The following is a 109955-nucleotide window of genomic DNA, read 5'->3' as shown; positions in this document are numbered from 1 at the left end:
ACGTCCACCTGCACGGCGCCGATCGCCGGGTCGCCGAACAGGTGCCGGGCCGCGCACACCTCCAGGCAGTCGCGCGCGGGCCGGCCGTCGGCGTCCACCACGACGAGCACCGCGCGGTCGGCGTCGGCGTGCCGCCCCATCCACAGCTTCAGGACCCGGTAGGCGTCGTTGAGCGCGTCGCCCTTGCCGGTCCGCGCGTGCGGCCGGCGCCGCTGCACGAGGTGGACGTTGCGGTCGTCGAGGAAGCCCCGCACGACCGCCGCCGTGGCGTCGTCGGAGTCGTCGTCTATGACCCACACGTGCGCTCCGGGGAACGTCTGCCGCAGGTACCGGACCGTGCCGCCGACGACGGCCTCCTCGTCCCGGCACGGCACCAGGAAGTGCCACTCGAAGTCGGCCGCCCGACCGGCCGGCCGCGGCCGGTACCGCAGGTAGGGCACGACGATCAGGCACACGTACGTCACGAACGCGACGCTCATCGTCAACGCCAGCGCCTGGGTGAACCCCAGCAGCACGTCGAGGCTCACGACCGCGTCGCCAGCCACACGAACGCCACCAGCGCCGCCGCGCCGCCGAACACGCTGACCAGCGAGCCGAGCAGCGTGTGACCCCAGTGGTAGCCGGTGTCCACGCCGAGCCACCCGACCAGCCGGACGAGCACCACCACGCGCGCCTGGTTCACCAGGACCACCGCGGCACCGGCCACGGCCAGCGCGAGCAGCACCCGCCGCGCGATCCGCGGCCGCAGCGCCGTCATCACCGCGCCCACCACGAGCAGCGGCACGACCAGGAACACCGAGGTGCACTCGGGCGTCATCCGCAGGCCCAGCGGCGCGTCGGAGCCGAGGCCGAAGTACACGGTCTGCCGGGACGCCACGACCTCGACGCCGTCGGTGCCGAGCGCTCGGAGGACCAGCCCGGACAGCACGACCTCGGCCGTCCGGTAGGCCCGGTGGGCCAGGACGAGGCCGATCGCGGCCAGCGCCAAGGCGACGACAACCACCCGGTTGAGGCGTTCGGGACGGGACAGGGCAAGCGCCACTGAATGAGTCCTTTCCGTCGATCGGGGATCGCCCGATAGGGCTCTTTGCTGGTCATCGGAATCGCGTACCGCGAGCCTCACTCCCGGATCGGGTGACAACGTGAGGTGAATTCGAGCGGTTTACCCACTTTCGGTGGCCCTGGCTGAGCGGTTCGAGTGGCCGTCTTACTTCTTTACGGTCAGCAACCCTTAATGCGACCGGAGGAACGCCGATAGGGGCAATTGCTCATGTTGATGTTCGAGAAAGGAACTCCATGCGTCTGCCCATGACGCGGCGCGCCGCGGTGACCGGGCTGGTCGCCGCCGCGGCGCTGGTCCTCGGGGCCGCACCGGCCTCGGCGGCGCCCGGGGACGCCTCGGCCCTCGGCGCGCGGCTCACCGCCTCGCCGCTCGGCCGGGACGCGGTCACCGCCGGCCCGTTCGCCGCCGCCTCCGCCGACGGACCCACCGCCGCCACGTTCGCGGGCGCGGACCTGCCCGGGGTCCTGCGCACCGGCGTGATCACCACCTCCGCCTCGCGCGACGACCGGACCGGCGGCGTCGGCTCGTGGGCGAGCACCGCCGACGTCCGGCTCGACCTGCTCGCCACCGCGACCGGCGGCCTGTCCGCCGAACTGGTCGAGGCCGAGTGCGCCGGCACCCAGAAGGGCGTCGTCGGCAAGGCCACGCTCACCGGCCTGCACCTCGGCCGGCTGGGCGAGGTCGGCGCCGAACCCGCGCCGAACACCGCGCTGGACGTCGACCTCCTCGGCGTGCCCGTCGCCCGGGTCGTGCTCAACGAGCAGGTCCGCGACGGCGACGGCAGCCTCACCGTCAACGCCCTGCACGTCACCCTGCTCGGCGGTCCCCTCGGCTCGGGCGACCTGGTGCTGTCGCAGGCCACCTGCGGTCCGGCAAGCCTGCCCATCCCCATGGCGTCCGGCGCGGGCCTGTGGGCGGGCCTCGGCCTGCTCGCCCTGTTCGGCGTGCCCGTCGCCGCCGCGGCCCTGCGCCGCCGGCACGGGCTCACGGAGGTCTGACGTGTACCGGGTCCCCGGCGGTGGTGTCGCGGTCGGCACGGGAATCGGCTCGTTGGCGGCGACCGGCGCCGGAGTCGCCTGGTGGGTGGTGGCCGGCGCGGCGCTCCTGGTGGCCGGCCTGGTCCTGCTCCGGGCGGCTCGCGGGCGACGAGCCGCGTCCGACGAGTAGCGCCGCACCCCGTCCCGAAGTCGCAGGAAGGAGCAACGTGAAGGAAGTCGTGCTGCTCGCGGGCACCAGGCCCGAAGCGGTGAAGATCGCGCCGGTGGCGCTGGCGCTGGGCGACCACCCGGTGCTCCGGTCGGTGATCATCCACGGCGGACAGCACCACGGCGTGGTGGAGCAGGCGCTGCGGTCGTTCGGCCTGCTCCCGGACGTCCTCCTGGACGTGCCGCGCGCCACCGGCGGCCAGGCCGAGCTGCTGGCCGGGCTGGTCGGCGCGGTCGACCGGCAGCTGGCCCGGCGCGACCCGGCCGTCGTCCTCGTGCAGGGCGACACGACCACCGCGCTGGCCGGCGCGCTGGCCGCGTTCTGGCGCGGCATCCCGGTCGCCCACCTGGAGGCGGGGCTGCGCACCGGCGACCTCGCCGGGCCGTTCCCCGAGGAGGGCACCCGGCAGATGATCGCCCGGGTCGCCGCCCTGCACCTCGCGCCGACCGACGACGCGGCCGCCGCGCTCGTCCGCGAGGGCGTGGCCGACCACCGGATCGTGGTCACCGGCAACACCGTGGTCGACGCCGTGCGGCACGTCGCCGCCGCCGACCCGCCCGCCCGCGACCCGGCCCTGGCCAGGCTGGAACGCGTGCTCGACGCGCGTTCCGAACGCCTGGTGCTGGTCACCGCGCACCGCCGCGAGTCGTGGGGCGAGCCGCTGACGCGCGTGCTGCACGCCGTGCGGGCCGTCGCCGACCGGCACCCCGACGTGCGGGTGCTGCTGCCCGTGCACCCGAACCCGCGGGTGCGGGCCGCGGCACGGCACGTGCTCGGCGGGCACGACCGGATCGTGGTGACCGAACCGCTGGACTACTCCGACCTGGTGCGGGCGCTGCGCCGGTCCGCGCTGGTGCTCACCGACTCCGGCGGCCTCCAGGAGGAGGCGCCCACGTTCGGCGTGCCGGTGCTGGTGCTGCGGGACACGACCGAGCGGGTGGCCGCGGTGGCCGCGGGCTGCGCCTGGCTCGTCGGCACCGACCCGATCCGGATCGTCGCCGAGGCGGGCTGGGTGCTGGGCTCGCGGCTGCGGCTGCCGCCGGGCCGCAACCCGTTCGGCGACGGGCGCGCGGCGGCCCGGGTGCGCGGCGCGCTGGAGCGGCTGGTCGGCCTGCCGAACGACTTCGCCGCCGCGCCGCTGCCGGTGCGCATCCCGTGCTGACCGGGCACTTCACCCGACCCGGTATCGGTCTTTCCCCTTGTGGGTGATGTGCGGGGCGAGATCATCGGGTCCTGCCCGCCGGCGCTCGATAGACCTGACGTCCGTGAAGAGCAGGAGGGCGACACGATGAAGCAGTTCGGAGCGCGCCGGGTCGGCGCCGTGACCGCGGCGCTGGCACTCGGCCTCGTCGCCGCCGCGCACCCCGCGTCGGCGGCCAACCCGGCGGGGGTGGCGTCGGTCGGCTCCGCCGAGTTCACCAAGGCGGGCACGCGGGTCAGCGTCCCGCCGCTCGCGCCGTGCGCGGTCAACGGCACGACGTCCAACTCGTCCGAGGCGGTCAGCCGCGCGGGCGTCCGGTTCGGCGCGGGCACGTCGTCGTGCACCACGGAGGTCGTGGACCCGGCGGACAGCAGGACCAAGACCACCTCCGAGGCGGTCGGCTCGGACTTCGAGCTGTCGGCGCTGGTGTCGGCGGGCGGGCCGCGGCTGCGGGTGAGCCGCTGGAAGGTCACCTGCACCGGTGGCGAGGCGGGCACCAGCGCGGGCTGGGGCGCGGACGGCCTGCAGGGCTTCCCCGGCCTGCCCGACCAGATCCCGGCGAACTACGTGCACCAGGTCAAGGACGGTGACGGCGCGGTGCTGGCCACGGCGACGTTCGGCGAGACGGTGCTGCCCGAGCCGAACGACGGCAGCATCGCGATGACCCTGCTGCATGTGCGCTTCAGCCCGGCGTCGAACGTCACCGGCGACGTGGTCCTGGGCGCGACCGCCTGCTCGCCGACCCCGTGACGCGCCCCGGGCGCCCCGCCGTGCCGCGGGGCGCCCGGACCGCGGGTCAGCCGACGCGCGGCGTGCCCGTCAGCGCCACGCCCGCCTCGCCGAGCCGCGCCAACGCGCCGTCCACCGTCTCCCGGGCCACGCCGGCGGTCAGGTCCAGCAGCACGGTCGTCGCGAACCCGGCGCCCGCCGCGTCCAGCGCCGTCGCCCGCACGCAGTGGTCCGTGGCGATGCCCACCACGTCCACCTCCGTCACGCCGCGGGCCCGCAGCCAGTCCACCAGCCGCTCGTCACCGCCGGACGTGCCCTCGAACCCGGAGTAGGCCGCCGCGTAGGCGCCCTTGGAGAACACCGCCTCCACCGCCGTGACGTCCAGCTCGGGGTGGAACGACGCGCCCGCCGTGCCCGCGACGCAGTGCACCGGCCACGAGTCCACGAAGTCCGGCGTCTCGCTGAAGTGCGCGCCCGGGTCCACGTGGTAGTCACGGGTCGCCACGACGTGGTCGTAGGACGACGACGCCACGTGCGCGGAGATCGCCGCCGCCACCGCCGCGCCGCCGGCCACGGCCAGGGAACCGCCCTCGCAGAAGTCGTTCTGCACGTCCACCACGATCAGTGCCTTGCTCATCCGGAAAGCCCCCTACAGGAACGTCGTCGGGATCGCGGGCTCGCCGCGGGACAGCTTCAGACCCTCCCACGGCACGGTCACGAGCGCGGCGCGCAGCCGCTCCCGGCTCTCGGCCAGGGTGTCCACGCCGTCGACCCGCGCGCCGTCGCGGACCAGCGGCACCGCGAGCGACCGGTCGTGCGGGCCGCGCTCCGGCTCCGCGCCGTGCGGGAACACGACCTCCTCCAGCGCCGTGCCCGTGTCCTTGTGCCGCCGCAGCGCGTCCTTGCGGCCACCGCGCGACTCCTTGTGCGAGCTGCGCTTGGCCACCGGCCGCCCGTCCACCTCGACCAGCTTGTAGACCATGCCCGCGGTCGGCGCGCCCGAGCCCGTGACCAGGGACGTGCCGACGCCGTACGCGTCGACCGGCTCCGCGCGGAGCATGGCGATCGAGTACTCGTCCAGGTCGCCGGACACCACGATCCGGGTGTTGCGCGCGCCCAGCGAGTCGAGCTGGTCGCGCGCCTGCCGGGCCAGCACGCCCAGGTCGCCGGAGTCGATCCGCACCGCGCCCAGCGACGGCCCCGCGACCTCGACGGCGGTCTTGATGCCGTTGGTGATGTCGTAGGTGTCCACCAGCAGCGTCGTGCCCACGCCCAGCGCCTCGACCTGCGCCCGGAACGCCTCGTCCTCGGTGTCGTGCAGCAGGGTGAACGCGTGGGCGCACGTCCCGGCGGTCGGGATGCCGTGCCGCCGCGCGGCCTCCAGGTTCGACGTGGCCGTGAACCCGGCCAGGTACGCGGCCCGCGCCGCGGCCACCGCCGCCTCCTCGTGCGTGCGGCGCGACCCCATCTCGATCATCTGCCGGCCGTTGGCCGCGCTGACCATCCGGGCCGCCGCCGAGGCGATCGCACTGTCGTGGTTCAGGATGGACAGGGCCAGGGTCTCCAGGACCACGCCCACGCCGAACGGCGCGCGCACGGACAGGATCGGCGACCCCGGGAAGTACAGCTCGCCCTCCGGGTAGCCGTCCACGTCACCGGTGAAGGAGTAGTCGGCCAGCCACGACAGCGTGGCCTCGTCGACCACGTCGGTGCGCCGCAGCAGCTCCAGGTCACGCTCGGTGAACCTGAAGTCGGCGATCGCGTCCAGCAGCCTGCCGGTGCCCGCGACCACCCCGTACCGCCTGCCCTCGGGCAACCGCCGGGCGAAGACCTCGAACACGCACGGCCGGTCCGCGGTGCCGTCGCGCAGGGCGGCGGCGAGCATCGTCAACTCGTAGTGGTCGGTGAACAGGGACGTCGACATGCCCCGAAGCGTAAGCCTCGCCGGACCGGGCCCTGCGGGCTCCACCGCGCACCGGAACATGACACCATTGGCGGTATGACCACGCCCGTCGAGCATGAGCGGACGCAGGTTGACCCGGCCGGCGAGGAGGTCCGCGCGGAGGACCGCCCCTGGCAGACCCTGGTCTGGAACGACCCGGTGAACCTGATGTCCTACGTGACGTACGTGTTCCAGAAGCTGTTCGGCTACAGCCGTGACCACGCGACGAAGCTGATGCTGGACGTGCACCACAAGGGCAGGGCGATCGTGTCGTCGGGTACCAAGGACAAGGTGGAGGCCGACGTGGCCAAGCTGCACGCGGCCGGGCTGTGGGCGACCATGCAGCGTTCGTCGTGAAGAAGTGGACGCGCACCGGCGACCAGGTGCTCGGGCGGTTCGACCGGCAGGAAGCGGCCGTGGTGCGCGGGCTGGTCAGCCAGATCCAGGACATGCTGCTGGCCCGCGCCGAGGAGGCGCCGCAGGACGAGCTGGCGGAGCTGACCGGCATCCGCACCGGCTCGTCGACGCCGCCGGACGACCCGATCCTGGGGCGGTTGCTGCCCGACTTCCACCGGCTCGACCCGGACGCGCCGGACCCGGCCGAGGTCGACTCGGCCAACGCGCTGCGGTCGCTGCACGAGCCGGAGCTGCTGGACCTCAAGACCGGGGTGGCGGCCGTGGTGCTCCAGACGTGCCCGCCCGACGGCGGTGAGGTGCGGCTGGCGCTGGAGCAGGCCGAGGCGTGGCTGTCGGCGTTGAACGACGTGCGGCTGGCGCTGGGCACGGCGCTGGACGTGCAGGAGGACATGCCCGACGAGTTGCCGCCGGACGACCCGCGGTCGCCGCACCTGGGCGTGTACCACTGGTTGACGTGGGTGCAGGAGACGCTGGTCGAAGCGGTCATGAGCTGATGCTGCTCGGGCGCGGGCCGGGGGTGGCCGTGCTGCTGGCGCCCGGCGGCGCGGTCGCCGGGGTGGACGTGCGGGGCGCGCCGGTCGGCACGCGCGAGCTGGACCTGCTCGACCCGTCCACGCTGGTGCGGCGGGTGCAGGCCGTGGTGCTGGGCGGGCCGGCGGCGGTGGACGGGGTCGTGCGGTGGCTGGCGGAGCGGGGGCACGGCTTCCCGGTGGGGCCGCGGCCGTTCGAGGTGGTGCCGATCGTGCCCGCGGCGGAGGCGCTGGGCCTGCCGCCGGGTGACGGTTACGCGGCGTGCGAGTCGGCCGTCCCGCTGGACGTGCCGGCCGTCGTCCTGGTGGGCGAGACGGCCGCCGCCCTCGTCGTGGTGGACGCGGACCTGGACCCGGCGGAGTGCCGGCGGGTCGCCATGACCGCCCACGACGGCCTGGTCCGGCGGGGCGTCACCACCCCGGCCACCGTCTTCGCCGTCGCCACCGGCAACCCCACCGCCACCCCGCTGCCCGACCTGTGCGCCACCGCCACCACCGCCCTGACCACCGCCTGACCGCGTGCCCCACCCCTCCAACCCCGTGTGTCGAACCTCCAGGTCCCGTGTGTCGAACGCTCGGGTCCACCGTGTCGAACGCTCAGGACCGGGACGCGCCACGGCCGGAGCGACTCGAACGACGAACTCGGGGGTCCTGAGCGTTCGGCACACGAGACCTGAGCGTTCGACACACGGGGCGTGGACGTAGGACTCTCGCGAGAGTCCTACGTTCGGGGCGTGAGAGTCCTACGTCCGGCACGGGTGAGTTCAACGCTCGGGGGCGAGGGGTACTCCCCGGCCATGGCGGCTGTGCAGAGGGCGTTCGAGTGGGTGAGGACCAGTCCGGCGGTCGACCGGGCGGCCGGGGCGTTGGCCGAGGTGGTGCCGGCGGTGCTGCGCCGGCGCGAGGTGACGGACCTGCTGCGCGCACGCGCGTTCGGCCGGCCCGTGCACCCGGCGGTCGTGGCACTGCCCATCGGGCTGTACGCGGCGTCGGCCGCGCTGGACCTCATGCCCGGCAGCGGCAAGGCGGCCCGGGCCGTGATCGGCGCGGGGCTGGCCGTCGCACCGGCGGCGCTGGCCACCGAACTGGCCGAGTACGGCACGCTGGCCGAACGGGAGCGGCGCGCCGCGTTCGTGCAGTTCGCCGCCAACACCGCCGCGAACGTGTGCTACCTCACGTCGTTCCGCCTGCGCGGGCACGGCTTCGGCCTCCTGGCCAGGGCCGTCTCCACCCTCGGGCTCGCGGCCCTCGGCGCGGGCGGCCTGCTCGGCCTCCGTCCGGCCGACATCGAGACCGGCATCAAAGCCGCGAGGGCCGTCCGCGAACCGGTGTAGTGCGACTTCTCACCGAGCGGGACACCTTCCCCCACCACGTAGGATGGTGGCGTGCTGGTGATCCGCCGTGACCTCGTGGACGCGATGGTGGCCCACGCCCGTCGTGACCACCCGGACGAGGCGTGCGGGGTCATCGCGGGCCCGGAGGGCTCCGACCGCCCGGAGCGGTTCATCGCGATGGACAACGCCGAGCGCTCGCCGACGTTCTACCGCTTCGACTCGATGGAGCAGCTGCGCGTCCACCGCGAGATGAGCGCGAACGACGAGGAGACCATCGTCGTCTACCACTCGCACACGGCGACCGAGGCGTACCCGTCCCGCACGGACGTCTCGTACGCGAGCGAGCCGCAGGCCCACTACGTGCTCATCTCCACCCGCGACCCGGAGCAGCACGAGCTGCGCTCCTACCGCATCGTGGACGGCGTGGTGACCGAAGAGCCGGTCGAGGTCGTCGAGTCGTACATGTTCGCCCACACCGGCACCGACGACACGCCCGACTGTCCCTGAGCCTCCAGGTGCGCCCGCGCACCGGTCGTGGCACCACCTTCACCAAACCCGCTCCTCGGAGGTACCAGCATGGCCGTCACCGTCTCCATCCCCACGATCCTGCGCACCCACACCGGTGGGCAGAAGTCCGTCGAGGCCGCCGGCACGACGCTCGCGGAGGTCATCGACGACCTGGAGACCAACCACGGTGGCCTGAAGCAGCGCCTGGTCAAGGAGGGCGCGCTCCACCGGTTCGTCAACGTCTACGTCAACGACGAGGACGTGCGGTTCGCCGGCGGCCTGGAGGCCGCGGTCAAGGACGGCGACACCGTGACGATCCTCCCGGCCGTCGCGGGCGGCTGACCGACCCCGGAGGACTCATCGTGGCCCGGTACGAGTCACTGCTCGACGCGGTCGGCGGCACGCCCCTGGTGGGCCTGCCCCGGCTGTCGCCGTCGAAGGACGTGCGGCTGTGGGCGAAGCTCGAGGACCGCAACCCGACCGGCTCGATCAAGGACCGCCCGGTCCTGATGATGATCGAGGAGGCGGAGCGGAGCGGCGCGCTCACCCCTGGCTGCACGATCCTCGAGCCGACGTCGGGCAACACCGGCATCGCCCTGGCCATGGCCGCCAAGCTCAAGGGCTACGGCCTGGTGTGCGTGATGCCGGAGAACACCTCCACCGAGCGCAAGCAGCTGCTGCAGGCGTACGGCGCGCGGATCGTGTTCTCGCCGGCGGCGGGCGGCTCGAACCAGGCCGTGGCGACGGCGAAGGAGCTGGCCGCGCAGCACCCGGACTGGGTGATGCTCTACCAGTACGGCAACCCGGCCAACCCCGGCGCGCACTACCACGGCACCGGGCCGGAGCTGCTCAAGGACCTGCCGACGATCACGCACTTCGTCGCGGGCCTGGGCACGACGGGCACGCTGGTCGGCGTGGGCCGGTTCCTGCGCGAGCACAAGCCGGACGTGCAGGTCATCGCGGCCGAGCCGCGCTACGGCGAGCTGGTGTACGGCCTGCGCAACCTCGACGAGGGCTTCGTGCCGGAGCTGTACGACGCCGAGGTGCTGACCGGCCGCTACTCCGTGGGCTCGTACGACGCGCTGCGCCGCACCCGGCAGCTGCTGGAGGTGGAGGGCATCTTCGCGGGCATCTCCACCGGCGCGATCCTGCACGCGGCGCTGGCCGCGGCGGAGAAGGCGGCGGCGCGCGGCGAGTCGGCGGACGTGGCGTTCGTGGTGGCGGACGCGGGGTGGAAGTACCTGTCCACCGGCGCGTACGCGGGCACGTTGGACGAGGCCGCCGAACGCCTCGACGGCCACCTCTGGGCGTGAGCCGGGGCGCGGTGCCCCCGCGACCCACCCGGGTCGCGGGGGCACCGGCGCGTCAGGCGACCGTGCAGGCCACCCCGTTGAGGGTGAACGCGGCGGGCTTCCCGGTGTTGCCGCCGTGGTTGGCCTGCAACCCGATGGTGATCGTCTGACCTGCGGCGATGGTGCCGTTGTAGCTGACGTTGCGCGCCGTGACGGCACCGCCGGTCGGTGAGTAGGTGGCACCCCAACCGCTGGTGATGGTCTGCCCGGCGGGCAGGGTGAACGCGAGCTGCCAGCCGTTGACGGTGCCGGTGCCCGTATTGGTGATGGCGATGCTCGCCGTCAGACCCGTGTTCCACGAGTTGACCGCGTACGCCACCCGGCACGCGCCCGCGGGGTCGGGCGGGGCCGTGGTCGTGGTGGTCGTGGTGGTTGTAGTCGTCGTGGTGGTGGTCGTGCCCGTGTCGCGGTCCAGCCCGAAGAACTGGATGGCCCGCAGCGCCATGCCGGGCACGAGGACGTTGTGCGAGCCGCCCTGGATGGAGATCGCCTCGACCTTGTCGCCGTACCGGGTGCGCGTCCAGCCCGACTGCGGCGAGTCCGTGGAGGTCGGAGTGGTCGACAAGCCGTGGACGTTCGTCCACTGCTCGATCTCCTCGGTGAAGTTCGGGTACCGCAGCGTGTCGTCGTTCGTGCCGTGCCACAGCTGCACCCTGGGCCGCGGCCCGCTGTAGCCGGGGTACGCGCCCCGGGCCAGGTTGCCCCACTCCTGCGGGGTCTTGTTCACCTGCCCGTTGGCGCACGCGCTGTTCCACGACGAGCCGTCGGTGGTGGCGAAGCAACTCGCGGGCACACCGGCGAACGCCGCGCCCGCGGCGAACACGTCGGGGTAGTTCGCCAGCATCACGTTGGTGGTCATCGCCCCCGACGAGGAACCGGTGACGAACACCCGGCTCGTGTCGCCGTTGTAGCGCTGGAGCACGTACCGGACCATCGAGGCCAGGCCGACCGGGTCGCTGCCACCGTCGCGGCGCAGCGCCTGCGGGCTCGACACGTCGAAGCACTGGCCGCTGCGGGTCGCCGACGGGTAGATCACGATGAATCCGTACTGGTCGGCCAGCCGGGCGAACTCCGTGCCGGAGTAGAACGCGGGCCCGCTGCCCGTGCAGTAGTGGACGGCCAGCAGCACGCCGGGCCGGGCCTGGGTGCGGTCGGGCACGTACAGGTGCATGCGCAGGTTGCTGGGGTTGGTGCCGAAGCCGGTGACCTCGGTCAGCGTGGCGGCCGACGCCCGGGGCGTGACCGCGAACGCCAGCACGAAGGCCGCCGCGGCGACCACCGAGGTCACGATCGCGCCGAGGACCTTCACGGCGCCACCACCCGTCCGGAGCCGTCGATGCGGCCGGGGCACAGGTTCCTGGCCGCCAGGCCCTGCACGATGCGCGGCACCGCGTCGACCGTGGTCTGGTAGCCGGCGTGCATGAGCACGATGCCGCCCGCGCTCGCACCGGTCGCCGCGCGCACGATGGCGTCGGTCGACGCGCCGTTCCAGTCCTGCGAGTCGACCGACCAGGTGACCTGGGTGAGGCCGAGCTTGCGGGCCTCGGCCTGCACGGTCGCGTTGGTCGCCCCGTAGGGCGGGCGGAACAGCGTCGGCGCCTGGCCGGTGGCGCCGCGGATCGCGTTCTGCGTGTCGCCGAGCTCCCTGGCCACCGCCGCGGCGCCGAGGTTGGTCAGGTAGGGGTGCGACCAGGAGTGGTTGCCGACCCACATGCCGGCCTGGACGACCTCGCGGGTCACCTGCGGCTGCTGCTGCACGCGCGACCCCAGGTCGAAGAACGTGGCCCGCGCGCCGGCCGAGCGCAGCGCGGTGAGCAGGGCGCGGGTGTACTGGGCGTTCGGGCCGTCGTCGTAGGTCAGCGCGACGTACCCGGTGCAGGCGAGCGCGACCGGGCCCGCTTTCGCGGCCGGCGCGGCACCCGCGGGGTTCGCGGGCAGCAGTGGCGCGGCCAGGAGCAGCGCCGCCGCCAGAAGGGTTCTCAAGACCATTTCCTCCTCCTTGAGGATCACGGCAAGAGTTGTCGCCACTATCTGGCGTGGAGCCGTCGTGGACAATGAGTTTCGGGAATGTTGCGGGTCTCAAATGGCGTGCTGAGCTGCGGTAACGCCACATGCACCCGTTCGGTCGCCTCCTGGCGCGTGAAAACTTTCGGCCGACCGGTCGACGGTCGGCCCGATTAGTGCCCGGATGAATTCCGGAACGCGGCCGCCGGGCCGTTTCCGGGCCGTAACAGAAATTGCTGTGTCACGCATCGGCTTCGGGGGTCCGCAGCCTCTCCCGGGCTCCTCACCTCGGTTGATGCATTCGAGTGACGAAGTAATGGAAACAGGAGAACGAGCGGTGTCCCCGCATTTTCCCGGCGGCGCTGCTGCTATCGTTTCAGTCATGCGATTGACGGTGCTCGGGTGTTCGGGCAGCGCGCCGGGGCCCGGTCTGCCCACCTCCGGGTACCTGGTGGAGGCGGGTGGCGTGCGGATCGCGCTGGAGCTGGGCAGCGGCGTGTTCGCCCCGCTCATGCGGCACTGCGACCCGTTCGACCTCGACGCCGTGCTGCTGTCGCACCTGCACCTGGACCACTGCGCGGACTTCAGCTCGCTCGTCGTCTACCGCCGCGCGCACCCCGCGCCGCCCTACGACGTCACCGAGCGCAAGCTGCCCGTGTTCGCGCCCGCGCACGCGCCGTCCCGCCTGGCCAACGCCCACGCGGCGAGCCGGGCCGACCTGGCGACCACCGACCTGACCGACACGGTCGACTTCGTGCCGCTGACGACCGGTCGGTACCGGGTGGGGCCGGTGGAGGTCGAGGTGGCGGCCATGCGGCACATCTGCGAGGCCTACGGGTTCCGCATCTCGCACGGCGGGGTGTCGCTGGTGTTCTCCGGCGACACGGTGCCGTGCCCGGAGCTGGTGCGGCTGGCCGCGGGCGCGGACCTCCTGCTGGCCGACTCGGCGTGGCGCGCGCAGGCGGGCCGCGCCAACTACCTGCACATGAGCGGCCGGGAGGCGGGCGAGGTGGCGCGCACCGCCGGCGTCGGCCGCCTGGTGCTGACCCACGTGCTGCCGTGGTCGGACCGCGACGGCATCCTGCGCGACGCGGGCGAGGCGTTCCCCGGCCCGGTCGCGCTGGCCGAGCCGGGCGCGACCTACGCGCTCTAGCCGGCGAACGCGGCGGACGGCAGGCCCTCGCCCACGCCCGGCAGCACGAGGACCGCGCCGTCCAGCTCACCCGCCGCGCCGTCCTCCGACCCGGTCCGGGCCGAGGTGACGTACAGGTCGGTGAAGTCCGCGCCGCCGAAGCAGCACGCGGTCGGCCGGTCCACCGGCAGCTCGACCTCCCGGTCCAGCTCGCCGGCCGGCGTGTACCGGCGCACGGCCCCGCCGCCGTGCAGCGCCACCCAGATCGCCCCGGAGGCGTCCACGGTGAGGCCGTCGGGCACCCCGCGCGGCACGTCGGCCAGCGGGCGGCGGTTGCGCGCCTCACCGCTCTCGCGGTCGTAGTCGAGCACGTCGATCCGCCCCTCGGCGGAGTCGACGTAGTACATGAGCGCGGCGTCGGGGCTCCAGCCGATGCCGTTGCTGATGCCCGTCCGGTCCACCACGACCTTCGCGTCGCCGTTGGGCTCCACGCGCGCCAGCCAGCCGCCCGGCTCCTCGTCGTACCGCATCGTGCCCGCCCACAGCCGGCCCGCCGGGTCGACCGCGGCGTCGTTGCCCCGCACGCCGTCGCGCGCCCAGTAGACGAGCCACGTCTTGACGCCGTCGCGGTCGATCAGCGCCACGCCGTCGCGCAGGTTGAGCACGAGGCCGCCGCGCGTGCGGGGCTTGGCCGCGCCCACGTGCTGCGGCACCTCGAGGACGGCGTCGTCGTCCCGGGACGGGTTGTACCGGTGCACCTCGCTGCCCAGGATGTCCACCCAGAGCAGCGTTCCGCTGGCGTGGTCCCACGTGGGTGCCTCGCCCAGCTGGGCTGCGGCCCGCACCGCCACTTCGATCGACACCGGCACAGCCTACGGTCACGTCCCGCGGTCGGCCCGGACGGCCGGATCCACGCGTAACCTGGGGACGTGGACCCCACCGGCCCCTTCACGCCGCCTACGCCCGAGCCGGTGGTCGCCGCGCCCGGGCGGACCCGCTCCGCCGCGGCGCCGTCCAGGCGGGTCGTGCCGCCGCGGCCCGTGCTGTCGGCCGCGGTCGTGCTCGGCTTCGTCGGCCTGCTCTACGTCGTCGAGGCCGTCGACACCGCCCTCGGCGGCCGGCTGGACGACGACGGCGTGATCCCGCGCGACTTCAGCCAGTGGGACAACATCATCTGGTACCCCCTGCTGCACGGCGGCTGGGCGCACCTGACGGGCAACGCCGTGCCGCTGCTCGTGCTGTCCTACCTGGCGACCTCCGGCGGCATCAAGCAGTTCCTCCAGATCACCGCGGTCATCTGGCTGACCAGCGGCCTGGGCGTGTGGGTCTTCGGCTCCTACGGCAGCCACATCGGCGCCTCCGGCCTGGTCTTCGGCTTCCTGGTGTTCCTGCTGGTGCGCGGGGTCTTCGCGCGCAGCGTGCTGCAGATCCTGGTGGCCGTGGTCGTCTTCGCCCTCTACGGCGCCGCGCTGTGGGGCGTGCTGCCCGGCCAGCCGGGCATCTCCTGGGAGGGCCACCTGTTCGGCGCGCTCGGCGGCGTCCTGGCGGCGTGGGGCGTCGCCCGGGACGCCCGTCGCGGCGCGCGGACTACGCTGAACGCGTGAGCGTCACCGCCGATTCGCCCATCGCGATCTTCGACTCCGGCGTCGGCGGGCTGACCGTCGCCCGCGCGGTCATGGACCAGCTGCCGGGCGAGCGGATCCGGTACGTGGGCGACACGGCGCACTGCCCGTACGGCCCGCTGCCCATCGCCGACGCCCGCCGCTACGCGCTCGAAGTGCTGGACCGGCTGGTCGAGGACGGCGCGAAGATGCTGGTCATCGCCTGCAACACGGCGTCGGCCGCCTGCCTGCGCGACGCGCGGGAGCGCTACGACATCCCGGTGGTCGAGGTGGTGCTCCCGGCCGTGCGCCGGGCCGTGGCGACCACCCGCACGGGCCGCGTCGGCGTCATCGGCACGGCGGGCACCGTCGGGTCCGGTGCGTACCAGGACGCCTTCGCCGCCGCCCGCGACGTGGAGGTGACCGCGGTGGCGTGCCCGAGGTTCGTGGACTTCGTGGAGCGCGGGATCACCTCCGGCCGGCAGGTGCTCGGCCTCGCCCAGGCGTACCTGGAACCGCTCCAGCGCGCCGAGGTGGACACGCTGGTGCTCGGCTGCACGCACTACCCGCTGCTGACCGGCGTGCTCCAGATCGTGATGGGCGACGGCGTGACGCTCGTCTCCAGCGCCGAGGAGACGGTGAAGGACGTCGTGCGGGTGCTCACCGAGCAGGACCTGTTCCGCGACGGCGACCCCGACCAGCGGTTCAGCTGCACCGGTCCGGTGGAGCCGTTCGCCCGGCTCGCGCGCCGATTCCTGCCCGGGTTGGAAAGGGCGTCCTTCCAAGCCCACGGCTGACCTGGCACGCTCCACGGGTGCTGTTGACCATCCTCGGCTGCTCGGGCAGCCTGCCGGGCCCCCACGGGCCCGCATCCGGCTACCTCGTCGAGGCGGATGGCTGCCGACTCGCGATCGAACTGGGCAGCGGTGTCCTGGCCGCGTTGCAGGCGCGTCACGACGCGTTCTCGTTGGACGCCCTGCTGTTCTCGCACCTGCACCCGGACCACTGCGCCGACTTCACCACCCTGGCCGTCACCCGCCGCTACCACACCCACCCGCCGTACGACACGCGCGAGCGCAGGCTGCCCGTGCACGGGCCGGCCGAGACCGCGGACCGGTTCGCCCGCGCCTACGCGGAGACGGCCGACGAACTGCTCACCACCGACCTGACCGACGTCTTCGAGTTCCACGCCCTGCGCGAGGGCGGGGTGACGCGCGTCGGACCGTTCGAGATCACCGCGGTGCGGGTCGACCACCCCACCGAGGCGTACGGGTTCCGCATCGCTACCGGGGGCGCGACCCTGGCCTACACCGGCGACACCGGGCCGTGCGACGCGTTGCGGGAGCTGGCGCGCGACGCCGACGTGCTGCTGTCCGAGGCGACGTGGACCCACGCCGACGACCGCCCGCCCGGCACGCACCTGTCGGGGGTGCAGGCCGGCCGGGTCGCGGCGGAGGCGGGCGTCGGGCGGCTGCTGCTCACGCACATCGCGCCGTGGACCGACCGCGACGCCGTGCTGGCCGAGGCGAGGGGCGAGTTCGGCGGGCCGACCGACGTGGTCAACCAGGGCGACACCTACGCGGTTGGCGAGTCGAAGGTCCGGGTAATCGGCGGCCATGGCAACTGATGTCGTCGAGCTGATCCTGGCCGACCACCGGAAGTTCGAGGAGCTGTTCCGCACGTTGCGCGACCGGAACTCCAACCGGGCGATGGCGCTGAGCGAGCTGGCCGCGCTGCTCGTCGCGCACGCCGAGGCCGAGGAGTCCGAGGTCTACCCGGCGCTCAAGCGGTACAAGGAGGTCGACAACGACGAGGTCGACCACGGTGCCGAGGAGCACGCCGAGGGCCACCAGGCGCTGCTGGCGCTGATGGAGGTCGGGGACACCAGCTCCGAGGAGTGGGAGACCAAGCTGGAGGAGCTGGTCGAGGCGCTCAACCACCACGTGGACGAGGAGGAGCGCACGATCCTCAACGACGCGCGGTCGCAGGTCTCCGACGAGCGCCGCGAGGAGCTGGGCCGGTTGTTCGTCGAGATCCGGCAGAGCCGCCTGGACGACGACTGCGGTGACATCACGTACGTGCGCAAGATCGCGGCAGCCACGGAGGACCGGATCGACTAACGTCGATCACGTGTCGAACGTCGAGGTGCGTCGGGTCGGGGAGCACGACTTCGTGGCGACGAACGACCGGGGCGCGTCCGTGCGCGTCGGTCGCAAGGGCGCCGAGGGGGCGTTCACGCCGGTGGAGCTGCTGCTCGCGGCGGCGGCGGGGTGCGCGGCGGTGACGGCGGAAACGCTGATCACCCGCCGCGTGGACGGTGGGCTGGTGGCGCGCGCGGACGACGTGCGCTCGGCGGGCGGGCACGAGCTGGTCAGCGTGCCCGTCGCGCTGGAGTACGACATCTCGCGGTTGGACGAGGAGCAGCGCGCCGCGCTGGAGGCCGCCGTGCGGCGCGCGATCGACCAGCTGTGCACCGTGACGCGGACGATCAAGAACGCCCCGCCGACCCCGTTGACCCTGCCGGGCTGACGCCCCGGGTTCGAGGTTTCGGGGTTCGACGTTTCGGCCCCGGCGCCTCAGATCGTGGTGACGAAGTCGTAGACGGCGGTGGAACCGCTGTGGCCGACGCGGACCGTCTGCACGATCGCGGCGGCGCCGGCGGCCACGACCAGGACGGCGACCACCGCGGAGATGCGGCGCCACGTCCGCGGCACGGCCGGGTCGTCCGCGGCGGCGGCGCGCTCGCGGTCGGCCAGGCGGCCGGCGACGACCAGGGCGACCACGACGACGCCGAAGCCCAGCGCGAACGGCAGCAGGTCGTTGCCCAGGTCGGCGTGCCGCTGGATCAGCGGGTTGCCCAGCGACTCCATCTTCGCGTACAGCTGCTCGCCCGCCCACTGCGCCAGCGGCACGGAGCCGACCCCCAGCAGCGTCAGGCCCAGCAGCGGCCAGGCGTAGCGCTGACGCCAGCGCGGCACCGCGGCCAGCGCGGCCGCGCCCACCGCGGCCATCGGGAGCAGCACCACCACCGCGTGGACCAGCAACGGGTGCGCGGGGAGACCGAAGATCGTCACCAGGTCGTCTGCGAGTGCCATGTCTCTCCCTACGCCGGTGGGGTGCTCCCGGGTTCAGCGACATAGGGTAGTGCGGTGCTGAGGAGCGATGGCAGGAACGACGACGTACTGCGCGACATCCGGATCACCCGCGGCTTCCAGCAGTGGCCCGCCGGGTCGGTGCTGATCGAGTTCGGCAACACGCGGGTGCTGTGCGCGGCCAGCGTGACCGAGGGCGTGCCGCGGTGGAGGTCCGGCTCGGGCCTCGGCTGGGTGACCGCCGAGTACGCGATGCTGCCGTCGGCCACGCACACCCGCAGCGACCGCGAATCGGTGAAGGGCCGGATCGGGGGCCGCACGCACGAGATCAGCCGCCTGATCGGCCGTTCGCTGCGCGCGTGCATCGACCTGGCCGCGCTGGGCGAGAACACGATCGTCATCGACTGCGACGTGATCCAGGCCGACGGTGGCACCCGGACCGCCGCCATCACCGGCGCGTACGTCGCCCTGGCCGACGCCGTGACCTACCTGGGCGCGGCGAACCGGCTGGCCGACCCGCAGCCGCTGTCGTGCGCCGTGTCGGCCGTGTCGGTGGGCGTCGTGGACGGCCGCGTGCGGCTGGACCTGCCGTACGAGGAGGACTCGCGCGCCGAGGTCGACATGAACGTCGTGGCCACGGACGCGGGTACGTTGATCGAGGTGCAGGGCACCGGCGAGGGCGCCACGTTCGCCCGGTCGACGCTGGACAAGATGCTCGACCTGGCCCTGGAGGGCTGCGCGCGGCTCAACCGCATCCAGGCGGAGGCGCTGGCCCTGCCGTACCCCGGTGTGCTGCCCGAGCCGAAGGCGAGGAAGAAGTGAAGCTCCTGCTCGCGTCGCGGAACAAGAAGAAGCTGGCCGAGCTGCGCCGCATCCTGCTGGCCGAGGGCGTCGAGGGGATCGAGGTGCTGGGCCTGGACGACGTGCCGGAGTTCCCGGAGGCGCCGGAGACCGACCCGACGTTCGAGGGCAACGCCCTGGCCAAGGCCCGTGACGCGTTCAACGCGACGGGCCTGCCGTCGGTCGCGGACGACTCCGGCATCGCGATCGACGCCCTGAACGGGATGCCGGGCGTCCTGTCCGCCCGCTGGTCCGGCCGGCACGGCGACGACCAGGCCAACCTGGACCTGGTGCTGGGCCAGCTGCGCGACGTCCCCGACGAGCGCCGGGGCGCGGCCTTCGTCTGCACGGCCGCCTTCGTGGCCGGCCCGGGCACCGAAACCGTCGTGCGCGGCGAGTGGCGCGGCACGATCACCCGCGAGCCGCGCGGCGCGAACGGCTTCGGCTACGACCCGATCTTCCGCCCGGACGGCCACGACGTGACCTCGGCCGAGCTGACGCCGGACGAGAAGGACGCCCTCTCCCACCGCGGCCGCGCCCTGCGCCTGCTGCTGCCGCACCTGCGCGAGCCGTCCCGGCGCGCGTAGCCCCGGGCCGGGACCGGGCGCGCACGGGCCCGGTCCCCGCCCTCGCGGGTCAGGCGGGCAGTTCGCGCAGCAGCTTGGCCACGTGGCCGGTCGCGCGGACGTTGTACATGGCCTTCACGACCTTGCCGTCCGGGCCGACCAGGAACGTCGAGCGGATCACGCCCTGGACGGTCCGGCCGTAGTTCTGCTTCTCCCCGAACGCGCCCCACTCGGCCAGCACCGCGCGGTCCACGTCGGACAGCAGCGGGAAGGTCAGCCCCTCCTCGGCGGCGAACCGGGCGAGCTTCTCCGGCTTGTCGGGCGAGATGCCGACGACGTCGTAGCCCGACGAGGCCAGCTCGCCGAGGTTGTCCCGGAAGTCGCACGCCTGCTTGGTGCAGCCCGGCGTGCCCGCGGCCGGGTAGAAGTAGACGACCACGGAACGGCCGAGGTAGTCGGAGAGCGAGACGGGCTTGCCCTCGCTGTCGGGCAGCGTGAACGCCGGGGCCTGCTCGCCGGGGGACAGGCGCTTCTGCTCGGTCATGGCGCAGACGCTACAAGGTCAGGCCACGCCCTCGAACGTCGCGCTCGGCCCCTGGTTGGCGCCGTTGGGCTCGACCACCAGCCGCAGCCGCACGGGCTCGGCGGGCACGGCGAACGCCATCGTCAGCACGGTCTCCGCGCCGGGCGCCACGTCGTTGCCCGCGGGCCCGACGCCGTTGAGCCCCTGCACCGAGTCGCGCACCTCGGCCACCGGCGTGCCGTCCACGGACGCGCGCACGGACAGCTGGCTGGTGCGGTAGGCGGCCTGGGTGCCGTTGACGACGGTCAGGGTGAACACGGCGGCTCGCGGCGACCGCGGGAACGACGTGTCGCTCGGCTTGAGCGACGCCGGCGCCGACACGGTGATCGCCATGCCGTTGGCCCACACCCGCTGCGCGCCGAAGGCGGTGAACGCCGCTGCGGACGGCGCGTCACCGCGCTGCTCGGCCACCGCGGAGGGCTGCGAGGGCGTGGGAATGTCGGAGGGGTCCGCACATCCCGCCATTGCCAGGCCGAGGCACGCGCCGACGGCCAGTCTGGCGAACTTCACGAACTCCCCTTCCCGCCCCGGCGGTGGGCTTGGCTGCGTCTGCCACCACCATGACGGTGCCGGGGAGCGCCCGGGGGGCGAACCGGGACCTTGATTCGCACCTGGTGCCTGCCCGTGGCCGGACCGTGATGACGCACGGCTGCCCGCGTGGGCGGCGCCACATCGGGCGGGCGCCCACGCGGGTCGGCGGCGGCCGGGCATCGGGCGTGCGGAACGCCCGGGGCTTGGGGAGCGCGTCGGGGGGCGTGCGCGCTCCACCCCGATCATCGCGGCCCGTGGCGCAACCGCTACACCTCCACCTCCGTCTTCACCCGTTCGGATGAATCCGAAGGGGTCGAACGACCGGCGATCTCGGCCAGCAGGTCGTAAGACCGCAGCCGGTCCGCGTGCTCGGCGACCATCGTCGTCACCATCAGCTCGTCGGCCCGGGTGTCCTCCAGCAGCCGCTCCAGCTCGGCCTCGACGGTCTTCGGCGAGCCGATCACCTGCGTGGCGATCCGGTCCTCGAAGACCAGCCGCTCCACCTCGGAGTACGGGTAGTCGGCCGCCTCCTGGTTGGTGGCCAGCGGGGCGGGCCGACCGCTGCGCAGCCGGACGAACGACAGCGCGCCGGGACCGGCGATCCACCGCGCCCGCTCGTCGGTGTCGGCGACGATGACCGAGGCGCAGACCAGCGCGTACGGCTCCGCCAGCCGCTCGGAGGGCCGGAACCGCTGCCGGTACAGGGCCAGCGCGGGCAGCGTGTTCTGCGAGCTGAAGTGGTGCGCGAACGCGAACGGCAGCCCGAGCACGCCGGCGACCTGCGCGCTGTACCCGCTGGACCCGAGCAGGAACACGTCCGGCTTGTTGCCCTGGGCGGGCATCGCGGTGAGCTGCTCGGTGCCGTCGAAGTAGCCGGTCAGCTCGCTGAGCTGCTGCGGGAAGTCGTCGACCGACAGCGGGCCGGTCGTGCGGCGCAACGCCCGCGCGGTGCGCTCGTCCGTGCCCGGCGCGCGGCCGATACCCAGGTCGATGCGGCCGGGGTGCAGGGCGGACAGCGTGCCGAACTGCTCGGCGACCACCAGCGGCGGGTGGTTGGGCAGCATCACGCCGCCCGAGCCGACCCGCAGCGTGGTGGTGGCGTCGGCGACGTGGCCGATGAGGATCGCGGGGGAGGAGCTGGCCACCCCGGGCATGTTGTGGTGCTCGGCCAGCCAGAACCGGGTGAAGCCCAGCCGTTCGACGTGCTGGGCCAGCTCACGGGTGTGCCGGAGCGCCGTTCGCGCGTCCGTGGCCGTGGTGACCGTGGCGAGGTCGAGGACGGACAGCGGCACGTCGCGGAGTCGGCTCATGCCTTCGACCAACGCGGCGGCACCCGAATGCCTTCCTGCTGTGACCGTCCTGACACCGGGAAGCACCCGACCGGTCGCCCGCGTTGCCCCGGACGTGGACGTCGTGGTCATCGGTGCCGGTCAAGCGGGGCTGTCGGCCGCCTACTTCCTTGGGCGGGCGGGCCTGGAGCACGTGGTGCTGGACGCCGACGCGGGACCGGGCGGCGCGTGGCGGCACCGCTGGCCGACCCTGCGGATGGCGACCGTGCACGGCATCCACGACCTGCCGGGCATGCCGTTCGCCGAACCCGACCCGGACGCGCCCGCGAACGAGGTGCTGCCCGCCTACTTCGCCGAGTTCGAGCGCCGCAACGGCCTCGACGTGCGCCGGCCCGTGCGCGTGCGCGCCGTCCGCGACCGGGGCGGCCTGCTGCGCGTCGAGACCGACCGCGGCGTGTGGGAGGCGCCCGCCCTGGTCAACGCCACCGGCACGTGGACGAGGCCGTTCTGGCCGCGCTACCCCGGCCAGGAGCGGTTCCGCGGCCGCCAACTGCACTCCTCGCGGTACCGAGGGCCCGAGGAGTTCGCCGGGCGGCACGTCGTCGTGGTCGGCGGCGGCACGTCCGCCGTGCAGCAACTGCTGGAGATCGCACCGCACGCCGCCGGCGTCACCTGGGTGACGCGCCGCGAGCCGGTGTTCTCCGACGAGCCGTTCACGCCCGAGGCGGGCCGCGCGGCGGTGGCGAAGGTCGAGGAGCGCGTCCGCGAGGGCCTGCCGCCGCGCAGCGTGGTCGGCGTGACCGGGCTGAGCCTCACCCCGGCCGTCCGCGAGGGCCTGCGCACCGGCGTGCTGGCCCGCAGGCCGGTGTTCGAGCGGATCACCGAGGACGCCGTGGTGTGGGCCGACGGCACCCGCCGGGAGGCCGACGCCATCCTCTGGGCCACGGGGTTCCGCGCCGCCCTGGACCACCTCGCCCCGCTGCGCCTGCGCGAGCCCGGCGGCGGCATCCGGCTCGACGGGACGAGGGTCGTGGCCGACCCGCGCGTGCACCTGGTGGGCTACGGGCCGTCGGCGAGCACGGTGGGAGCGACGCGGGCGGGCCGCGCGGCGGCCAGGGAGATCAAGGCGTCGCTGTCCCCTCGACGGGCCGCCTGAACAGCCGCGACGCCTTCTGCGCGAGCACGTTCGCGCCGACGCCCAGCTTGTACCGCAGCACGTCGAGCCGCCCCACGTTGCGCCGGGCCAGGAACTCGCGGGTGGCCTCGCCGTCGAAGAACCACGGGAACAGCGACGCCGGGTCGTTGAACCCCTCCCACAGCTGCTCGCCGATGTCCTCGCGGCGCGAGGCGGCGAGCATGACCGTCTTCTGCTCCTCGGTCAGCGGCGCCAGCAGCCCGTTGGAGAAGTCGCTGGTGTAGCAGCCGTGCTCCCACCACTCGTCGAACCGCTCGGTCAGCCAGGGCGCGCTGAACGGCCCGCGGTGCGCGGCCAGCTCCTCGGCGAAGAACCGGGCCATCCGGGTGGCGTTGTTCGCGCCCTGGCCCGCCAGCGGGTCGTTGACCACGACGGCGTCGCCGAGCCCGAGCACGTGCCGCCCGGACGGCAGCACGGCCACCGGCCGCCGCACCTCGGGCACGATCCGGCCCTTGATCCACGTCACCGGGCTGGTGGGGCGCGCGGGCCGCAGGAACGCCGACTCGTGCGGGAACAGCTCGTCCACCACGGACTTGAGCACGTCCAGCCCCTCGTCGGCCGAGGTCACGTCCTGGAACACGTCGGCCCGGCCGCCCGGCGCGGCCTCCACCACGACGCTGCGCGACTCGCCGACGTCCTTGTCGTGGAACGGGACCCAGAACACCTCCAGCGTGCCGGGTAGGAACGAGAACACGCCCTCCCGGTGCTCCGGCCGCGCGGCCACGTCGTACCCGTGGATGTTGACCATGAACAGGCTGCGCTGCGGCTCCGAGTGCACCGAGCGCGCCGGGTCGCGCTCGAACAGGCCGGTCAGGGACTTGCGCCCGGCCGTGACGACGACCAAGTCGTGCGTCGCGGCCAGCCGGTCCAGCCCCGCCACGTCGACCGTGCCGATCACCACCTCCGCGCCGCGCCGCCGCACCTCCCGCAGCCCGGCCGAGAACTTCAACCGCTGGTCCACCGCGAGCGCGGGCTTGCGCAGCGGCGCGTCGACGGAGAACGCGAGCGCGTGGTCGTCCGTGAACAGGTCGAGGTGGATGCGGCGCATCCGGGACGCCTCGGGCCAGAAGTCCAGCCCCAGCTCGGCCTCGTACTCGACCTGGTCGCCGAACAGGCAGGCGGTCGGCCGGCCGCGGTCGGCGAGGTGGTCCTCGGCCGTCCGGTCGGAGTAGAGCGTGACCCGCCATCCGGCGCGCAACAGCGCCGCCGTCAACACGAGACCCGCCTGACCTGCGCCGATGACCGCGATTGTGCCCACGTCAGAGATCCTCGGCAGAGGCGTGCGCGATCGCCAATAGCACGATCGGGTCGACTAGCCTCGGGCAGGTGCACAGGGGGTTGCGCGTCGTCGTCGGGCTGTCGCTCGGTTTCGCCTCGGCGCTGCCGGATCTGCTGGTAGTGGTGTTCGCCCGGCACACCGCCGTCGCCGTCACCCGTTTGGAGCGGCGGCGGCTGCGCGCGTTCCTCGGCGTCGACAGCGCCGAGCCCACGCCCGCGCAGGCGGTGCGCTACCTCGCCGTGCGCGCGCCGGTCGGCCTGCTGGGCGGGTTCGTGCTGGCCTGGCTGTTCTACGGGCTGGCGATGGCCGGGGTCGTCGGCTACCGGCTGTTCGCCGGCGGCCCGCGCAGCGGCCTCGACCCGTCCGACGGCTGGTCGCCCTTCCTGTGGACCGGCCTGATCGGCGTGGTCCTGCTCTACATCGAGGTCCAGGGCATCGCCGGCGTCGTCGCGCTGGAGGGCCGGGTCGCCCGCCGGTGGCTGGGGCCGAGCGAGGCGGAGCTGCTGCGCCTGCGCATCGACGAGCTGGCCGCGAGCCGGGCGGGCATCGTCGCGGCGGTGGACGCCGAACGGCGGCGCATCGAGCGCGACCTGCACGACGGCGTGCAGCAACGGCTGGTCGCGCTCGGCGTGCTGCTGGGCCGGGCCCGCCGCCACCCCGACCACGCCGACGCGCTGCTGGCCCAGGCGCACGAGGAGTCCCGGCACGTGCTGGAGGACCTGCGCGAGGTGGCCTGGCGCGTGTACCCGGCGGCGCTGGACTCGTTGGGCCTGGCCGAGGCGCTGGAGGCGGTGGCGGACCGGTCCGCGATCCCGGTGCGCATCCGGTGCGCCCCGCCCGCCGCGCCGCCGCAGGTGGAGACCGCCGTGTACTTCGTGGTGTGCGAGGCGGTGACCAACGCGGCCAAGCACTCGGGTGCGACCATGATCGCCGTGGACATCACCGGCGAGGCGGGAGCGGTGCGCGTGCGGGTCGCGGACGACGGCGTCGGGGGAGCGGACCCGGCCGGCGGCGGGCTGTCCGGCCTGTCGCGGCGGGTGCTCGCGCTGGACGGCACGTTCGACGTGACCAGCCCCGCCGGCGGGCCGACGGTGATCACGGCGGACGTGCCGTGCGGGTGATCCTGGCCGAGGACTCGACGCTGCTGCGCGAGGGCCTCGTGCGGCTGCTGGTCGAGGAGGGCCACGACGTGCTCGCCGCCGTGGGCGACGCGGACGCGCTGCTCGGCGCGGTCGCGGCGCACCGGCCGGACGTCGTGGTGACCGACGTGCGGATGCCGCCGACGAACTCCGACGAGGGGTTGAAGGCCGCGCTGGAGATCCGCAGGCGGTTCCCGGGCGTCGGCGTGCTGGTGCTGTCGCAGTACGTCGAGCAGCGCTACGCCGTCGACCTGCTCACCGAGCACGCCGACGGCGTGGGCTACCTGCTCAAGGACCGGGTGGTCCAGGTGGAGGAGTTCCTCGACGCGCTGCGCCGGGTCGGCGCGGGCGACGTGGCGTTCGACCCGGAGGTGGTGCGGCGGCTGCTGGCCCGCACGAGCCACCCGCTGGACGTGCTCACCGAGCGGGAGCGCCAGGTGCTGGCGCACATGGCCGAGGGGCACACCAACAACGCCATCGCGGCCCGGCTGCACGTCTCGCGCAGCGCGGTGGAGAAGCACATCAACTCGATCTTCGACAAGCTGGGGCTGTCCGCCGTGGACGGCTACAGCCGCCGGGTGCTGGCCGTGCTGCGCTACTTGCGGGTCTGAGCGCGGTCCTCGTCGCCCTCCCGCCGCCGCTGGCGCAGGCGTGACACGACGAACCACACGACCGCCAGGGCGACCAGGCCGATCACGACCTTCGTGACGACGCCCAGGTACCGCTCGACCAGGTGGTAGTTCTCGCCCAGGGCGTACCCGGCGAGGATGAGCGCGGAGTTCCAGATCAGGCTGCCCGCCGCGGTCAGCAGCAGGAAGCCGGGCAGCGGCATCCGCTCCACGCCCGCCGGGATCGAGATGAGGCTGCGGAAGATCGGCACCATCCGGCCGAAGAACACCGTCGCCCTGCCGTGCCGGGCGAACCACTCCTCGGTCTTGTCCACGTCGGACAGCTTCATCAGCGGCATCCGCCGGGCGATGGCCCTGATCCGGTCACGGCCCAGCAGCGCGCCCAGGTAGTACAGGGCGAGCGCCCCGGTGACCGACCCGGCGGTGGTCCACAGGATCGCGGCGACCAGGTTCATCTTCCCCTGGCTCGCGGTGAAGCCCGCCATCGGTAGGAACAGCTCGCTCGGCAGGGGTGGGAAGAGGTTCTCCAGCGCGATCGCGATCCCGGCGCCCGGCGCGCCGAGCGTTTCCATCAGGTCGGTTACCCACGAGACGACGTCCATGATCCCAAGTTACGAACGCGCCGCAGCCGCCACCATGAAGCCGTCCGCACACCGGGGTGCGGAAAACCTCAGTTCCCCGACGCAGCGCGCGCGGCCAGTGCCCTGGCGTACCGCGAGATCACGGCCTGGAGCACCAGGCGGTAGAGCCACCCGGTCCCGGGGGTCTTCGGCTTGAACGTGGAGTGCCAGCGGATCGCCGTGCCGCCGCCGTCCGGCTCGAAGTCGATGAACGCCCGGTAGTCGCGAATGGCGAGGCCCGACAGCAGGACGTAGCCCACCCGCCGGTTCGGCGTCAGTTCGACGACCTCCTCCCTCGTCAGCGCCTTGCGGCCTTTGTTGTGGAATACCCGCACCTCGCCGACCCCACGCGCGTCACCGGCCCGTTCCCGCTCGTACCGCACGACGGGGGACCACTCGGGCCACGTGGAGCTGTCCGCGGCCAGCGCGTAGACCCGTTCGGGTGGTGCGTCGCTGCGCACCCGCACGTCGACTCTCTGTACCATGCGGTACATGTACCATCTGGTACATGGCTGGACAAGGGGTGGCCCGGCGGCGACTGCTCGCGGCCGTGGTGGAGCACCTGGCCGAGCACGGCCTGGGTGACGTGACGCTGCGCCGGCTGGCGGAGGCCGTGGGCACGAGCCACCGCATGCTGCTCTACCACTTCGGGTCGATGGAGGGCCTGCTGGTGGAGGTCGTGCGGGCGGTGGAGGCGCGGCAGCGGGAGGTGCTGGCGTCCCTGCCGGCCGACGACCCGGCGGAGGCGGCCCGCGCGTTCTGGCGGACGCTCACCGACCCGTCGCTGCGGGCGCACGAGCGGCTGTTCTTCGAGCTGTACGCGCAGGCCGCGCAGGGCCGTCCCGGCACGACGCACCTGCTGGACGGCATCGTGACCGACTGGCTGGAACCGGTGGCCGCCCTGCAGCGGGCCCAGGGCCACCCGCCCGACGTCGCCGAGGCCCGCGCCCGCCTGGGCCTCGCCGTGGCGCGCGGCCTCCTGCTGGACCTGGTCGCCACCGACGACCTGCCCGCCGTCACCGCCGCCATGGACCACTTCATCACCCTGATGACCACCCCCACCCGTGAGTCGTCCCCTCAGACCTCGTGAGTCGTCCCTCCAGGTCTCGTGAGTCCTACGTCCAGCGCCCGAGAGTCCTACGTTCAGAGCCCGTGAGTTCAACACTCGGCATACCGGGTGGTACGTCCGAGCGTTGAACTCGGGGTACGCGAACGTAGGACTCTCGAGACCTGGACGTAGGACTCACGAGACCTGGAGGTACGACACACGGGGCGTGAACGTGGGACTCACGGAGCGGTTAGAGTTCGGCGGCGTGAAGTCGATCCCGGTGGTCGTGGTCGCGGGGTTCCTCGGGGCCGGCAAGACGACGTTGCTCAACCACCTGCTCAGCGGCAGCCGCGGCACGCGGATCGGGGTCGTCGTCAACGACTTCGGCGCCATCGACGTCGACGCCATGAGCGTCGCCGGCCAGGTCGACTCCACCGTCTCGCTCGGCAACGGCTGCCTGTGCTGCGCCGTGGACGTCACCGAGCTCGACGCGATGCTCGCCAAGCTCGACGCGCTGGTCGACGTCATCGTGATCGAGGCGAGCGGCCTGGCCGAACCCCAGGCCATGGCGCGCATGGTGCTGGCGAGCGAGAACCCCCGCCTCACCTACGGCGGCACGGTGCTGCTGGTCGACGCCGCCGAGTTCCCCGACGACCTGGCCAGGCACCTGCGCGCGGCCGACCTCGTGGTGCTCAACAAGGTGGACCGGGTGCCGGACGCGGGCGCGCTCGCCGCGGAGATCGACCGGCTCGAACCCGGCGTGCCGATCGTCCGCTCGTCGTTCGGCCGGGTGGACCCGGCCCTGCTGTTCGACCCGAAGCCGCGCGAGCGGACCGGCCAACTGTCCTTCGAGGACCTGCTGGACGAGGAGCACGACCACGTGCGCTACGACAGCGTGGAGTTCGTCGGCGGCGCGGTGGACCCGGTGCGGCTGATGGCGTTCCTCGGCGCACGCCCCAAGGGCCTCTACCGGATCAAGGGCTTCGTGCGGTTCGACGTGCCGGGCCACCGGCAGCGGTTCGGGCTGCACACCGTCGGCGGGTTCCTGCGGTTCGAGCGCTCGGCCTGGCCGGGACCGCGCCGCACCGAGCTGGTGCTCATCGGCACCGACCTGGACGCCGACGCGATCCGCGCGGGGCTGGCCGCGTGCGAGGAGCCCGACCCGAACGCGGTCGACCCGCAGTCGATGCTGGAGGTCCTGCGCTACACCGCCTGAACGGCCCCCGGCGCACGGGAACGCCGAGGGCCGCCGTGACGTGGGCTCGGAGAGACTCGAACTCTCACTGGCACGGACCTAAACCGTGTGCCTCTGCCAATTGGGCTACGAGCCCGCCGCGGCAAGCTTAGCGACCGTGACCCCGCCGGGGCGCGGGGGACCGGACGGCCGCCGCACGCTCCTCCAGTCGAGTGGAAACGCTGTTACCACCACGCCTCCCGACCGGTCAGCTCAACGCCGCACCCGCGCCTCAACTACGGTTGTGGCCTAGGAGCAGCAGCTAGGAGGAGATGTGGCCCGCGATCCCGACACCATCCAGCGCGAGATCGAGCAGGCTCGCAACGCGCTGGCCGTGACCCTCGACGAACTGGGGACGAGGGCGAATCCCCAGCGCTTCGTCGAGTCAGGCAAGGAGAGCGTGCGCGCGAAGCTCGACGAACCCAAGGTCCGGTACTCGCTCATCGCGGTGGCGGTGCTCATCGGGTTCGCCTTGCTGCGCAAGCTGTTCCGCTGAAGGTCGGCTACTGCCCCTTGGCGACGAGGGGCACCAGCACCTGCTCCACGACGCGGTCCACGAACGGCAGGTCCAGCGGGTCACCGGTGAGCATCAACCGGTAGATCAGGGCCGCGCCCGCCAGCTCGACCGCCATGCCGCGCGGCGCGTCCGGGCGCAGTTCGCCGCGCTCGCCGGCGCGGTCCAGGATGCCGCGCAGGACGTCGCGCTGCGCGGTCAGGAACGTGCCGCGGAACGCCGCGGCCAGCTCGGGTTCGTGCGGCAGCTCGCCGACGAGCGCCTGCGCGGCCTTGCCGATCGGGCCGGACAGGAACGCGGCGAACGCGCTCAGGAACTCCCTCAGGTCGTCGACCAGCGAGCCGGTGTCCGGCTCGGCCAGGTTCTGCTGCGCCAGCTGCGTGCACGTGTCGATCACGAGGTCGAGCTTGGACTCCCACCGCCGGTAGATGGTCGCCTTGCCCGCACGGGCGCGCGCCGCGACGGCGTCCATCGTCAGCGCGCGGTACCCGACTTCGGCCATCACCTCCAGCGCGGCCTGTCGCAACGCGTCGTCCCGGCTGGCGTCTCTGGGTCTGCCCCGTTGCGGGGTCCGAGTCGCCCCGCTGTACACCGGTGTGGCCATTTCGCGCTCCTGTCGTCTTAGGCCGGACATCCTAGGCCGGTGGCGCCCGGAATCGACGGTCGATCATCGGGCCGGGCGCCGTGCGGCTTCGGGGTTCACCCCGCCGGTGGTGGCGCGAGGCCCGCACGGGTGTGCAGGTACGCCACCGAGAAGGCGAGCGCGTCGCCGTCCAGCAAGTGCACGACGGCGCGCGCGCTGCGCCCGAGCGCGATCTCCTCCACCAGTTGGTCGGCCGCCAGCCTGGCCGCGATCAAGCCGGGGGCGGTCGCGTCGAGTTCCTTGCCGACGGCGCGCACGGTGACCGCCCAGTCGTCGCCGTCTCGCCGGTAATTCGCGGTGATGGGGATTGTTGACACGGCTACCTTTTATCGACCCGGCGGCGTCCCGGGGCCGCGACGTCACCGCGTGCCACACCATCGTGTACTGGATATCCCTGTACGGAGGGTGCCCGAGCGGTAACGCCCGGCCATCTATGATCGATGGGCCATTTGGAGTAACCACCGTGGTCTGAGAGGTCTTGATGAGCCGTCGAGCAGTGGTCGTGGCGTGTCTGGGGCTGGGATTGGTCGTGGTACCGGGCGTGGCGTTGGCCGATCCGCCGTGGCAGCCGCCGGACGGGTGGGTCGACCAGGTCCGGGGTGACGTGTGCGGGTTCCGCGGCGAACCGCCGTGCCACACCACGACGACGCACCCCACGACGACGACGCAGCTCGGCACGTCCAACACGGTGCCGACGGCGACGTCCACGACCGGCGGGACCACCGGCGCGACGACCACCACGGCCGACGTGTCGGGCACGTCCGCCACCTCGCCCACCACCACGACCACCACGACGGGCGTGCTGGGCACCACCACCGCGTCCACCACGTCCGCGACCCCGGGCACCACCGTCACGACGGGGACGACGTCCGGAGCGGTCGCCGCCGAACGGCACACCGCCGCGCCCCCGCCGGCGCGGGTGGCGTCGGTGGCCGCGGACCGCGGGTTGGCGAGCACGGGCGCCGCGCCGCTGTGGACGGGCGTGGGCGGCCTGGTCGCGCTGCTCGCCGGCGCGGTGCTGCTGCTGTTCGGCCGTCGTCGCCGCGCTTGACCGGGCGGCTCACGTCGTGAGGCGGCTCGCCACCCCGCGCCAGACGACGTCCATCACGTAGGCGGTCGCGAGCGCGGGCCCCACCTCGGGCCTGCGCTCGCACCACAGCGCCAGCCGTTCGGTCGAGCCGACGACGATCTCGGCGAACGCCTCGGCCTCCACCGCGTCCACGTCGGAGTCGAAGCTGCCGATGACGGCCGCGATGAGGTCGGTCTGCTGCCGGCGGATGCCCTCGACCTCCTCGACGGCGGACGGCACGGTGATCGCCGCCTCCTGGCGCAGCAACGCCCACGACTGCTTGTGCTCGCCGATGAACTCGAAGAACGCCAGCAGCCCGCGCCGCAGCACCTCCTCCGGGCCGTCCGCGCCCGCGATCGCCCGCTGCGTGCGCTCCAGCAGCTCGGTGCGCGCCCGGTGGATGCAGCCGATGAGCAGGCCCTCCTTGGAGCCGAAGTACTCGTACAGCATCGGCTTGGACACCCCGACCCGCTCCGCGATCTCGTCCATCGACGCGGCCAGGTAGCCGCGCTCGGCGAAGACGCCCTCGGCGATGTCGAGCATCTGCGCCTTGCGCTGCGCCTTGGGCATCCGGCGGCGGCGCGGCTCGGTCGTGCTCACGAAGTCGAGACTACCGGAGGTAACTTACTTCGAGTAACCTACTGGGCAGTATGTAGGGCGACGTGGAGGAGACGGGCATGCACCGCGAGGTGAAGGTCCTGGTCATCGGCACGGGTTTCGCCGGCCTCGGCATGGCGATCGAGCTGAAGCGCGCCGGCGAACGCGACTTCGTCGTGCTGGAGAAGGCCGACGACCTCGGCGGGACCTGGCGGGACAACTCCTACCCCGGTTGCGCGTGCGACGTCCCGTCCCACATGTACTCGTACTCCTTCGAGCTGAACCCGCGGTGGTCGCGCATGTTCGCCCGCCAGCCGGAGATCCGGGACTACCTCCGGCGGGTCGCCGACAAGTACCGGCTGCGCGAGCACATCCGGTTCGGCAGCAAGGTCGGCGGCGCGCGGTGGGACGAGGACGAGAAGGTCTGGCACGTCACCGTCGAGAACGGTGACACCTACACGGCCCGGTCGGTGGTCGCGGGCGTCGGCGCGCTGCACATCCCGAACATCCCCGCCCTGCCCGGCATCGAGCGGTTCGAGGGCAAGGCGTTCCACTCCGCGCGGTGGGACCACGACTACGACCTGCGCGGCAAGAGGGTCGCCGTGGTCGGCACGGGCGCGAGCGCGATCCAGTTCGTGCCGCGCATCGCCGACGCGGTGGGGTCGCTGACCCTGTTCCAGCGCACGCCGCCGTGGGTCATGCCGAAGATGGACCGGTCCATCCGCACGTGGGAGCAGCGGCTGTTCCGGGCGCTGCCGTTCACCCAGCGGCTGTACCGGGACTTCGTGTACTGGACGCGCGAGTCGACCGCGCTGGGCTTCGCCGTGAACCCGAAGATCATGGAGTTCGCCCAGAACATCGCCAAGCGGCACCTGCGCGCCCAGGTGCCGGACGAGGCGCTGCGGGCGAAGCTGACGCCCGACTACACGATGGGCTGCAAGCGGGTGCTGATCAGCAACGACTACTACCCGACGCTGACCAGGCCGAACGTCGACCTGGTGACGGACGGGATCGCCGAGGTGCGGCCGAACTCCATCGTGGACCGCGCGGGCGTCGAGCACGAGGTCGACGTGATCATCTACGGCACGGGGTTCCACGTCGTCGACTCGTTCGACTACCTGGACATCACCGGCAAGGGCGGTGTCGAGCTGGCCAAGCTGTGGCGCGAGCAGGGGATCGAGACCTACTACGGCATCACCGTCTCGGGGTTCCCGAACCTGTTCTTCCTGCTCGGCCCGAACACCGGCCTGGGGCACAACTCGGTGGTGTTCATGATCGAGTCGCAGATCCGGTACGTGCGCCAGTGCCTGGAGCTGCTCGACCGGCACCAGGCCGACGAGCTGGACGTGCGGCCGGACGTGCAGGCGCGGTTCAACCGGCGGTTGCAGCGCAAGCTGTCCCGGGGTGTGTGGACCGAGGGCGGGTGCAAGAGCTGGTACCTCGACGCGCGGGGCGTCAACCGCACGGTCTGGCCGGGCTTCACGTGGCGCTACTGGATGCGCACCAAGACCGTGCGCGCGGAGGACTACACGCTGACCAGGGCCCGCCGCACGCGCGTCCCGGCCTGACCGGAACGACGAACCCGGGGTACCCGGGCGTTCGACACACGGGGCCTGAGCGTTCGACACACGGGGCGCGAACGTAGGACTCTCGCGAGAGTCCTACGTTCGGAGCGCGAGAGTCCTGCGTTCGAGCACCCCGAGTTCAACGCTCAGGACAGGGTGACGCCCGCGGCCTTGGCCCGTTCGGCGCGCAGGCGCGTCACGTCCGGCAGCTCCAGCGGGGCGGGCTTCGTGCCCGTGGCCCACTCGATCAGCAGGTCGGCGAGCTGCGGGTTGCGCGGCAGCACGGGACCGTGCAGGTAGGTGCACAGGATGCGCCCCTGCACCGCGCCCTCCACCGAGCCGTCGTTGCCGGTGCCCACCTTGACGTGCGCCAACGGCCGCGCCGACGGCCCGAGGACGGTGCGGCCCTGGTGGTTCTCGAACCCGGTCAGCAGGCCCTCGAACAGCCCGTCCGCCGGGGTGGCGACGACCTCGCCGATGGCACGGCTGCCGCCCGCGTGCGAGGTCGAGTCGAGCAGCCCGAGACCGGGGTGGGTCACCTGGTCCGCCCGGGTGAACGACTCGCCGAAGATCTGGATGCCCGCGCACACCCCGAGCACAACCGCGCCCCGGGCCGCCGCCCGCTGCATGCCCGGGTGCTCGCGCAGGTGCCGCACGGCCAACGTCTGCGCCGTGTCCTCGCCGCCGCCGACGACGTAGATGTCGCACGACTCGGGCACCGGCTCGCCGAACCGGATGTTCACGATCTCGGCGGGGATGCCCCGCCACGTCATCCGCTTCTCCAGCACGACCGCGTTGCCGAAGTCGCCGTACGTGCCCAGCAGGTCGGGCAGCACGAGCGCGATCTGGACCTTGCTGGTGGTCACTGGGCGGCCCTCGCGTTCAGGTCGCGGAATGCGGTGTAGTTGGCGATCACCTCGACCGGGCCCGGCGGCATGGCGTCGATCGCCAGCAGCGGGTCCGGCACGATCGTGTGCTCGACCTCGGCGTAGGTCAGCCGCACGGCCAGGTCCGTCGCCCGCTCGCCGGACGCGATGACCTGCCGGCCGCGCAGCCGCTCGAACGGCACGTCCCACAGCCACGACAGGTCGCGCCCGTCGGCCTCGTGCGCGTTGATCACGAGCACGGCCGGGTGGTCGGCCTCCCGCACGACGGTCAGCGTCTCGCTCCACCCGGCGGGGTTCTTCGACAGCAGCAGCCGCGCCCGGTGCCCGGACCGCTGGATCGTCCGGTACCGACCGGCCACGTTGGACACCGCGCGCAACCGCTGCACGGCCTCCTCGACCGGCACGCCGAGCGACACGGCGGCGGCCGTGGCCATCACGGCGTTGGCCTGGTTGAACTTCCCGGGCAGGCGCAGCGCCAGCTCCACCTTCACGCCCTGCGGCGTCACCAGGTACCCGTCGCCGGTCACCCACTGCGGGCGCGGCCGGGCCAGGTCGCACCCGGTGCACTGCCAGTGCTCGCCCTCCCAGCGGATGGGGTCGCCGCAGCGCGGGCACGAGGCGGCGTCGTTGTGCCAGCCCGTGCCGGTGGCCACCCACACCACGTCCGCCGAGTCGCGGGCCGCCGACGTCACCATGATGTCGTCGCAGTTGGCCACCACGACGCCGGTCACCGACGTCAGCGCCGTGCGCAGCGACTTCTCGATGGTGCGCACCTCGCCGACCCGGTCGAGCTGGTCGCGGCTGAGGTTGAGCAGCACCGCCACCGCGGGTGTCGCGGCGCGCACGACCTCGGGGAAGTACCCCTCGTCCACCTCCAGCACCGCGTACGGCGCGTCGGGCTGCTTGGACAGCGCGGTCACGTGGCCGTCGGGCATGTTGGCGCCACCGTGGTTGGTGGCGACCTCGCCCAGGAACGACACCGCGCGGCTCAGCATCATCGTGCTGGTGGTCTTGCCGTTGGTGCCGGTCACCAGGGCGACCTGGCGGCCCGACGTCAAGTGCGCCAGCGCCTGCGGGTCGAGCCTCAGCGCGACCCGGCCGCCGATCATGCCGCCCGCGCCCAGGCCCATCTTCTGCGACAGCTTGGAACTCATGTTGCCCAGTCGCACGGCCGCGGCGGTGCGCAGCGGCAGTCGGGCTGGGTCTGCACCTGGAGTGTTCGGCAACCGACTTCCCGGATCTGTCAGGGGAGGGGGAACCCCGATGCTACCGGGGACCGTGGTGCTCCAGTTCCCGCAGGGTCCGGATCAGGTCCACCGTGCTGAGCTGGCACAACTGGGCCATGTACTCCAGCGCGGGCAGGTCGAGGTGCACCTCGGGCGGCTGGCCGGGCACGAGGTGGGCGAGCCGACCCTGGGCCCAGCGGCGCAGCGGCATCAGCTGGGGCCGGGTGTCGGCCACGACGGTGGACAGGTCGACGGAGAGGTGCCCGGCGGGCGCGTCGCCGAACACGCGTTCGTGCACGCGGGCGAGCACCTCGTGCGCGGGCACGCCCAGCGCGACGCAGATCTCCACCAACCGGACCACCGAGCACTGCCGGGTGCCGAGTTCGTACGTGGCCAGGGTTTGCAGCGAGATGTCGCTCTGCAGCCGGCGGTTGAGCTCCTTGCGGGTCCATCCACGCTGCTTGCGAAGGCTGCGGAGCTCATCACCGAGCACGCGCTGGTACGCCGCTGTGTCGATCTGCACCGTCGATCCTCCAGTCCGCCGGGGCCCGTCAGACCCCACGGAGATGGAAAGCGCGACAGTGCGATCGCTTACGCGAGTTGTCCGATTTATCGCCCGATCGGGCTAAGCAAGTAGTACTTAAAGTAGAGTTTCACCGCTCCAAAGCGCGGGTGACACCGCTTTCCCGGGGACCCAGGAAGCGGGGGTCCGGCTTGGCGACGACGCCGTCCCACATGGCCTTGGCCGCCGCGAACACCTCGCGGAACTCGCCGTAAGCGGTGACCGACGGGAAGTCGGACGTGTCGTGCCCCACGCCGGACGCCTCGATGCCCGCCGAGCGGCACAGCGCCACCGCGCGGGGCAGGTGGAACTCCTGCGTCACCACGGTCGCCCGCTCGACGCCGAAGATCCGCTTGGCGCGCGTGCACGAGTCCCACGTGTCCAGTCCCGCGTAGTCGGCCACCACGTCCCCGGCGGGCACGCCCCGGCCGATCAGGTAGGTGCGCATCGCGGTCGGCTCGTCGTAGTCGGTGCTGCTGTTGTCGCCGCTGACCAGCAGCACCTCGACCTTGCCGCGCCGGTACAGGTCGGCGGCCACGTCGAGCCGGCCCGCCAGGAACGCCGAGGGCGTGCCGGACGGGGTCAGGCCCGCGCCGAGCACCAGCGCCACGGGCGCGTCCGGCACGTCCGCCGCGCCGTGGACGTAGGGCGCGCTGGAGGTCCGCACCCACACCCACGGCGTGGCCGCGAGCGCCACCAGCACGCCGAGCGCCACCAGCACCCGCTTCCAGCGGACGCGTTCGAAGAACCCCTTCACGACCTGCCCCCCGGTGGACGATCAGTTGACGCAGCGCACCCCGTCCGCCGTGATGGGCGGCTCGGTCGTGGTCGACGTGTCCGGCTGCTGCCTCCGCGCGCCGTCCAGCCCGACCAGCGGCCCGCCCGCGAGGTTCTGCGCGCCCGGCCCCGAGTAGTCCGCCCCCACGAACACCCGCACGCGACCCGCCGGGACGTTGGCGTCCTGCTCGAGGTCGAGCCCGCCCAGCGCCTCGGAGACGGCCTCCGCGCCCGCCTCGCCGCCCACGCCGTAGCGGACCACCGACACGTCCAGGGGCGCGGCGTTGTCCGTGCCGCCGTCCACGAACCGCTCGGCCACCAGCGACTGGAGCACCCGGGCGGCCAGCCCGGGCGTGCCGGAGGCGTTGCGGACCTCGACGGTCACCGCCGCGTTGTCCACGGTCGGGGCGGTGCTGCCGACGGCCTTGGGGTCGGAGCTGAGGGTCTTGAAGAACTTCTTGACGTCCCGCTCGTTGACCTCGATCGCGGTGCCGTCCTCGGGCGTGGCCAGCTCCGGGTTGCCGGTCGGGATGGTCTCGAACTTGAGGCTGCCGCCGGTCAGGTCCTTCATCTGGGTCGCGAACCGCAGCACGTCCCAGTTCTTGTCCAGCACGATGGACTTGGTCAGCGCGTCGATCAGGGCGCGCAGCTTGCCGGGGTCGGACAGGGTGCCCGCGGAGAGGATCTGCTTGGCCAGGCCGGCCATGAACACCTGCTGGCGCACGATGCGGTCGAGGTCGCCGCGCAGCAGCCCGTACCGCTGCCGCACGAACGCCAGCGCCTCGCGGCCCTGGATGCGCTGCTGCCCGGCGGCGAAGTTCGCGCCCGACATGTCGTCGCGGGTCGCCTGGTTGAGGCACACGTCCACGCCGCCGACGGCCTTGGTGATCTCGTAGAACCCGACCAGGTTGATCTCGGCGTAGTGGTCGATCGTGACGCCGGTCAGGTTCTCGATGGTGCCGATGAGGTTCTTGGCGGCGTCCTGGCGGGACCGCACCTCCAGCTGCGCGGGGTCGGTGACGCCCTCGCGCTGCAACTTGGCGACGGCGTCGTTCTTGCCGTAGCCGTAGGCCGAGTTGATCTTGTGCCGGCCGTAGCCACCGGCGATCTGCACGTAGGAGTCGCGCGGGAACGACACCGCGACGGCCTTGCCGCCGTCGTTGGGCACGTGCATCAGGATCAGCGTGTCGGTGTTCAGCCCGCCGTCGTTCTCGTTGCCCGCGTGCAGCTCGTTGAGGATCTCCTGGGGCAGCGGGTTGCCCTTGGAGTCCGTGCGGCTGTCCATGCCGACCATGAGGATGTCGACCGACCCGTCGGCGGGCTTCTCGCCGCCGCCCGCGTCGCTGATCACGTCGGTGGTGCTGATCTCGCTCAGCAGCGTGCTGAGGTTCGCCCACGCGTAGCCGGTGCCCACCAGCACGGCCACCGACATCAGCGCGAGGAGCGACCGGCCGAAGATCGCGCCGCCGGTGGTCGGGCGCTCGGGCGGTCGGCGCCGCGGCGGCCCGGCGGTAGGGCGCGGGCGGGTGGCGGGGACGCGCCGGGGCGCGGCGGGCCGGCGGCCGTCGGGTTCGGCCGCCCTGGTGGTCGGCCGGGACCGCTCGCCGGGGGCGCGGCGCTCGTCGGCGAAGCGCTCGGTCTGGTCCGGTGCGCGGCGTCCCGCGCGGCGCTCGGGGTGACCGGGTGCGCGGCGGTCGCCGACCGGGCGCTCCGGTTGGCCGGGGCCACGCCCGACCTGGCCGGACCCGCGGCGGTCCGCCGGGGGGTGCTCCGGACCGCGCCGCCCCGGCTCGCCGCGCCGCGGCGGTTGCTGACCGTGCGGCGGTTGGCCCGCGGAGGGTGCCCGAGGTGGAACGGGTCGCCTGCGGAACCCGTCGGGTTCGCCTGGCCTCGGCGGCCGGTTGTCCACTCCCACTCCTCCCGTGTACCCGGGTACGGGCCATTGGACGCATGGCACGCCCCCCGGGTTGCCCACCAGCGTCGCACAACGGCGGCGCCGGACGTGGTGATACCGGCCCGTGGGCCGCCTGACCAGGACGGTTACCCGATTGTGAGGTGCGCGGGCCGGCGTTCGTAGACTGCCACCGTGCTGACCATGCAGGATGCGCTGCTCGCGCTGACCAGGTACTGGACCGAACGGGGCTGCGTCGTCGTGCAGCCGTACAACACCGAGGTCGGCGCCGGTACGTTGAACCCGGCCACCGTGCTGCGGGTGCTGGGTCCGGAGCCGTGGCGGGTGTCCTACGTCGAGCCCAGCGTGCGGCCCGACGACGCGCGGTACGGCGAGAACCCCAACCGGTTGCAGACCCACACGCAGTTCCAGGTCATCCTCAAGCCGGACCCCGGTAACCCCCAGGAGCTGTACCTGGGCAGCCTCGAAGCGCTCGGCATCGACGTGCGCGCGCACGACGTGCGGTTCGTGGAGGACAACTGGGCCTCGCCCGCCCTGGGCGCGTGGGGCCTGGGCTGGGAGGTGTGGCTGGACGGGTTGGAGATCACCCAGTTCACCTACTTCCAGCAGGCGGGCGGCATGTCGCTCGACCCGGTGTCGGTGGAGATCACGTACGGCATCGAGCGCATCATGATGGCGCTGCAGGGCGTCGACCACTTCAAGGACATCGCCTACGCGCCCGGCATCTCCTACGGCGAGGCGTTCGGCCAGGCCGAGTACGAGATGAGCCGCTACTACCTCGACGACGCCGACGTGGAGGCGAACAAGCGGCTGTTCGAGGAGTACGCCGCCGAGGCGCGCCGGATGCTGGACGCCCGCCTGCCCGTGCCCGCGCACAACTACGTGCTCAAGTGCTCGCACGCGTTCAACGTGCTCGACGCGCGCGGCGCGATCAGCACCACCGAGCGGGCCCGGGCGTTCGGCCGGATGCGCGGGCTCGCCCGCGAGGTCGCCGCGCTGTGGGCGGCCCGCCGCGAGGAGCTGGGCCACCCCCTCGGGCTCGCCGAGGCGCCCGCGCCGGCCGTGCCGCCGACGGAGTTCGCGGAGGTCGCCGAGCCCGCCACGCTGCTGTTCGAGATCGGCACGGAGGAGCTGCCGCCCGCCGAGGTGACCCGCACCGTCGAGGCGGTCGCCCGGGCGGTCGCGGACAAGCTGGCCGCGACCAGGCTGGCGCACGGCGCGGTCGAGGCGCACGGCACCCCGCGCCGGGTCGTGGTGCTCGTGCCCGACGTCGCGCCGCGCGAGCCCGACGCCGAGAAGACCGTGCGCGGTCCCCGGGTGTCCGCCGCGTTCGACGCCGACGGCAACCCGACCAAGGCCGGGCAGGGCTTCGCCCGCGGCCAGGGCGTGGCCGTCGAGGCGCTGGGCCGGGTCACCGAGAACGGCGTCGAGCACGTCGCCCTGGTCCGCACCGACCCCGGTCGCGGCGCGGTGGAGGTGCTCAGCGGGCTGCTCGCCGAGGTGGTGTCCGAGCTGCGCGCCGAGAAGAACATGAAGTGGAACGACCCGAAGCTGTCGTTCACCCGCCCGATCCGGTGGCTGCTGGCCCTGCTCGGCACGACGCCCGTGCCGGTCGCGGTGTCCTCGCTGGCCGCCGAGCCGCGCACCCGCGTGCACCGCACCGCCGCCGAGCCGGTGGTCGAGGTGTCCACGGCGGACGGTTACCTGGAGTTCCTGGCCGGGCACGGCATCGACGCCTCGGCGCGGGTGCGCCGGGACGCCGTGGTGGCCCGCGCCGAGGAGCTGGCGGCGACCGTCGACGGGGTCGTGGACTTCGAGGGGGTCCTGGACGAGGTCACGAACCTGGTCGAGCGGCCCACGCCGATCCTCGGCTCGTTCGAGGAGCGCTACCTGGAGCTGCCCGCCCAGATCCTCACGACCGTGATGCGCAAGCACCAGCGGTACCTGCCGGTGCGGACGCGGGACGGCTCGCTGCTGCCGCACTTCGTGGCCGTGGCCAACGGCGAGGTGGACGCGGACCTGGTCCGCGCGGGCAACGAGGCCGTGCTGCGGGCCCGGTACGAGGACGCGGCGTTCTTCTGGCGGGCCGACCTGCGCACGCCGCTGGAGGACATGAAGGCGGGGCTGGAGAAGCTCACGTTCGCCGACAAGCTGGGCTCCATGGCCGACCGCGCGGGTCGGATCGCGGTCCTGGCGCGGCGGCTGGCCGAGGAGGTCGGCGCGGCCGACGAGACCCTGGCGCGCGCGGGCGAGCTGGCCAAGTTCGACCTCGGCTCGCAGATGGTGATCGAGCTGTCGAGCCTGGCGGGCGTGATGGCCCGCGAGTACGCCGAGCGGGCGGGGGAGACCCCGGAGGTCGCGCGGGCGCTGTTCGAGATGGAGCTGCCGCGCTCGGCGGGCGACGCGCTGCCGTCGTCCACGCCCGGCGCGCTGCTGTCGCTGGCGGACCGGTTCGACCTGCTGGCCGGCCTGTTCGGCATCGGCGCCAACCCGACCGGCAGCTCCGACCCGTTCGGGCTGCGGCGGGCCGCGCTGGGCGCGGTGAGCGTGCTGCGGGCGTTCCCCGACCTGAAGGGCATCACGCTGACCAAGGCGCTGGCGCTGGCCGCGCAGGGCATCGAGGAGCAGCGGTGGGAGGTGTCGGCGGAGGCGCTGGACACCGCCCGCGAGTTCGCCGTGCGGCGCTACGAGCAGCAGTTGCTCGACGCCGGGCACGACCACCGGTTCGTCAACGCCGTGCTGCCGCTGGCCGACGCGCCCGCGGTGGCCGACGCCGCGCTGGCCGAGCTGACGGACCTGGCGGGCGACCCGGGCTTCGCCGCGCTGGTCGCCGCGTTGCAGCGGGTGCGCCGGATCGTGCCCGCGGACGTGGTGGGCGAGTACGACCCGCAGGTGCTCGTGGAGCCCGCCGAGGTGGCCCTGCACAAGGCGGTCGCGGACGTGCCCGCCGGCGTCACGGGCCCGGCCGCGTTCGCCGCCGCCGCGAGCGGCCTGACGGGGCCGGTGAACACGTTCTTCGACGAGGTGCTGGTGATGGCCGAGGACGCGGACGTGAAGCGGGCCAGGCTCGGGCTGCTGGCCGCGATCCGCGACCTGGCCGCGCCGGTGCTCGACTGGCAGGCGCTGGGCACGGCCCTGGGCTGAACCCGGACATGCCGAGGTCCCCGCCCCCGGGTCGTCCCGGTGGCGGGGATCCCACGCTCCCGGACTACCAGTCGCGGTTGTCCTGGAGGGCGATCACCCGGGTGCCGCCGGATGACACAGGAGCGTTGACGACGGTGTTGTCCTGTGCGGTTTGTCCGGCGCCGACGGCTGTTCCGGCGCCCAAGGCGAGCAGAGCCGCTGCGGTCGCGGCCACCAGCGCTGCGGGGATGATTCTCACGCTGTCTTCTCCTCACACACCCGACCGGGATCGGTCGGCGCCACCTTTGCGTACAAATTACGTGATCAAGCGCCGACCCGCGACACCGCATCTTTTGTAGCCGATCGGGTGCACAGCGTGACATCCGGGCGTCGGTAGGGGGGTGAGCTGGGGTTTCAACGCTCCGGAGCGGTCGGTGAACTGAATGTTACAGACCATTTGGCGTCGTCGGGTTGCTACGTCTTGACGAACCTGCACCCCAAGGGTTGGAATTCCGCAACATTCCGTTATTCACGCCGTCGACGTTGATGTGCCCGGCAAGGGGTTGGCGAATGCGAAGGCTACTCAGAGCCGCGTCCTGCGGTCTCCTCGTCCTGTTCGTCGGAGCGTGCGGGACGTCGGTCGACCCCCTCGCGCCGCCCACGGGCAACCGGGCCCCGAAGCCGGTCGTCGGCGTGATCCTGCCGGACCGCTCCTCGTCGGACCGGTGGGAGGACCAGGACCGGCGGCTGCTGCTGCAGGCGCTCAACTTCGCGGGCATCGAGGGCAGGATCGAGAACGCGGACGGCGACGAGGCGAAGTTCGCGAGCATCGCCGACCAGATGATCGCCGCCGGCGTGAAGGTGCTCATGACGACGCCGCTGAGCCCTGAGGGCGGCGCGGCGGTGGAGCGCAAGGCGCGGGAGGCGAACATCCCGGTCATCAACTACGACCGGATCAGCCTGGGCGGCCAGGCCGACTACTACGTCTCGTTCGACAACCTCAACGTCGGCGAGCTGCAGGCCGAGGGGCTGCTGAAGTGCCTGGGCGACAAGCCGGGCGCGCGGATCATCGAGCTGCAGGGCGCACCGACGGACAACAACGCGACCCTGTTCTTCGACGGCCAGCGCCGCAAGCTCGGCCCCAAGTACGACTCCGGCGCGTTGCGGCTGCTGGACGGCAAGGCCATCGACAAGTGGGACCCCGTGCTCGGCAAGGCGGCGTTCGAGCAGATGCTCTCGGCCAACGGCAACGCGGTGGACGGCGTGGTCGCCGCCAACGACGGGCTGGCGGGCGCGGCGATCGAGGTGCTCAAGGCGAAGGGCCTCGCCGGTCGGGTGCCGGTGACCGGTCAGGACGCCACGGTCGAGGGCCTGCGCGCGATCCTGCGCGGCGAGCAGTGCATGACGGTCTACAAGCCGATCCGGGACGAGGCCGAGGCGGCGGCGCGGCTGGCGATCGCGGTGGCGCGCGGCGACCTGAGCGGCGCGGACGACCTGGCCACCGGCAACACCCGCGACCTGGTGGCCAAGCGGGACGTGAAGTCGGTGCTGCTGGGCGCGGACCTGATCACCCGCGAGAACGTGCGCACGCTCGTGGCCGAGAGCGTGGTGAAGCCGGCGGACCTGTGCGCGGGCGACCTCGCCGACGACTGCGCCGAGCTGGGCATCGTCACCGGCTGACCGGCGCCGCCGGCTCGGTGCTGCCGGCTCGGTGCTGCCGGGTCGGTGCTGCCGGGTTCGGGCAGCACGTCGACGTCGCCCGGGCCCATCGGCTCGCCGCACTCGGAGCAGTGCAGCTCCACGTGCGCCACCCGGCCGCAGGCGTGGTGGCGGTAGAGCACGGGCGGGCCCGCCTCGCCGGCCGTCCACCGGTCGCCCCAGCGCACCACCACCAGCTCCACCAGCTCGGTGCCCTTCTCCGTGAGCACGTACTCGTGGCGCGGCGGTTTCGCGGAGTACTCGCGCCGGTCCGGCACGCCCTGCCCGACCAGCCACCGCAGCCGTTCGGCGAGCACCTCGCGGGAGATGCCCACGTGGACGTCCCGCAGGATCAGCGGCGACCACGGCTCGCCCACGACGTCCATGGTGCGCGCGATCGAGCAGGCCATGTCGCCGAACCGGGTTCGCTGCACGGGCACGGTCTGGCCGGGAGGGTTCCCTCGGGGAACTTGGAGGTGCCCGACGGCCCGACCGACCGTCGTCCCGCCGCGGGAGCGGCAAGCCGCCCGGGACGAGCCGGGCCCGGGCGGACGTGTCGGCCCGGGTGCGTTCCCGCGCGCCGGGCACGGGGGCTGAGCGCCGTGGGCCGGAGCCTGACCGAGGCCGAACGTGACGAATTCCTCACCCGACCGCCCACCGCTGACCGTGCCCGTGTTCTACGCCTATCGCGGCAGGGGCGTTCAGCCCGTGCGTGCAGCAGCCGACGTTCCCCTGCCGGTACGTGACCGCCGAGTGCGAGGTGGAGCGCGCCGGCCGGGCACCCGCCGCGGCGGACGTCCTCGCCGTGACGAGCCGGTACCCGCCCGAGGAGGCCGCACGGGCGTTCGCCGAGGCCGGGACCGCCGACCTGACGGGCAAGTTCGTGCTGTTCACGGGCCGTCCCGTGCGGTGGCTGACGCACGACTCCGGCGAGCCGGACTAGCCCTCCTCGTCGTGCCGCCCGGAGATGAACTCCTGCACCCGGATCTTCACCCGGATCAGCGGCTGGCGGAGGCGGGCCTCCCGGCGGTACGCCCGGCGCAGCTTGCGCGAGCCCTCGGTGTACCGCCAGCGGGCCCAGGGTGAGCCGGGGCGGGCCAGCCGCACCGCGCCGATCTCCGGCAGCACGGGCACCAGCAGGCCGAGCAGGCCCGTCCACACCTTGCCCTTGAGCAGTGCCACGATCGCGAACGCGAGGTTGACCAGCAGGATCAGCACCCGCAGGGCCACGCCCTCGCCGTAGAACTCCTCGTAGCCCAGCGGCCGGGCGCCGAGCAGCAGCAGGCCGGTCATCCCGATGGCCAGGAACACCGCGTCGACCGACAGCCGGCCGTCCTTGGTCCAGTACACGTCCCGCAGGTGCAGGATCAGCGCGAACTCGTCCAGCACCAGGGCCGCGCCCACCCCGAGCAGCGCCGCTGCGGCAACCCGCACCCCGTGCTGGTCGTCCGGCACGGCCAGCCCGATCACCCCGCCGAGCAGCATGAACACCGCGCCGAACACGACGTGGTGGATGTGCGTGCCACCGGGCGTGATGTTGCCCGGCCACCAGCGGACCTTGGCCCTGATCAGGCGGACGCTGATCCGGATGAGGACGAAGGTGACCACCAGGCCGAGGAAGAAGAACAGCAGCCGGGACTGGGGCAGGTCGAGCGCGGGCACCCCTCCATCTTCACCCGCGGGGGTTACTTGATGTTGATGCCTCCGGTGATGTCGCCCGCCTGCACCACGGTGCCGTGGACCGTGCCCGTGACCTGGTTGTTCACCCGGCCGGACTGCGTCACGGCGTGGTGGGCGCGCAGCTCGGCGCCGAACGCGGGATCGGCCTGCACGGCCCGTTCCAGCACCTCGCCGAGCCGCTTGACCTGCGGCGAGTCCGGAGGCGTCCCCTCGGCGGCGGTGAGCGCGGCGGACGCGACGGGGTCGTCGGCGAACCTGGCGCGGACCAGCTCGTACAGCCCGGCGACGGCGCGCGAGGCGAGCGACGCGGCGATGGTGACCAACATCGGTTCAGGCATCGGGAACCCCCTGTGATCGCGGCCTCGCCCACCGTAGCAGTGCGACTCGCCGCATTCTTCCGCTCGACTGCCGGCGGGCTCTCGTGGTTGACTGTCTTCGGTCGTACCTTTCTGTGTTCGTGTTCCACCACGCTCGCGGAACGGAGTTGCGGGCGCCGAACTTTCCTCGCCAGGAGGGGCCGGGGCCCTAGCTGACCCGGTGGTCGCAAGCGCGATCCGGCACCTGTTAGAGGAGAAGTAGCAAGATGGCAGTTCAGGGCACCGTCAAGTGGTTCAACGCGGAGAAGGGCTTCGGCTTCATCTCCCCGGACAACGGTGGCGCCGACGTGTTCGTGCACTACTCGGAGATCCAGAGCAACGGCTACCGCACCCTGGAAGAGAACCAGCGGGTGGAGTTCGAGATCGGCCAGGGCCAGAAGGGCCCGCAGGCGCAGACGGTTCGACCGCTCTGACCTAATCCGGGTCACCACCAGGACCTGGATCTTTTCGGGCCGCCACCCCTCCGCGCCAGCGGGGGTGTGGCGGCCCGAATCGTGTGCTCAGGTGGTCAGCGCGGGCGCCTGGCCGCCGTAGACCCGCTTGCCGACCAGCCGGGCGTCGTCGAAGACGAAGAACGCCGTCGTGCGGACCCGGTAGGCCCGCCCGGTCGGCTCCTCGCCGCGCAGGCTGCCCAGGTGGGTGCCCTCCAGCTCCAGCTCCACGATGACCGCGCCGTCGGCGTGGTGCAGCTCCACGAGCGTGCTGCGCCGGTCCGGGAACGCGTCGCGGAGGCGGGCGTAGTAGCCGGCGACCTCGGCGCGGCCGTCGAACACCTGCCCGGTCGCCACGATCTCCCACCGCGGGTGGTCGAACGCGCCGACGGCCGTGTCGAACTCGTGCTCGTTCTCCGACTCCAGGTGCTCCAGCACGATCGCTTCCCGCAGTGCCCGCAGCGCCTTCGAGTCGGTCATGCGCGCACGAAACACGCACGCGCACCCACCAGTCAAGACGGCATCCGCGTGGTCGGCGGTCAGGGGCGCATCTCGTACGCGCCCGACAGGGCGGCCACGCGCTCCCACACGCGGTCGAAGCGGCCCTGGTCGACCACTGGCTTGCGAACCTGCCCGACCGCCCACCGCTGCTGCGCCTCGGTGGAGGACGCCTTGCCGTGCAGCGCGACCGCGTACGCCGAGAAGTCGCGCACCAGGACGTCGAACACCTGGTCCAGCACGTCGGCGTCCAGGCCGGTGATCTCGGCCTGCTCCAGGACGAGCTGACCGTAGACGACCAGCGTGAACAGGTGGCCCAGGGTGAGCAGGAAGTCCAGGTCCCGCTGCTGCGCCTCGTCGGGCGCGGCCTCGGCGAGCAGCGTCCGCAGGGACCTCGCCTGCTCGTGGAAGCGGGCCGCGTTGGGCACGTGGGCGTGCTCGCGGTAGGCGGTCTCCCAGTCGTGGAAGGTGATGCCGCCCAGGCCGCGGGCCGGGCCCTGCCGCCAGAAGAACCCGTCGTCGGCCGGGTCGTGCCGGGTCGGCACCTCCGGGTAGTCCGTCGGGTGGAACAGGTAGTTCGGCAGGAACTTGAGCACCAGGGCCAGGTTGACGTGGACCGTGCCTTCCAGCTTCGGCAGCGCCCGGATGTCCCGGGTGGCCATCGTGAAGTAGGTGTCCTTCTCGAAGCCCTTGGCCGCGATCACGTCCCAGAGCAGGTCTATCACCCGTTCACCCTCGCTGGTGACCTTCATCTTGGTGATCGGGTTGAACAGCAGGTAGCGGCGGTCGTCGGGGGAGGCGCTGCGGAAGTAGTCCACCGACCGGTCGGCGAACAGCTTCATCGCGGCCAGGCGGGCGTAGGCGTCCACGAAGTTCTGCCGCACGTGCGGGAAGTCGGTCACCCGCTTGCCGTACAGCACCCGGTTGTGGGCGTGGGTGACGGCCTCGTGGAAGGCGTGCTCGTCGATGCCGATGGAGGCCGTGCAGAGGTTGAACTTGCCCACGTTGACGGTGTTGAGGGTGGCGCTGAACGCGTCGGTGCCGGTGTGCAGCACGTCGGCCGCGGTGACCGGGTAGTCGTGCAGGCGGAACTCGCTGACGTACATCTGCGAGTCGACCACGTTCTTGACCAGCTCGAACCTCTCGTGCCGCGGGTCGACGGCGAAGAAGACGTACCCGTCGGGGCCCTCGACGTCCGCGCGGCGGCCGAAGACCGACACCATGCCGGCCACGTTGCCGTTGCCGATGTAGTACTTGCCGCCGGACGCGGTGAAGCCGTCGCCGGTCGGCGTGAGCACCATGTCGGTCGAGTAGACGTCGGCGCCGTGCTCCTTCTCCGACAGCCCGAACGCGAACACCGCGCCCCGGTCGAGCAGCTCGGCGGCCTTCCGGCGGGCCGCGGCGTTGTCGCTCATCCAGATGGGGCCCAGGCCCAGCACGGTGACCTGCCAGGCGTACCAGTACTGGAGGCCGTAGAACGCGAGCACCTCGCTCAGCGCGGCGTTGCGGGCGGCGTCCCAGCGCTTGGCGGGGTCGCCGCCGGCCTCGGCGGCGGGCGTGCAGAAGGTCGCGAACAGCTTCTCGCGCGCGACGAAGTCCAGGAAGTCGGTGTACCAGACCTTCGCCTGGTCGTCGGCGACGAGGCGGCGCTTGCCGCGCTCCTCGAACCAGTCGACGGTCGCGCGGAGCAGGCGGCGGCTCTCGTCGTCCAGGTGGCGCGGGTCGTAGGTGTTCGGGTCGAACAGCACCGGGGTTCTCCCTTCGTCGCCGCCGCACGCTACCAGTCGGTAACTTGCCGGTGCGCTACTCCGCCAGCCGCCGGTACAGCGGGCGCAGCGCGTCGGTCACCGAACTGCCGTCCACGTCCAGCGGGCCCAACTGGTCGAGCAGCGCGTCCGGGCGCCCGGTGGCGGCCTCCGGGACGTCCGGCACGACCTCGGCGACCGGCGGGCGTGCCCAGAAGCCCTCGAAGTCGTCCTCGGGCTCCGGCTCGGCCGGTCGCCCGGGCGGGACGGGCGCGCGCAGCTCGCGCAACCGGTCGAGCAGGTCCTCGCGCGACCGGCCCCGCCAGGCCAGGATCTCGAACGGGTCGGTGTCGAACGACTCGGCGAGCAGGTAGCAGGTCGCGGCCAGGTGCTTGCACGGCACCTCCCAGTCCGGGCAGGTGCAGTCCATGTGCAGCTCACGGGTGGTGGCCGGGAACAGGGTGAGGCCGAGGTCGGCGAACACGTCCTCGATCTCCGGCGGCATCTCGCCGGCCAGCAGCTTGGCCGCGAAGATCGCCCGGTCGGCCAGCGCGTGCTCGATGCGCCGCCACTCGTCGTCGGTGAACTTCCGCACGCCGATCCGCGCCCGGTACGGCTCGGGGCGCGTCCCGGTCACCAGCGCCACCACCAGGCTGCTCGACAGCGACAGGCTCATCACCTGGCCGGTCCGCGCGTACGCCCGGCCGCGGCTCAGTCGCCCGGCCATGCCGAACGACTCCAGGACTTCGAGGAACCGGCGCGACCACCAGGTGCGGGCGACGTCGCCGCGCTTGCTGCGCAGCGTGAGGCCGCCCTCGACGCGGATCGGCCGCGCGGGCGGGCGGTAGCCGTGCCGGTCAGCCACCGACGGCCTCCCCGGACAGGGCGAACAGCTCGCGCAGCTCGCCGGTGGACAGCTCGGTCAGCCAGTCCTCGCCCGCGCCCACCACGAGCTGCGCCAACCCCCGCTTCTCCTCGATCATCCGGTCGATGCGCTCCTCCAGCGTGCCGACGCAGACGAACTTGCGCACCTGGACGTGCCGGCGCTGGCCGATGCGGAACGCCCGGTCGGTCGCCTGGTCCTCCACGGCCGGGTTCCACCAGCGGTCGAGGTGGATGACGTGGTTGGCGGCGGTCAGGTTCAGGCCCGTGCCGCCCGCCTTCAGCGACAGCACGAAGAGCGACGGGCCGTCCTCCGCCTGGAACCGCCGCACCATCTCGTCGCGCTGCCGCTTCGGCGTGCCGCCGTGCAGGTAGAGGACCTCGGTGTCGAAGCGGGTCGCCAGGTGGGGGACCACGAGCGAGCCGAACGCGGTGAACTGGGTGAAGCACACCGCCTTGTCGCCGTCGGCGAGCGCTTCGTCGAGGACCTCCTCCAACCGGGCTAGCTTGCCGGAGCGACCGGCGACTCGGGAGCCGTTGCCGAGCAGTTGCGCGGGGTGGTTGCAGACCTGCTTGAGCCGGGACGTGGTGGCCAGGACCAGGCCCTTGCGCTTCACGCCCTCCGACTCGGCGATCCTGCCCAGCATGTCGTCCACCACGGCCTGGTAGAGCGTCGCCTGCTCGGGGGTCAGCGTGCAGAGCTGCGTGACCTCGATCTTCTCCGGCAGGTCGGTGATCACCCGCGGGTCGGTCTTCAGGCGGCGCAGCACGAACGGGCCGGTGATGCGGCGCAGGCGCACGGCGGCGTCCTCGTCGTGGTGGCGTTCGACCGGGACGGCGAAGCGGGCGCGGAAGGTGGTGATCGAGCCGAGGATGCCGGGGTTGGCGAAGTCCATGATCGACCACAGCTCGGCCAGCCGGTTCTCCACGGGCGTGCCGGTCAGCGCGACGCGGTGCCGCGCGGGCAGGGCGCGCGCCACCTGCGACTGCCGGGTCGAGCTGTTCTTGATGTTCTGGGCCTCGTCCAGCACGACCCGGTCCCAGCTGACACCGGTCAGCTTCCCGGCGTCGCGCGCGAGGACCGCGTAGGTCGTGACGACCAGGTCGCAGTCGGTGTCCAGCGCCCGGTCGCTGCCGTGGTAGACCCGCACCCGGAGGTCGGGCGTGAAGCGGGCGGCCTCGCGCTGCCAGTTGCCGACCACCGACATCGGGCAGACCAGCAACGTCGGCAGCCGCTTGCCGTGCGCGCGGTTGTGCGCCTCCAGCGCCAGCAGCTGCACGGTCTTGCCCAGGCCCATGTCGTCGGCCAGGCACGCGCCGAGGCCCAGCCGGTCGAGGAACGCGAGCCAGGCCAGCCCGCGCGCCTGGTAGGGCCGCAGCCGGGCGACGAGCCCCGGTGGGTGCCCGACCGGTTCCAGGTGGTGCTCGACCTGGCCGGACAGCAGGTCGCCGAGCCAGCCGGTGGCGTCGACCCCGGTGAGCGGCAGCGGCAGGTCGGCGTCCTCGGGGTGCAGGCCGGAGTGCAGCAGGACCTGCGCGGCCGTCATCTGCCCACCGCCGCGCCCGAGGAACGCGAGGCCGGCGGCGAGGCGCTTCGGGTCGACGTGCACCCACTGGCCGCGGACGCGGACCAGCGGCACCTTCGCCTCGGCGAGCGACTTCAGCTCCGCCTCGGTCAACCGCTCGTCGCCGACGGCCAGCTCCCACCGGTAGTCGACCAGCACCTCCAGCCCGAGTTCGCCCTCCTTCGCGACCGCGCCCGCCGTGCCTCGGCTGGTGGCGGTGAGCCGCAGTCCCAGCCGGTGCGGCTGACGCCACCAGGAGGGCAGCATCACGCCGAACCCCGCCTCGGCCAGCGCGGAGGCGTGCCGGAGGAAGTCGTACGCGCCTTCGACGTCCAGTTCCAGCTCCACCGGCCGCCGGGCGGACAGCGCCCGGTCCAGCGCCGGGTAGAGCCGGCCGGCGCGCCCGAGGTCGCCGAGCAGCACGTCCTCGGGCCGGCTGACCCACCGCCGCAGCACCGCGTCGTGCTTGTGCCACAACTGCTCGGCCGTCACCACCACGCTCGGCTCGTCCACCGCCTGGAGCAGGAACTCGACCCGCCACCCGTCCTTCGCCGGGCCGCCCTGGTCGGGTGACGCGAGCCGGAAGCACGTCCGGACGGGGCTCTGGCCGAGCCCGTTGGCGCGCCACGCCGCCACCCCGGCGCGCAACGCGCCGACCTCACCGTCCAGCCGGGGTTCGCCCTCACCGACCAACGCCTCCAACCAGCGGGCCACGACTCCCGTGCCACCGGGCCGTGCGCCGCGCAGAGACGCCCGCACCTCCCGGTCGACCGCCCGATCCACCACCTCCTCGATCACGTCACGGAGCACCCCGGCGGCCAGGAACGACCGCGGCGCACTGCCCCGGAGTGCCGCGAACCGCAACGAGTCCACCCCGGACGACCCCGCCCGCCACCGGGCCCGGTTGTCCCCGTCCACCTCCGGCAGCACCCGCCCGCGGTGGACCAGGTCGCGGGCGAAGCCGAGGGCGTCGTTCACGAACCTCGCGGAAGCCCCGAGCCGGCAGTCGGCGGGCTCGGGCACCACCCCGTCGACCCAGAGGACGGGAACCGCCCACTCCCGCCACCGGAGGGCACCGCGCCGACCACCCGTGTCGTCCCGGACCAACTCGGGCGAGGGCACCGGCCCACCGGCGAAGGAGGGCAAGCGGACCGTGGCCTCGCCGGTCCCGCCGGCCTGCCCGAGCAATCCCCGGAGTTCCTGCCCACCAACCGCGAACGGGTGCCGAACGGCCCTCCGCGGCAACCGCCCCGCAACCCGCCCGGGCAGGTGGGAACCCTCAACCCACACCCCCACCCGCCCACCACTCACGCCCAACGCGTGCAGCACGAACACCACTGCACTATGCGCCCCACCCGAAACCGTCCCCGCCCCACCCCGCCCGGCACCCGCGCCCCGGGTCTCCGGCTCAGGAGCCCGGTTCGTAGAGCCCGGCCCGGGTTCGGGAAAGTCGGAGCCCTCCTGACGAGACCAGACCGGCTGGGCAGAACCGGCCGGCCAGAACCGGCTGGCCACAACCGGCTGGGCAGAACCGGCTGGCCACAACCGGCTGGGCAGAACCGGCTGGCCACAACCGGCTGGGCAGAACCGGCCCGGCAGAACCGGTCCGGGTTCTGCCAGCCGAGCCTGTTCCGCCGACCCGCCCCGCACACCCGTCTTGGCCGCCCGCCGACCCGCCCCGCAGGCCCGTCCTGTCGGGCCGAGCCCGTCTGCCAGCCCTCCGCTGGCCCGCCCTGCCGCCCCGTCCTGCCGCCCCGTCCTGCCGCCCCGTCCTGCCGGCCCGCGTGGTGAGACCCGCTGGGCGGGCGCGTCGAGCGGGACTGGCCGGTCGGTCGCACCCGGCCCGACCCGGCCGGTGAGGCCGTTGCCCGGGGTCGGGGAGGGCAGGGGTGCGGGCTCGGGTGGTGTCAGTGGATCTGGTGGGACTTGCGGCGGGCCAGGGTGCTGACGCCCACGCCCGCCAGGCCGACTTGGAGGGCCAGTTCGATCCAGTCGATGCCCGGTGTGTCCGACACACCCAGGACCGAGGCGGCGAACGTGCCCACCAGGGCCGCCGCGACGCCGACCAGCAGCGTCAGCACCATCGAGATGTGCTGGCGCCCCGGCACGACCAGCCGCCCCAGGCCGCCGATGACCAAGCCGATGACCAGCGCCGAGATGAGCCCGGTGATCTCCACGAGAGGTCCTTTCCTCGCCCTACGCGTCTGCCACGAGCATCACCCGCCGCCCTCCCCTCCCGGATCCGGTGCGCCCCTGACCCGCCCCTGATCCCGACCCTGAACCCCGAGCACCTCGGCGGCACCCTCCGACAGGGCCCGGCCCGGCACGTCGGGGTCGCAGCCGACCCTCGCCAGCCGCGACCGGATCGAGGTGGGGGAGCGCTCCAGGCGTTTCGCGATCGACCGGATCAGCTCCGCGATCGGGGTGTCGACGGGCGCGGCGAGCCAGTCGGCGCGCAGGTCCTCGTCCAGATCCTCCGTCCACGGCTGGTTCGCGTTCGCCGGGCGGTCGCGGGACGCGGGCGCCACCGGCGCGCTCAGCCGGCCCAGCGCCTCCAACACCTGCGCCAGCAGCTTGCCGATCCGCGCGCCGGCGTCGGCGGGCAGGCGCAGGTTGCCCTCCGCCACCAGGGCGCCCGAGGCGTCCACCCCGGCCAGGTCGACGGTCAGGCCCGGATCGGCGGTGGCCACGAGCTGGTAGGTCGTGGAACCGATGCGGACCGCGTTCTCGTACGTGGTTGTCGTCATGGTGATGACGGTAGTGGAGGGGTCCGACAATCCCGCGCCGAACAATCCGCGCCGACGATGTCGGGCCGCCGGAAGGTCAGCGGCAGAGCGGGCAGGTCGGCGCGGTCGGTTCGGCGCCGGTCAGGTACGGCTTGAGGTGCTCGGCGATCGCCCTCGCCAGCGACGGAGGCACGGCGTTGCCGATTTGCCTGGCCACCTCGATCTTCGACCCGCACCACTCGAACGAGTCCGGGAACGACTGCAACCGCGCCGCCTCCAGGTGCGTGATCGGGCGGTCGACCCGGTGCCCGTCCTCGCCCGGCTCCCACTGCGGGTGCAGGTAGCGGCCCTTCTCCGGCTTGTAGAACTCCGTGCGGATGGTCAGCGACGGCTCGTCCCACCGCATCCGGCCCATCACGTCCGTCGTGCCGGTCTTCTTCTCCGCCCAGCACCGGGGCAGCAGGTGCGGCGGCAGGTCGAACCGCCCGCCGCCGGGCGGGATGTGCCGGTACCGCTCCAGGGACATCGGCGTGGGGTTGCGGCCCAGGTGCAGGTCCGGGCTCTTGAACGGCCCGGGCAGCTCACGACCGAAGAACTCCACCCGCGACTTCGGGAACGCGGTCGTCACCGGCTGCTCCGGCAGGCCGCGCAGCACGTCGCCCACCGTGTGCCAGCGCCCACGCGGGTGCGTCGCCGCCGGCAGCGGGATCCGCCCGATCCGCGAGCCGATCACGATCGTGCGCCGACGCCGTTGCGGCACGCCGAAATCCGCAGCGAGCAGGATGCCGTGGCTCAGCTCGTAGCCCTCGGTCTCGGCCTGCAGCAACGCGAACTCCGTCGACGCCAGGAACCGGTCGACGTTCTCGATCACGAACACCGACGGCCGCGCCGTGCGCACGAACCGCAGGTACTCGCGCCACAGCGAGTTGCGCGGGTCGTTGACGTCCTTCGAGCCCAGGTTCGAGAACCCCTGGCACGGCGGGCCGCCCACGATCACGTCCACCTGGGGGATCGCGCTGTCCGGAATGGCCGCGATGTCGGACCAGCGGATGTGGTCCTCGCCGAAGTTCGCCGCGTACGTCGCCGCCGCGTGCAGGTCCCACTCGACCGCCATGACCGGCCGGTAGCCGCCCGCCGCGGCGAACCCGGAGGTCATGCCGCCGCAGCCGGCGAACAGGTCGATCATGGACAGCACGGGTTCAGGCTAGCCGACCGCGCCGCCCCAGGACCGCCGTCCGCACCCGACTCGCCGCCGCGGCCGGGTCCTCGTGCTCCCACACCCGCACCGCGAGCCACCCCTCCTCCGCCAGCACCTCGTCGGTGTGCGCGTCACGCGCCCGGTTGCCCTCGATCTTCGCCCGCCAGAACTCGCCGTTGCGCTTGGGCCACGTGCCGTGCTCCGGGCAGCCGTGCCAGAAGCACCCGTCCACGAACACGGCCACCTTCGCCGGCCCGAACACCACGTCCGCCTCGCGCCGGACCGCCCGCACCGGCCGCCGGTGCACCCGGTAGCGCAGCCCCAGCCGGTGCAGCTCGCGCCGCAACGCCACCTCGATGCCCGTGTCGCGGGAGCGCTGCTTGCTCATCCGGGCGCGGACGTCGTCCGTCGTCTCCAGGTTCGGCACCCGGTCATGATGGCTCACACCGGGTGCAGCACGTCCCGCAGCCTCCGCGCCGCCCGGTCGAGCTGCGCCCGCGCCGGCAGCACGGCCGCACCGACCCGCGCGGACCCCGTGACGCCCAGGTCGGCGAAGAAGAACGGCGGCACCGCGTGCACCAGCAGGTCCGCCGACCGCTGCCCGCCGCCGCGCGGGTTGAGGATCAGCCGCCCGGCCCACGCGTCCACCTTGAAGACCGTGTCCGCCAACGGGTGCACCGCACGTCCAACCCGTGCCCGCGCAGCACCGCGACCACGTACACGTCCCGCAGGAACCGCAGGAAGTCCGACACGACCCGGTCGCGCAGCGCGGCCCGACCTCCCGGGCCGACCTCCGCAACCACCTCCCGCGCGGGTGTCCACAGCATCGCCCGCGCTCGCTCGTCGGCCTCGCAGAACTCGCGGAACTCCGGCCGGGTAATCGGCCCAGCGCCTCCACCACGTGGTGCGCCACGTGCGCGAAGGCGAAGTCCGGCCGCCACTCCCGGACCTCCGGCACGTCGGCCGGCCCGGGCCTCGGCGCGCTCCGGCACGCGGCCTCGACCTCGTCGGCGGTGATCCGGTGCACGGCGACGGACTCGTGCGCCATCAGGTGCGCCACGACGTGCTCGCGCCCGCTGTACCAGTGGTTGAAGCGGAACCGGGTCTCCTGCGTGACGTTGAACAGCCGGCGGACTTCCATCGCGGTGGTCATGGCGGGAGGGTAGGGACGACCACCGACAGTTCCGGGAGAACCGCGGGTCAGCCGATCGACAGGTCGGCCCGGTCCGCCGCCGAGCGCCCCGCGTCCCACCCCGCCGCGCTGCGCACCGGCGTCGACTTGGCCACCGTGCGGCTGAACATCGCGCCGAAGTACTCCTCCACGGCCTTGCGGCGCTCGGCCAGCACGGGCAGCAGCCGGTCGTCGTCGGACACCTCGTTCGCGGTCCGCAGCCGTTCCCCGATCCGGTGCGCGTAGGACAGCAGGAACGACTTGCGGAACGCCGCCGACCGCTCCTCGTCGCCCTTGCGGGCCTTCTCGCCCGCCGCGACCATCGCGCGCGTCGCCTGGACCAGCAGCGACGCCGACAGCAGCTCCACGATCTCCAGGTCCAGCTCCTCGCCGACCAGCGCCACGAACCCCAGGTCGTACACCACGGCGCGGCACCGGTTGGCCTCCGCGACCACGTGCACGACGTGCGCCTTGCCGTCGAAGTACCGCTTGTCCAGCCACAGCCGGCGCGATGTCGTCGTCGGCGCTTCCAGGGGCATCCGCTCCAGCGCGTGCCGGGTCACCAGCTCCTGCGCCTTCGCCGTCAACGCCTCCGCCTCGTCCGGGAACGCGGTCGACTCGGCCTTGGCCAGCAGCCCGCGCACCCGGTTGAGCACCTTGGGGTCCACGTGGTGGTGGTCGATCGCGGCGAGCGGCGAACCCGGCTTTGGCACGATCACCGGCAGCGCCGGCAGCGCGATCAGCACCGCCAGCACCGCCACCGCGGCGGCCACGGCGTCGTCGCGCAGCTCGATGTGCCTGGTCGCCCACTGGTCGAGGTGCGGGCGTCCGACGTCCCACCACACCGTCGCGCCGATCTCCGCGAGCTGCTCCTGCCAGCGCGGGTGCAGCGCCGGGTAGCGGGACGCCTCCAGCGCCAGCGAGTCCACGAGGAAGGAGAGCGCGCGCTCGTCCTCGTTGCGCCGCACGACCTCGTACACGTCGTAAGGCAGCCAGCCGTGCTCCCACAGGTGCTCGAAGGCGCGCGTCAGCACCGCCCGCACCGCGTCGTCCACTTCGGCCGGTGGGAGGGAGGAGGTGCGCGGCAACCGGGCCCGGCGGTTCGCCGCGGCCCGCCACAACGCCTCGCGCAGGGAGTCCACGACCGCCGATTGTCCCCTTTCGGGTGTGGTGTCGCCGCACCCGGTGCGCGTCGCGGCCCCACCGGTCCCGGACGTGCCAGCCTCGCCCGGTGAGCCGGAAGACGCAGGCGCCGAGGCGGCGGCCGATCGTGGTGGTGAACCGTCTACAGGGGACGCCGCTGACCACGGCCCAACGACAGGTCGTCCACCGCTGCCGCGCCCTGCCGCAACTGCTCGACCCGCTGGAGGCCGAGCTGACGGTCAGCAGCGCGGTCGCCGACGTCCGGCCGGACGAGGAGTTCTGGGCGGGCCTGATCGAGCACGCGGTGTCGCTGCCGAGCCGGCGCAACCACGCCCTGCTGGGCGTCCTGGCCGCCGCGCTGACCGGTCGTCCGCGCGAGTGGGCGGCGGGCGCCGTGCCGCCCGCCGGCCCGCCCCTGACCGTCGGCGGGGCGTGGATCTGCGATCGGTCGCTCGACGCCGGCTACCTGGCCCTGATCTGCGCTTACGGCTTCGCCGCCGACGAGCACGCCATGGTGTTCCTCATCGACGAGCTGGCGGGCGGCGAGGTGCGCACCGCCTTCGTGACCCGTGACGTCACCACGGCCCGCCACCGCCTGGCCGACCAGGGTCCGCTGACGAAGATCGGGGCCGAGGCCGCGCACTGGCTGCTGGCCAAGTCCTACGACCGCCTGGACCGCAATGCCGACGCCGACGTCGACCCGGAGGTGCGGCGGACGCGGTTGCTGGCGGGCCGGCGGATAGCGCTGGCCTTCGGCTGAGCGCGGCACGGCCGGGAATTGGCGCGAAGCCGTCGAGAAGGGATCGCGCCGGTCCCGAAAACGCGCGACAACAGGTGGCCGGCGGACGACATAAAGAATCAGGCGGTCTCCCATTTCGGGAAACCGCCTGATCAGAGGTGGTGCGCCGCCAGGGACTCGAACCCCGAACCCGCTGATTAAGAGTCAGCTGCTCTGCCAGTTGAGCTAGCGGCGCTCGGACCGTCTTGCTCCGTCCGACGCGAAGAACATTAGCACAGCGTCTCTCCCAGCTCCCAATCGCCTGGTCAGGGCCGGTGTACCGCCCTGGTGCAGGGGGAACTTCGCGTTGGTAACGATCCAGTATCTCGGGCAACATCGTCAACCCTCCGGGCGTCACCTTGTCAGGGGACGCCGACAGGCTCCTGTAGTGGGCTGTCGCGGCGTTTCGGGGACGGAGCGGAGGACGGGGATGTACCGCACGCGGGGGGCGCGCAGAGCGCTGGGGATCGTCGCGATCGGGTTGGTTGCGACGTTGATCACAAGTTGTTCGTCGGGCTCTTCGACCGGTGCCGCCGCCGGTGCGCCCTCCGGTACGACCTCGTCCACACCGCCGCCCAAGGCCGTGTCCTTCACCACCGGACCGGCGGACGCGGCCGTCGACGTGGCGCCCGGGGCGCCGGTCGTGGCCAAGGCCGTGGACGGCAGGATCACCTCCGTCGCGCTGACGAACGGCGACGGCAGGGCCGTGGCGGGCCAACTCAGCCCCGACGGTCTGCAGTGGACCTCCACCGAACCCCTCGGCTACCAGAAGACCTACACCCTGGCCGTCACCGGCGAGGGCGCGGACGGCACGGCCGTCACCAAGACCTCCACCTTCACCACCGTGAAGCCGCGCACCCTGACCTACCTCTCGGTCAACCCCCTCGACGGCAGCACGGTCGGCATCGGCCAACCCCTCGACTTCAACTTCGACGAGCCGGTCGCCGACAAGGCCGCCGCCGAGGCGATGATCTCGATCACCACCGAGCCGCACGTCGAGGGCGCGTTCTACTGGTTCGACGACAAGAAGCTGCACTGGCGCCCGCAGAACTACTGGACCCCCGGCACCAGGATCACCATCGACGCCCGGATCTACGGCAAGCACGTCGGCAACGGCGTGTACGGCGAGGAGGACCGGCGGGTCTCCCTCACCATCGGCGACGCCGTCGTCCACGAGGCCGACGGCCAGTCCCACCAGGTCGTCACCAAGGTCAACGGCCAGGTCGTGCGCACCATGCCGACCTCGATGGGCAACGCCGAGAACGCCACCCCCACGGGCACCTACGTGCTCATGGAGAAGCACGACCACATGGTCATGGACTCCCGCACCTACGGCCTGGCGCTGGACGCCGGCGGCTACGTCACCCCGGTCGACTGGGCCTTCCGGATGTCGCACTCCGGCATCTTCTTCCACAGCGCGCCGTGGTCGATCGGCGACCAGGGCCACCGCAACGTCAGCCACGGCTGCCTGAACCTCTCGCCGGAGAACGCCAAGTGGGTGTTCGACAACTCCAAGCAGGGCGACGTCGTGGTCGTCACCAACTCCGGCGGCCCGGCGCTGGAGCCGACCGACGGCTACGGCGACTGGCAGATCCCGTGGGACCAGTGGGTCAAGGGCGGCAACCGCTAGTCCTCACCGGTCCGTGACGCGACCCGCCGCCACCTCCAGGCGGCGGGTCGTGCGCACCGCGTCCAGCATCCGCCGGTCGTGCGTGACCAGCAGCAACGTGCCGGTGTAGGCGTCCAGCGCTGACTCCAGCTGCTCGATCGCGGGCAGGTCGAGGTGGTTGGTCGGCTCGTCCAGCACGAGCAGGTTCACCCCGCGGGCCTGCAGCAGCGCCAGCGCGGCCCGCGTGCGCTCGCCGGGGGACAGCGACGCCGCCGTCCGCAGCACGTGCGCCGCCTTCAGCCCGAACTTCGCCAGCAGCGTGCGCACGTCGGCGGGCACGAGGTCCGGCACGGCCGCGCCGAACGCGTCCAGCAACGACTCCTCGCCCAGGAACAGCCCGCGCGCCTGGTCGACCTCCCCGACGACCACGCCCGAGCCGAGCGACCGCGACCCCGACGCCACCGGCACGCGTCCGAGCAGCGCCGCCAGCAACGTCGACTTGCCCGAGCCGTTCGCGCCGGTGATGGCGATCCGGTCGGCCCAGTCCACCTGGAGGTCGACGGGCCCGAGCGTGAACGACCCGCGCGTCACCACCGCGGACCGCAGCACCGCCACCACCGCGCCGGACCGGGGCGCGGCGGCGATCTCCATCCGCAGCTCCCACTCCTTGCGCGGCTCCTCGACCACGTCGAGCCGTTCGATCAGCCGCTCGGTCTGCCGCGCCTTCGCCGCCTGCTTCTCGGTCGCCTCGGTGCGGAACTTGCGCCCGGCCTTGTCGTTGTCGGGCGCCTTGCGGCGGGCGTTCTTCACGCCCTTCTCCATCCACGCCCGTTGCGCCCTGGCGCGCTCCTCCAGCGACGCGCGGGTGGAGGCGTACTCCTCGTACTCCTCCCGCGCGTGCCTGCGGGCGATCTCCCGCTCCTCCAGGTACGCGTCGTAGCCGCCGCCGTAGGTCCGCACCTGCTGCTGCGCGAGGTCCAGCTCCACCACCCGCGTCACCGTGCGGGCCAGGAACTCCCGGTCGTGCGACACGACGACGACGCCCGCGCGCAGGCCCGTCACGAACCGCTCCAGCCGGGCCAGCCCGTCCAGGTCGAGGTCGTTGGTCGGCTCGTCGAGCAGGAACACGTCGTACCTGCTCAGCAGCAACGACGCCATGCTCGCGCGGGCCGCCTGACCGCCGGACAGGGCCGTCATCGGCAGGTCGAGCGACACGTCCAGGCCCAGGTCGGCCGCCACCTCCAGCGACCGCTCCGCCAGGTCCGCGCCGCCGAGCGCGAGCCACCGCTCCAGCGCGTCGGAGTAGCCGTCGCCATCGGCGCCCGCGGTCAGCGCCTCGGTCGCCCGGTCCAGCTCGGCCTGCGCCGCCGCCACCCCCGTGCGGCGGGCGAGGAACTCGCGGACCGTCTCACCCGGACGCCGGTCCGGTTCCTGCGGCAGGTGGCCGACGGTCGCCGTCACGGGGGAGAGGCGGATCACACCCCGCTCGGCGGGCAGCAGGCCCGCGAGGGTCCGCAGCACCGTGGACTTGCCCGCGCCGTTGGCGCCGACCAGGCCGATCACGTCCCCGGGCGCCACGACGAGGTCGAGGCCCGAGAACAGCACCCGGTCGCCGTGCCCGGCGGCCAGGTCTTTCGCGACGAGAGTGGCGCTCACGAGGACTCCAGGCAAAAGAAGACGCCCCCCGACTCGGGCGTCGGGGGGCGTTCCGCTTGGGGTGAGTGACGGGACTTGAACCCGCGACACCTGGGATCACAACCCAGTGCTCTGCCAGCTGAGCTACACCCACCAAGACCGGTTGACCCGGCGCGAGAAGCATACAGTGCCCTGCCGCCGGGTCTGAAATCGGCCCTATTCCCGCCGGTCGGCGGCCAGCAGCTCGGCGGCGACGGCCTGCGCCTGCTCCGAGGTCGGCCCCGGCTGCGGCACGAACGCCGTGCGCCGGTAGTAGGCCAGCTCCCGGATCGACTCCCTGATGTCGGCGAGCGCGCGGTGCGCCAGGCCCTTGCCGGGCTGCGCGTAGTAGATGCGCGGGTACCACCGCCGGCACAGCTCCTTGATCGACGACACGTCGACCATCCGGTAGTGCAGGTGGGCGTCCAGCTCGGGCATGTCGCGGGCGATGAACCCGCGGTCGGTGGCGATCGAGTTGCCCGCCAGGGGAGCGGTGCGCGGGTCCGGCACCCACTCCTTGACGTAGGCCAGCACCTGCGCCTCCGCGTCGGCGAGCGTCACGGCCGACCGCCGGACCTCCTCGGTGAGGCCGGACTTGGCGTGCATCTGCATGACGACGTCCGGCATCGAGTCGAGGGCGGTGTCGTCGGCGTGGATCACCACGTCCACGCCGTCGCCGAGCACGTTCAGCTCCGCGTCCGTCACCAGCGCCGCGATCTCGATCAAGGCGTCCTTGCCCAGGTCGAGGCCCGTCATCTCGCAGTCGATCCACACCAAGCGATCCATCACCCGCGCGAGCCTAGTCGCCCGGTCGCGGACGGCCCGCGCCGCTTCGGGTGGCGGCCCCTACCAATCTCATCACGCTCGGGGCGATGACCGCCCAAGGCGACATCGCGCTGAACCGGCACGGCCTGGTGGCGGACGTCGAGGGCGACCTGTCCGGGTTGTCCCGTCCGGGTGAGGGCGGCGAGCGGATCACCGCCCGGGCGGCCGAGACCGGTGACGACCGGCAGCCGCGGGCGTGCCCCGTGCGGTTCCTCTTCCCGGGCACCGACGGCGTGGCAGTGCCGGTGCGGGCGACCGTGACGGGCTTCGGGCCGATCCTGCTGTCGGAGGTGCTCGGGCTCAACGACACCCGGGAGTCGACGCTCGGGCTGGTCTTCCACTGGGCCGACTCGCGCGGGCTTGGACACCAAGGACCTGCGGGCGGTGATCACCCACCTCACCTCCGCCGAGGGCAAGGCGGACCTGAAAGGGCTGGGCGGTGTGTCGTTGGCGACGGCGGGGTGTGGTGTTGCTGCTGGGAACTGGCCGAGCTGAGGTGCTGGGCGAGAGGGGTGTGCCGAACCGGGTGGCCTGGACCAGGCTGCGCGTGCCGCGGTCCTCGATGGACACGATCGGGCCGGACGCGATCCGCGAGCCCGCCCGGGTGTCCGAGCTGCACGGCCGGTACGCCGGGACGGTGGACCGCGAGTCGGCCTACGAGAAGCCGACGGCGAGGGTGGCGCCCCCACCGGAGGCGGAGGCGCCACCCTCGCCGGGGAAACCCGGCGGTGGAGTCGTTCCCGCGCTCAGCCGCGAGCGCCCTCGGGCGTGAGATCACCCGCAGGCTGTTCGGGACCTCCCGCCGGCGCCGGTGACCGCTTGACCTTCATGGACAGCACGGCCGCGCCGATGCTGAGCAGCCCGGCGACGTACCAGGCGGGCGCGTAGTCACCGAAGTGGTCGCGGGTGAGCCCGGCGGCGGTGGCGGCGAACGCCGCGCCGATCTGGTGCGAGGCGAAGACCCAGCCGAAGACGACCGGCGCGGACAGGCCGAACACCTGGCGGCACAGGGCCACGGTCGGCGGCACGGTGGCGACCCAGTCCAGCCCGTAGAAGATGATGAACACGAGCATCGACGGGTGCACCGAGTCGTGGAACAGCTGCGGCAGCACGAGCAGCGACGCGCCGCGCAACGCGTAGTACACGGCGAGCAGCACGCGCGAGTCCACGCGGTCGGTGAGCCAGCCCGAGAGCACCGTGCCGACGATGTCGAAGATGCCGACGAGCGCGAGGAGGCCCGCGGCGGTGGTGGTGGGCATGCCGTGGTCGTGCGCGGCCGGGATGAAGTGGGTGCCGACCAGGCCGTTGGTGGTCGCGCCGCAGATCGCGAAACCCGCCGCGAGGAACCAGAAAGGACCGGTGCGCGCCGCGCCGGTCAGCGCGCCGAGGGCTCGGCGGGCCGTGCCGCCGGACGGGGGCGTCACCGGCACCACCACGTCACCCCCGTAGGGCGCGACGCCCAGGTCGGCCGGGTGCTCGCGGAGGAACAGCAGCACCAGCGGCACCACCGCGAGGGCGGCGACGGACACCACGAGCGCCGCCGTGCGCCACCCGGACGACTCCGACAGCGCCGCCACCACGGGCAGGAACACGAGCTGGCCCGTCGCGCCGCCCGCGGTGAGGATGCCGGTGACCAGGCCCCGGTGCTTGACGAACCAGCGGCCGGTGATCGTGGCGACGAACGCCAGTGCCATGGACCCGGTGCCCAGGCCGACGAGCACCCCCCAGAACAGCACGAGCTGCCAGGCGGTGGTCATGAAGACGGTCAACCCGCTGCCCACCGCGACCAGCGTCAACGCCGAGGCCACGACCTTGCGCACGCCGAGCCGCTCCATCAGGGCCGCCGCGAACGGCGCGGTCAGCCCGAACAACATGAGGTTCACCGACACGGCGAAGCCGACCGTGGCGGTGGACCAGCCGAACTCGCGTTGCAGCGGTTCGATCAACGCGCCCGGGGTGGCCCGGAACGCCGCGGCGCCGACGAGCGCGATGAAGCTGACGCCCGCGACCACCCATGCCCAGTTCTGCCTGCTGCGAATCACGGGAGAAGCGTCATCGATTCCACCCGGTTCCGAAAAGTGGCTGGATGGCCATCATGTGCAAAGATCCAGCCATGGACAGCCGCCACCTGGTCGCCGTGATCGCCCTGGACGAGGTGGTGACGTTCGACCTCGGCACCCCGACGCAGGTCTTCAACGCCGCTCGCGACGACGACGGTCAGCGGTTGTACCGGGTGCGGGTCTGCACGCCGGGCGGGCGGCCCGTGCGCAGCGCCGCGGGCTTCACCATCACGCCCGACCACGGCCTCGACCTGCTGGCCGAGGCGGACACGGTCGTCGCGGCCGGGGTCAGCTACGGCGCGCGGGTGCTCGCGGACGGCGCGGTGGAGGAGCCGGTGCGCGAGGCGCTGCTCGCGGCGGCGGCCCGGGGCGCGCGGGTCATGTCGATCTGCACCGGCGCGTTCGTGCTGGCCGCGGTCGGCCTGCTGGACGGGCGCCGGGCCACCACGCACTGGGCGCACGCCGACAACTTCCGCCGCCTGTTCCCGCACGTCGACCTCGACCCGGACGTGCTGTTCGTCGACGACGGCGACGTGCTGACCTCGGCGGGCGTCGCGGCGGGCGTGGACCTGTGCCTGCACGTGGTGCGCCGCGACCACGGCAGCGAGGTGGCGACGATGGCGGCCCGCCGGTGCGTCGTGCCTCCGTGGCGGCCGGGCGGCCAGTCGCAGTTCATCGTCCGGCCGATCCCGGCCCAGGCCGACGCGTCGACCGCGGCGGCCCGCGCGTGGGCGCTGGAGCACCTGGCGGAGCCGCTGGACCTGCGGGCGCTGGCCGGGCGGGCGCGGATGAGCGTGCGCACGTTCACCCGCCGGTTCCGCGAGGAGACGGGCGTGAGCCCGGGCAAGTGGCTCGCGCAGCAGCGCGTCGAACGGGCCAGGCACCTGCTGGAGACCACGGACCTGCCCGTCGACCTGGTGGCGCGGCACGCGGGCTTCGGCACGGGCGCGGCGCTGCGGCAGCAGATGAGCGCGGCGCTCGGCGTGTCGCCCAGCGCCTACCGGACCACGTTCCGCTCAGTCGGCTAGCTTCAGGAACGGTCGCAGCAGGTCCGGCACCGCCTCGTCGGCCAGCGCCAGGCCGTCGGCCTCGGCCACGTCGACCACGTGGTACGCGCCGTCGCCCGCCGCGGTGGTGGCGGTGATCGTGACCAGGCCCGCGCGGCGCTGGAAGAAGGAGCGGGAGATCCGCCAGCCGATGATGCCGGTGCGTTGCAGCACGACGGTTTCCCGGATCAGCGAGCCCGCGCGGGCGAGCAGGTGCCGGTCGGTCGCCGCGTGGCCCAGCGAGCGGTAGCGGTCCCAACCCAGCAGCGCGGCGAACGGCACCAGCGCGAGCACCACCTGCCACGTCCAGTCCGGCGCGAACCACGCCAGGACGGCGGCGAGCACGAGCGGCGGCACGACGGCGCGCACCAGTCGGCGGCGCAGCGCGGCCGGCGGGTGGCGGCGCAGCGGCGTCCGGGTCGGCGGCTCGTCCTGCCGCAGCACGGCCGCGGACACCCGGTGCGCCTCGGCGACCGGCGCCGGCGGCAGCAGCAGGTTGCTCTCGCCCTTGCGGCCCAACCCGGTCGTCACGGTCTTGGCGTGGGCGCCCCGCCCGGCGCGCAGCAGCAGCGGTTCGACCAGCTCCACGCCGCGGAGCCGTTGCTCGGCAACGGAAACCGAGCGGGTGGTGAGCAGGCCGCGGCGGACGCGGACCGTGTCGTCCGGCTCGCGGGTCAGCCGGTAGCCCCAGAACTGCACCACGTACACCAGCGCCGAGCCGAGCGTGGCGATCAGCAGCACGACCGCCGCGACCAGCGCCACGGTCAACCCGATCGGCTGTTCCGCGACCCAGTGCGCGGCCCGGGTCATCGGCTCGAACAGCTCGATGTCCAACTCCCGGGCGAAGTTCATCGCGAACCCGGACAGCGCGCCGGCGGCCACGAGCCCGGACAGCGTCAGCGGCGCGTACCGCAGCCACCGGTTGTCCCACTCGGACAGCACGACACCGGGCCGCTCCTCGGCGGCCTCCGCCGGCGCCTCGGCCTTGGCGGTGGTGAGCAGCACCAGGCGCAGCCGCTCGGCCTCGGCCGACGACACGGCGTCCAGCGTCAGGCCGTCCTCGCCGGGTTGGTCGCGCTGCCCGGTGCCGACGCGGATCGCCGACAGCCCGAACAGCCGGTGCCCGAGCTTGGCGGTCAGGTCGACCGTGCGGATGCGGTCGCGCGGCACGGCCAGGCGCTTGCGCACCAGCAGCCCGGTGTGCATCTCGACCTGCTCGGTGGTGATCCGGTACCGGGTGGTGATCCAGCGCAGCAGGCCGAACAGCACGATCGCCGCGATCACGCCGACGCTCAGCAGCAGCCGCCACGTCTCGCCCCGGCCCAGCACGAGCAGGCCGACGAACAGCGGGACCAGGCCCAGCAGCTCGTTGAGCGGCCGCACGACGAGCATCCGCACGTCCAGCCGGTGCCAGTCCACGACCGGTTCGGCGTACTCGGGCGCGGCGGGCAGGTCCATCGTCACGTGGCATCACCCGGCGTGGCCTGGGTGGTGGTCGTCAGCTCGTCGGCCAGCCGCACGGCGTCCTCGTGGTCGAGGCCCTCGATGAGCACGGGACCGGCGGCCGAGGCGGTGGTGACGGTGACGGTGGACAGGCCGAGCAGCTGCTGGAGCGGCCCGCGCTTGGTGTCCACCGTCTGGATGCGCGAGACCGGCGCGATCCGCCACTCCTGGTTCAGCCAGCCCGCCAGCGTGTAGACCGCGTCGGGGGTGGCCTCCCACCGGTGCACCCGGTAGCGCCAGCGCGGCATGACCAGGGTGTGCGCCGCGCCGAGCACCAGGGTCGCGGTGGCGACGGCGACCTGCCACGGCGAGGACGCGAACACCAGCACGACCAGTTGCGGCACGAGCAGCACCGCCCAGCCGATCAGGGCGTGCAGGGTCCAGAGGGTGATCGACTTGCGGCTCACCCGGTGCCGCGGCGCGCGCAGGCGCAACGCTGTGGTGCTCACGCCGTCCACTGTGCCTCAAGGCCGAGTTCGCGTGTGCGCGAACCCGGCCGGGCCGGGCCCGTTACGGCTGCGCGAACGGCGCCTGGAAGATCCTGGCCTCCGCCGCGCTGTCGGCGTGGAGGACCGCGGGCACGCCGACGACCACCGTGAGGCCGGCGCCCAGGGCCAGCACAGTCATGATCCTGCGCAGCAAGTGCACAACCATGGTTGTTTCTCCGTTCGATCGCAGCGGCTGCTCGGCAGGGGGGAGCCGGACGGATCCGCGGGGAACGCCCGGAGGCGTCCAAGCGGAGCATGGCACAGAGGAGTCCTCACGGTCATCACCCACTTCCGCCTCCACCCCGCCGGCCGGTACCCCACCCGCGGCCGTCCCGACAGTCGGGGACGCCCCACCACCACGGGTAACGAGCGGCGGGCACGGAGGTGACTCGGGCGAACAGCGCAGGCGCCGGGCGCTCAGCCCAGTTCCCCCTTCAGCACCTTCCCGGTCGCGTTGCGGGGCAGGGAGTCCAGGAACACGACCTCGCGCGGCACGGAGAACTTCGCCAGGTTGCCCCGCACGTGCTCGCGCACCGCGTCCTCGTCCAGCGACCCGGGCTCCTCGCGCACGACGTAGGCGGCGAGCCGCTGGCCGAACCGCTCGTCCGGCACGCCGACCACGGCCACCTCGCGCACCCCGGCCAGGCCGGCGAGCAGGTCCTCGACCTCGCGCGGGTACACGTTCTCGCCGCCCGAGATGATCATCTCGTCGTCGCGGCCGGCGACGAACACCAGGCCCTCCTCGTCGCGGTAGCCCACGTCGCCGGTGGACATCAGGCCGTCGCGGACCTCCTTGTTGCCCCCGTTGGTGTAGCCGTCGAACAGCATGTCGTTGGCCACGAAGATGCGGCCGGTCGTGCCGGCGGGCACGCGGTTGCCGTCGTCGTCCAGGATCTCCAGCCGGGTGCCGTGCGGGGGCCTGCCGGCCGTGTCCGGGTGCCGGGCCAGCTCGTCGGGCCGCGCGATGCTCACCCACGACACCTCGGTGGAGCCGTAGAGGTTGTAGAGCACCGGGCCGAACTCCTCCAGGCACCGCCGCGCGACCGGCGGCGGGAGCGCCGAGCCGCTGGACGCGATCACCCGCAGCCGCGGCAGGTGCGGCCGTTCGGCCAGCTCCAGCACGCGTTGCAGCATCACGGGGACCACGAACAGCGCGTCGCTGCCGTGCCGCTCGGCGTCGTCGAGCACCTTCGCCGGGTCGAACCCGCGCCGCAGCACGAACGTCGCGCCCAGCACGAGCCCGATCTGGAACGCGGCCAGGCCCCAGGTGTGGAACAGCGGCGCGGGCACGGAGAACCGGTCGCCCGCCCGGAGCGGGATGCGGGAGAGCAGGGCGGCGGCGGGCGTGAGGCTCGCCGGCTCCGGCCGCTTCGCGCCCTTGGGCGCGCCCGTGGTGCCCGAGGTGAGCACGATCATCCGACCGCGCGGCGGGCGGCCGGGCAGCGGTGTCGCCGGCGAGTTCGCGATCAGCTGCTCCGCGGTCCGGCTCTTGGTGGTGCCGTCCACCCACGCCATCACCCGGCGCACCTTGCGCGGCGCGTTGACCAGCAGGGGGCGGAACTCGGTGTCGGCCACCACCACGGACACGTCCTGCTCGCGCAGCACCACGGCGACCTGGGCGGCGCTCAGGCCCGTGTTGAGCAGCACGGTGTGCGCGCCCAGCTTCACGCACGCGGTCACGGTCTCCACGAAGCCGCGGTGGTTGCGGCACAGCACCGCGACCTTCGAGCCCGCGCGCACGCCCAGGTTGTGCAGGCCGTGCGCGAGCCGCGTGGTCCGCTCGTCCACCTCGGCGTAGGTGAGCGTGCCCGCGTCGTCGACGATCGCGGGCCGGTCCGGGTGGCGGGCCGCACCGGTGGCGAAGCCGAACGCCACCGTGATGCCCCACCTGAGGAAGGCGTCCGCCACGCCGAGCAGCCGACCCGGCCGCATCGGCCGCACCACCCCGGCGCGCACCAGGGTCACCAGCGCGCGCAGCCCTCCCACGACCCGGTTCACCGCGTCGCCCGCAGGGCCAGGCGGGTGACGCCCGCGGTGACGGCGGCCAGTGGCGACGTGCGCGGCGCACCCCGTTCCGGCACGGCCCGGTAGGCGAGGTGCAGCAGCGACCGCACCGGCTTCGGCGCGACCTTGCGGGCCGGCTCGGCCAACACCCCGGCCGGGAGGTTGACCTCCCCGGGGCGGCGCTCCGGCGCGCGGACCACCCACCGGGCGGCCCGTTCCGGCGTCGCCGCCGGGACCGCGTCGTAGACCTCCGTCGGCCCGATCTTGGGCGTTCGCACCAGCGGCATCCGCACGGAGGTGAACATGACACCGTCGCCCGGGGTCTCGCCGGCCGCCACCCGGCTGAACGCGTCGAGCCCGCTCTTGGAGGCCAGGTAGGCGGCGCGCAGCGCCACGTGCGGCAGGACCGCGGGCGGGATGCCCGGCTCGGTCGGCACGGCGGTGGTGATCGCGGCGGGTGGGGGCAGGGGCACGCCGACCCGGACCTTCGGCGCGCCGGCGGCGTCAGCCGGCGCCGGGAAGAAGTGGTAAGGGCCGTCGGCCTTGTCGGTCTCGCCGGTGCGCGAGTCGCCGACCACCACGCCCGGCCGGTAGGCCCGCCACGGCGTGCCCTGCCAGCGGACGATCGCCTCGGCGGCGTGCTCGGTCGCGTGGTAGGGCGAGGGCAGGTGCTGACCGAGGTCGAAGTCGTCCTCGGTGAACGCGCCGCGGTGGTCCCCGGCGACGGCGACGGACGACACGTGGTGCAGCAGCCCGCACCCGGTGCGCCGGGCGTACTCGACCACGCGGCGGGTGCCGTCGACGTTGACGGCGCGGTGCTCGTCCTCGGAGGAGGTGAAGTCGTAGCGGGCGGCCGGGTGCACGACGTGGTCGACCCGGTCGGCCTCGATGGGCGAACCCGGGTCGCCCGGCACGGCGGTCAGCCTGTCGTGCGGTTCCGGCTCGTCCGCCGACTGCGGCCGGACCAGCGCGAACACCCGTTCGCAGTCCGGCAGTCGCAGGAGTTCGGCGACCGGGCGCCTGCCGAGGAAACCCGTCGCGCCGGTGGCGAAGTAGGTGCTCACGACCCCGATACTGACATTACCTACCCGCGAGTAGGAAGAGTGCGGGGTGAATTCGGAACGGTCGCGGTCAGTTCTCCGGCGCGCCGGAGGCGTTCACCACGGCGTCGCGCAGGGCCGCCCGCAACCGGCCCACCTCCAGTGGCGTCAGCACCGCCGCCTCGCCCGGCGGCACGGTCACCACGACGTGGCCCTGGCTCACGAAGACCGTCATGTCGCGCCGACGTGACGCGATGTCGCGGCAGGAGATCTGCCACTCCTTGCCTGTGTTCACGGTCCCAACCTCCAGCTGTCCCGACCCGGGTGCTCGGACCGGTCCGGGCGCTCATGAGGGGGAGGCGCACGCGGGCCGGCGCCATGGCGGGAGATCCCGCCGGGCGGCCGCGCCGAGCTGTCGACAGCGTCGCACGCGGCCCTCGTCGTGGTCATCCGGACGAGTGAAAAAGGAGCAAGCCTCAGCAGATCGTGACATTCGGGCCGGACCGCGGCGGCGGGCGCCGCGGGTGCTCACAGGCAGGAACCGCTGTCCGGTCCGCGGTCGAAGGCGATCAGGCGCTCCAGCAGCACCCGCAGCAGGCCCGCCTCGGCGGGGGTCAGCTCGGCGGTGAACTCGCGCTCCACCTCGACGTGCAGCGCCTCCACGGCGCCCTGCACGGCCCGGCCCTGCTCGGTGATCGCCGGCACGCGCACGCGCCGGTCGTTCGGATCGGGCTTGCGCACGATCAGGCCCGCGCGTTCCAGCCGGTCCAGCTCCGCGGTCAGCGTCGTCTTGTCCAGGCCCAGCTCGTGGCCGAGCGCGAGCTGCGTCCGCCGGCAGTCCTCGCTGGCCAGCGCGGTCAGCACGACCTGGCCGCGCGTGGTGATGCCCTGCCGAGCCGCCGCCTCCTGGGCGATCACGCCCAGCTTGTGCGCCGCGCGGTGCAGCAGCCAGTTCAAGCCCGCGCGGCTGGTGCAGCCGGGGTCGGCGGGGGCGTCCATGACCCGAGCATACGCGAGGTGTGAGATGTTCTTGGGTCGGAACGTATTGACTCGGAACGCCTTCGGTCATATGTTCCGAAGCGAGAACTTCCGGGAGGGGAAAATCATGGCGCACCTGCTGCACATCGACACCAGCCTGCGAGCCGAGGGCTCGGTGTCCCGCGAGGTCGGCGCGGCTTTCGCGGAGGCGTGGCGGTCCGCGCACCCCGGCGGCGAGCACACCTACCGCGACCTGGCCGCCGACCCGCTGCCGCACGTCGACCCGGCGGCGCTGGTGGCGCGCCAGTCCGGCGGCGACCCGCTGGAGCGGGAGCTGGTCGCCGAGCTGACGGCGGCGGACACCGTGCTGCTCGCAGTGCCGATGTACAACTTCGGCCTGCCCTCGACCCTCAAGGCGTGGCTGGACTGGATCGCGGTGCCGGAGCTGTTCGCCGACCAGGAGACCGGTGTCGGCCCGCTGACCGGCACGCGGGTCGTGGTCGTCACCGCGCGGGGCGGCTCCTACGCGCCGGGCACGCCCCGGCACCCGTTCGACTTCCAGGAGCCGTACCTGCGGGCCTTGTTCGGTGCCCTCGGGGTGGACCGGGACCTGGAGTTCGTGCACGCCGAGCTGACCAGCGCCGCCGTCGCGCCGCACCTGGAGCAGTTCCGCGACCTCGCCGCCGCTTCCCTCGAAGAGGCGCACCGAGTGGTGCGCAAGCTGGCCGCCGCCTGAGGGAGAGGTCGGGTGACGGGCCGGGTCGAGGGGTCGGCCCGTCACCCGATAGTGGAAGCCGGGAGGGCCTGCCACGATGTGGGCCATGCCCGAGTCGATCGCCGCGGTCGTGATGCGCGCCGCCGAGTTCACCGCACGCGGGTTGCCGCGCAAGGCGATCGAACTGCTCCAGCCCGCCCTCGTGGTCGACCCCCGGCACGGCGAGGCGTGGTGCCGGCTGGCCGCGGCCTACCTCGACGCGGGCGAACCCGACCCGGCGCTGGCCGCGGCCAAGCGCGCGTTGGTGCTGGACGGCGACCCGGTGTGGGCGCAGCGGCTGACCGCGCTGGCGTTGAGCGAGCTGGGCCGTCACCGGGAGGCCGCGGTCGCCGCCCGCGAGTGCGTGCGCCGCAAGCCGGGCGATTGGCGCTGCCAGGTGGTGCTGGCCGACGTGCTGGCGAACAGCCCCGACGGCGCGCGGGAGGCCGTGGCGGTCGCCCGGGAGGCCGCGCACCTCGCGCCCGCGCAGGCCCGCGCGTTCCAGGTGCTCGGCGACGCGGCGCTGCGCGTGCGCGACTGGGGCACCGCCGAACGCGCCTACCGCACCGCGCTGCGCCTGGACCCCGGAGCCGACGACGTGCGCGCGAACCTCGCCACCGTGCTGCGCAAGCGGGGAGGCGCGCCGATACCGCCGCCCTCCGGCGAGGCCCTGCACGCCGCGCACGTCCTGGCGTGGCCCGCGCTGTCCCGGCTGGCCGCGCTGCTCGTCGCGGGCGGCATCGTGCTGCTGCTCGGCGGGATGCCGAGACCCACCCCGTTCCTCGGCTGGTTCTCGGGCCTGCTCGTGCTCGGCTGCGTCGCGGTCGTGGCGGTCGTGCTGCTCCGGGCGAGGCGCGGGGTGCGGCGCGCGCTGCTCCGGCTGCCGCTGCACCGGCCGAAGGTCGCCGTGGCGCTGGCCGCGTTCACGGTGGCCGCGGTCGTCCTGGCCGGCTGGACGGTCGCGCTGCTGCTCGGCGCGACCACCATGCAGCCGCTCGTCATCGCCTGGCTGTGCGCGCTGGTCGGCGGAGCCGTCGTCGTCCTCGGCGGCGGCCGCTAGCCTGGACGTCGGGGAGGAGCCCGATGACCCGACGCGCGCTGCTCGCGATCCTCGCGGTGATCGCGGGTCTCGTCGTGGCCGGACCGGGCCCCGGCACGTCGGTCGACGCGGTCGCCGTCTCGGCCACCGTCGACGCGGCCCACCTCCCCGGCACGGCGGCGCGCGGCACGACCACCGCGCACCCCGTGCAGGCGCACCTCGGCCAACCGCTGGACGGCGTCCAGCCCGCCGTGCACGCCACCCCCGTCCCGCCCGTGCGGGTCGAGGTGGTCGACCCCACCCGCCGTCGTCCCGAGCGCGACGGCCGCACCCCGCCGGGCGACCGCGCCCCGCCCCCGACCTCCGGTAGCTGAACCCACCCGTTCACCTCACCCGGAGGTCCCCCCCACCATGCCGCGCCCCAGGGCGCGGCGAGCGCTGCTGATCCGCGGGCTGCTTGCCCTCGGCGTGCTCGCCGCGTCCACGTTCACCCTGCTCACCGTGCAACCGCGCCTCGGCCTCGACCTGCGCGGCGGCACCCGGATCGTGCTCGAAACCCCGTCCGAAGCCACCTCCGACGCCACCGACCGCGCGATGGAGGTGCTGCGCCGTCGGGTCGACGAACTCGGCGTCGCCGAACCCGTCCTGGCCCGCTCCGGCGACCACCGCATCGTGGTCGAGCTGCCCGGCGTGCAGGACCCGACCGAGGCCATCGACGTGCTCGGCCGCACGGCGCAGCTGCGCGTGCAGCCGGTCACCGGCCCCGGCGACGTGCCCACGCCCGACGGTGACGCGATCGCCCTCGGCGAGGTCGTGATGACCGGCGAGGGCATCAAGGACGCCCGCGCGACGCCCAACCCGCAGGGCGTCGGCTACGCGGTCGGCGTCGACTTCCAGGGCGACGCGCCGCGGGCGTGGCAGCGGGTGACCGCCGAGGCCGCGTGCTCACCGCCGGGCGCCCACGGCCGGCGGGTGGCGTTCGTGCTGGACGACGAGGTCGTGTCCGCGCCCCAGGTCGACCCGTCGGTGGCGTGCGGCACGGGCATGATCGGCGGCAGCACCCGGATCACCGGGCGGTTCGGCCAGGTCGAGGCCGAGGAGCTGGCGCTGGTGATCCGCTCGGGTGCCCTGCCCGTGCCCGTGGAGGTGGTGGAGCAGCGGACCGTCGGGCCGACGCTCGGCGCGGAGGCGATCGAGGCCAGTGCCCGCGCGGCGGTGGTCGGCGTGGTGCTGACCGGGCTGTTCCTGGTGTTCACCTACCGGCTGGCCGGGCTCGTGGCGGTGCTCGCGCTGGGGGGTTACGCGGCCCTGGCGTACGCGGCGATGCTGTGGCTCGGCGCGACGTTGACCCTGCCCGGGCTGGCCGGGTTCGTGCTGGCCATCGGCATGGCGGTGGACGCCAACGTGCTGGTGTTCGAGCGGTCGCGCGAGGAGTACGCGCGGCGCAAACGCCTGCCGCGGTCGGTGGACCAGGGTTTCCGCGGCGCGCTCGGCGCGGTCGCCGACTCGAACGTGACCACGCTGCTCGCCGCCGGCCTGCTGTTCTGGCTGGCCACCGGTCCCGTGAAGGGGTTCGGCGTCACGCTGTCGATCGGCGTGCTGGCGTCGTTGTTCAGCGCCCTGGTGCTCAGTCGGGTGCTGTTGCGGCTCGTGGTGCCGCTGCTGGAACGGCGGCCGGCGTGGAGCGGCCTGCACTCGCTCGGCCGGGTCCGCACCTGGCTGACCTCGCGCGGGATCGCGCTGTTCCGGCGGCCGGAGCGCTGGGTGCTCGCCGCGGGCGTCGTGCTGCTGGTGGCCGTCGGCGGCCTGGTCGTGCGCGGGCTGGAGCTGGGCGTGGAGTTCACCGGCGGGCGGATGCTGGAGTTCACGGCGTCGTCGGTGGACAGCGGCCGGGTGCGGGCGGAACTGGCGTCCGCCGGGTTCGGCGACGCGGTCGTGACGACCTCGGGCGCGGACGGCCTGTCGGTGCGCACGGGCCCGATCGACTCGGCCGCCGCCGTGCGGCTCGGCGAGGCCGTCGACCGCGCGACCGGCGGCGCGGAGCAGGTCGCCAACGAGCTGATCGGCCCCAGCCTCGGCTCGGAGCTGCGGCGCAACGCCCTGGTGGCGCTGGCCATCGCGGTGGCCGCGCAGCTCGGCTACCTGGCCGTGCGGTTCGACTGGCGGTTGGGCGTGGCCACCGTCGTCGCGCTGATCACCGACGTGGTCGTGCTGGTCGGGGCGTTCGCCTGGCTGGGCAAGACCGCCGACGCGGTGTTCCTGGCGGCCCTGCTGACCGTGATCGGGTACTCGGTGAACGATTCGGTGGTGGTGTTCGACCGGGTGCGCGAGCTGCGGCGGACCGGGGCGCCGGCGCGCGAGGTGATGAGCTCGGCGGTCCTGCAAACCCTGCCGCGCACCGTGAACACGGGCATCGGCGTGCTGTTCGTCCTGGCCGCTCTCCTGGTGCTGGGCGACGGCTCCCTGGCCGACTTCTCCACGGCGCTGCTGATCGGCCTGGTGGCCGGCACGGTCTCCACCGCGGTCACCGCCGCGCCGGTGGCGATCCTGCTGGAGGACCGCCGACCCGCCGGCCGGCACGTGCCGAAAGCCCGGCCGGTGTAGCAAGGTGTCCCCATGACCGGATTCGCCGCGTACCAGAACGAGATCTTCTGAGTGTGGTTCTGGCCGACCAGTCCTCTTCGGACTTCGTGTGCCCCTGACCAGCGCAGACCCTCTCGTTACTTCTCGGTGGTTCTGGTGACCGCCCGACGTTGTACGGCCTGGTGACGGCCTGAAAGTTGATCACTGAACGGGCGCTGCCCTTGATGCGAACGACGCGTCAGGGACAGCGCCCGTCGTGCATTCGGGGGCCTGGTGCTCATCGCCGGTGGCCTTCTCGATGGCAAGACGGCGAAGCCGTCGCGGCAGCCGATCGCCGCGCCCAGCTCGACCAAGCCGCGTGACCGCGCGATCGTCCCAACCGGTGTTGCTCCCAAGCTGCTCGTGGTTGTGGCCTCTGTGGCGGCGCGCCGCTCCTCGGCCACGTGCACCGACTCCGCGCACGGCCGACGGGCGGAGCGAAGCGGGAGCCCGGCGTGCCGTGATGCGGGGAGTCGGTGCCAACGTGCGCCGGTACTTGCCGCGCGCTGCCGCAGGCGGCGCGCCTTGATCCCATAGAGCCAAGTTCGGCAGGTTTCTCAGCTGTAGGAAGATGGCCGCTTGATAATCTCGTTGAGTTTAACGGCGGCTTCTACAGCGCCTTTAAGGTCTTCGGGGGCGACATGCATCGCATGTGCAATGCTATTGCGAACTGATTGAATTGTGGCAATTTCATCACGAAACAGCTGGGCAAAAAGGCGAGCCGTTCGATTGGTCTGATCCGCTTCGATGACCTTTCCGTTGCGTGTGGGAAAAACTCCGGACTCTTGCAGGTAAGAGGATATTTTCTCCCATTCGCGCAGTAGTGTTGCTTGGAGAAGGGCGGCATCCTTGTCGATGGCGTGTTCAACTGGGCGTGTAAATTTTTCCTCTTTCGACTTTTGGACTTTTTCATCCAATTCTTCTGGAAGCTTAGAAGCCGGAGTCGGCGGGTATAAGTAGGTATTGCTGGTAACGCTCTGCATATTCGCCTGCAAGCTGTTCATGCGAAGGTTCACGCTCTCTTCAAGTGCGCTGCGCTTCTTCTCTACCTCCTCAATTTCCTTCTTTTGCTCTTTGACTTCGCGCTTCAGTGATATAACGTTGAACACATTGAATTCTGTAAGATCGGGGAGCATAAACGCGGCCGCAACAAGCAGGAACGGCAGTATGTCAACTGCCGTCCACGGATTACATAGAGACGTTGTAGTGAAGTTGTTTCCGCCGGCTACGGACCGGCAAATTTCGAGTGGCTTATGCCAGTAGCTTGCGGCGAGCATGATGCCGCCAGCTAGAATGGCGACTCCGGCAATAAATCTGCGGAGGAACCCGAAGAATCTTGCCGCTTTACCCGGCTTTTCCTCGACGTTTGTAGTTTCACTGGCTTCTGAGCTGTTGTCACCCTGCTTGCGCACGACGCAGATCCCGACTACTCGCGGATTAGGCTGGACTGAACTAGCGTCAATAGTTGATTCGAAATATTAGGTGCGGCAGCGATCACTTCGGTAGATTGCGCATTGTTGGCACCTCCGCTTTTGTCAAGCACGATCGCGCCCGCCTCGCGAGCAATGAGTACACCTGCAGCCACGTCATGGATCTTATTGGACAAGATCACTACACCGTCAATGCGGCCTTCAGCAAGCCATGCGAGGTCGTGGGCGGCCGATCCGAACATGCGAATACGTTCGACCTCCTCGGCAAGTGCTGCAGTTACCGCGATACGTTGACGATTCTTTTTCTTTGCGCCTTCACCGAGTGCGAAGTCGCCGATCGCGACTATCGCTTTCGACAGTTCGGCGGTTTTGCTTGCAGTTATGACTTGGCCGTTGACATACGCTCCGTGTCCGTCGATGGCGGAGTAAATGAGTTCTAAGTATGGCATGGCGATAGCTCCGACAATCGCCTTGTTATTCCACATGAGAGCTAGGGAGACGCCGCAGAGTGGCACGCCGTGAACGAAATTTGACGTACCGTCGATAGGGTCGAGCACCCACGCGTATTCGCTGTCGACCGCCCGGTCGAAGCGGCCTTCCTCTTCTCCGGTGAAGCCGATCTCGGGCGTAGTTGCAATCAAGTACGCCCGAACCTCGCGCTCAATTCGCGTGTCTACGTCGGTGTAGGTGTCGCGATCTGTCTTCTCGATGACGTTCTGTGGACGTGTGGTCTTGATCAGGTAGCTGCCGATGCCGACGGCTTTCTGTGCGATCTCGGCCAACTGGTCGAGTGGTCGCTTCACGCGGTCTCCTTTGCGCGGTACCACATGGATTCGAACACCTGCGAGAAGGTGGCGAACAGGCCGGGTACCGCGTTGTCCTTCTCGATCACGAGGGTAGGGGACTCGACGCCTCGGGCGTCAGGTAGGTAGGGCTGGACTACGCATTTGGTCTGGTCGGTGATGAGGATGTTGTAGCGGAGCGGTTCGTCGTAGACGCGGATGTGGAGCTGGTCGCGTGCGTCGGGTGAGATCTTGGCGCCGACTCGGCGTAGGGCTTCGATGTTGAGGCGGGTGAGCATGGAGAGGTGGCCTTCGGGTAGGCCCTCCTCGTGTTCGCGGGCGGTGATGTTGTGGCCGTTGGGGTCGAGGAAGAGGGCCTTGATGGTGGTGCCGGTCTCGATGGAGTCGAGTAGGGCCTTGTCGGAGTACTGCTGGCACAGGACGTTGAGGGACAGGCCCGCGATGTCGATGGTCTTCGCGCCTTCGAAGAGGTCGCGGGGGGTGATGTTGTGCAGGAACTCGGTGCGGCTGGGGTAGACGGCGGTGACGTCGGCTAGGCGGGCCTGTTGGGGCATCTGGACCGGGCGGGGTACCGGGTGGGCGGAAGCCGCGGTTCGTTGAGGTGGAGTGATCAGGCTGTCGGTGTCGCCCTCGTGCGGGGACAGGAGTTGTTCGGCGGTCCAGCCGGGGAACATCTTTTCGAGGATGCGGCAGTGGTCGGCGTAGGGCAGGCCGAGTAGGTCGCCGGACAGCCAGCGGTAGAACTGGGCCTTGCTGGGGTAGCGGCCGATCAGGTCGGTGTCGAGTTGCTTGGCGACGCGGTCGTACTCCTTGCAGAAGGTGCGGTAGCCCTGCATGTGGCGTTGCCTGAGCAGGACTCTCAAGAGAGTGGACTCTGTAGCCATGTGGTCTCCCCCCCCACGTGGTGCCTGTAGGGCGAGGCTAGCACCGGGACGAGACCAAGACGAGACAACTTGAGATCGACACGCGGGCGGTACGCGGCAGGTGAGACCGCTGCGGACCTGGGACGGGACCATTGGCCAACGAATCTGAATGGGCAAGCCGCGACACAGCGGCACCAGTCAGAGGAGTGAAGCCGATGGCGATCAGCAAGGGGTACCGGTTCCCCGTCTCGTTCGATGACGCGTTCCCTCAGGGCCTGGTGATGGTCGGTGAGGTCATGCCGGACACGGAGTACCAGACGCGTGACGAGAGGGCGGCCGGTCGGCCGGTGCGTCAGCGGGTGGACGAGGCGACCGGCAAGCGGCAGTGGAAGGTGACGGTCACCGATCCGCATGAGCCCAACGCCAAGCGCAAGAGCTTCGAGATCACGTTGTTGGCCGACGTTCAGCCGGTGCCGACGACGGGTGAGGTGTTGCCGGGGATGCGGCCGGTCGAGCTGGAGGGGTTGACCGCTGAGCCGCGCATCGCGGGCAACGGTGAGTTCAAGTACCAGTCGTTCCTGTTCCGGGCGACCGGGTTCCGGGCGGCGGGGAGGTCGGCGGGTTCGACTCCGGCCGGTGGCAAGGCGAACGGTGGCAGCGCCGAGGCCAAGGCCGCGTGAGCCGTGTCGGATCTTCAGCAACTGACCGTGCAGTGGCAGGCGGCGTACCGGGCCTACACGCAGGCGCACGAGGCGAACCGGTACGTCGCTGCCGATGATCCGGCGGCTGCGGCTCGGATCGCGCCGACCTATCGGCGGGTGGCGTGGTTGTGGCGGCAGCTCGCGGCGTTGGAGAGCACGCCGTGGTGGGCCAAGGCGGCGGCGCTGCACGCGGCCGAGACGTTCGACCACCAGGCCGACGTCAACGAGCGCGTTGCGGGTGGTGATCGGCAGGCCGGTGGTCATCGGGTGCACGCGCCGGTCGAGGGGGTGAGCGGTCGTGGCGAAGACCAAGCCTGACCGATGGGCGGCGGCGTACGCGGTGACGTTGCTCAAGGACGCCCACGAGGCGTTGACGCATCTGATGCCCGCGCCGGACGCGCCGTCTGAGGTGTGGCGGGAGTTCTACCTGCGGTCGGCCGAGGTGTACGCGCGGGTCGCGGAAGTTGATCGAGGTCACCACCACGAGGCGCTGTATTGGGCCAAGCGCGAGGGTGCCAAGGCTGAGGGGGTTGAGTCGGATGAGCGTTGATCAGGCTGTGGAGCGGGGCCGTCGTCGGTCGAACGGGGTCGGTGGTCTGGCCCGTGTGGTGGGTGACGGCCTGCCGCTGGAGCAGTTGTCCGATGCCGGGTACACGTCGTTCATGTTCGAGGCGGTGATGCGCCAGCTCGTCGGCTACCCGCACGAGGAGTGGTCGTTGCGGTCTCTGGCGCGGTCCGTGGAACTGCCGTACTCGGTGGTGCGCCATATCTGCAACGACCTGGTGGAGCTGGGGCACGTGACCGTCGACCAGGAGACGTTGCAAGGAGCGCTGTCCGTACACCGGCATCGTCTGTCGTCCGAAGGGCTCGCCTACTGGGGCGGGCCGGTCGTGGCGCACGAGTGGTTGCGGGATGCGGACATGTGGCGTGATCCGCGGTTGGTTCCGGTGATGGGGTCGCGCCTGTCGGACGAGGACCGGGCGCGCGGTGAGGCGGTCGGCTACTCGTTCCCTGTGCTGTACCGGGTGACGGATGCGCTGGTACTGGTGCCGTCGCGAGCGTGGACGGTCGAGGACTTGGTGACGGCGGCGGGCGCGGCTGAGGAGATGGTGCGGCTGGCCGGCCTGGACTTGGTCGCGGCCGGTCACGCCACGGCGCACGAGTGGCGGGAGGACGGCGGGGAGAAGCGCGAGGAGACGCGGTTCAAGATCACCCTCGGCGGTCTCGCGGCCTGGTTGCGCTGGATGCCCGATCCGCTTGATTACTAGCTGACCAGTGGTGTGGGCGGGCATCGGATGCGGCGGTGTCCGCCCGCACTGGCGGTGACAACTGAAGACGATCACTGACCTGTCGGTCGTGGTCGTCGGTGAACGGACCTCAAGTCTTGGCGGGCCTGGAGCAGTTCACCGACGACGCATCGACCGGTCATTCTCGCGCGCTTTTGTTGACACACAAGGGGTTCCGGTCATGTCAAGGCTATCGGTACGTGGGGGCAGTGCGTCAAGTCGGCGCGATGCCCCGTCTGTGTGGAAGCTGTCCAACGGTCGCCCCTGCGGGGCGTGCAAGCGGTTCGGCGTCTACGCGCCCAACCAGCTCGTGTGCTGCTCGTGCCTGGGCTGGCTGCCGCTGATCTTCGCCCCGGCGGGGCGTGCGTGATGGGCGGCAAGTGGGTGGACCCGGCTCCGTTCGAGGGTGTGCGGCCTCGGGTGCCGTGGTGGGCGCTGGTGCCCGGTAGGGCGAAGTGGCTGGCCCTGCTGGTGGTCGCAGTGTGGCTGGGCCTGGTCGGTGTCGTGCGCCTGGTGCTCGTTGTCGTCCGGTATCCGGTGGTCACGTTGGTGCCGGTGTCGGCGGCCTGGTGCTGGTGGCGGTTCGGGCTCTCGCCGCTGGTGCTGGCACTGTTGTCCCTGGTCGCGGCCCTGATCATCTGGGCCGGATTGGATCGCGGGTCGTTCCTGAGGCACGGCTGGTATCGGCTGCTGACCGAGTGGCGACGCGCCACCGTGTACGTGCCCCGGTGGCGGTCGGTGATGCGCCTTGCCGACCTGGCCAAGCGGGACCGGGGGCGTGAGTTCCGGCCGAAACTGCGGCGGGTCCGGTCGGACGGTTGGCGGGATCGGGTCCGGGTGCGGATGGTGCCTGCCCAGTCGCCGGAGGCATGGGAGCTGCGGCGGGACGGCCTGGCGCACTCGTTCGGCGCTCGCTCGTGCCGCGTCCGGGTGCTGCGGCCTCGGGTGATCGAGCTGGACTTCGTTCACCGTGACCCGCTGCTGCGTCCCCTGACCGTGCCCGCGCTGACGGATGCCGAGGTGGATCTCAAGCGGGTGGTGGTGGGCAGGACGGAGACAGGCAAGCCGTGGCGACTGCGGTTGCTCGGGTCTCAGGTGCTCGTGGTCGGCGTGCCCGGTGCGGGCAAGGGCTCGGTGCTCTGGTCGCTGGTCTGGCAGCTCGCTCCGGCCATCCGGACGGGGTTGGTGCGGCTCGTGGGGATCGACCCGAAGGGCGGGATGGAACTCGGTCAATGTCCCGACGCCTTCGATCGGGTCGTGTACGACAACGGACCGGAAGCCGTTGCGCTGCTTGAGGAAATCGCCGCAGAGGTCAAGGAGCGGGCGACGCGATACCGGGGTGTGCGGCGGCTGTGGGCGCGGTCGACGGGGGAGCCGTTCACCGTCCTGGTGGTGGACGAGCTGGCGGACCTGATCGCTTACCAGTCGGATAAGCAGCTCCGCGAACGAGCGGTGCGGGCTATCCAGACGATCACCTCACAGGGCCGCGCACCCGGCTACGCCGTCGTGGGCCTCGTGCAGGACCCACGTAAGGAGGTCGTCGGGTTCCGGCACTTGTTCAGCACCCGCGTTGCGCTGCGCCTGGATGAGCCGCAACAGGTGGACATGGTCCTCGGTGATGGCGTCCGGCAGCGGGGCGCGGCGGCCCATGAGATCAGCGAGAGCACGCCCGGCGTCGCGTGGGTCAAGCACGACGGGCAGCGGGAACCGGAACGGGCTCGGGCCTTCCACGTCACCGACGCCGACCTTGTCGAGCTTGGCGTCTACCTGGCGAACGCGACTGTGCACGACTTCCCCAACCGACCGGACGACACCGAAGGGAGGACGGCGGCATGAGCGGCGAGACTCGCGCGGAGCGAATGCGTCAGCCCATCGCCCTGGACGTGGCCAAGGCTGCCGCCGAAAAGTACGGCGTCTGCGTCCGGCCCTTCACGATGGAAGTGGAGGACCGGGCCACCTTCGAAGTCCGCTACGTGGCAGTGCCCTGCGGGTCGACGGTCGAAAGCGTGTGTGCGCCGTGCGCCAAGAAGGCCAAGGCGTTGCGGATGGTCCAGTGCCGTGAGGGCTGGCACATGGCCGAGGAACCCGACTTCACCCCGACCGCGCCGACTGAGGACCAGAAGGCGTTGCTGACGTTCCGGGCGGACCTGGTCAAGGCGTACCGGGAGGCGGTCAAGGCCGGGGAGGCGGGTGACGCGGACGAGCTGCGGGAGGAGATCCACGGCGTCGACGCGGAACTTCGGCAACTCGGTGTCCGGGGTCGCTTTCCCTCACCGGACGCACCACCGAAGCGGCCGGTGAAGCGGTCGACCAAGCGGCGGCAGGACACGCCGAACCTGCCTCGGCGGCGCGTGGAGAAGCGCACCGTGGGCCGGGAGTACGCGGGAGGCTTCCGGCCCTCGATGTTCGTCACGCTCACCCTCGACACCTACGGGCGCGTGCGCGACGACGGAACACCGGTCGACCTGGACACCTACGACTACCGGCGGGCGGCTCGGGACGCGGTGCACTTCGCCTCGCTGGTCGACCGGTGGTGGCAGAACCTGCGCCGGGTCGTCGGGTGGGACGTGCAGTACTTCGCCACCGTCGAACCCCAGAAGCGAGCGGCGCCGCACCTTCACGCGGCAGTCCGCGGTTCGATCCCGCACGAGACCATCCGGCTCGTCACGGCGGCCACCTACCACCAGGTGTGGTGGCCACAGCATGACGAACGGCTCTACGGCGGTGAGCACCTGCCGGTCTGGGACGCGCGGGCGGAAGCGTTCGTCGACCCCGACACCCGGCGGCCGTTGACGGCCTGGGCGGACGCGGTCGAGGCCGTGGACGAACCGGCCCACGTGGTGACCTTCGGGCGTCAGGTGCACTCCAAGGGCATCCTCGGCGGCTCGGAGGAAGCCGGGCGGCACATCGGCTACCTGACCAAGTACCTCACCAAGTCCATCGGTGAAGTGGTCGAGCAGTCCACCGACCGCCAGCGCCGACACGCTGACCGCCTGGCGGACGAGCTGGCCGTGACGCCCTGCTCCGACCGCTGCCCGGTCTGGCTCCTCTACGGCGTCCAACCACGCGGCGTCGGCTCCCGGACCACTCCGGGCCACTGCAAGGGACGGGCGCACCGCCGCACCACGCTTGGCCTGCCTGGTCGGCGGGTGCTGGTGTCGCGGAAGTGGTCGGGCAAGACGCTCGCCGACCATCGAGCCGACCGGAAGCGGTTCGTCATCGAGGCGCTCAAGGCCGTGGGCATCGAGAAGCCGGAACCGGACACGTCCCAGCTCGTCTGGCACAAGGTCAGGCCCGGCGACCCCAACGTGCCACCACGGGCGCACCAACTCATGCACGCCATCGCAGAACGAACGCGGTGGAAGGCGGAGTACGACCGGGCAATGCTCGCGGCCGGTGAACCTACGGATCTTTCGGCAACTTCGCTAGCAGCTTGACAACCGTGGGGGGAAGTCATGACTGAAATCGAACCGCTCTGGGGTGTGGACGAGGTATCGGCGTTCCTCGGCGTTCCGGTCAAAACCCTTTACCAGTGGAAGTGGCAGCGCATCGGGCCGCCCGTGAAGAAGGTGGGGAAGTACCTCCGGTACGTCCCGGCCAAGGTGCGGGGGTGGGCTGATCAAGCGGACGAGAACGCCGCCTGATCTTTCGGCAATTCGATCGACAGGAGAAGACTGTCATGGGGCACATCCAAGACCGCTGGTGGCGGCCGAAGTCGGACGAGTCCGGCAAGCCTGTGCTGGATGGCAAGGGCAAGCCCGTACGGGAGAGGACCGAACTCCACGGTGTCGGGATGCGGTACAAGGTCCGCTACGTCGACCCATCAGGGCAGGAACGCAGCAAGAGCTTTCCGGACAAGCAGCGCGGTGCGGCTGAGGCGTTCCTGCTCAAGGTCGAGAACGAGAAGCGGACCGGCACGTACCTCGATCCTGAGGCCGGCAAGGTGTCATTCCGCGTCTACTCGGACGCATGGCTGCAAGACCAAGCGTTCGACGGCAGTACGCGGAACGCTGTAGAGCGGAGGTTGAAGAAGCTGGTTTACCCGTACATCGGTGACAGGGAGATTGGTTCGATCCTTCCGAGGCACATTCGTGGTTGGTTGCGCACCTTGCAGCAGAAGAAGCTTGCTGGCGGAACGCGTGCGGTCACGTTCGTCCACGTCTCAGCGATCTTCAACGCCGCGATTGATGACAAGAAGATCAGCGAGAACCCGTGCAAGGCCAAGAGCGTGACTCGTCCGCAGCCGGACAAGCGCAAGATCGTGCCCTGGTCGGCGGGCAAGCTGGCGGCTGTCCGGCTCGCGTTGACGGCCAAGTACAAGATCGTCGTTCCGCTCGCGGCTGGTTGCGGTCTGCGTCAGGGGGAGGTCTTCGGGCTCTCGATGGATGACGTCGACCGCGACGAGAAGGTGCTGCACGTTGTTCGGCAAGTGCGCGTCGTGGACAACGTGCAGGTGTTCGCGCCTCCCAAGGGCGGCAAGGAGCGGGACGTACCGCTGCCGGACAGCGTCCTGCGGGACCTGGATGCCTAGGTGGAGGAGTTCCCGCCGGTCGAGGTGACCTTGCCGTGGAAGGAACCGGACGGTGAGCCGGAGACGGTCTCGCTGATCTTGGTCAACAAGGACGGCAACCCGATCAGGCGGGACGGATTCAACCAGTACGTGTGGACGCCCGCCCTCGACCGGGCGAAGGTCACGCGAGTGCCGCAGCAGGACGGGATGCACGCCCTTCGGCACTTCTACGCTTCGGTGCTCCTGGACGCAGGGGAGTCGATCAGGGCGCTCGCAGAGTGGTTGGGCCACTCCGATCCGGCTTTCACTATGCGGGTCTACACGCATTTGCTGCCGTCCAGCAGTGATCGCACCCGAAAGGCGATCGATCGCTTCATGGCGAATTTGGTGGACGAAAATCTGGAAAGATAGCCGTCGCAACCCATCTGTAAGATGCAGATCCGGTGTCAAATATGCGAACTAATCAGTAGTATTTTCATCGCTGTTTGAGCGTTTTCTGCGGAACGTGGCCGGGATGACTCGCTGGATTGTGTGACTGGCTCGGTTCTTCGCAGATTTGAGACGGCGACTGATACGAGGGAAGTTCCTGTGCCAGACCCCGTGGATCCTGCTGTCCAGTAAGAGTGCCCGCGGACTTGTCTTGGCCAGATTGTTCTCCAAAAATCCGTCTATTGAATGTTCGAAATGCGAAATATCGTCAATCCAATCAGGCTTTTCCAGAACCGAGATTTTCAGGTCTCCGCTTGTGAATGCTTCCAGCGTGAGAGTCTCTCCCGGCTTGATCCTCGCTCTTCTGATGGTAAGGGTGTTCGAATCTGCAAGAACCATTTTGCTGATCTGTGACTCGCTCAGTCGCTTGTCATCCAAATGGGCGGACAGGTGGACTGCCCGCGCTCCGCCCAAGTTGAAAGTTAACTCTTCGGTGTATGCGGACGTGTAGATCGTTTTTGCGCTGATATTTTTGAAGGCGAGCAGGAAGTGGCCTGGCTTAATCAGTCTCTTGTTGGCAACGTAAACTTGCGGAGTGGAGTCGAATGATGAGTTTACGTTCATAACCAATGGCGCGGTATAGGCTAACGCTTCAACGGTTTTCGCTGGCGGCCAGTCCGCCCTTCTCTCGTACAGAAGAGAGGTTACGGTCAAATCGGTTGTGATATTCTCATTAGGTGGTGGGATGTTGACAACCTCCTCGACTCCGGCGACTCTTGTCGTCACCTTAATATCGTCGGCGAAGCCGTCTACCACGGCCAGTAGTGTTACTTGGTCGCGAGGATTGAGGAGGAGTGGCTCAATGACGAGCGCGCCGTTCTTTGTGGTCACTTTTGTTTTTTCGTGATCGAATATGTCTGGCCGATTCCATTGGATTGTGCCGTTTGTGAAAGCGGCATGCTCGCCAAAATGGATCTTGATAGGGGCGGTGAAGTCATCTGGTGTGATCGGTGCGAGACCTGTATTTTCGAAACGTACCGCTACCACCATGGGGTGTATGAATTCGTAGTCGTCCAGCTTCACTTTCATGAACTGTTCAGCATCTTCAAGTTGGATGTTTTCGGGAAGTATGAAGCGAAACGAGTTGCTCGTATAGTGGAGTCGTTTCAATTTTCCTCCGCTATTCTGACTGCGAAGGGTCTTGTATGCTATCAGTATCGATATGAGACTTAAGAGTGATGCAATGAGTATTTCCATTTGTCCGATCCTTAGTCGTCGCGGCTTTGTCAACTCGTTCCTAGGCCATGTAAGGTGGAATGGCTCGGGTCGAGTTGCAGGTACTGCTGGTAGTCGCGGGCTCTCTTATTCTGTAGGGGTTGTACGTTCCATGCTCCACTTAGTCCTCTCGGTCTGAGATAGGAGTCTGTCGTATGTTGGTCTACACAGCTTGATGGGTACTTGCAATCCTTCGATGTAGGTGCCTGTAGCGGTGCCCTGTCGTTCATGGCATGGCCTTGCGGGCGAAGCGGACGAGCACGAGCATGATCCGCAGACCGACGACGCGGACGGTTCCGCAGACGGCCTGTAGACGGCCTGAGCGGGGGATGGGGTGCAAAGTGGCTGGTCAGTTCGCTGCCTACCAGAACGAGATCTACCTCCAGGGCCTGGCCGGGACCGTGCCGCCGTTCACCACGGACCCCGAGGCGCTGGAGGCGTCCGCCCGGGAGCGGCTCGGGCCCGGGCCGTTCTGGTACGTGGCGGGTGCGGCGGGCGGCGGGGCGACGGCCCGGGCGAACCGGGAGGCGTTCGACGACTGGCGGATCGTGCCGCGGATGCTCACCAACGCCACCGAGCGGCACCTCGGGACGACCGTGCTGGGCACCGAGCTGCCCGCGCCCGTGCTGCTGGCGCCCGTCGGGGTGCAGTCCATCCTGCACCCCGACGGCGAGCTGGCGACCGCGCGTGCGGCGGCGGAGCTGGGCGTGCCGTTCGTGCTGTCCACGGCGTCCTCGCACACCCTCGAAGAGGTCGCCGAGGCGGCCGGTGACGCCGCCCGCTGGTTCCAGCTCTACTGGCCCAACGAGCCGGATGTGGCCGCCAGCATCCTCGACCGGGCGCGCGAGGCCGGGTACCGGGTGCTCGTCGTCACGCTCGACACCTGGACGCTGGCGTGGCGCCCGCACGACCTCGACCAGTCCTACCTGCCGTTCCTGCGCGGCATCGGCACGGCGATCCCGTTCTCCGACCCGGCTTTCCGGGCGGGGCTCGCCGCGACCCCCGAACAGGACCGGCCGATGGCGATCCTGCGGTGGGTGCAGCTGTTCACCGGCACCGACAAGTCGTGGGACCAGCTGCCGTTCCTGCGCGAGCACTGGGACGGGCCGATCGTGCTCAAGGGCATCCAGCACCCCGACGACGCGCGCAAGGCCGTGGACGCGGGCGTGGACGGCATCGTCGTGTCCAACCACGGCGGGCGGCAGGTGGACGGCGCGGTCGCGTCGCTGGAGGTGCTGCCCGAGATCGCCGAGGCCGTGGGGGAGCAGGTCGAGGTGCTGTTCGACTCCGGCATCCGCACCGGCTCGGACATCGTCAAGGCGCTCGCGCTGGGCGCGAGGGCCGTGCTCGTCGGCCGCCCGTTCGCCTACGGGCTGGCGCACGGCGGGCAGGTCGGCGTGCGGCACGTGCTGCGCAGCCTGCTCGCGGATTTCGACCTGACCCTGGGCCTGTCCGGGCACCGCAGCCCGGCCGAGCTCAACCGCGAGGCGCTGCGTCGGCGTTGAGCTGCCGCAACCGGTTCTGCACGGTGGTGAAGTCGGCCGGCTGCACGGTGATCCACGGCGTGCCGTCGCGGCCGGTCGTCTTCGCCGACAGGTAGCGGCCCGTGACGGTGTCGAAGTACGTCAGCGGAGCCGCGCACCGCTGCTTGCGCCCGAACCGGTCCCGCCGCGCGGCGTAGAGCTGGCCGCCGCCGGTGCGCTGCTCGGCCAGCAGCCTGCGCACCTGCTGCACCTCCGTCGCGTGCCCCCCGGTGGGCCTGCTCGCCTGCAGGAACGACCCGCTGTCCTCGTCGGGCCGGGGTTGGCGCGGCTTGTCGTGCAGGGCGTCGGCGGGCAGCGAGATCACGCCGCCGCGCCCCGGCTTGGCCTCCGGCAGCGCCGACACCAGGGACGGCACCACGTCCTCGACCCGCACGGGCTCCAGCACGAAGTGCTTGTCCGCCCGCAGCACCACGCGCAGCGCGTCGTCGCCCGACTGCGCCACCAGGGCGGTGCGGGTCTCGTCGTCGCCCTGGTTGAAGAACGCGTAGTACTCGGCGCTCGCGTCGGCGATCAGGCGCAGCGACCTGGCCAGGTCCGCGTGCACCTGCCGACCGCGGGCGAGGCCGAGCCGCTCCAGCTCGGCCCACCCGCGCCGGGCCAGGTCCGCCAGGCCCGTGACGTCGCCCTCGGCGAGCCGGTCCTCGTCGAAGTCGACCTGGGCCAGCAGCGCGTTGTGCAGCGTCGGCAGCCCTTCGGCCTGCCAGGCGTTGTAGAGCGCGACGACCGGGATCGCCACCCTGGTGCGCAGCACGGTGCCCCCTGGTTATTCGCCGATGACCGGCGGGGCGACCAGCGTGCCGTCGCCGAAGATGTCCTCGGTCTCCTGCAGGTAGGACGCGGACTTGTGCTCCTTGTCCTCGTCGCCCTGGCCGCGCGCGCCACCGGCACCCATGCCCGCGCCCATCCCGGCCGCGCCGGGGCCGCCACGCGCACCGGCCGCACCGCCCGGCCCGAACCCGCTGCCGCCGGGCCCGAACCCGCCGCGGCCCTCGCCGTGCCCCATCGCGCCGGACGTGCCGCCGGGCCCGAACACCCCGGGCCCACCGGGCGCCCCGCCCATGCCGGGGACCCGGGCACCGCCGAACCCGCCGGCGCCACCACCGCCCGCCCCGCCCCGACCGCCACCCGGCCCACCGGTCCCACCCGGGCCGCCGCCGGGCACGCGCGGCACGCCCGGTGTCGTGGACGGCGGGCGGTTGCGCGGGTTGTTGGGGTTGCGGGGGTCGTTCGGGTTGCGCGGGTCGTACGGAAGCCGGGGGTCGTAGGGCAGCCTCGGGTCGTTCGGGAGGCGGTCCTTCGGCAGGTCCGGCGGCCGGTAGCCGATGTCGGGCCGGGGCTGGTCGGGGTCGGTCCGCACCCAGGACGGCCTGGTCGTGTTGTCGACGGGGCCGGGGGTCGTGACCTGCGGCGGGCTCGTCCACGACGGCGTGGTCGTGCTGTCCGTGCCACCGGTGTCACCGGAGCCGGTCCGGTCGGTGCCGCCCTTGCCGGGGCTGTCGGGGTCGTCCTTGCCGGGCTTGGGCGGCGGGATCTCGGTGTGCTCCTGCTCGATGTCCGCGCCGATCTCCTGCGGCGACTGGAACGTCGGCATCCCGGCGCCCGCCGAGTTCGCCGTGCTGCCGTACGTGCTGAGGACGGCGACGTTGTGGGAGTTGACCTGCTGGCTCTTCTCGACCGCGTCGTCGTAGTCGGTGTCCCACGGGATCGCGTCGTTGTACCAGGGCTTGTCGGGCACGTCGACGGGCTTCTGCAGGCTGTCCTTGGCCTGGCGGAAGGCGCGGCTGATCTCGGCGGTGTGGTCACCTGCCGTGGTGGCGCTGCTGCCCGCCGCGTCGGACCAACTGGCCAACGGCGTGGTGGAGGACCGGGCCTGATCACCGGCCGCACCCTCCCAAGCGGCGCCGGAAGCGCGGACCGCCTGGTTGATCAGCTCGCTGACCTCGGCCTGACCGTCCGAGATGCTGTTCCAGACCTCGTTCCCGGGGTCCGTGGTCTGCTCGGGGCCCTTGCCGTCGTGGAACCAGCCGTAGATCTTCTCCGCGCCGAACCCCATCTGGAGGAGCATGAAACCCCCCAGGTCCATGTCCACGTCGCCGGCCATGCCCCTACCCCTTCAGGTTCCCGACGATCGTCTCCGCGATGGCACCGGAGACGGAGCACGGGTTCTTGTACTCCGGCCGCTTCTCGTCGTTCACGATGCTCTGGACCAGGAAGCCCCGGCCCTTGGCCACGCCCACGCCCGTGGTGCAGGAGCCGCTCTTGAGGTCGGTCTTGCTGCCGTTGAAGGCGGGGTAGCCGGCGACCTCGATCTCCTCGAACTCGGCGAACTCGTCGCGGTTCTCGTAGTAGCCCGCGATGCCGTCGGTGTCCTTGAGGATCGTGGCGCTGAAGCTGGTGCCCAGGACGCGGTCCTGCGGACGCCACTGGCACGTCTCGCCAGCGGCGTCGGAAGCGCTCTGGCCCGGCTTGGTGACGTCGTGGGCGGCGAGCTGGTCGGTCTTGAGGAGTTCGCAGGCGGTGACCTTCGACAGGTCCAGCTCCGGCCCGGTGATCGGGGGCATCCCGCTGCCCTCCGGCTCGGAGGACCCGGTGGTCGCGCCGCCGGTCGTGGTCGCGGCGGGACTCGGGCTGCCCCCGGTCGACGTGCAACCCCCGAGGACCACGACCAGGGACAGCACTGCCAGAACTGCTCGCCTCACGACTACTTCCCCTCGCCCTTGAAGGCGTCGGCGGTCGCCTCGTCCTGACCCTTGTAGGTCGCCAAGGCCGCTTGGATGTTCAGGATGGTGTTGGTGAGGGCCTTGTAGGCTTCCTTATTCGCCCACACGTAGCCGCCCGGGTCGCCTCCGGCGGACTTGCGGATCGCCAACGTGGCGAATCCGCTGTACGGGTCCTTGCCGGGTGACTGGACACCGACGAGCCGTTCGGCCTGCGTCACCAGACCCTGGAGCTTGTCGCGCGCCTCGATCAGGCCGTCGATCAGCTTCTGGGCCTGCGCCGGGTCGACGCTGAACCTCGTCTGGCCCGCCACGAGGCCCGCGCCCGCGGGTCCGGCGGCCACCGTGTCCGCCACGAACCCGATCTGCTTGACGCCCCCGCCGCCTCCGGCGTCCAACATCGTCGCGCTCCCCTCACGCCGAACTGCCCCGCAGTGATGATGGCACAGGCCCCCGTCGCGGTCGGGGGTTCCGGGATGGTTGGTCCGACCGGGGGATGGACGTCCGATTCGTTCAATACGCGGTACTGCGGGCAGGCCTACCGTCAAGGCATGATCGAAGCAGCCCGTTCCTTCATCTGGCTCAACGCGCGCGTCCTCGAGCAGCGGCGGTTCCGGTACCTGTTCGACGGTGGGTCCGGTGACGCCGTGGTGGCGGCGGTGGAGGCGTACCGCAACGACGACGGCGGGTTCGGGCACGCGCTCGAACCCGACGGGCGCGGGCCCGACAGCCAGCCGTTGCACACCTACACCGCCTTGTCCCTGCTCGCCGAGGTCGGGGTGGTGGAGCACGCCGAGACCGCGTGCGACTTCCTCACCACGATCACCAACGCGGACGGCGGGGTGCCCAACTGCCTCGACACCCCCGGTTTCCGCGCGCCCTGGTGGCAGCCGTCCCCGGACAGCGACCTGCTCGTCACGGCGCTGCTGGCGAGCGTGCTGCACAGGATGGGCGTCGAGCACCGCTGGTTGGCCGCCGCCACGGCGTTCTGCTGGCGGCGCATGACCGACCTGACCGAGTCTCACCCCTACGAGGTCAACGCGTGCGCCCGCTTCCTCGACCACGTGCCGGACCGGCCGAGGGCCGAGCGGGAGGCGGAGCGGCTGGGCGCGCTCGTGCGCGAGCGGGGGCTCGTCGACCTCGGCGACGGCCGGGCGCACCAGGGGTACTCGGAGGGGGAGACGCACAAGCCGCACCACTACGCGCCGACGCCCGACAGCCTCGCGCGCCGGTGGTTCGGCGACGACGAGCTGGCCGCGGACCTCGACGCGGTGGCGGCGGCGCAGCGGGAGGACGGCGGGTGGACGTTCCCGTGGGCCGCCTGGACCCCCGTCACGACCTACGAGTGGCGGCCCGTCGTGACCATCGAGGCGCTGCTGGCCCTGCGCGCCCACGGCCGGATCAGCTGACCCAGCGGCACGCCCGCCAGCTCCCGGACCTCCCGGGACAGGTGGGCCTGGTCGGCGTACCCGGTGCGGTGGGCGACGTCGGCGAAGGGCACGCCCGCCCGCGCGAGCTTGACCGCCCGGTCGAACCGCAGCACCCGGTGCAGCACCTTCGGCCCGTAGCCGAACGCGGCCAGGCTGCGCCGGTGCAGTTGCCGGGCGCTCAGGCCCAGCGACCGCGCCAGGTCACCGACGCCGGTCGACGACACGGCCGACGCGATCGCGCCGACCAGCGGTTCCGGCGGTGCCGCGCGCAGCCGGGCCACGGCGGCGGAAGCCAGCACGGCGCACGGGTCGTCGGCCGCGCCGAGGGCGTCCTCCAGCCGCGCCGACGCACCCCACACCTCGGCCAGCGGAACGCGCTGGTCGCGCAGCTCCACCGCGGGCACGCCGAACGCCGAGGGCCCCACGCCCGGACCGAACCGCACGCCGAACACCGCGCCCAACCCCGGCGACGTCACCTGCCCGACCGTGTCCGGCCCGGCCACGAACACCTCGCCGGTCCCGGCCGAGTAGATGATGTCGGTGCACCCGTCCGGCACGACCAGGCCGGAGCCGGCCGACGTGCGGGTCCACACGCAGGCCAGGCCGGGGAACGGGCGTTCCGCGTACACCCGGCCGATGGTAGTGGCGGGCCGCGCCGGAGGAGTCGCGCGCGGCCCGCCACGGGCACTCAGGTGCCGAACCGGATCCAGTTCAGGCTCACGTACGGCGCGGGCTGGCCGCTGGTGAACGTGACGTAGACGTCGTGCGTGCCGGTGACCCCGGCGATGTTCGCCGGCACCGTGCGCCAGCTCTGCCAGCCGCCCGTGTCGGCGATGGCGAAGCTGCCGACCGGCGCCGCGGTCGGGCTGTCCAGCCGCACCTCGACCAGGCCGCTCACCCCGCCGGTCGCGCCGGACGCGGCCCGGGCGACGAACTGCGTCGCGGTGCGCGAGCCGAACCGGACGCCGGAGAACCGCAGCGAGTCGCCGTTGCGCAGCTGCGCCACGGTCTGCCCGCCGTCACCCGCTTCGAGGTAGCCGCCGGACCGCGAGGTGGCCTGCTCGGCCTGGATGTCGGCGAACGCGTCCCACCCGCTGCCGCCGGGCGGGTTGGTGGTGGTCGTGGTGGTGGGCTGGGTGCCGCCGCCCGCCGACCACACGGCCACGTAGTCGACCACCAGCGAGTGGCCGGACTGGGTCGCCGAGGTCGGGGTGCCGGTGCCCGCCACGCCGTTGGGGAACGCGCCGCCCATGGCCAGGTTGAGCAGCAGGAAGTAGCCCGCGTGGCTGGTCATGTTGTTCCACGTGGTCGCGTCGAGCTGGCTCTGGGTGACGCTGTGGAACTGCTGGCCGTCGACGTACCAGCGCAGCGCCTTGGGCGAGGAGCCGTCGTCCCACTCGAAGCGGTAGGTGTGGAACGCCGACTGGCACGAGGAGCCCGGGCAGGCGCGGCTCGCGCCGAGGCCGTTGGTCTCGTTGCACGGCCCGCCGGGGTTCACGCCGCAGTGCAGCACGCCCCACACGGAGTTGATGCCGTTGACGTTCTCCATGATGTCGAACTCGCCGATGGCGGGCCAGTTCCAGTAGTTGCCCCGGTAGGGCGCGCCGAGGGCCCAGAACGCGGGCCAGTAGCCGAGGGCGGCTTGGCCGGTGACGTTGGGCATCTGGATGCGGCCCTCGATGGCGAGCTTGCCGCCGGCGGGCGGCTTGAAGTTCGACCGCTGGGTCTCGATGCGGGCGGACGTCCAGTTGCCCGAGCCGTCGCGCAGCGCGGTGATGCGCAGGTTGCCCGAGCCGTCGAGCTTGATGTTGTTCGTGCTGTTGGTGTAGTTCTGGATCTCCCCGGTGCCCCAGTTGCCGGGTCCGCCCGGGTAGCCGTGGCCGAGGTCGATGATCCAGTTCGAGGACGACGGCAGCGAGTTCGCCGCGCCGTTGAAGTCGTCGCTCCACTGCAGCGTCCAGCCCGCCGGGGTGGAGGGCACGGAGGCGTCGGCCGACAGGGTGGCGACGACGGCGAGCGGCACGGAGGTGATCAGGGCGGCGGTGGCCGCGAGGACGCGTCGTCGTCTGCTCCGGCTGAACTCCATGAGCGGTGACCTCCTTGTCACTGTCCTAAGCGTTCGGCACGCCCGCGAATCATGAGAGCGCTCTCACGGAGATCGTTCAAGAGGCTGAACGGCGCAAATGCCTACTTCGCGTCCGCGTAGGAGTCCACCGCGACCGCCTTGAGCGGGAAGCGCACCGGTGTCGCGCCGAACACCAGCCGCGACGCCTCCTCGCCCGCCGCCGCCACCTCGGCGCACACCACCTCGGCCAGCTCCTCCGGGCAGTGCACCAGCACCTCGTCGTGCTGGAAGAACACCAGGTGCGCGCCCCGCGCCGACCGGTGCAACCGCCGCCGCAGCACGCCCAGCAGCGCCGCCGTCCAGTCCGCCGCGCTGGCCTGCACCACGAAGTTGCGGGTGAACCGGCCCCAGTCCCGCGCCGCCCGCCGCGACCGGCGCAACGCCTCCTCGTCGTCGTCCGCGCTGCCGGTCACCGCCCGCCACGCCTCCGACGGCGGCGGGCTCGTGCGGCCCAGCCGGGAGCGGACCACCCGGCCCTGCTCGCCCGCGAGCGCGGCGGCCTCCACGTACCCGACGGCCTCGGGGAACCGCCGCCGCAGCACCGCCATCGCGGGAGCCGCGTTGCCGCCCGTGCCGCCGTACATCGCGGAGAGCATGGCGAGCTTGGCCTTGCCGCGGTCGCCGTCGAACGCCTCCGCGGCCAACGACGTGTAGAGGTCGTCGTCCGACGACACCTCGGTGAATTTGTGGTCCTCCGACAGCGCCGCCAGCACCCGCGGCTCGAGCTGCGCCGCGTCCGCCGCCACCAGCTTCCACCCCGGGTCGGCCCGCACCGCCGTGCGCAGGGCGCGCGGGATCTGCAGCGCCGCGCCGCCCCGGGTCGCCCACCGCCCGGACACCACGCCGCCCACCACGTAGTCCGGCCGGAACCGGCCGTCGGCCACCCAGGCGTCCAGCCACGACCAGCCGTGCGCCACCCACAGCCGGGCCAGTTCCTTGTACTCCAGCAGCGGCGCCACGGCCGGGTGGTCGACGCCCTTGAGGACCCACGCGCGGGCCGACGGGATGTCGATGCCCTCCCGCGCGAACGCGCGCACGATGCCCGGCGGGTGGTCCGGGTTGACCTGCCTGCCCCCGAACGCCGCCGTGATCGCGTCGGCCAGCTCCGCGAGCCGGGCCGGGCGCACCCCGCCGGCCGGGCGCGGGCCCAGCACGTCCTCCAGCAGCCGCTCGTGCACGTCGGCCCGCCAGGGCAGGCCGAAGTGGGTCATCTCGGCGGCGGCCAGCGCGCTGGCGGACTCGGCCGCGAACAGCAGCCGCAACCCGTCGGCGTGCGGCAGCCCGGCCACCACCCGCTGCTGCTCCGCGTGCACCGCCGCCAGCGCGTCGAGCGGGTCCGCGTCACCGGGCAGCCGCTGCTGCTCCGGTTCGAACAGGGTCGGCTGGGTGTCGCGCCTGCGCGGCCCGTGGTCCTCCGGCACGGGCAGGCCGCGCAGCCGGGCCAGCGCCGCGCCCAGCCCGCGCGGCTCGCCGTGCCGCCCCCGGTAGGCCAGCAGCAGGTACTCCGCGTGGGCCAGGTCCTGGCACCGCTCGACCCGCACCCCGCGCGCCAGCAGGTCGGGGTAGACGTCCGCCGTCTCCGCCCACAGCCACCGGGGCCGGTGCCGTTCCTCCAGCTCCGCCACGACCGCCGCGAGGTCCGCCGCGGCCACCGCCGGCCCTGCGGGCACGCCGGCGTCGGAGAGGACGCGGTAGCGACCCGCGCCCTCCCCGTCCGGCGCCACGGCGATGAGCATGCCGCGATTGTGCCCACCGGGTCCGACAGCCCCGAGGTCGGCGGTCGCCCGATCGTGGCGCGGGGCCGGGGGCAGGATGTGCCCGGTGGACCGCACCCTGTCGCCCGGTGAGCTGCTGGACCCGAGGTACGAGGTGGTGCCGTTCCACGGGCGCGTGGCGGAGCTGGCCGAGCTGGCGCGGTGGCTGGACGGGGACGAGGCGTGCTCCGCGCTGCTGCTGCACGGCCCGGCCGGCGTCGGCAAGACGCGGCTGGCCCGGCACTTCGCGGCGGCCACGGGCGTGCCGGTGGTGGACGACGCCGACCTCGCCACCGACCTGGACCTGGGACGGGAGCCGCGCGTGCTGCTGGTCGCCCGCACGGCCGGCTGGTGGTGGTCGGCGCTGCGCCAACGCGCCGCGCGCCTGGGCCGCGGCACGCACGACCTGGCCGTCGCGCCGTCCCCGGACGAGCACGAGACGTCCTTCGCCACCGCCTGCGCCCACTTCGCGTACGCCCTCGGCCTGCCGCTGCCGGCGGTGCCCGCGCCCGAGGCGGCCACGCTGCACGACCTGCACCTGGCCGCGCTCGCCGCGGTGCACGACACGCCGGCGCACTGGCTGATCACGGGCCCCGAGCACGGGCGGTTCGCCGAGGACGTCCTGGCGGCCGCGCTGCTGGACGACCGGATCACCCCCGACCGCACGCCGGACGCCCTGCTGACCCTGCTGCGGGCCGCCGCCCGCTGGCCGCACGTGCGCCGCCGGGCCGAGGAGCTGTTCACCGCGGAACCGGACCTGGTGGCCGACGTCGCCGTGCCCGCGCTGCGCGTCCTCGCCGAGTGGCCGGGACCGGCCAGGGCCGTCGCGCGTCGGGTCTTCGACGACCCGCGCTGCCACGGCGACCCGCTGCCCGCCATCCTGACCCGCACGCTGGCCCGGGACGCGAACGACCCGCTGGAGCGGGCCGAGCTGCACGGCCTGCTGGCCGCCCGCGCCGCCCTGGCGTCGCTGCACGAGGAGGCGCTGGGTGCGGCGCGGCACCGCGTCGCCCTGTGCCGCGAGCTGGCCGAGGCGGACCCGGTGGCGCACCGGCCGGCGCTCGCGGACGCGTTGGACGACCTCGTCCTGCGCTACCTGGCCGTCGACCGGCCCGAGGACGCGCTCGCCGTGGCGGAGGAGGCCGTGGCGCTGTGCCGGGTGGTGTCCGCCGAGGAGGCGGACGGCACGCACCGGCTGGTCCGCGCGCTCGACCAGCTCGGGCGCCGCCGTGCCGCGCTCGGCCACCACACCGGGGCGTCGGCCGCGGTGGACGAGGCCGACGCCCTGCACCGCGAGGGCGCTAGCCGGTGGTGACCAGCGAGCGCAGGAAGAACGCCACGTTCGCCGGGCGCTCCGCCAGCCGCCGCATGAAGTAGCCGTACCACTGGTCGCCGTAGGGCACGTAGACCCGCATGCGGTTGCCCGCGGCGGCGATGCGGCGCTGCTCGTCCGGCCGGATGCCGTACAGCATCTGGTACTCGTAGGTGTCCGGCGACCGGTCCTTGGCCAGCTCGCCGGCGATGGCGATGAGCCGCGGGTCGTGCGAGGCGACCATCGGGTAGCCCTCGCCCGCCATCAGCACCTTGAGGCACCGCACGTAGGACCGGTCGACGTCGACCTTCTCCTGGAACGCCACCGAGGCGGGCTCCTGGTAGGCGCCCTTGCACAGCCGCACCCGCGACCCGGCGTGCGCCAGGTCCCGGCAGTCCTGCTCGGTCCGCTTCAGGTACGCCTGGAGCACCGCGCCGACCCACGGGAAGTCCACCCGCAGCTCGCGCAGGATGCCCAGCGTCGAGTCGGTCGTGGTGTGGTCCTCCATGTCGAGGGTCACCGTCGTGCCGACCGCGCCCGCCGCCGCGCAGATGCGGCGGGCGTTCTCCAGCGCGATCTTCTCGCCGTCCCGGGGCAGGAACTGGCCCACCGCGGACAGCTTCACCGACACCTCGGCCCGCCCGGTGTGGCCTGCCACCTCCAGCCGGCGCAGCAGGTCCAGGTACGCCTCGACGGTGGCCGCGGCCTGCGCCGCGTCCCGGGTGTCCTCGCCGAGGTGGTCCAGGGTGACGTACCGGCCGTCGGCCAGCACCTCGCCGGTCGTGGCGACGGCGGCGGCCACGTCGTCGCCGGAGATGAAGCGCTTGACGACGGGCCTGGTCAGCGGCGTGCGTTCGACCAGCTCGCGGACGGCGTCGGAACGGGAGGCCGCGAGCAGCGCGGAGCGGAGCATGATCACCCCTGGTGCGGGTAGCGGTAGGAGGTCGGAGCCGCGAACGTCTCCTTGATCGAGCGCGGGCTCACCCAGCGCAGCAGGTTGTGCACCGAGCCCGCCTTGTCGTTCGTGCCCGACGCCCGGCCGCCGCCGAACGGCTGCTGCCCGACGACCGCGCCGGTCGGCTTGTCGTTGACGTAGAAGTTGCCGGCGGCGAACCGCAGCTCGTCCTGCGCGCGCGCGATCGCGGCCCGGTCCCGCGCGATGACCGCGCCGGTCAGGGCGTACGGCGCGGCGCTCTCCATCTGCCGCAGCACGGTGTCGTAGTCGGAGTCCTCGAACACGTGCACGGCCAGCACCGGCCCGAAGTACTCGGTGGTGAACACCTCGTGCCCGGGGTCGCTGCCCAGCAGCACGGTCGGCCGCACGAAAAAGCCCTCGGAGTCGTCGGCCGTGCCGCCGGCGACGACCTCCAGCTTGTCGTCCGAGCGCGCGGCCTGGAGCACCCCGGACAGCTTGTCGAACGAGCGCCGGTCGATGACCGCGCCCATGAAGTTCGACAGGTCCGTGACGTCGCCCACGGTCAGCGACTCGACGTCGGCGAGGAAGTCGTCCTTGACCCGGTTCCACACCGAGCGCGGGACGTAGGCGCGGGACGCGGCCGAGCACTTCTGGCCCTGGTACTCGAACGCGCCGCGGACCAGCGCCGTGCGCAGCACGTCGAGGTCGGCCGACGGGTGCGCGAGCACGAAGTCCTTGCCGCCGGTCTCGCCGACGACCCGCGGGTACGAGCGGTAGTGGGCGATGTTCGCGCCGACCTGGCCCCACAGGTGCTGGAACGTGCGGGTGGAGCCGGTGAAGTGGATGCCCGCCAGGTCCGGGTCGGCCAGCGCGACCTCGGAGACGGCCAGGCCGTCACCGGGCAGCAGGTTGATCACGCCGGGCGGCAGGCCCGCCTCCTCCAGCAGCCGCATGGTCAGGTGCGCGGCGAAGCTCTGCGTCGGCGACGGCTTCCACAGCACCACGTTGCCCATCAGGGCGGGCGCGGTGGGCAGGTTGCCCGCGATGGCGGTGAAGTTGAACGGGGTGATCGCGTAGACGAAGCCCTCCAGCGGGCGGTGGTCCGTGCGGTTCCACACGCCGGGGGAGGACTGCGGCTGCTCGGCGAGCAGCTGCCGGCCGAACGAGACGTTGAAGCGCCAGAAGTCGATCAGCTCGCACGCGGAGTCGATCTCGGCCTGGATCGCGGTCTTGGACTGGCCGAGCATGGTGGCCGCGTTGAGCGTGGCGCGCCACTTGGTCGCGAGGAGGTCGGCGGCGCGCAGCAGGATGGCGGCGCGGTCGTCGTAGGACATCGCGCGCCACGCGGGGGCGGCCTCCTTGGCCGCGGCGATGGCGTCGCGCGTGTCCTGCCGGGTGGCGCCGTGCAGCGTGCCGAGGACCGCGCGGTGGTTGTGCGGCTGCACGACGTCGAAGCGCTCGCCGCCACCGACCCGCTGCTCACCGCCGATGGTGAGGGTCAGCTCGACGGGCTCCTTGGCCAGCTCGGCCAGCTTCGCCTGCAGCTGCGCCCGTTCCGGGGTGCCGGGGGCGTAGCCGAGGACGGGCTCGTTCACCGGTGCGGGGACCGTGGTCACGGCATCCACGAGCAGCTCCTTCGCCACAGGGTTGGGGTTGACCCAACGGTAGGACTTCCAACCATGCGGCCCGTTGTCCGCACGTCTAGGCTTGGCCACCCGTCGTTGTGGAACTGGACAAAGATGAGCTTGCGGCAGGTGCTGATCGCGCTGGGCGATCCGCTGGTCGAGGTGCAGGTCGCGCCGCACGGCCTGGAGGCCGACGTCCTCGACGTGGTCATCCTCGACCCCGACGACACCCCCGACGTGCGGCCCGGTGACCTCGCGCTGGTCATCGGCGCGCGCGGCCGTGCGGCGTCACCGCTGGTCCGGGCGGCCGCGGCCGGGGGAGCGGTCGCCGTGGCGGTCAAGGTGGACGCGCCGTCGCCGGTGCTGCGGCAGGCCGCGGCGGACGCGGGCGTGGCGTTGCTGGCGGTGCGGCCGGAGGTCCGCTGGGAGCACCTGGAGGCGCTGGCCCGCGGGGTGGTGCACAACGCCCGCGTGACCGCCGACGCGGGCGCGGGCGAGGTGCTCGGCGACCTGTTCGGCCTCGCCCAGACCATCGCCTCGCTGACCGGCGGCATCGTCAGCATCGAGGACACCGCGAGCCGCGTGCTGGCCTACTCCCGGTCCACCGACGAGGTGGACGAGCTGCGCCGGCTGTCCATCCTCGGCCGCCAGGGGCCCGAGCCGTACCTCAAGATGCTCCGCGAGTGGGGCGTCTACCAGCGGCTGCGCTCCGGCGAGGAGGTCGTGCGCATCGACGAGCGCCCGGAGCTGGGCATCCGCCGCCGGCTGGCGATCGGCATCCGCGCGGGCACGCAGCCGCTGGGCACGATCTGGGTGCAGGAGGGCGGCACGCCGCTGGCCGAGCAGGCCGAGCGGGCGCTGCTCGGCGCGGCCCGCGTCACCGCCCTGCACCTCGTGCAGCAGCGCGAGCCCGCCGCCGCGTTCCGGGAGAACCTGCTCGCGGCCCTGCTCGACGGCCGGATGGACGCCGGGGCGATCGCCGAGCAGATCGGCGCGGACCCGGACAAGCCCGCCGCCGTCGTGGTGTTCGCCCTGCGCGGCCAGGAGCACGCCGACCGCACCCAGCACGAGCTGCGCCGCGCCGAGATGACCGGCCTGATCTCGGTGCACGCCGCCGCGTACCGGCGCAGCGCGCTGGTCAGCCAGCAGGGCGGTCGCACCTACGCCCTGCTCACCGACCTGCCGCCGAAGGCGCCGCTGCTGACGTTGACCAGGGAGATCGTGGCCGCCGCCCGCAAGCACATGGGCCTGCGGGTGCAGGGCGCGATCGGCTCGACCGTGCCGACCGTGGACGAGGTGATGGTCTCCCGCGCCGAGGCGGACCGGGTGCTGGACGCGATGTCGCGCGACCTCGACGCCGACGTGGCCGCCCTGGAGGACGTGCGGTCGCGCGTGTTGATCAGTGAAACGCTCGCCCTGCTGGCCGAACACCCCCGCATCCGCGATCCGCGACTCGCCCGACTCGATGGTGAACTGGCCCGTTCCCTTTTGGTCTACTGGGACGAATTCGGTGATGTGAAAAGCGCGGCCGCGAAGTTGCACGTGCACCCGAACACCCTGCGATACCGCGTCCGACGTGCGGCGGAGGTCGGCGGATTCGATCTCGACGACCCGCTCCTCCGGTTGTTCGCCCAGTTGCAACTCAGGCTGGGCTGAACCGGCGGCCGGTCGCGCCGTACCCTCCGGGAGTGAGCACCCAAGCCCGCGGCAGCGACTTCGCTGAATTGTCCAGGCTGGTCAAGCAGCAGGGTCTGCTGGACCGGCGCATCGGTTTCTACGTCACGTACCTGGTCGGCGTGCTCGCCGCGTTCGGCCTCACCGGGGTCGCGATGGTGCTGATCGGCGACTCCTGGTGGCAGCTCGTGCCGGCCGCCGTGCTGGGCGTCGTCTTCACGCAGATCGCGTTCCTCGGCCACGACGCGGGTCACCGCCAGGTGTTCGCCGAGCACCGGACGAACCAGGTCATGGGCCTGCTGCTGGGCAACCTGCTCATCGGCGTCGGCTACGGCTGGTGGATGGGCAAGCACACCCGTCACCACGCCAACCCCAACCACGAGGACGAGGACCCGGACGTCGACATCGCCGTCCTCGCGTTCAGCGCCGAGCAGGCCGAGCGCAAGCGCGGCTTCTTCCGCTGGGTCGTCAAGCACCAGGCCTGGCTGTTCTTCCCCCTGCTGCTGCTCGAGGGCTTCAGCCTGCACGTCATCAGCACCGCCGCCGCCGTGCGCGGCGAGGTCAAGGACCGGCGGCTGGAGCTGGTGCTGCTGGCGGCGCACTTCGCGGTCTACCTGACCGCGGTGTTCCTGCTGATGTCCCCCGGCAAGGCGGTGCTGTTCATCGCCGTGCACCAGGGCGTGTTCGGCGTCTACATGGGCATCTCGTTCGCGCCCAACCACAAGGGCATGCCGGTGCTGCAGGCGGGCCACCAGCTCGACTTCCTGCGCAAGCAGGTGCTGACCTCCCGCAACGTCACCGGCGGCTGGTTCACCGACTTCCTGCTGGGCGGCCTGAACTACCAGATCGAGCACCACCTGTTCCCGAGCATGCCGCGGCCGCACCTGCGCCGGGCGCAGGCGCTGGTCCGCGACTTCTGCCAGCGGCACTCGGTGTCCTACGCCGAGTGCGGCCTGTTCACGTCGTACGGCTACGTGCTGAAGTACCTGCACGAAGCGGGAGCCGAACTGCGCGGTGCAGCCAAGCTCGCTCCAGCAGCGTCCAGGTAGTCGTCGTCACCAGGTAGGTCCCGGCCGCCGGCGGCAGCACCGCGGCGACCGGGACGGTCCCGAACGGCAGGAGCCGCAGCAGCCCGGCGAACGGCGGCTGCGGCCCGCCCGGGTGCTCGGGACGGGGGCGGCCCGCCGCGTCGGGGTCGCGCAACCGCAGGAACGCGGCGCGCAGCGACTTCTCGCGGATCGACAGCGACCGCACCCCGGTCGACCTCAGTCCGCCGTACCCACGAGCGCGGGTCGGGTGGGGTGGTCGTAGCGCACGGTCACGTCGGCGTGCGGCTCGTAGGAGGCGTACGCGGGCAGCGTCCACCGCCACTGGTCGGGCAGCTGCCGTTCCAGCGCCCCCGGCGACAGCCACAGGTGCACGGTCAGCTCGGCCGGCAGCCACTTGTCCAGCAGCACCGTGCCGTCGAGCAGCAGCACGCCGGCCGCGCCGAGCGTCACGTAGTCCGCCCGGTGCGCCCGGTCCGCGGTCGCGTTCCACAACGCCGGCAGCACCCGCCCGGAGCCGCCCGGGTCCAGGGGTTCCAGCACCTCGCGCAGCAGCCCGCCGACGTCGAGCCACGAGTCGCGGAACGAGTCCGGGTCCTCGTGGCCGTGCTCCAGCCGGACGGACGCGGGTCGCAGGAAGTCCCACGCCGACACGCGCAGCACCGGACGGCCCAGCGCGCGCAGCGGCTCCACCAGGGCGTCCGCCAGCCCGCCGGGGTCGGTCGGCGGCGCGCCGTCGACCAGCACCCGCGCCCACGTCGTGCGGGGGAGCGCGTCGACCCGCGCGACCAGCTCGTCCACGAGGGCCCGCGGCGAGAGCGGCACGACCTTCACGGCAGCGGGTCGTCCCGCCAGCCGGCGGGCAGCACCGGCACCGGCCAGTCGGGGTCGGGCTCCCACCCGCCCCACGCCGGGTCCCACCACGTGCTGCCCGAGGTCAGCATCGCCGCAACCTCCTCGGCGGTGCGCCGGATGCCCTCCGCCTCGGCCGCGTCGTACTTGCCGTCGGCGACCATCTCCTCGAACTCGTCGCGGTCCAGCTCCCGCCAGTCGCCCTCGACCGGCACCCAGAAGTCCAGCGCGTGGTCGAGGGTGTCGAAGTCGAGGGCGGTGCGCCGCATCGGGGCCTGGAGGTTGAGGTAGAAGCCCGCGAACCGGCGTTGCGGCCCCTCCCAGTACAGGTCCACGGAGTAGGCGTCGCCGGGGCGGTGCAGCTGGAGCTTGCCGATGCCCGTCCAGCTCGTGCGGCCCAGCTCCTGCCAGTGGTGGGTCCGGGGGTGGGGGAAGAAGCCGAACTCGGTGCCCGGCGCGGTGAACACGACGAGCAGGTCCGGCCCGTCCTCGACCACCCGCGTCGGCGTCACCACCCACGGCCTGCCGTGCAGCACCTCGCGGCGCAGCGCCACGTCCCCCGGCTGGAAGTACCCCATGGCGCTCAGGCTAGATCAACGCGCGCCGCAGCCTGGTCGCCGCCACCGCCCGCCGCGGATCGGTGCGCGGCAGCACCTCGACCAGCCGTTCCAGCACGGTGACGTCCTCCGCCACGAGCCCGAACGCCCACAGCGCCTCCACCTCGCCGCGGTCCAGCACGCCCCGGCGCAGCGCCGCCGCCACGTCCTCCCGCTCCTCGCGCACCACCGGCGCCTCGGAGCGGGGCAGCAGCTCGCCCCGGTACGCCGCGGCGGCCCGCTCCACGTCACCGGCGCGGATCGCCTCGCGCACCGCCAGGAAGTCGCCGCGCACGTCCGCCGCCAGTCGGTACGGCCTGGTCAGCAGCACGCCGCCCAACTGGGCGCGCAGCCGGTGCAGCTCGGCCCGCACGGTCGTGGGGTTGCCCCGCTCCCCGTACAGGCGCAGCGCCAACTGCTCGGCGGTCAGCCCGCGCGGGTGCAGCGCCAACGCCGTCAGCAGCTCCGCGTGCCGCAGCGACAGCGACAGCGCCCGGCCGCCCAGCGACGCCTGCACGTCGCCGAGGAACCGCAGGGACAGCACGGGTCTTCGCCCGGCGGCCCGCGGCACCCGCAGCAGGTACCCCTCGTCCAACTGCTCCAGGACCGCTTCCCTGCCGTCGGCCAGCCGGACGCCGCCGCCGGTCACGTCCACCCGCGCGGCGAGCAGGCCGTGCGGTTCGGCGGCCAGCACCCGCCCGGTGGGGCTGAGCAACGCGCCCGGCTCGCCGCGCAGGCCGATCAGGTGCCGCATGTTCACCGACCGCAGCCGCTCGTCGTGGGCCGCGAGCCGCACCTGCAACTGGTGCTCGGCCAACCGGGCCGCGGCCGACACCAGGGCCGCCATCGCCGGGTGCGTGCTGCTCAACGGCCCGCTGACGTCGACCGCGCCGATCGTGCGGCCGGTGTCCGGGTCGCGCACCGGGCTCGCCGCGCACGTCCAGCCGTGGTAGGTCCGCACCAGGTGCTCGGCGGAGTGCACGGTGACCGGCCGGCCGACCGCGAGGGCCGTGCCCATGGCGTTCGTGCCGATCGCGTCCTCGGCCCAGTTGGCACCCTCGACCAGCCGCACCCGTTCGGCCAGGCCGCGCACCGAGTCCGCGCCCTCGCACCACAGGACGGTGCCGTCCGCGTCCGTGACGATCATGACGTGCTCGGCCTCGTCGGCGATGCCCACCAACGTCTCGCGCAGCACCGGCAGGGCCGCCGCCAGGGGGTGCGCCCCGCGCCGGTCGACCACCTCGGCGAGGTCCAGCGCGACCGGTGCCTCGTGCCGCTCCGGGTCGACCCGGGCGGCCAGCGACCGCCGCCAGGACTCCACGATGAGCTGCCGCGCCCCCCGGGCCCGGTCCCCGGCCAGCACCGCCTCGCGCACGCGGGCGAGCCGTCGCGGGTCCGGTTGCATGGGCGCCTCCTCGACCAGGATGAACCGCCGCCGCCCGTCACGGCAAGCAAGCGCTGCGCCGTTCGGGTGCAACGCGACTGCAACGTTGCGCCGTGGACCCTGCGCCCGTCGAGCAACGCGGGAGGCGGAATGGGCAGGTTCGCGGCGCCGGGCGAGCGGGGCGGCGTCGTGTCGCACCGGGACCGGTACGACCACTTCATCGGCGGTGAGCACGTGCCGCCCGCCGAGGGCGGGTACACCGCCCACGCCACGCCGGTCACCGGCGCGGTGTTCACCGAGGTGGCCAGGGGCACCGCCGGGGACGTGGACCGGGCCCTGGACGCGGCGCACGGCGCGGCCGACCGGTGGGGCGGTACGTCCGCCGCGGAGCGCGCGACCGTCCTCGCCGAGATCGCCGACCGCCTGGAGGACCACGTCGAGGCCCTGGCCGTCGCCGAGACCTGGGACACCGGCCGACCGGTCCGCGAGGCGCTGGCCGACCTGCCGCGCGCGGTGGGGTGCTTCCGCCACTTCGGCGCGTTGATCCGCGCGCAGCGGGGTGGCGTCTCCCGGCTGGACGACGACCTCGTCGCCTTCCACCTGCGCGAGCCGATCGGCGTGGTCGACCGGTTCGTCCCGTCGCACGCGCCGCTGCTCACGGCCGCCGTGAACCTCGCGCCCGCGTTGGCGGCGGGCAACACCGCGGTGCTCAGACCGGACGACCACGCGCCCGCGGCCCTGCACGTGCTGGTGGGCCTGGTCGCCGACCTGCTGCCACCGGGCGTGGTCAACGTGGTCACCGGCGTCGGCGCGGACGAGGCGCCCGCCGGCAAGGGGGCGGACGTGTTCTTCGCCGACGTGGCCGCGAGCCGGGACGCGTTCTACGACCGGGCGATGGCGGGGTTCACGACGTTCTCCCTGGACCGGGCGCTCGTGCAGACCCCGATCCACGACCGGTTCCTGGCCGACGCCACCGAGCGCGCCCGGGCCGCCGGTCCGGGGCACCCGCTGGACACCGACACCGCGGTGGGCGCGATCGCCGGCCGCGACCGGCTGGACCGGACCCTGTCGTTGATCGCGATCGCCGAGCGCGACGGCGCCCGCGTCCTGTGCGGCGGCCAGCCCGCCGACCTCGGCGGCGAGCTGTCCGGCGGGTGCTACCTGGAGCCCACGGTGATCGCCGGCGAGACGCGGGTCTCCCGGTTCGACCTCGCGGGCCCGGTCGTGCGGGTGACGTCGTTCGACCACTTCGACGACGCGGTCAAGCAGCTGTGCGGCCTCAACGGCGTCGGCCTGTGGTCGCGGGAGGCCGGCGTGGGCTTCCGGACCGGCCGGCGGGTGCCGGCGCGCCGGGTGCGGGTGAACACCTTCCACTCCGGCGACGGGGACCGCGACGCCCTGCTCGACCGGTACCAGCGGACGAAGACCGTCCTGGTCGAGCAGGGCTGCTGCTGAACGCGGCTACCAGGGCACCTGCGGCGAGGCGTAGTAGTTCACGCCCATCACGTCCCACCGGTCGGCCTGCGCCGCCAACCGGACCTTGAACCGGTCCCAGTCGTGCGTCGACCAGGGCGACCAGCCCAGCTCGGCGATGGCGGGCAGGCGCGGGAACGCGAGCTGCTCCAGGTCCGCCGAGTCGGTGACGGTCTCGCTCCACAGCGGCGCCTCGACGCCGAGCACGGCCTCGGCGGGCAGGCCCTCGACGTAGGCACCGGGGTTCCAGTCGTAGGCGTCCTGCACGTCGGTGTACCCGGCCCAGCTCAGCCCGAGCTTGGTGTCGGCGTCGTACTTCATGTCCAGGTACGCCTTGGTGGCCGGCGACAGCACGACCTCGCTGCCCCGCGCGGCGGCCGCGACCACGTCGGGCGCGACGGTCTTCGTGCCCCAGAACTGCGGCACGGCCGACGCGGGCGGGGTCGCCTTGAGGAACTCGTGCCACCCGGTGGCGACCTTGCCGTGCTTGGTCACCAGCGGCAGCACCCTGTCCATGAACGCCTGGTAGTCCGGGTCCGCGGTCGCATGCGCCTCGTCGCCGCCGATGTGCAGGTAGCGGCCGGGGGTCAGGGCGGCGACCTCGCGCAGCACGTCGTCCACGAACCGGTAGGTGACGTCCTTGTCGATGCACAGGGAGCTGAAGCCGACCTCGATGCCGGTGTAGAGCGGCGGGGCGACGCCGTCGCAGTTCAGCTCCGGGTACGACGACAGGGCGGCGTTGGTGTGGCCCGGCAGGTCGATCTCCGGGATCACGGTGATGTGCCGTGCGGCGGCGTAGGCCACGAGGTCCTGGTACTGCTCCTGGGTGTAGAAGCCGCCGGGGCCGCCGCCGACCTCCGTGCTGCCGCCGTGCGCGGTCAGGTTGGGCCAGCTCTTGATCTCCAACCGCCAGCCCTGGTCGTCGGTCAGGTGCAGGTGCAGCCGGTTGATTTTGTAGAGGGCGAGCTGGTCGACGTACCGCTTGACCTCGTCGGTGGAGAAGAAGTGCCGCGCCACGTCGAGCATCGCGCCCCGGTGGGCGTAGCGCGGGTAGTCGAGCACCCGGCCGCCCGGGGCCGTCCACGGGCCGCGCTGCTTCGTCCTGGCCTCGACCTTCGCGGGGAGGATCTGCCGGAACGTCTGCACGCCCGCGAACAGGCCGGCGGCGGTGCGCGCCCGGATCAGCACGCCCCGCGCGGTCACGTCGAGCTGGTAGCCCTCCTCGCCGACGCGGGGGTCCGCGCCGACGAGCAGCAGCGAGATGTGCCGCCCGGACGCGCCGGGCACGACCGGCAGCCGGTAGCCGGTCGACGGGCGCAGCACGCCCGCCAGGTACTCGCCGACCTGCCGCGCGGCGGCGGAGCCGGGTTGGGTGTGGATCCTGGTGTCGGCGCTGAGCGTGAACGTCACGCCGGGCCGCGGGGTGACAGTGACGGGAGCGGGCACGATGTGCTGCAACGGCGTCTCCGGGGCTGCTTGGGCGGGAACCGCCGCGCCCACCGCGCCGACGAACAGCAGCGCGGCGAGCGCTCGACCGAACCCGCGCCGTCCGGCGCCTTCTGTGAGAAGCACTGACGTCCTCCTGGTCAGCGTGGATCACCGAGCGGCGGCTCCAGCCACCGTTTCAGCCGCACCAGGGGGTGTCAAGGTCCAGACCAATCACCGCAGCTTCGGCTTGCCCAGGCGACGCCACATGTCCGGGAACCGGTCCTCGACCCGCTGCGCCGCGGCGGTCTCCAGGCCGTGCAGCAGGCCGAACGTGAAGCCGTTCGTCCCGTCCAGCTGGGCCTTCGCGCCCAGCTCGCGCAGCACCGGCCGCGCCACCACGCCGTCCTGGTGCTCGCCGAGCAGCTCCTGCACCGCCTTGACCTTCTTGCGGTACTCGGCGGCGCGCTTGCCGAACACCGGCTCGGACACCTCCACGGCGTACCGCAGCCGCTTGGCCGCCTTGCGGGCCTCGTGCAGCCCGATGTCGTCACGCGCCCCCTCGGCCCGCTTCGCCAGCCTGCGGTAGGTCTTGTCGACCAGGTCCGGCAGCACCTTCGTGGCCTTCTCCCGCGCCAACGGCGTGAACGGCGGGTCGGCGACCAGCCCGTCGACCGCGTCCAGCAGGGCGAAGTACCGGTCACCGTCCAGCGCCGCCACCGCCGCCCGGTGCGCCTCGGCCTCCAGCGGCGAGAAGTGCCGGGTGAGCTCGGCCTGAGCGGTGCCGAGCACCAGCTCCGGCTCCAGCGCCGACACCGCGTCGGCGAACCGCTCCCGCAGCACCTCCAGGTCGCGGGCCTGGCCGAGCACGCCCGCGAGCCACTTCAGCTCCTCGGTCAACGCGCGCGTGTCGTCGCGGTCGATGATCGTCCCGAACGCCTGCAGCGCGCTGCGCATCCGCCGCGTCGCCACCCGCATCGCGTGCACGGCGTCGTCCTCGCCGCGGCGCACCCGCGGGTCCTGGTGCTTCAACGCCTCGGCCTGCTCGCGCACGTACGCCAGCACCACGTCGCCGGCGGACTTGCCCGTCGAACGCCCCGCCGCGGGGGTCGCCAGCCGGTCGGCCAGCAGGCGCGCGAGCTTGGCCGAGGACGCCGACCGCGTGATGCCCGCGCCCCCCAGCCGCGCCTCGACGCGGTCCAGCAGCGCGACGTCGCCGCGTTCGCCCAGCTCCACCTCGATCTCGCGCCACGAGTCGACCCGCGACTCGTCGGCCAGCGACTGCCCGGACACCAGGTCCTCGACCACCTCGG

At 72.3% G+C, this 109955-nt stretch carries 117 protein-coding genes, 3 tRNA genes and 2 pseudogenes (2 of these 122 only partly in view); 55 read left to right on the top strand and 67 right to left on the bottom strand.

What is annotated here, in order from left to right; genetic code table 11:
* Both ACIGNX_RS05800 and xrtP read right to left on the bottom strand, forming a co-directional pair.
* On the bottom strand, positions 1 to 479 hold the 5' portion of the coding sequence (locus ACIGNX_RS05800) for a glycosyltransferase family 2 protein (protein WP_396536996.1). Its footprint begins 832 nt before the window's first position; the window shows 479 of its 1311 coding nt (coding positions 1–479); it begins with the start codon at positions 477 to 479; its stop codon lies off the left edge, out of view.
* Positions 480 to 523: 44 nt separating this feature from the next.
* On the bottom strand, positions 524 to 1042 hold the full coding sequence (xrtP, locus tag ACIGNX_RS05795) for an exosortase P (protein ID WP_396536717.1): 519 nt from the start codon (positions 1040 to 1042) through the stop codon (positions 524 to 526).
* A gap of 254 nt (positions 1043 to 1296) precedes the next feature.
* On the opposite strand from xrtP, the gene ACIGNX_RS05790 reads away from it, so the two are divergent.
* The 4 genes from ACIGNX_RS05790 (at position 1297) to ACIGNX_RS05775 (ending at position 4220) form a co-directional block, all read left to right on the top strand.
* On the top strand, positions 1297 to 2061 hold the full coding sequence (locus ACIGNX_RS05790; protein ID WP_396536715.1) for a choice-of-anchor P family protein: 765 nt from the start codon (positions 1297 to 1299) through the stop codon (positions 2059 to 2061).
* Position 2062: 1 nt separating this feature from the next.
* Positions 2063 to 2230 carry an LPXTG cell wall anchor domain-containing protein gene (locus ACIGNX_RS05785; RefSeq protein ID WP_396536713.1) on the top strand — a complete coding sequence of 56 codons (168 nt, stop codon included), beginning with the start codon at positions 2063 to 2065 and terminating at the stop codon, positions 2228 to 2230.
* A gap of 37 nt (positions 2231 to 2267) precedes the next feature.
* Positions 2268 to 3431, top strand: coding sequence for a non-hydrolyzing UDP-N-acetylglucosamine 2-epimerase (gene wecB / locus ACIGNX_RS05780; protein ID WP_396536711.1), 1164 nt, complete (start codon positions 2268 to 2270; stop codon positions 3429 to 3431).
* 126 nt (positions 3432 to 3557) lie between these two features.
* Positions 3558 to 4220 (top strand): hypothetical protein, encoded by a 663-nt coding sequence (locus ACIGNX_RS05775; protein WP_396536709.1) that lies wholly within the window; start codon positions 3558 to 3560, stop codon positions 4218 to 4220.
* A 46-nt stretch (positions 4221 to 4266) separates the two neighbouring features.
* Here the strand turns inward: ACIGNX_RS05775 and ACIGNX_RS05770 are convergent, their stop codons facing one another.
* Together ACIGNX_RS05770 and ACIGNX_RS05765 are read right to left on the bottom strand one after the other, a co-directional pair.
* Positions 4267 to 4836 carry an isochorismatase family protein gene (locus ACIGNX_RS05770; RefSeq protein WP_396536707.1) on the bottom strand — a complete coding sequence of 190 codons (570 nt, stop codon included), beginning with the start codon at positions 4834 to 4836 and terminating at the stop codon, positions 4267 to 4269.
* A gap of 12 nt (positions 4837 to 4848) precedes the next feature.
* Positions 4849 to 6123, bottom strand: coding sequence for a nicotinate phosphoribosyltransferase (locus ACIGNX_RS05765; protein ID WP_396536705.1), 1275 nt, complete (start codon positions 6121 to 6123; stop codon positions 4849 to 4851).
* A gap of 75 nt (positions 6124 to 6198) precedes the next feature.
* Between ACIGNX_RS05765 and clpS the strand changes: the two genes are divergently transcribed.
* The 7 genes from clpS (at position 6199) to ACIGNX_RS05730 (ending at position 10242) form a co-directional block, all read left to right on the top strand.
* The gene (clpS, locus tag ACIGNX_RS05760; protein ID WP_141978832.1) at positions 6199 to 6498 is read left to right on the top strand and encodes an ATP-dependent Clp protease adapter ClpS; all 300 of its coding nucleotides are present in this window, start codon (positions 6199 to 6201) and stop codon (positions 6496 to 6498) included.
* Positions 6495 to 7052, top strand: a complete 558-nt coding sequence (locus ACIGNX_RS05755; RefSeq protein WP_396536703.1) for a DUF2017 domain-containing protein — start codon at positions 6495 to 6497, stop codon at positions 7050 to 7052. The genes clpS and ACIGNX_RS05755 overlap by 4 nt, the downstream gene beginning before the upstream one ends.
* Complete coding sequence (locus ACIGNX_RS05750; protein WP_396536701.1) at positions 7052 to 7603, top strand: peptidase S58, DmpA; 552 nt, start codon at positions 7052 to 7054, stop codon at positions 7601 to 7603. The genes ACIGNX_RS05755 and ACIGNX_RS05750 overlap by 1 nt, the downstream gene beginning before the upstream one ends.
* Before the next feature lie 282 nt (positions 7604 to 7885).
* The gene (locus ACIGNX_RS05745; RefSeq protein WP_396536699.1) at positions 7886 to 8422 is read left to right on the top strand and encodes a DUF2231 domain-containing protein; all 537 of its coding nucleotides are present in this window, start codon (positions 7886 to 7888) and stop codon (positions 8420 to 8422) included.
* A gap of 51 nt (positions 8423 to 8473) precedes the next feature.
* The gene (locus ACIGNX_RS05740; RefSeq protein WP_396536697.1) at positions 8474 to 8929 is read left to right on the top strand and encodes a Mov34/MPN/PAD-1 family protein; all 456 of its coding nucleotides are present in this window, start codon (positions 8474 to 8476) and stop codon (positions 8927 to 8929) included.
* Between the two features lie 69 nt (positions 8930 to 8998).
* Positions 8999 to 9271 (top strand): MoaD/ThiS family protein, encoded by a 273-nt coding sequence (locus tag ACIGNX_RS05735; protein WP_396536695.1) that lies wholly within the window; start codon positions 8999 to 9001, stop codon positions 9269 to 9271.
* A 20-nt stretch (positions 9272 to 9291) separates the two neighbouring features.
* On the top strand, positions 9292 to 10242 hold the full coding sequence (locus ACIGNX_RS05730) for a PLP-dependent cysteine synthase family protein (RefSeq protein WP_396536693.1): 951 nt from the start codon (positions 9292 to 9294) through the stop codon (positions 10240 to 10242).
* 52 nt (positions 10243 to 10294) lie between these two features.
* Here the strand turns inward: ACIGNX_RS05730 and ACIGNX_RS05725 are convergent, their stop codons facing one another.
* Together ACIGNX_RS05725 and ACIGNX_RS05720 are read right to left on the bottom strand one after the other, a co-directional pair.
* Positions 10295 to 11590 carry a PHB depolymerase family esterase gene (locus tag ACIGNX_RS05725; protein WP_396536691.1) on the bottom strand — a complete coding sequence of 432 codons (1296 nt, stop codon included), beginning with the start codon at positions 11588 to 11590 and terminating at the stop codon, positions 10295 to 10297.
* Entirely contained in the window at positions 11587 to 12270 is a 684-nt protein-coding gene (locus tag ACIGNX_RS05720; RefSeq protein ID WP_396536689.1) for a polysaccharide deacetylase family protein, read from the bottom strand. Before ACIGNX_RS05720 ends, ACIGNX_RS05725 begins: the two co-directional genes overlap by 4 nt.
* A gap of 397 nt (positions 12271 to 12667) precedes the next feature.
* On the opposite strand from ACIGNX_RS05720, the gene ACIGNX_RS05715 reads away from it, so the two are divergent.
* A complete protein-coding gene (locus ACIGNX_RS05715; protein ID WP_396536687.1) occupies positions 12668 to 13438 on the top strand; it encodes an MBL fold metallo-hydrolase in 771 nt (256 codons plus the stop codon).
* Here the strand turns inward: ACIGNX_RS05715 and ACIGNX_RS05710 are convergent.
* Positions 13435 to 14280 (bottom strand): SMP-30/gluconolactonase/LRE family protein, encoded by an 846-nt coding sequence (locus ACIGNX_RS05710; protein ID WP_396536685.1) that lies wholly within the window; start codon positions 14278 to 14280, stop codon positions 13435 to 13437. The two genes, ACIGNX_RS05715 and ACIGNX_RS05710, sit on opposite strands and share 4 nt — an antisense overlap.
* Positions 14281 to 14346: 66 nt before the next feature.
* Here ACIGNX_RS05710 and ACIGNX_RS05705 point away from each other — a divergent pair, with 66 nt between their 5' ends.
* The 5 genes from ACIGNX_RS05705 to ACIGNX_RS05685 are packed head-to-tail and all read left to right on the top strand — an operon-like array spanning position 14347 to position 17547.
* Positions 14347 to 15021, top strand: coding sequence for a rhomboid family intramembrane serine protease (locus tag ACIGNX_RS05705; protein WP_396536683.1), 675 nt, complete (start codon positions 14347 to 14349; stop codon positions 15019 to 15021).
* Positions 15018 to 15815, top strand: coding sequence for a glutamate racemase (gene murI / locus ACIGNX_RS05700; RefSeq protein ID WP_396536681.1), 798 nt, complete (start codon positions 15018 to 15020; stop codon positions 15813 to 15815). Before ACIGNX_RS05705 ends, murI begins: the two co-directional genes overlap by 4 nt.
* A 17-nt stretch (positions 15816 to 15832) precedes the next feature.
* Positions 15833 to 16645: an MBL fold metallo-hydrolase gene (locus ACIGNX_RS05695; RefSeq protein WP_396536679.1), complete on the top strand. Its 813-nt coding sequence runs from the start codon at positions 15833 to 15835 to the stop codon at positions 16643 to 16645.
* Complete coding sequence (locus ACIGNX_RS05690; protein WP_396536677.1) at positions 16635 to 17138, top strand: hemerythrin domain-containing protein; 504 nt, start codon at positions 16635 to 16637, stop codon at positions 17136 to 17138. Before ACIGNX_RS05695 ends, ACIGNX_RS05690 begins: the two co-directional genes overlap by 11 nt.
* A gap of 10 nt (positions 17139 to 17148) precedes the next feature.
* The gene (locus ACIGNX_RS05685) at positions 17149 to 17547 is read left to right on the top strand and encodes an OsmC family protein (protein WP_396536675.1); all 399 of its coding nucleotides are present in this window, start codon (positions 17149 to 17151) and stop codon (positions 17545 to 17547) included.
* A gap of 47 nt (positions 17548 to 17594) precedes the next feature.
* Here the strand turns inward: ACIGNX_RS05685 and ACIGNX_RS05680 are convergent, their stop codons facing one another.
* Positions 17595 to 18113, bottom strand: a complete 519-nt coding sequence (locus ACIGNX_RS05680; RefSeq protein ID WP_396536673.1) for a DUF2231 domain-containing protein — start codon at positions 18111 to 18113, stop codon at positions 17595 to 17597.
* 54 nt (positions 18114 to 18167) lie between these two features.
* Here ACIGNX_RS05680 and rph point away from each other — a divergent pair, with 54 nt between their 5' ends.
* On the top strand, positions 18168 to 18932 hold the full coding sequence (rph, locus tag ACIGNX_RS05675) for a ribonuclease PH (RefSeq protein WP_396536671.1): 765 nt from the start codon (positions 18168 to 18170) through the stop codon (positions 18930 to 18932).
* Positions 18929 to 19537 carry an RdgB/HAM1 family non-canonical purine NTP pyrophosphatase gene (rdgB, locus tag ACIGNX_RS05670; protein ID WP_396536669.1) on the top strand — a complete coding sequence of 203 codons (609 nt, stop codon included), beginning with the start codon at positions 18929 to 18931 and terminating at the stop codon, positions 19535 to 19537. The genes rph and rdgB overlap by 4 nt, the downstream gene beginning before the upstream one ends.
* A gap of 49 nt (positions 19538 to 19586) precedes the next feature.
* Here rdgB and bcp read toward each other — a convergent pair whose 3' ends face one another.
* The 3 genes from bcp to ACIGNX_RS05655 form a co-directional block, all read right to left on the bottom strand.
* Positions 19587 to 20060, bottom strand: a complete 474-nt coding sequence (gene bcp / locus ACIGNX_RS05665) for a thioredoxin-dependent thiol peroxidase (protein WP_396536667.1) — start codon at positions 20058 to 20060, stop codon at positions 19587 to 19589.
* Positions 20061 to 20078: 18 nt separating this feature from the next.
* A complete protein-coding gene (locus tag ACIGNX_RS05660) occupies positions 20079 to 20609 on the bottom strand; it encodes a hypothetical protein (protein WP_396536665.1) in 531 nt (176 codons plus the stop codon).
* Positions 20610 to 20896: 287 nt separating this feature from the next.
* Positions 20897 to 21940: an LLM class flavin-dependent oxidoreductase gene (locus ACIGNX_RS05655; RefSeq protein ID WP_396536663.1), complete on the bottom strand. Its 1044-nt coding sequence runs from the start codon at positions 21938 to 21940 to the stop codon at positions 20897 to 20899.
* 40 nt (positions 21941 to 21980) lie between these two features.
* On the opposite strand from ACIGNX_RS05655, the gene ACIGNX_RS05650 reads away from it, so the two are divergent.
* On the top strand, positions 21981 to 23075 hold the full coding sequence (locus ACIGNX_RS05650; RefSeq protein WP_396536661.1) for an FAD-dependent oxidoreductase: 1095 nt from the start codon (positions 21981 to 21983) through the stop codon (positions 23073 to 23075).
* Here ACIGNX_RS05650 and ACIGNX_RS05645 read toward each other — a convergent pair.
* Positions 23041 to 24372, bottom strand: coding sequence for a styrene monooxygenase/indole monooxygenase family protein (locus ACIGNX_RS05645; protein ID WP_396536659.1), 1332 nt, complete (start codon positions 24370 to 24372; stop codon positions 23041 to 23043). The two genes, ACIGNX_RS05650 and ACIGNX_RS05645, sit on opposite strands and share 35 nt — an antisense overlap.
* Before the next feature lie 68 nt (positions 24373 to 24440).
* On the opposite strand from ACIGNX_RS05645, the gene ACIGNX_RS05640 reads away from it, so the two are divergent.
* Together ACIGNX_RS05640 and ACIGNX_RS05635 are read left to right on the top strand one after the other, a co-directional pair.
* Positions 24441 to 25514, top strand: a complete 1074-nt coding sequence (locus ACIGNX_RS05640) for a histidine kinase (protein ID WP_396536657.1) — start codon at positions 24441 to 24443, stop codon at positions 25512 to 25514.
* Complete coding sequence (locus tag ACIGNX_RS05635) at positions 25505 to 26143, top strand: response regulator (RefSeq protein ID WP_396536655.1); 639 nt, start codon at positions 25505 to 25507, stop codon at positions 26141 to 26143. The genes ACIGNX_RS05640 and ACIGNX_RS05635 overlap by 10 nt, the downstream gene beginning before the upstream one ends.
* Here ACIGNX_RS05635 and ACIGNX_RS05630 read toward each other — a convergent pair.
* Positions 26128 to 26763 (bottom strand): DedA family protein, encoded by a 636-nt coding sequence (locus ACIGNX_RS05630; RefSeq protein ID WP_396536653.1) that lies wholly within the window; start codon positions 26761 to 26763, stop codon positions 26128 to 26130. The two genes, ACIGNX_RS05635 and ACIGNX_RS05630, sit on opposite strands and share 16 nt — an antisense overlap.
* A 68-nt stretch (positions 26764 to 26831) precedes the next feature.
* A complete protein-coding gene (locus tag ACIGNX_RS05625) occupies positions 26832 to 27266 on the bottom strand; it encodes an SRPBCC family protein (protein ID WP_396536651.1) in 435 nt (144 codons plus the stop codon).
* A gap of 23 nt (positions 27267 to 27289) precedes the next feature.
* Between ACIGNX_RS05625 and ACIGNX_RS05620 the strand changes: the two genes are divergently transcribed.
* Entirely contained in the window at positions 27290 to 27871 is a 582-nt protein-coding gene (locus ACIGNX_RS05620; RefSeq protein WP_396536649.1) for a TetR/AcrR family transcriptional regulator, read from the top strand.
* Positions 27872 to 28094: 223 nt separating this feature from the next.
* Entirely contained in the window at positions 28095 to 29045 is a 951-nt protein-coding gene (locus ACIGNX_RS05615; protein WP_396536647.1) for a CobW family GTP-binding protein, read from the top strand.
* A 41-nt stretch (positions 29046 to 29086) separates the two neighbouring features.
* Here ACIGNX_RS05615 and ACIGNX_RS05610 read toward each other — a convergent pair.
* A tRNA-Leu gene (locus tag ACIGNX_RS05610) sits at positions 29087 to 29160 on the bottom strand.
* Positions 29161 to 29337: 177 nt separating this feature from the next.
* Between ACIGNX_RS05610 and ACIGNX_RS05605 the strand changes: the two genes are divergently transcribed.
* On the top strand, positions 29338 to 29559 hold the full coding sequence (locus ACIGNX_RS05605) for a DUF3618 domain-containing protein (protein ID WP_396536645.1): 222 nt from the start codon (positions 29338 to 29340) through the stop codon (positions 29557 to 29559).
* 7 nt (positions 29560 to 29566) lie between these two features.
* On the opposite strand, the gene ACIGNX_RS05600 is transcribed toward ACIGNX_RS05605, so the two are convergent.
* Both ACIGNX_RS05600 and ACIGNX_RS05595 read right to left on the bottom strand, forming a co-directional pair.
* Positions 29567 to 30181, bottom strand: a complete 615-nt coding sequence (locus ACIGNX_RS05600; RefSeq protein ID WP_396536643.1) for a TetR/AcrR family transcriptional regulator — start codon at positions 30179 to 30181, stop codon at positions 29567 to 29569.
* A gap of 95 nt (positions 30182 to 30276) precedes the next feature.
* A complete protein-coding gene (locus ACIGNX_RS05595) occupies positions 30277 to 30537 on the bottom strand; it encodes a hypothetical protein (protein ID WP_396536641.1) in 261 nt (86 codons plus the stop codon).
* A 164-nt stretch (positions 30538 to 30701) separates the two neighbouring features.
* On the opposite strand from ACIGNX_RS05595, the gene ACIGNX_RS05590 reads away from it, so the two are divergent.
* Complete coding sequence (locus ACIGNX_RS05590; RefSeq protein ID WP_396536639.1) at positions 30702 to 31271, top strand: LPXTG cell wall anchor domain-containing protein; 570 nt, start codon at positions 30702 to 30704, stop codon at positions 31269 to 31271.
* 9 nt (positions 31272 to 31280) lie between these two features.
* Here the strand turns inward: ACIGNX_RS05590 and ACIGNX_RS05585 are convergent, their stop codons facing one another.
* Positions 31281 to 31889, bottom strand: coding sequence for a TetR/AcrR family transcriptional regulator (locus ACIGNX_RS05585; RefSeq protein WP_396536637.1), 609 nt, complete (start codon positions 31887 to 31889; stop codon positions 31281 to 31283).
* A 77-nt stretch (positions 31890 to 31966) separates the two neighbouring features.
* On the opposite strand from ACIGNX_RS05585, the gene ACIGNX_RS05580 reads away from it, so the two are divergent.
* Positions 31967 to 33454 (top strand): flavin-containing monooxygenase, encoded by a 1488-nt coding sequence (locus ACIGNX_RS05580; protein ID WP_396536635.1) that lies wholly within the window; start codon positions 31967 to 31969, stop codon positions 33452 to 33454.
* Between the two features lie 143 nt (positions 33455 to 33597).
* Here the strand turns inward: ACIGNX_RS05580 and ACIGNX_RS05575 are convergent, their stop codons facing one another.
* The 5 genes from ACIGNX_RS05575 to ACIGNX_RS05555 form a co-directional block, all read right to left on the bottom strand.
* Positions 33598 to 34317, bottom strand: a complete 720-nt coding sequence (locus ACIGNX_RS05575) for a type 1 glutamine amidotransferase (protein ID WP_396536633.1) — start codon at positions 34315 to 34317, stop codon at positions 33598 to 33600.
* Positions 34314 to 35492: a MurT ligase domain-containing protein gene (locus tag ACIGNX_RS05570; RefSeq protein ID WP_396536631.1), complete on the bottom strand. Its 1179-nt coding sequence runs from the start codon at positions 35490 to 35492 to the stop codon at positions 34314 to 34316. Before ACIGNX_RS05570 ends, ACIGNX_RS05575 begins: the two co-directional genes overlap by 4 nt.
* Before the next feature lie 112 nt (positions 35493 to 35604).
* Positions 35605 to 36087, bottom strand: coding sequence for a helix-turn-helix domain-containing protein (locus ACIGNX_RS05565; RefSeq protein ID WP_396536629.1), 483 nt, complete (start codon positions 36085 to 36087; stop codon positions 35605 to 35607).
* Between the two features lie 130 nt (positions 36088 to 36217).
* On the bottom strand, positions 36218 to 36883 hold the full coding sequence (locus ACIGNX_RS05560; protein WP_396536627.1) for a vancomycin high temperature exclusion protein: 666 nt from the start codon (positions 36881 to 36883) through the stop codon (positions 36218 to 36220).
* A gap of 21 nt (positions 36884 to 36904) precedes the next feature.
* Positions 36905 to 38812: an LCP family protein gene (locus ACIGNX_RS05555; RefSeq protein WP_396536625.1), complete on the bottom strand. Its 1908-nt coding sequence runs from the start codon at positions 38810 to 38812 to the stop codon at positions 36905 to 36907.
* 186 nt (positions 38813 to 38998) lie between these two features.
* Here ACIGNX_RS05555 and ACIGNX_RS05550 point away from each other — a divergent pair, with 186 nt between their 5' ends.
* Complete coding sequence (locus ACIGNX_RS05550; protein WP_396536994.1) at positions 38999 to 41959, top strand: glycine--tRNA ligase; 2961 nt, start codon at positions 38999 to 39001, stop codon at positions 41957 to 41959.
* A gap of 64 nt (positions 41960 to 42023) precedes the next feature.
* On the opposite strand, the gene ACIGNX_RS05545 is transcribed toward ACIGNX_RS05550, so the two are convergent.
* Positions 42024 to 42197, bottom strand: a complete 174-nt coding sequence (locus tag ACIGNX_RS05545; protein ID WP_396536623.1) for a hypothetical protein — start codon at positions 42195 to 42197, stop codon at positions 42024 to 42026.
* 311 nt (positions 42198 to 42508) lie between these two features.
* Here ACIGNX_RS05545 and ACIGNX_RS05540 point away from each other — a divergent pair, with 311 nt between their 5' ends.
* On the top strand, positions 42509 to 43618 hold the full coding sequence (locus tag ACIGNX_RS05540; RefSeq protein ID WP_396536621.1) for a sugar ABC transporter substrate-binding protein: 1110 nt from the start codon (positions 42509 to 42511) through the stop codon (positions 43616 to 43618).
* A 44-nt stretch (positions 43619 to 43662) separates the two neighbouring features.
* Here the strand turns inward: ACIGNX_RS05540 and ACIGNX_RS05535 are convergent.
* A pseudogene (locus ACIGNX_RS05535) lies at positions 43663 to 44070 on the bottom strand (winged helix-turn-helix transcriptional regulator); the annotation flags it as partial.
* Positions 44071 to 44348: 278 nt separating this feature from the next.
* Here ACIGNX_RS05535 and ACIGNX_RS05530 point away from each other — a divergent pair.
* Complete coding sequence (locus tag ACIGNX_RS05530) at positions 44349 to 44579, top strand: hypothetical protein (RefSeq protein WP_396536619.1); 231 nt, start codon at positions 44349 to 44351, stop codon at positions 44577 to 44579.
* Here ACIGNX_RS05530 and ACIGNX_RS05525 read toward each other — a convergent pair.
* On the bottom strand, positions 44576 to 45298 hold the full coding sequence (locus tag ACIGNX_RS05525; protein ID WP_396536617.1) for a hypothetical protein: 723 nt from the start codon (positions 45296 to 45298) through the stop codon (positions 44576 to 44578). The two genes, ACIGNX_RS05530 and ACIGNX_RS05525, sit on opposite strands and share 4 nt — an antisense overlap.
* A 23-nt stretch (positions 45299 to 45321) precedes the next feature.
* Positions 45322 to 45654 carry a hypothetical protein gene (locus ACIGNX_RS05520; RefSeq protein ID WP_396536615.1) on the bottom strand — a complete coding sequence of 111 codons (333 nt, stop codon included), beginning with the start codon at positions 45652 to 45654 and terminating at the stop codon, positions 45322 to 45324.
* Positions 45655 to 45899: 245 nt separating this feature from the next.
* On the opposite strand from ACIGNX_RS05520, the gene ACIGNX_RS05515 reads away from it, so the two are divergent.
* Positions 45900 to 46106 carry a cold-shock protein gene (locus tag ACIGNX_RS05515; RefSeq protein ID WP_053717138.1) on the top strand — a complete coding sequence of 69 codons (207 nt, stop codon included), beginning with the start codon at positions 45900 to 45902 and terminating at the stop codon, positions 46104 to 46106.
* 87 nt (positions 46107 to 46193) lie between these two features.
* On the opposite strand, the gene ACIGNX_RS05510 is transcribed toward ACIGNX_RS05515, so the two are convergent.
* From ACIGNX_RS05510 to ACIGNX_RS05465, 10 genes are all read right to left on the bottom strand, one after another.
* Positions 46194 to 46604, bottom strand: coding sequence for an ester cyclase (locus tag ACIGNX_RS05510; protein ID WP_396536613.1), 411 nt, complete (start codon positions 46602 to 46604; stop codon positions 46194 to 46196).
* Positions 46605 to 46663: 59 nt separating this feature from the next.
* Positions 46664 to 48370, bottom strand: a complete 1707-nt coding sequence (locus ACIGNX_RS05505; protein WP_396536611.1) for an acyl-CoA dehydrogenase — start codon at positions 48368 to 48370, stop codon at positions 46664 to 46666.
* A 55-nt stretch (positions 48371 to 48425) separates the two neighbouring features.
* Complete coding sequence (locus ACIGNX_RS05500) at positions 48426 to 49232, bottom strand: SWIM zinc finger family protein (RefSeq protein WP_396536609.1); 807 nt, start codon at positions 49230 to 49232, stop codon at positions 48426 to 48428.
* Positions 49225 to 51792: a DEAD/DEAH box helicase gene (locus ACIGNX_RS05495; RefSeq protein WP_396536607.1), complete on the bottom strand. Its 2568-nt coding sequence runs from the start codon at positions 51790 to 51792 to the stop codon at positions 49225 to 49227. The genes ACIGNX_RS05500 and ACIGNX_RS05495 overlap by 8 nt, the downstream gene beginning before the upstream one ends.
* A gap of 929 nt (positions 51793 to 52721) precedes the next feature.
* A complete protein-coding gene (locus ACIGNX_RS05490) occupies positions 52722 to 52991 on the bottom strand; it encodes a GlsB/YeaQ/YmgE family stress response membrane protein (protein WP_396536605.1) in 270 nt (89 codons plus the stop codon).
* A gap of 39 nt (positions 52992 to 53030) precedes the next feature.
* Positions 53031 to 53561, bottom strand: coding sequence for a hypothetical protein (locus tag ACIGNX_RS05485; protein WP_396536603.1), 531 nt, complete (start codon positions 53559 to 53561; stop codon positions 53031 to 53033).
* A 76-nt stretch (positions 53562 to 53637) separates the two neighbouring features.
* Positions 53638 to 54726, bottom strand: coding sequence for a DNA cytosine methyltransferase (locus ACIGNX_RS05480; RefSeq protein ID WP_396536992.1), 1089 nt, complete (start codon positions 54724 to 54726; stop codon positions 53638 to 53640).
* Positions 54727 to 54739: 13 nt separating this feature from the next.
* Positions 54740 to 55126: a very short patch repair endonuclease gene (locus ACIGNX_RS05475; protein ID WP_396536990.1), complete on the bottom strand. Its 387-nt coding sequence runs from the start codon at positions 55124 to 55126 to the stop codon at positions 54740 to 54742.
* A gap of 53 nt (positions 55127 to 55179) precedes the next feature.
* Positions 55180 to 55407, bottom strand: coding sequence for a hypothetical protein (locus ACIGNX_RS05470; protein ID WP_396536601.1), 228 nt, complete (start codon positions 55405 to 55407; stop codon positions 55180 to 55182).
* 531 nt (positions 55408 to 55938) lie between these two features.
* On the bottom strand, positions 55939 to 57051 hold the full coding sequence (locus ACIGNX_RS05465) for a DUF2786 domain-containing protein (RefSeq protein ID WP_396536599.1): 1113 nt from the start codon (positions 57049 to 57051) through the stop codon (positions 55939 to 55941).
* Positions 57052 to 57185: 134 nt separating this feature from the next.
* Between ACIGNX_RS05465 and ACIGNX_RS05460 the strand changes: the two genes are divergently transcribed.
* The gene (locus ACIGNX_RS05460; protein WP_396536597.1) at positions 57186 to 57812 is read left to right on the top strand and encodes a hypothetical protein; all 627 of its coding nucleotides are present in this window, start codon (positions 57186 to 57188) and stop codon (positions 57810 to 57812) included.
* 138 nt (positions 57813 to 57950) lie between these two features.
* Here the strand turns inward: ACIGNX_RS05460 and ACIGNX_RS05455 are convergent.
* A tRNA-Lys gene (locus ACIGNX_RS05455) sits at positions 57951 to 58026 on the bottom strand.
* Between the two features lie 387 nt (positions 58027 to 58413).
* On the opposite strand from ACIGNX_RS05455, the gene ACIGNX_RS05450 reads away from it, so the two are divergent.
* Positions 58414 to 59460 (top strand): Ig-like domain-containing protein, encoded by a 1047-nt coding sequence (locus ACIGNX_RS05450; RefSeq protein ID WP_396536595.1) that lies wholly within the window; start codon positions 58414 to 58416, stop codon positions 59458 to 59460.
* A gap of 3 nt (positions 59461 to 59463) precedes the next feature.
* Here the strand turns inward: ACIGNX_RS05450 and ACIGNX_RS05445 are convergent, their stop codons facing one another.
* The 3 genes from ACIGNX_RS05445 to orn all read right to left on the bottom strand — a co-directional run bounded on the left by ACIGNX_RS05445 (position 59464) and on the right by orn (position 61902).
* Positions 59464 to 61095: an ABC-F family ATP-binding cassette domain-containing protein gene (locus tag ACIGNX_RS05445; protein WP_396536593.1), complete on the bottom strand. Its 1632-nt coding sequence runs from the start codon at positions 61093 to 61095 to the stop codon at positions 59464 to 59466.
* A gap of 57 nt (positions 61096 to 61152) precedes the next feature.
* Positions 61153 to 61228, bottom strand: a tRNA-His gene (locus tag ACIGNX_RS05440).
* Between the two features lie 62 nt (positions 61229 to 61290).
* A complete protein-coding gene (orn, locus tag ACIGNX_RS05435; protein WP_396536592.1) occupies positions 61291 to 61902 on the bottom strand; it encodes an oligoribonuclease in 612 nt (203 codons plus the stop codon).
* 68 nt (positions 61903 to 61970) lie between these two features.
* Between orn and ACIGNX_RS05430 the strand changes: the two are divergent.
* Positions 61971 to 62753 (top strand): annotated as a pseudogene (locus tag ACIGNX_RS05430) (helicase HerA-like domain-containing protein).
* Here ACIGNX_RS05430 and ACIGNX_RS05425 read toward each other — a convergent pair.
* Positions 62685 to 63980 (bottom strand): MFS transporter, encoded by a 1296-nt coding sequence (locus ACIGNX_RS05425; protein ID WP_396536590.1) that lies wholly within the window; start codon positions 63978 to 63980, stop codon positions 62685 to 62687. The pseudogene ACIGNX_RS05430 and the gene ACIGNX_RS05425 sit on opposite strands and share 69 nt — an antisense overlap.
* Positions 63981 to 64051: 71 nt before the next feature.
* On the opposite strand from ACIGNX_RS05425, the gene ACIGNX_RS05420 reads away from it, so the two are divergent.
* A complete protein-coding gene (locus ACIGNX_RS05420; RefSeq protein WP_396536588.1) occupies positions 64052 to 65026 on the top strand; it encodes a GlxA family transcriptional regulator in 975 nt (324 codons plus the stop codon).
* Here the strand turns inward: ACIGNX_RS05420 and ACIGNX_RS05415 are convergent.
* The 7 genes from ACIGNX_RS05415 to ACIGNX_RS05385 all read right to left on the bottom strand — a co-directional run bounded on the left by ACIGNX_RS05415 (position 65015) and on the right by ACIGNX_RS05385 (position 71078).
* Positions 65015 to 66502, bottom strand: a complete 1488-nt coding sequence (locus ACIGNX_RS05415; RefSeq protein WP_396536988.1) for a PH domain-containing protein — start codon at positions 66500 to 66502, stop codon at positions 65015 to 65017. The two genes, ACIGNX_RS05420 and ACIGNX_RS05415, sit on opposite strands and share 12 nt — an antisense overlap.
* A gap of 2 nt (positions 66503 to 66504) precedes the next feature.
* Positions 66505 to 66996, bottom strand: a complete 492-nt coding sequence (locus ACIGNX_RS05410; protein WP_396536586.1) for a PH domain-containing protein — start codon at positions 66994 to 66996, stop codon at positions 66505 to 66507.
* A gap of 61 nt (positions 66997 to 67057) precedes the next feature.
* Entirely contained in the window at positions 67058 to 67201 is a 144-nt protein-coding gene (locus ACIGNX_RS05405) for a hypothetical protein (protein ID WP_396536584.1), read from the bottom strand.
* A gap of 251 nt (positions 67202 to 67452) precedes the next feature.
* Positions 67453 to 69033, bottom strand: a complete 1581-nt coding sequence (locus tag ACIGNX_RS05400) for an AMP-binding protein (RefSeq protein WP_396536582.1) — start codon at positions 69031 to 69033, stop codon at positions 67453 to 67455.
* Entirely contained in the window at positions 69030 to 70103 is a 1074-nt protein-coding gene (locus tag ACIGNX_RS05395; RefSeq protein WP_396536580.1) for an SDR family oxidoreductase, read from the bottom strand. The genes ACIGNX_RS05400 and ACIGNX_RS05395 overlap by 4 nt, the downstream gene beginning before the upstream one ends.
* Positions 70104 to 70170: 67 nt before the next feature.
* A complete protein-coding gene (locus tag ACIGNX_RS05390; RefSeq protein WP_396537010.1) occupies positions 70171 to 70374 on the bottom strand; it encodes a hypothetical protein in 204 nt (67 codons plus the stop codon).
* Between the two features lie 233 nt (positions 70375 to 70607).
* Entirely contained in the window at positions 70608 to 71078 is a 471-nt protein-coding gene (locus tag ACIGNX_RS05385; RefSeq protein ID WP_396536578.1) for a MarR family winged helix-turn-helix transcriptional regulator, read from the bottom strand.
* A gap of 106 nt (positions 71079 to 71184) precedes the next feature.
* On the opposite strand from ACIGNX_RS05385, the gene ACIGNX_RS05380 reads away from it, so the two are divergent.
* From ACIGNX_RS05380 to secD, 4 genes are all read left to right on the top strand, one after another.
* Positions 71185 to 71793, top strand: coding sequence for an FMN-dependent NADH-azoreductase (locus ACIGNX_RS05380; protein WP_396536576.1), 609 nt, complete (start codon positions 71185 to 71187; stop codon positions 71791 to 71793).
* An 85-nt stretch (positions 71794 to 71878) separates the two neighbouring features.
* Positions 71879 to 72871, top strand: coding sequence for a tetratricopeptide repeat protein (locus ACIGNX_RS05375; protein WP_396536574.1), 993 nt, complete (start codon positions 71879 to 71881; stop codon positions 72869 to 72871).
* Between the two features lie 23 nt (positions 72872 to 72894).
* Positions 72895 to 73224 carry a hypothetical protein gene (locus tag ACIGNX_RS05370; protein ID WP_396536572.1) on the top strand — a complete coding sequence of 110 codons (330 nt, stop codon included), beginning with the start codon at positions 72895 to 72897 and terminating at the stop codon, positions 73222 to 73224.
* 37 nt (positions 73225 to 73261) lie between these two features.
* Positions 73262 to 75454 carry a protein translocase subunit SecD gene (gene secD, locus ACIGNX_RS05365; protein WP_396536570.1) on the top strand — a complete coding sequence of 731 codons (2193 nt, stop codon included), beginning with the start codon at positions 73262 to 73264 and terminating at the stop codon, positions 75452 to 75454.
* Between the two features lie 575 nt (positions 75455 to 76029).
* On the opposite strand, the gene ACIGNX_RS05360 is transcribed toward secD, so the two are convergent.
* From ACIGNX_RS05360 to ACIGNX_RS05350, 3 genes are read right to left on the bottom strand one after another with little or no spacing between them, the layout of a single operon-like run.
* Positions 76030 to 76884 (bottom strand): hypothetical protein, encoded by an 855-nt coding sequence (locus ACIGNX_RS05360; protein ID WP_396536568.1) that lies wholly within the window; start codon positions 76882 to 76884, stop codon positions 76030 to 76032.
* Positions 76885 to 76898: 14 nt separating this feature from the next.
* Positions 76899 to 77705: an inositol monophosphatase family protein gene (locus tag ACIGNX_RS05355; protein ID WP_396536566.1), complete on the bottom strand. Its 807-nt coding sequence runs from the start codon at positions 77703 to 77705 to the stop codon at positions 76899 to 76901.
* Entirely contained in the window at positions 77702 to 78589 is an 888-nt protein-coding gene (locus tag ACIGNX_RS05350; RefSeq protein ID WP_396536564.1) for a DUF5919 domain-containing protein, read from the bottom strand. Before ACIGNX_RS05350 ends, ACIGNX_RS05355 begins: the two co-directional genes overlap by 4 nt.
* Before the next feature lie 194 nt (positions 78590 to 78783).
* Here ACIGNX_RS05350 and ACIGNX_RS05345 point away from each other — a divergent pair, with 194 nt between their 5' ends.
* From ACIGNX_RS05345 to ACIGNX_RS05300, 10 genes are all read left to right on the top strand, one after another.
* On the top strand, positions 78784 to 79248 hold the full coding sequence (locus tag ACIGNX_RS05345) for a hypothetical protein (protein WP_396536562.1): 465 nt from the start codon (positions 78784 to 78786) through the stop codon (positions 79246 to 79248).
* Positions 79249 to 79251: 3 nt separating this feature from the next.
* Positions 79252 to 79587: a hypothetical protein gene (locus ACIGNX_RS05340; RefSeq protein ID WP_396536560.1), complete on the top strand. Its 336-nt coding sequence runs from the start codon at positions 79252 to 79254 to the stop codon at positions 79585 to 79587.
* On the top strand, positions 79568 to 79819 hold the full coding sequence (locus tag ACIGNX_RS05335; protein ID WP_396536558.1) for an AMED_5909 family protein: 252 nt from the start codon (positions 79568 to 79570) through the stop codon (positions 79817 to 79819). Before ACIGNX_RS05340 ends, ACIGNX_RS05335 begins: the two co-directional genes overlap by 20 nt.
* Positions 79820 to 79877: 58 nt before the next feature.
* Positions 79878 to 80537, top strand: coding sequence for a hypothetical protein (locus tag ACIGNX_RS05330; RefSeq protein WP_396536556.1), 660 nt, complete (start codon positions 79878 to 79880; stop codon positions 80535 to 80537).
* A 256-nt stretch (positions 80538 to 80793) separates the two neighbouring features.
* Positions 80794 to 80925 (top strand): hypothetical protein, encoded by a 132-nt coding sequence (locus ACIGNX_RS05325; protein ID WP_396536554.1) that lies wholly within the window; start codon positions 80794 to 80796, stop codon positions 80923 to 80925.
* The gene (locus tag ACIGNX_RS05320) at positions 80925 to 82391 is read left to right on the top strand and encodes an FtsK/SpoIIIE domain-containing protein (RefSeq protein WP_396536552.1); all 1467 of its coding nucleotides are present in this window, start codon (positions 80925 to 80927) and stop codon (positions 82389 to 82391) included. The genes ACIGNX_RS05325 and ACIGNX_RS05320 overlap by 1 nt, the downstream gene beginning before the upstream one ends.
* Positions 82388 to 83992, top strand: coding sequence for a replication initiator (locus tag ACIGNX_RS05315; protein WP_396536551.1), 1605 nt, complete (start codon positions 82388 to 82390; stop codon positions 83990 to 83992). The genes ACIGNX_RS05320 and ACIGNX_RS05315 overlap by 4 nt, the downstream gene beginning before the upstream one ends.
* A gap of 18 nt (positions 83993 to 84010) precedes the next feature.
* The gene (locus tag ACIGNX_RS05310) at positions 84011 to 84199 is read left to right on the top strand and encodes a helix-turn-helix domain-containing protein (protein ID WP_396536549.1); all 189 of its coding nucleotides are present in this window, start codon (positions 84011 to 84013) and stop codon (positions 84197 to 84199) included.
* Between the two features lie 35 nt (positions 84200 to 84234).
* Complete coding sequence (locus ACIGNX_RS05305) at positions 84235 to 85086, top strand: tyrosine-type recombinase/integrase (protein WP_396536547.1); 852 nt, start codon at positions 84235 to 84237, stop codon at positions 85084 to 85086.
* The gene (locus tag ACIGNX_RS05300; RefSeq protein ID WP_396536545.1) at positions 85087 to 85476 is read left to right on the top strand and encodes a tyrosine-type recombinase/integrase; all 390 of its coding nucleotides are present in this window, start codon (positions 85087 to 85089) and stop codon (positions 85474 to 85476) included. It begins immediately after the preceding gene.
* A 48-nt stretch (positions 85477 to 85524) separates the two neighbouring features.
* Here the strand turns inward: ACIGNX_RS05300 and ACIGNX_RS05295 are convergent, their stop codons facing one another.
* Complete coding sequence (locus ACIGNX_RS05295) at positions 85525 to 86751, bottom strand: hypothetical protein (RefSeq protein ID WP_396536543.1); 1227 nt, start codon at positions 86749 to 86751, stop codon at positions 85525 to 85527.
* A 359-nt stretch (positions 86752 to 87110) separates the two neighbouring features.
* Here ACIGNX_RS05295 and ACIGNX_RS05290 point away from each other — a divergent pair, with 359 nt between their 5' ends.
* On the top strand, positions 87111 to 88274 hold the full coding sequence (locus tag ACIGNX_RS05290; protein WP_396536541.1) for a lactate 2-monooxygenase: 1164 nt from the start codon (positions 87111 to 87113) through the stop codon (positions 88272 to 88274).
* Here ACIGNX_RS05290 and ACIGNX_RS05285 read toward each other — a convergent pair.
* Genes ACIGNX_RS05285 through ACIGNX_RS05270 form a run of 4 tightly spaced genes read right to left on the bottom strand, consistent with a single transcriptional unit; the run spans position 88246 to position 91431 of the window.
* Positions 88246 to 89064 (bottom strand): ESX secretion-associated protein EspG, encoded by an 819-nt coding sequence (locus ACIGNX_RS05285; protein ID WP_396536539.1) that lies wholly within the window; start codon positions 89062 to 89064, stop codon positions 88246 to 88248. The genes ACIGNX_RS05290 and ACIGNX_RS05285 overlap by 29 nt on opposite strands.
* Positions 89065 to 89076: 12 nt before the next feature.
* On the bottom strand, positions 89077 to 90414 hold the full coding sequence (locus tag ACIGNX_RS05280) for a hypothetical protein (RefSeq protein WP_396536537.1): 1338 nt from the start codon (positions 90412 to 90414) through the stop codon (positions 89077 to 89079).
* A gap of 4 nt (positions 90415 to 90418) precedes the next feature.
* Positions 90419 to 91012 (bottom strand): DUF3558 domain-containing protein, encoded by a 594-nt coding sequence (locus ACIGNX_RS05275; protein ID WP_396536535.1) that lies wholly within the window; start codon positions 91010 to 91012, stop codon positions 90419 to 90421.
* A gap of 2 nt (positions 91013 to 91014) precedes the next feature.
* Positions 91015 to 91431 carry a hypothetical protein gene (locus ACIGNX_RS05270; RefSeq protein ID WP_396536533.1) on the bottom strand — a complete coding sequence of 139 codons (417 nt, stop codon included), beginning with the start codon at positions 91429 to 91431 and terminating at the stop codon, positions 91015 to 91017.
* Between the two features lie 150 nt (positions 91432 to 91581).
* Between ACIGNX_RS05270 and ACIGNX_RS05265 the strand changes: the two genes are divergently transcribed.
* On the top strand, positions 91582 to 92439 hold the full coding sequence (locus tag ACIGNX_RS05265; protein ID WP_396536531.1) for a hypothetical protein: 858 nt from the start codon (positions 91582 to 91584) through the stop codon (positions 92437 to 92439).
* On the opposite strand, the gene ACIGNX_RS05260 is transcribed toward ACIGNX_RS05265, so the two are convergent.
* The 3 genes from ACIGNX_RS05260 to ACIGNX_RS05250 all read right to left on the bottom strand — a co-directional run bounded on the left by ACIGNX_RS05260 (position 92370) and on the right by ACIGNX_RS05250 (position 96321).
* Positions 92370 to 93089 (bottom strand): helix-turn-helix domain-containing protein, encoded by a 720-nt coding sequence (locus ACIGNX_RS05260; RefSeq protein WP_396536529.1) that lies wholly within the window; start codon positions 93087 to 93089, stop codon positions 92370 to 92372. The two genes, ACIGNX_RS05265 and ACIGNX_RS05260, sit on opposite strands and share 70 nt — an antisense overlap.
* A gap of 59 nt (positions 93090 to 93148) precedes the next feature.
* Positions 93149 to 94546 (bottom strand): carbohydrate-binding protein, encoded by a 1398-nt coding sequence (locus ACIGNX_RS05255; RefSeq protein WP_396536527.1) that lies wholly within the window; start codon positions 94544 to 94546, stop codon positions 93149 to 93151.
* 101 nt (positions 94547 to 94647) lie between these two features.
* On the bottom strand, positions 94648 to 96321 hold the full coding sequence (locus tag ACIGNX_RS05250; protein ID WP_396536525.1) for a bifunctional 3'-5' exonuclease/DNA polymerase: 1674 nt from the start codon (positions 96319 to 96321) through the stop codon (positions 94648 to 94650).
* An 85-nt stretch (positions 96322 to 96406) separates the two neighbouring features.
* Here ACIGNX_RS05250 and ACIGNX_RS05245 point away from each other — a divergent pair, with 85 nt between their 5' ends.
* Positions 96407 to 97654, top strand: a complete 1248-nt coding sequence (locus tag ACIGNX_RS05245) for a hypothetical protein (protein ID WP_396536523.1) — start codon at positions 96407 to 96409, stop codon at positions 97652 to 97654.
* Here ACIGNX_RS05245 and ACIGNX_RS05240 read toward each other — a convergent pair.
* Positions 97641 to 98564 carry a proline dehydrogenase family protein gene (locus tag ACIGNX_RS05240; protein WP_396536521.1) on the bottom strand — a complete coding sequence of 308 codons (924 nt, stop codon included), beginning with the start codon at positions 98562 to 98564 and terminating at the stop codon, positions 97641 to 97643. The two genes, ACIGNX_RS05245 and ACIGNX_RS05240, sit on opposite strands and share 14 nt — an antisense overlap.
* 2 nt (positions 98565 to 98566) lie before the next feature.
* On the bottom strand, positions 98567 to 100192 hold the full coding sequence (gene pruA / locus ACIGNX_RS05235) for an L-glutamate gamma-semialdehyde dehydrogenase (protein WP_396536519.1): 1626 nt from the start codon (positions 100190 to 100192) through the stop codon (positions 98567 to 98569).
* A 114-nt stretch (positions 100193 to 100306) separates the two neighbouring features.
* On the opposite strand from pruA, the gene ACIGNX_RS05230 reads away from it, so the two are divergent.
* Positions 100307 to 101848 carry a PucR family transcriptional regulator gene (locus tag ACIGNX_RS05230; RefSeq protein WP_396536517.1) on the top strand — a complete coding sequence of 514 codons (1542 nt, stop codon included), beginning with the start codon at positions 100307 to 100309 and terminating at the stop codon, positions 101846 to 101848.
* Between the two features lie 32 nt (positions 101849 to 101880).
* A complete protein-coding gene (locus ACIGNX_RS05225; protein WP_396536515.1) occupies positions 101881 to 102915 on the top strand; it encodes a fatty acid desaturase family protein in 1035 nt (344 codons plus the stop codon).
* A 216-nt stretch (positions 102916 to 103131) separates the two neighbouring features.
* Here ACIGNX_RS05225 and ACIGNX_RS05220 read toward each other — a convergent pair whose 3' ends face one another.
* From ACIGNX_RS05220 to ACIGNX_RS05210, 3 genes are read right to left on the bottom strand one after another with little or no spacing between them, the layout of a single operon-like run.
* Complete coding sequence (locus ACIGNX_RS05220) at positions 103132 to 103746, bottom strand: uridine kinase (RefSeq protein WP_396536513.1); 615 nt, start codon at positions 103744 to 103746, stop codon at positions 103132 to 103134.
* Positions 103743 to 104342, bottom strand: a complete 600-nt coding sequence (locus tag ACIGNX_RS05215; protein ID WP_396536511.1) for a DUF402 domain-containing protein — start codon at positions 104340 to 104342, stop codon at positions 103743 to 103745. The genes ACIGNX_RS05220 and ACIGNX_RS05215 overlap by 4 nt, the downstream gene beginning before the upstream one ends.
* Before the next feature lie 10 nt (positions 104343 to 104352).
* Positions 104353 to 105765 carry a GAF domain-containing protein gene (locus tag ACIGNX_RS05210; protein WP_396536509.1) on the bottom strand — a complete coding sequence of 471 codons (1413 nt, stop codon included), beginning with the start codon at positions 105763 to 105765 and terminating at the stop codon, positions 104353 to 104355.
* Positions 105766 to 105894: 129 nt separating this feature from the next.
* On the opposite strand from ACIGNX_RS05210, the gene ACIGNX_RS05205 reads away from it, so the two are divergent.
* On the top strand, positions 105895 to 107199 hold the full coding sequence (locus ACIGNX_RS05205; protein WP_396536507.1) for an aldehyde dehydrogenase family protein: 1305 nt from the start codon (positions 105895 to 105897) through the stop codon (positions 107197 to 107199).
* 6 nt (positions 107200 to 107205) lie between these two features.
* Here ACIGNX_RS05205 and ACIGNX_RS05200 read toward each other — a convergent pair whose 3' ends face one another.
* Both ACIGNX_RS05200 and ACIGNX_RS05195 read right to left on the bottom strand, forming a co-directional pair.
* A complete protein-coding gene (locus ACIGNX_RS05200; protein ID WP_396536505.1) occupies positions 107206 to 108789 on the bottom strand; it encodes a beta-N-acetylhexosaminidase in 1584 nt (527 codons plus the stop codon).
* A gap of 87 nt (positions 108790 to 108876) precedes the next feature.
* Positions 108877 to 109955, bottom strand: partial view of a CHAD domain-containing protein gene (locus tag ACIGNX_RS05195; protein ID WP_396536503.1) — the 3' portion only. Its footprint extends 406 nt past the window's final position; only the last 1079 of its 1485 coding nucleotides appear in the window; the start codon falls outside the window, past its right edge; it ends in the stop codon at positions 108877 to 108879.

The sequence above is a fragment of the Actinosynnema sp. NPDC053489 genome (genome assembly GCF_044544865.1).
In the GTDB taxonomy this organism is placed as follows: domain Bacteria; phylum Actinomycetota; class Actinomycetes; order Mycobacteriales; family Pseudonocardiaceae; genus Actinosynnema.
Note: the sequence above shows the minus strand (reverse complement) of the source record. Positions and strands in the feature narration are given on the sequence as shown.

Excerpts from the sequence above, each read along its gene's own strand:
- ACIGNX_RS05265 (WP_396536531.1), top strand. The coding sequence starts at position 91,582 with ATGATCGAAGCAGCCCGTTCCTTCATCTGGCTCAACGCGCGCGTCCTC.
- ACIGNX_RS05520 (WP_396536615.1), bottom strand. The coding sequence starts at position 45,654 with ATGCCTGAACCGATGTTGGTCACCATCGCCGCGTCGCTCGCCTCGCGC.
- ACIGNX_RS05250 (WP_396536525.1), bottom strand. The coding sequence starts at position 96,321 with ATGCTCATCGCCGTGGCGCCGGACGGGGAGGGCGCGGGTCGCTACCGC.
- ACIGNX_RS05385 (WP_396536578.1), bottom strand. The coding sequence starts at position 71,078 with ATGGACGCCCCCGCCGACCCCGGCTGCACCAGCCGCGCGGGCTTGAAC.
- ACIGNX_RS05370 (WP_396536572.1), top strand. The coding sequence starts at position 72,895 with ATGACCCGACGCGCGCTGCTCGCGATCCTCGCGGTGATCGCGGGTCTC.
- ACIGNX_RS05745 (WP_396536699.1), top strand. The coding sequence starts at position 7,886 with ATGGCGGCTGTGCAGAGGGCGTTCGAGTGGGTGAGGACCAGTCCGGCG.
- ACIGNX_RS05540 (WP_396536621.1), top strand. The coding sequence starts at position 42,509 with ATGCGAAGGCTACTCAGAGCCGCGTCCTGCGGTCTCCTCGTCCTGTTC.
- ACIGNX_RS05205 (WP_396536507.1), top strand. The coding sequence starts at position 105,895 with ATGGGCAGGTTCGCGGCGCCGGGCGAGCGGGGCGGCGTCGTGTCGCAC.
- ACIGNX_RS05230 (WP_396536517.1), top strand. The coding sequence starts at position 100,307 with ATGAGCTTGCGGCAGGTGCTGATCGCGCTGGGCGATCCGCTGGTCGAG.
- bcp (WP_396536667.1), bottom strand. The coding sequence starts at position 20,060 with ATGACCGAGCAGAAGCGCCTGTCCCCCGGCGAGCAGGCCCCGGCGTTC.
- ACIGNX_RS05480 (WP_396536992.1), bottom strand. The coding sequence starts at position 54,726 with ATGATCGACCTGTTCGCCGGCTGCGGCGGCATGACCTCCGGGTTCGCC.
- ACIGNX_RS05315 (WP_396536551.1), top strand. The coding sequence starts at position 82,388 with ATGAGCGGCGAGACTCGCGCGGAGCGAATGCGTCAGCCCATCGCCCTG.
- ACIGNX_RS05775 (WP_396536709.1), top strand. The coding sequence starts at position 3,558 with ATGAAGCAGTTCGGAGCGCGCCGGGTCGGCGCCGTGACCGCGGCGCTG.
- ACIGNX_RS05420 (WP_396536588.1), top strand. The coding sequence starts at position 64,052 with ATGGACAGCCGCCACCTGGTCGCCGTGATCGCCCTGGACGAGGTGGTG.
- ACIGNX_RS05580 (WP_396536635.1), top strand. The coding sequence starts at position 31,967 with ATGCACCGCGAGGTGAAGGTCCTGGTCATCGGCACGGGTTTCGCCGGC.
- ACIGNX_RS05790 (WP_396536715.1), top strand. The coding sequence starts at position 1,297 with ATGCGTCTGCCCATGACGCGGCGCGCCGCGGTGACCGGGCTGGTCGCC.
- ACIGNX_RS05415 (WP_396536988.1), bottom strand. The coding sequence starts at position 66,502 with ATGGACCTGCCCGCCGCGCCCGAGTACGCCGAACCGGTCGTGGACTGG.
- ACIGNX_RS05380 (WP_396536576.1), top strand. The coding sequence starts at position 71,185 with ATGGCGCACCTGCTGCACATCGACACCAGCCTGCGAGCCGAGGGCTCG.
- ACIGNX_RS05620 (WP_396536649.1), top strand. The coding sequence starts at position 27,290 with ATGGCTGGACAAGGGGTGGCCCGGCGGCGACTGCTCGCGGCCGTGGTG.
- ACIGNX_RS05570 (WP_396536631.1), bottom strand. The coding sequence starts at position 35,492 with ATGAGTTCCAAGCTGTCGCAGAAGATGGGCCTGGGCGCGGGCGGCATG.
- ACIGNX_RS05765 (WP_396536705.1), bottom strand. The coding sequence starts at position 6,123 with ATGTCGACGTCCCTGTTCACCGACCACTACGAGTTGACGATGCTCGCC.
- ACIGNX_RS05715 (WP_396536687.1), top strand. The coding sequence starts at position 12,668 with ATGCGATTGACGGTGCTCGGGTGTTCGGGCAGCGCGCCGGGGCCCGGT.
- ACIGNX_RS05350 (WP_396536564.1), bottom strand. The coding sequence starts at position 78,589 with ATGGCTACAGAGTCCACTCTCTTGAGAGTCCTGCTCAGGCAACGCCAC.
- ACIGNX_RS05750 (WP_396536701.1), top strand. The coding sequence starts at position 7,052 with ATGCTGCTCGGGCGCGGGCCGGGGGTGGCCGTGCTGCTGGCGCCCGGC.
- ACIGNX_RS05345 (WP_396536562.1), top strand. The coding sequence starts at position 78,784 with ATGGCGATCAGCAAGGGGTACCGGTTCCCCGTCTCGTTCGATGACGCG.
- ACIGNX_RS05735 (WP_396536695.1), top strand. The coding sequence starts at position 8,999 with ATGGCCGTCACCGTCTCCATCCCCACGATCCTGCGCACCCACACCGGT.
- ACIGNX_RS05280 (WP_396536537.1), bottom strand. The coding sequence starts at position 90,414 with ATGGCCGGCGACGTGGACATGGACCTGGGGGGTTTCATGCTCCTCCAG.
- ACIGNX_RS05215 (WP_396536511.1), bottom strand. The coding sequence starts at position 104,342 with ATGGGGTACTTCCAGCCGGGGGACGTGGCGCTGCGCCGCGAGGTGCTG.
- ACIGNX_RS05600 (WP_396536643.1), bottom strand. The coding sequence starts at position 30,181 with ATGGCCACACCGGTGTACAGCGGGGCGACTCGGACCCCGCAACGGGGC.
- ACIGNX_RS05485 (WP_396536603.1), bottom strand. The coding sequence starts at position 53,561 with ATGACGACAACCACGTACGAGAACGCGGTCCGCATCGGTTCCACGACC.
- ACIGNX_RS05550 (WP_396536994.1), top strand. The coding sequence starts at position 38,999 with ATGCAGGATGCGCTGCTCGCGCTGACCAGGTACTGGACCGAACGGGGC.
- ACIGNX_RS05475 (WP_396536990.1), bottom strand. The coding sequence starts at position 55,126 with ATGAGCAAGCAGCGCTCCCGCGACACGGGCATCGAGGTGGCGTTGCGG.
- clpS (WP_141978832.1), top strand. The coding sequence starts at position 6,199 with ATGACCACGCCCGTCGAGCATGAGCGGACGCAGGTTGACCCGGCCGGC.
- ACIGNX_RS05240 (WP_396536521.1), bottom strand. The coding sequence starts at position 98,564 with ATGCTCCGCTCCGCGCTGCTCGCGGCCTCCCGTTCCGACGCCGTCCGC.
- ACIGNX_RS05405 (WP_396536584.1), bottom strand. The coding sequence starts at position 67,201 with ATGGTTGTGCACTTGCTGCGCAGGATCATGACTGTGCTGGCCCTGGGC.
- ACIGNX_RS05590 (WP_396536639.1), top strand. The coding sequence starts at position 30,702 with ATGAGCCGTCGAGCAGTGGTCGTGGCGTGTCTGGGGCTGGGATTGGTC.
- ACIGNX_RS05720 (WP_396536689.1), bottom strand. The coding sequence starts at position 12,270 with ATGGTCTTGAGAACCCTTCTGGCGGCGGCGCTGCTCCTGGCCGCGCCA.
- ACIGNX_RS05210 (WP_396536509.1), bottom strand. The coding sequence starts at position 105,765 with ATGCAACCGGACCCGCGACGGCTCGCCCGCGTGCGCGAGGCGGTGCTG.
- ACIGNX_RS05320 (WP_396536552.1), top strand. The coding sequence starts at position 80,925 with ATGGGCGGCAAGTGGGTGGACCCGGCTCCGTTCGAGGGTGTGCGGCCT.
- ACIGNX_RS05630 (WP_396536653.1), bottom strand. The coding sequence starts at position 26,763 with ATGGACGTCGTCTCGTGGGTAACCGACCTGATGGAAACGCTCGGCGCG.
- ACIGNX_RS05305 (WP_396536547.1), top strand. The coding sequence starts at position 84,235 with ATGGGGCACATCCAAGACCGCTGGTGGCGGCCGAAGTCGGACGAGTCC.
- ACIGNX_RS05770 (WP_396536707.1), bottom strand. The coding sequence starts at position 4,836 with ATGAGCAAGGCACTGATCGTGGTGGACGTGCAGAACGACTTCTGCGAG.
- ACIGNX_RS05515 (WP_053717138.1), top strand. The coding sequence starts at position 45,900 with ATGGCAGTTCAGGGCACCGTCAAGTGGTTCAACGCGGAGAAGGGCTTC.
- ACIGNX_RS05680 (WP_396536673.1), bottom strand. The coding sequence starts at position 18,113 with ATGGCACTCGCAGACGACCTGGTGACGATCTTCGGTCTCCCCGCGCAC.
- secD (WP_396536570.1), top strand. The coding sequence starts at position 73,262 with ATGCCGCGCCCCAGGGCGCGGCGAGCGCTGCTGATCCGCGGGCTGCTT.
- ACIGNX_RS05375 (WP_396536574.1), top strand. The coding sequence starts at position 71,879 with ATGCCCGAGTCGATCGCCGCGGTCGTGATGCGCGCCGCCGAGTTCACC.
- ACIGNX_RS05270 (WP_396536533.1), bottom strand. The coding sequence starts at position 91,431 with ATGTTGGACGCCGGAGGCGGCGGGGGCGTCAAGCAGATCGGGTTCGTG.
- ACIGNX_RS05310 (WP_396536549.1), top strand. The coding sequence starts at position 84,011 with ATGACTGAAATCGAACCGCTCTGGGGTGTGGACGAGGTATCGGCGTTC.
- ACIGNX_RS05255 (WP_396536527.1), bottom strand. The coding sequence starts at position 94,546 with ATGGAGTTCAGCCGGAGCAGACGACGACGCGTCCTCGCGGCCACCGCC.
- ACIGNX_RS05510 (WP_396536613.1), bottom strand. The coding sequence starts at position 46,604 with ATGACCGACTCGAAGGCGCTGCGGGCACTGCGGGAAGCGATCGTGCTG.
- ACIGNX_RS05690 (WP_396536677.1), top strand. The coding sequence starts at position 16,635 with ATGGCAACTGATGTCGTCGAGCTGATCCTGGCCGACCACCGGAAGTTC.
- ACIGNX_RS05655 (WP_396536663.1), bottom strand. The coding sequence starts at position 21,940 with ATGAGCCGACTCCGCGACGTGCCGCTGTCCGTCCTCGACCTCGCCACG.
- ACIGNX_RS05625 (WP_396536651.1), bottom strand. The coding sequence starts at position 27,266 with ATGGTACAGAGAGTCGACGTGCGGGTGCGCAGCGACGCACCACCCGAA.
- ACIGNX_RS05295 (WP_396536543.1), bottom strand. The coding sequence starts at position 86,751 with ATGGAAATACTCATTGCATCACTCTTAAGTCTCATATCGATACTGATA.